Annotated in this window: 108 protein-coding genes, 2 tRNA genes and 1 pseudogene (2 of these 111 only partly in view); 10 read left to right on the top strand and 101 right to left on the bottom strand. The window is 45.5% G+C overall.

The annotated features are described in order from the left end of the window. The 67 genes and pseudogenes from ABXS75_14675 to proB form a co-directional block, all read right to left on the bottom strand. On the bottom strand, nucleotides 1-298 hold the 5' portion of the coding sequence (locus ABXS75_14675; protein ID XCP84298.1) for a hypothetical protein. 53 nt of this gene lie to the left of the window's left edge; only the first 298 of its 351 coding nucleotides appear in the window; its start codon is at nucleotides 296-298; the stop codon falls past the left edge of the window. Between the two features lie 14 nt (nucleotides 299-312). Continuing rightward, nucleotides 313-510 carry a hypothetical protein gene (locus ABXS75_14680; GenBank protein XCP84299.1) on the bottom strand — a complete coding sequence of 66 codons (198 nt, stop codon included), beginning with the start codon at nucleotides 508-510 and terminating at the stop codon, nucleotides 313-315. Between the two features lie 2 nt (nucleotides 511-512). Further along, nucleotides 513-929, bottom strand: a complete 417-nt coding sequence (locus ABXS75_14685) for a hypothetical protein (GenBank protein ID XCP84300.1) — start codon at nucleotides 927-929, stop codon at nucleotides 513-515. An 11-nt stretch (nucleotides 930-940) separates the two neighbouring features. Then, nucleotides 941-2,134 (bottom strand): hypothetical protein, encoded by a 1,194-nt coding sequence (locus tag ABXS75_14690; GenBank protein ID XCP84301.1) that lies wholly within the window; start codon nucleotides 2,132-2,134, stop codon nucleotides 941-943. Next, complete coding sequence (locus tag ABXS75_14695; GenBank protein ID XCP84302.1) at nucleotides 2,131-2,475, bottom strand: hypothetical protein; 345 nt, start codon at nucleotides 2,473-2,475, stop codon at nucleotides 2,131-2,133. Before ABXS75_14695 ends, ABXS75_14690 begins: the two co-directional genes overlap by 4 nt. A gap of 12 nt (nucleotides 2,476-2,487) precedes the next feature. Beyond that, nucleotides 2,488-3,162 carry a class B sortase gene (locus tag ABXS75_14700; protein XCP84303.1) on the bottom strand — a complete coding sequence of 225 codons (675 nt, stop codon included), beginning with the start codon at nucleotides 3,160-3,162 and terminating at the stop codon, nucleotides 2,488-2,490. Continuing rightward, complete coding sequence (locus tag ABXS75_14705) at nucleotides 3,152-3,913, bottom strand: hypothetical protein (protein ID XCP84304.1); 762 nt, start codon at nucleotides 3,911-3,913, stop codon at nucleotides 3,152-3,154. The genes ABXS75_14700 and ABXS75_14705 overlap by 11 nt, the downstream gene beginning before the upstream one ends. Then, complete coding sequence (locus ABXS75_14710) at nucleotides 3,894-4,721, bottom strand: class C sortase (GenBank protein ID XCP84305.1); 828 nt, start codon at nucleotides 4,719-4,721, stop codon at nucleotides 3,894-3,896. The genes ABXS75_14705 and ABXS75_14710 overlap by 20 nt, the downstream gene beginning before the upstream one ends. Before the next feature lie 6 nt (nucleotides 4,722-4,727). Next, nucleotides 4,728-6,623: an isopeptide-forming domain-containing fimbrial protein gene (locus ABXS75_14715; protein ID XCP84306.1), complete on the bottom strand. Its 1,896-nt coding sequence runs from the start codon at nucleotides 6,621-6,623 to the stop codon at nucleotides 4,728-4,730. Beyond that, entirely contained in the window at nucleotides 6,604-9,189 is a 2,586-nt protein-coding gene (locus tag ABXS75_14720; protein XCP84307.1) for a SpaA isopeptide-forming pilin-related protein, read from the bottom strand. Before ABXS75_14720 ends, ABXS75_14715 begins: the two co-directional genes overlap by 20 nt. Before the next feature lie 248 nt (nucleotides 9,190-9,437). Beyond that, nucleotides 9,438-10,379, bottom strand: a complete 942-nt coding sequence (locus tag ABXS75_14725) for a hypothetical protein (GenBank protein ID XCP84308.1) — start codon at nucleotides 10,377-10,379, stop codon at nucleotides 9,438-9,440. Nucleotides 10,380-10,498: 119 nt separating this feature from the next. After that, nucleotides 10,499-10,651, bottom strand: a complete 153-nt coding sequence (locus ABXS75_14730) for a hypothetical protein (GenBank protein ID XCP84309.1) — start codon at nucleotides 10,649-10,651, stop codon at nucleotides 10,499-10,501. A gap of 505 nt (nucleotides 10,652-11,156) precedes the next feature. After that, the gene (locus ABXS75_14735) at nucleotides 11,157-12,035 is read right to left on the bottom strand and encodes a hypothetical protein (protein XCP84310.1); all 879 of its coding nucleotides are present in this window, start codon (nucleotides 12,033-12,035) and stop codon (nucleotides 11,157-11,159) included. A 204-nt stretch (nucleotides 12,036-12,239) separates the two neighbouring features. After that, nucleotides 12,240-12,401, bottom strand: coding sequence for a hypothetical protein (locus tag ABXS75_14740; protein XCP84311.1), 162 nt, complete (start codon nucleotides 12,399-12,401; stop codon nucleotides 12,240-12,242). A 32-nt stretch (nucleotides 12,402-12,433) separates the two neighbouring features. After that, the gene (locus ABXS75_14745; GenBank protein XCP84312.1) at nucleotides 12,434-12,622 is read right to left on the bottom strand and encodes a hypothetical protein; all 189 of its coding nucleotides are present in this window, start codon (nucleotides 12,620-12,622) and stop codon (nucleotides 12,434-12,436) included. 5 nt (nucleotides 12,623-12,627) lie between these two features. After that, the gene (locus ABXS75_14750; GenBank protein XCP84313.1) at nucleotides 12,628-13,614 is read right to left on the bottom strand and encodes a ParB N-terminal domain-containing protein; all 987 of its coding nucleotides are present in this window, start codon (nucleotides 13,612-13,614) and stop codon (nucleotides 12,628-12,630) included. 4 nt (nucleotides 13,615-13,618) lie between these two features. Next, nucleotides 13,619-14,341: a ParA family protein gene (locus tag ABXS75_14755; GenBank protein XCP84314.1), complete on the bottom strand. Its 723-nt coding sequence runs from the start codon at nucleotides 14,339-14,341 to the stop codon at nucleotides 13,619-13,621. 106 nt (nucleotides 14,342-14,447) lie between these two features. Next, complete coding sequence (locus ABXS75_14760) at nucleotides 14,448-15,080, bottom strand: hypothetical protein (protein XCP84315.1); 633 nt, start codon at nucleotides 15,078-15,080, stop codon at nucleotides 14,448-14,450. A 149-nt stretch (nucleotides 15,081-15,229) separates the two neighbouring features. Beyond that, nucleotides 15,230-15,616 carry a helix-turn-helix domain-containing protein gene (locus ABXS75_14765; GenBank protein XCP84316.1) on the bottom strand — a complete coding sequence of 129 codons (387 nt, stop codon included), beginning with the start codon at nucleotides 15,614-15,616 and terminating at the stop codon, nucleotides 15,230-15,232. A 135-nt stretch (nucleotides 15,617-15,751) separates the two neighbouring features. Next, entirely contained in the window at nucleotides 15,752-16,360 is a 609-nt protein-coding gene (locus ABXS75_14770; GenBank protein ID XCP87164.1) for a sigma-70 family RNA polymerase sigma factor, read from the bottom strand. A gap of 32 nt (nucleotides 16,361-16,392) precedes the next feature. After that, complete coding sequence (rlmB, locus tag ABXS75_14775) at nucleotides 16,393-17,181, bottom strand: 23S rRNA (guanosine(2251)-2'-O)-methyltransferase RlmB (GenBank protein ID XCP84317.1); 789 nt, start codon at nucleotides 17,179-17,181, stop codon at nucleotides 16,393-16,395. A 77-nt stretch (nucleotides 17,182-17,258) separates the two neighbouring features. Beyond that, nucleotides 17,259-17,708 carry a ribonuclease III domain-containing protein gene (locus ABXS75_14780; GenBank protein ID XCP84318.1) on the bottom strand — a complete coding sequence of 150 codons (450 nt, stop codon included), beginning with the start codon at nucleotides 17,706-17,708 and terminating at the stop codon, nucleotides 17,259-17,261. Next, nucleotides 17,693-19,099: a cysteine--tRNA ligase gene (cysS, locus tag ABXS75_14785; GenBank protein ID XCP84319.1), complete on the bottom strand. Its 1,407-nt coding sequence runs from the start codon at nucleotides 19,097-19,099 to the stop codon at nucleotides 17,693-17,695. The genes ABXS75_14780 and cysS overlap by 16 nt, the downstream gene beginning before the upstream one ends. Then, nucleotides 19,086-19,769, bottom strand: coding sequence for a serine O-acetyltransferase EpsC (epsC, locus tag ABXS75_14790; GenBank protein ID XCP84320.1), 684 nt, complete (start codon nucleotides 19,767-19,769; stop codon nucleotides 19,086-19,088). The genes cysS and epsC overlap by 14 nt, the downstream gene beginning before the upstream one ends. A gap of 68 nt (nucleotides 19,770-19,837) precedes the next feature. Then, complete coding sequence (locus tag ABXS75_14795) at nucleotides 19,838-20,968, bottom strand: GNAT family N-acetyltransferase (GenBank protein XCP84321.1); 1,131 nt, start codon at nucleotides 20,966-20,968, stop codon at nucleotides 19,838-19,840. Then, the gene (gene ispF, locus ABXS75_14800; GenBank protein XCP84322.1) at nucleotides 20,965-21,507 is read right to left on the bottom strand and encodes a 2-C-methyl-D-erythritol 2,4-cyclodiphosphate synthase; all 543 of its coding nucleotides are present in this window, start codon (nucleotides 21,505-21,507) and stop codon (nucleotides 20,965-20,967) included. Before ispF ends, ABXS75_14795 begins: the two co-directional genes overlap by 4 nt. Before the next feature lie 60 nt (nucleotides 21,508-21,567). Next, nucleotides 21,568-22,140: a hypothetical protein gene (locus ABXS75_14805; protein ID XCP84323.1), complete on the bottom strand. Its 573-nt coding sequence runs from the start codon at nucleotides 22,138-22,140 to the stop codon at nucleotides 21,568-21,570. A 121-nt stretch (nucleotides 22,141-22,261) separates the two neighbouring features. Then, a tRNA-Met gene (locus ABXS75_14810) sits at nucleotides 22,262-22,335 on the bottom strand. Between the two features lie 20 nt (nucleotides 22,336-22,355). Beyond that, nucleotides 22,356-22,428: transfer RNA gene (locus ABXS75_14815), tRNA-Val, on the bottom strand. A 142-nt stretch (nucleotides 22,429-22,570) separates the two neighbouring features. Beyond that, nucleotides 22,571-23,905: an NADP-specific glutamate dehydrogenase gene (gene gdhA, locus ABXS75_14820; protein ID XCP84324.1), complete on the bottom strand. Its 1,335-nt coding sequence runs from the start codon at nucleotides 23,903-23,905 to the stop codon at nucleotides 22,571-22,573. 456 nt (nucleotides 23,906-24,361) lie between these two features. Continuing rightward, nucleotides 24,362-28,120, bottom strand: a complete 3,759-nt coding sequence (locus ABXS75_14825) for a phosphoribosylformylglycinamidine synthase (protein ID XCP84325.1) — start codon at nucleotides 28,118-28,120, stop codon at nucleotides 24,362-24,364. A gap of 98 nt (nucleotides 28,121-28,218) precedes the next feature. Continuing rightward, on the bottom strand, nucleotides 28,219-28,989 hold the full coding sequence (locus ABXS75_14830) for a TIGR01906 family membrane protein (protein ID XCP84326.1): 771 nt from the start codon (nucleotides 28,987-28,989) through the stop codon (nucleotides 28,219-28,221). A gap of 99 nt (nucleotides 28,990-29,088) precedes the next feature. Next, nucleotides 29,089-31,443 (bottom strand): ATP-dependent DNA helicase, encoded by a 2,355-nt coding sequence (locus ABXS75_14835; GenBank protein ID XCP84327.1) that lies wholly within the window; start codon nucleotides 31,441-31,443, stop codon nucleotides 29,089-29,091. A gap of 166 nt (nucleotides 31,444-31,609) precedes the next feature. Then, entirely contained in the window at nucleotides 31,610-31,843 is a 234-nt protein-coding gene (locus ABXS75_14840; protein ID XCP84328.1) for an HPr family phosphocarrier protein, read from the bottom strand. A 99-nt stretch (nucleotides 31,844-31,942) separates the two neighbouring features. Beyond that, the gene (locus tag ABXS75_14845) at nucleotides 31,943-32,710 is read right to left on the bottom strand and encodes a TIGR03915 family putative DNA repair protein (GenBank protein ID XCP84329.1); all 768 of its coding nucleotides are present in this window, start codon (nucleotides 32,708-32,710) and stop codon (nucleotides 31,943-31,945) included. Then, nucleotides 32,707-34,023, bottom strand: coding sequence for a putative DNA modification/repair radical SAM protein (locus ABXS75_14850; GenBank protein ID XCP84330.1), 1,317 nt, complete (start codon nucleotides 34,021-34,023; stop codon nucleotides 32,707-32,709). The genes ABXS75_14845 and ABXS75_14850 overlap by 4 nt, the downstream gene beginning before the upstream one ends. A 256-nt stretch (nucleotides 34,024-34,279) precedes the next feature. After that, nucleotides 34,280-35,116, bottom strand: coding sequence for an Mrp/NBP35 family ATP-binding protein (locus tag ABXS75_14855; protein ID XCP84331.1), 837 nt, complete (start codon nucleotides 35,114-35,116; stop codon nucleotides 34,280-34,282). A gap of 45 nt (nucleotides 35,117-35,161) precedes the next feature. Beyond that, nucleotides 35,162-35,536 (bottom strand): RidA family protein, encoded by a 375-nt coding sequence (locus tag ABXS75_14860; GenBank protein XCP84332.1) that lies wholly within the window; start codon nucleotides 35,534-35,536, stop codon nucleotides 35,162-35,164. A gap of 267 nt (nucleotides 35,537-35,803) precedes the next feature. Beyond that, nucleotides 35,804-37,213 (bottom strand): MATE family efflux transporter, encoded by a 1,410-nt coding sequence (locus ABXS75_14865; GenBank protein ID XCP84333.1) that lies wholly within the window; start codon nucleotides 37,211-37,213, stop codon nucleotides 35,804-35,806. Further along, on the bottom strand, nucleotides 37,176-38,360 hold the full coding sequence (locus ABXS75_14870) for an iron-containing alcohol dehydrogenase (protein XCP84334.1): 1,185 nt from the start codon (nucleotides 38,358-38,360) through the stop codon (nucleotides 37,176-37,178). Before ABXS75_14870 ends, ABXS75_14865 begins: the two co-directional genes overlap by 38 nt. A gap of 176 nt (nucleotides 38,361-38,536) precedes the next feature. Further along, complete coding sequence (locus tag ABXS75_14875) at nucleotides 38,537-39,040, bottom strand: DUF6465 family protein (protein XCP84335.1); 504 nt, start codon at nucleotides 39,038-39,040, stop codon at nucleotides 38,537-38,539. Nucleotides 39,041-39,583: 543 nt separating this feature from the next. Beyond that, nucleotides 39,584-40,774, bottom strand: a complete 1,191-nt coding sequence (gene dnaJ / locus ABXS75_14880; protein XCP84336.1) for a molecular chaperone DnaJ — start codon at nucleotides 40,772-40,774, stop codon at nucleotides 39,584-39,586. Nucleotides 40,775-40,918: 144 nt separating this feature from the next. Next, a complete protein-coding gene (gene dnaK, locus ABXS75_14885) occupies nucleotides 40,919-42,778 on the bottom strand; it encodes a molecular chaperone DnaK (GenBank protein ID XCP84337.1) in 1,860 nt (619 codons plus the stop codon). 84 nt (nucleotides 42,779-42,862) lie between these two features. After that, nucleotides 42,863-43,543 (bottom strand): nucleotide exchange factor GrpE, encoded by a 681-nt coding sequence (grpE, locus tag ABXS75_14890; protein ID XCP87165.1) that lies wholly within the window; start codon nucleotides 43,541-43,543, stop codon nucleotides 42,863-42,865. A 70-nt stretch (nucleotides 43,544-43,613) separates the two neighbouring features. Further along, complete coding sequence (gene hrcA, locus ABXS75_14895) at nucleotides 43,614-44,657, bottom strand: heat-inducible transcriptional repressor HrcA (GenBank protein ID XCP84338.1); 1,044 nt, start codon at nucleotides 44,655-44,657, stop codon at nucleotides 43,614-43,616. 192 nt (nucleotides 44,658-44,849) lie between these two features. After that, nucleotides 44,850-45,440 (bottom strand): HAD family phosphatase, encoded by a 591-nt coding sequence (locus ABXS75_14900; protein XCP84339.1) that lies wholly within the window; start codon nucleotides 45,438-45,440, stop codon nucleotides 44,850-44,852. Beyond that, complete coding sequence (locus tag ABXS75_14905; protein XCP84340.1) at nucleotides 45,440-45,919, bottom strand: GNAT family N-acetyltransferase; 480 nt, start codon at nucleotides 45,917-45,919, stop codon at nucleotides 45,440-45,442. The genes ABXS75_14900 and ABXS75_14905 overlap by 1 nt, the downstream gene beginning before the upstream one ends. 111 nt (nucleotides 45,920-46,030) lie before the next feature. Next, the gene (gene hemW / locus ABXS75_14910) at nucleotides 46,031-47,239 is read right to left on the bottom strand and encodes a radical SAM family heme chaperone HemW (GenBank protein XCP84341.1); all 1,209 of its coding nucleotides are present in this window, start codon (nucleotides 47,237-47,239) and stop codon (nucleotides 46,031-46,033) included. A gap of 171 nt (nucleotides 47,240-47,410) precedes the next feature. Beyond that, nucleotides 47,411-49,225 (bottom strand): translation elongation factor 4, encoded by a 1,815-nt coding sequence (gene lepA / locus ABXS75_14915; GenBank protein XCP87166.1) that lies wholly within the window; start codon nucleotides 49,223-49,225, stop codon nucleotides 47,411-47,413. A gap of 34 nt (nucleotides 49,226-49,259) precedes the next feature. Beyond that, nucleotides 49,260-50,246 carry a DNA polymerase III subunit delta gene (holA, locus tag ABXS75_14920; protein XCP84342.1) on the bottom strand — a complete coding sequence of 329 codons (987 nt, stop codon included), beginning with the start codon at nucleotides 50,244-50,246 and terminating at the stop codon, nucleotides 49,260-49,262. Next, nucleotides 50,243-52,645: a ComEC/Rec2 family competence protein gene (locus ABXS75_14925; protein ID XCP84343.1), complete on the bottom strand. Its 2,403-nt coding sequence runs from the start codon at nucleotides 52,643-52,645 to the stop codon at nucleotides 50,243-50,245. The genes holA and ABXS75_14925 overlap by 4 nt, the downstream gene beginning before the upstream one ends. 4 nt (nucleotides 52,646-52,649) lie before the next feature. Then, nucleotides 52,650-53,573 (bottom strand): GerMN domain-containing protein, encoded by a 924-nt coding sequence (locus ABXS75_14930; GenBank protein XCP84344.1) that lies wholly within the window; start codon nucleotides 53,571-53,573, stop codon nucleotides 52,650-52,652. A gap of 14 nt (nucleotides 53,574-53,587) precedes the next feature. Beyond that, nucleotides 53,588-55,072 carry a HAMP domain-containing sensor histidine kinase gene (locus tag ABXS75_14935; GenBank protein ID XCP84345.1) on the bottom strand — a complete coding sequence of 495 codons (1,485 nt, stop codon included), beginning with the start codon at nucleotides 55,070-55,072 and terminating at the stop codon, nucleotides 53,588-53,590. Next, nucleotides 55,029-55,718 (bottom strand): response regulator transcription factor, encoded by a 690-nt coding sequence (locus ABXS75_14940; GenBank protein ID XCP84346.1) that lies wholly within the window; start codon nucleotides 55,716-55,718, stop codon nucleotides 55,029-55,031. Before ABXS75_14940 ends, ABXS75_14935 begins: the two co-directional genes overlap by 44 nt. Before the next feature lie 37 nt (nucleotides 55,719-55,755). After that, nucleotides 55,756-56,376 carry a helix-hairpin-helix domain-containing protein gene (locus ABXS75_14945; protein XCP84347.1) on the bottom strand — a complete coding sequence of 207 codons (621 nt, stop codon included), beginning with the start codon at nucleotides 56,374-56,376 and terminating at the stop codon, nucleotides 55,756-55,758. A gap of 287 nt (nucleotides 56,377-56,663) precedes the next feature. Further along, nucleotides 56,664-57,095: a DMT family transporter gene (locus ABXS75_14950; protein ID XCP84348.1), complete on the bottom strand. Its 432-nt coding sequence runs from the start codon at nucleotides 57,093-57,095 to the stop codon at nucleotides 56,664-56,666. Between the two features lie 59 nt (nucleotides 57,096-57,154). Continuing rightward, nucleotides 57,155-58,336: an aspartate aminotransferase family protein gene (locus ABXS75_14955; GenBank protein XCP84349.1), complete on the bottom strand. Its 1,182-nt coding sequence runs from the start codon at nucleotides 58,334-58,336 to the stop codon at nucleotides 57,155-57,157. Nucleotides 58,337-58,368: 32 nt separating this feature from the next. Beyond that, complete coding sequence (gene argB / locus ABXS75_14960) at nucleotides 58,369-59,253, bottom strand: acetylglutamate kinase (protein XCP87167.1); 885 nt, start codon at nucleotides 59,251-59,253, stop codon at nucleotides 58,369-58,371. Between the two features lie 51 nt (nucleotides 59,254-59,304). Beyond that, nucleotides 59,305-60,528, bottom strand: a complete 1,224-nt coding sequence (gene argJ, locus ABXS75_14965) for a bifunctional glutamate N-acetyltransferase/amino-acid acetyltransferase ArgJ (GenBank protein ID XCP84350.1) — start codon at nucleotides 60,526-60,528, stop codon at nucleotides 59,305-59,307. Nucleotides 60,529-60,569: 41 nt separating this feature from the next. Continuing rightward, the gene (locus tag ABXS75_14970) at nucleotides 60,570-61,034 is read right to left on the bottom strand and encodes a GNAT family N-acetyltransferase (GenBank protein XCP84351.1); all 465 of its coding nucleotides are present in this window, start codon (nucleotides 61,032-61,034) and stop codon (nucleotides 60,570-60,572) included. A gap of 65 nt (nucleotides 61,035-61,099) precedes the next feature. Further along, entirely contained in the window at nucleotides 61,100-62,140 is a 1,041-nt protein-coding gene (gene argC / locus ABXS75_14975; GenBank protein ID XCP84352.1) for an N-acetyl-gamma-glutamyl-phosphate reductase, read from the bottom strand. A 571-nt stretch (nucleotides 62,141-62,711) separates the two neighbouring features. Then, entirely contained in the window at nucleotides 62,712-63,383 is a 672-nt protein-coding gene (locus tag ABXS75_14980; GenBank protein ID XCP84353.1) for a nucleoside phosphorylase, read from the bottom strand. Between the two features lie 162 nt (nucleotides 63,384-63,545). Next, the gene (locus ABXS75_14985) at nucleotides 63,546-63,953 is read right to left on the bottom strand and encodes a hypothetical protein (protein XCP84354.1); all 408 of its coding nucleotides are present in this window, start codon (nucleotides 63,951-63,953) and stop codon (nucleotides 63,546-63,548) included. Nucleotides 63,954-64,227: 274 nt separating this feature from the next. Further along, a complete protein-coding gene (locus ABXS75_14990) occupies nucleotides 64,228-64,965 on the bottom strand; it encodes an HAD family hydrolase (protein XCP84355.1) in 738 nt (245 codons plus the stop codon). A gap of 344 nt (nucleotides 64,966-65,309) precedes the next feature. Further along, nucleotides 65,310-66,995: pseudogene (locus ABXS75_14995) on the bottom strand (AAA family ATPase). A 78-nt stretch (nucleotides 66,996-67,073) separates the two neighbouring features. Beyond that, nucleotides 67,074-68,318, bottom strand: a complete 1,245-nt coding sequence (locus ABXS75_15000; protein ID XCP84356.1) for a glutamate-5-semialdehyde dehydrogenase — start codon at nucleotides 68,316-68,318, stop codon at nucleotides 67,074-67,076. Beyond that, nucleotides 68,306-69,232: a glutamate 5-kinase gene (gene proB / locus ABXS75_15005; GenBank protein ID XCP84357.1), complete on the bottom strand. Its 927-nt coding sequence runs from the start codon at nucleotides 69,230-69,232 to the stop codon at nucleotides 68,306-68,308. Before proB ends, ABXS75_15000 begins: the two co-directional genes overlap by 13 nt. Nucleotides 69,233-69,680: 448 nt before the next feature. On the opposite strand from proB, the gene ABXS75_15010 reads away from it, so the two are divergent. Both ABXS75_15010 and ABXS75_15015 read left to right on the top strand, forming a co-directional pair. Further along, on the top strand, nucleotides 69,681-70,688 hold the full coding sequence (locus tag ABXS75_15010) for an IS110 family transposase (protein ID XCP87168.1): 1,008 nt from the start codon (nucleotides 69,681-69,683) through the stop codon (nucleotides 70,686-70,688). 1,279 nt (nucleotides 70,689-71,967) lie between these two features. Beyond that, nucleotides 71,968-73,191: an argininosuccinate synthase gene (locus tag ABXS75_15015; protein XCP84358.1), complete on the top strand. Its 1,224-nt coding sequence runs from the start codon at nucleotides 71,968-71,970 to the stop codon at nucleotides 73,189-73,191. A gap of 79 nt (nucleotides 73,192-73,270) precedes the next feature. Here the strand turns inward: ABXS75_15015 and ABXS75_15020 are convergent, their stop codons facing one another. From ABXS75_15020 to ABXS75_15035, 4 genes are all read right to left on the bottom strand, one after another. After that, nucleotides 73,271-74,938: an ABC transporter ATP-binding protein gene (locus ABXS75_15020; GenBank protein ID XCP84359.1), complete on the bottom strand. Its 1,668-nt coding sequence runs from the start codon at nucleotides 74,936-74,938 to the stop codon at nucleotides 73,271-73,273. After that, entirely contained in the window at nucleotides 74,923-76,704 is a 1,782-nt protein-coding gene (locus ABXS75_15025) for an ABC transporter ATP-binding protein (GenBank protein XCP84360.1), read from the bottom strand. The genes ABXS75_15020 and ABXS75_15025 overlap by 16 nt, the downstream gene beginning before the upstream one ends. 378 nt (nucleotides 76,705-77,082) lie before the next feature. After that, nucleotides 77,083-77,574, bottom strand: a complete 492-nt coding sequence (locus tag ABXS75_15030) for a hypothetical protein (protein XCP84361.1) — start codon at nucleotides 77,572-77,574, stop codon at nucleotides 77,083-77,085. 91 nt (nucleotides 77,575-77,665) lie between these two features. Beyond that, the gene (locus ABXS75_15035) at nucleotides 77,666-77,950 is read right to left on the bottom strand and encodes a hypothetical protein (protein XCP84362.1); all 285 of its coding nucleotides are present in this window, start codon (nucleotides 77,948-77,950) and stop codon (nucleotides 77,666-77,668) included. A gap of 487 nt (nucleotides 77,951-78,437) precedes the next feature. Between ABXS75_15035 and ABXS75_15040 the strand changes: the two genes are divergently transcribed. Then, nucleotides 78,438-79,685, top strand: a complete 1,248-nt coding sequence (locus ABXS75_15040; GenBank protein ID XCP84363.1) for an IS110 family transposase — start codon at nucleotides 78,438-78,440, stop codon at nucleotides 79,683-79,685. Between the two features lie 63 nt (nucleotides 79,686-79,748). On the opposite strand, the gene ABXS75_15045 is transcribed toward ABXS75_15040, so the two are convergent. Further along, the gene (locus ABXS75_15045) at nucleotides 79,749-80,576 is read right to left on the bottom strand and encodes a LysR family transcriptional regulator (protein ID XCP84364.1); all 828 of its coding nucleotides are present in this window, start codon (nucleotides 80,574-80,576) and stop codon (nucleotides 79,749-79,751) included. 140 nt (nucleotides 80,577-80,716) lie between these two features. On the opposite strand from ABXS75_15045, the gene ABXS75_15050 reads away from it, so the two are divergent. Continuing rightward, on the top strand, nucleotides 80,717-81,709 hold the full coding sequence (locus ABXS75_15050; protein ID XCP84365.1) for an alpha/beta hydrolase: 993 nt from the start codon (nucleotides 80,717-80,719) through the stop codon (nucleotides 81,707-81,709). Between the two features lie 68 nt (nucleotides 81,710-81,777). Here the strand turns inward: ABXS75_15050 and ABXS75_15055 are convergent, their stop codons facing one another. After that, entirely contained in the window at nucleotides 81,778-83,493 is a 1,716-nt protein-coding gene (locus tag ABXS75_15055; GenBank protein XCP84366.1) for an ABC transporter ATP-binding protein, read from the bottom strand. A gap of 242 nt (nucleotides 83,494-83,735) precedes the next feature. Further along, nucleotides 83,736-84,986, bottom strand: coding sequence for a radical SAM protein (locus tag ABXS75_15060; protein ID XCP84367.1), 1,251 nt, complete (start codon nucleotides 84,984-84,986; stop codon nucleotides 83,736-83,738). Between the two features lie 221 nt (nucleotides 84,987-85,207). Here ABXS75_15060 and ABXS75_15065 point away from each other — a divergent pair, with 221 nt between their 5' ends. Further along, entirely contained in the window at nucleotides 85,208-85,354 is a 147-nt protein-coding gene (locus ABXS75_15065) for a hypothetical protein (protein ID XCP84368.1), read from the top strand. On the opposite strand, the gene ABXS75_15070 is transcribed toward ABXS75_15065, so the two are convergent. From ABXS75_15070 to ABXS75_15120, 11 genes are all read right to left on the bottom strand, one after another. Then, nucleotides 85,351-87,147 carry a helix-turn-helix transcriptional regulator gene (locus tag ABXS75_15070; GenBank protein XCP84369.1) on the bottom strand — a complete coding sequence of 599 codons (1,797 nt, stop codon included), beginning with the start codon at nucleotides 87,145-87,147 and terminating at the stop codon, nucleotides 85,351-85,353. The two genes, ABXS75_15065 and ABXS75_15070, sit on opposite strands and share 4 nt — an antisense overlap. Next, the gene (locus ABXS75_15075; protein XCP84370.1) at nucleotides 87,132-88,682 is read right to left on the bottom strand and encodes an AAA family ATPase; all 1,551 of its coding nucleotides are present in this window, start codon (nucleotides 88,680-88,682) and stop codon (nucleotides 87,132-87,134) included. The genes ABXS75_15070 and ABXS75_15075 overlap by 16 nt, the downstream gene beginning before the upstream one ends. After that, nucleotides 88,672-89,982 carry a VWA-like domain-containing protein gene (locus tag ABXS75_15080; protein XCP87169.1) on the bottom strand — a complete coding sequence of 437 codons (1,311 nt, stop codon included), beginning with the start codon at nucleotides 89,980-89,982 and terminating at the stop codon, nucleotides 88,672-88,674. The genes ABXS75_15075 and ABXS75_15080 overlap by 11 nt, the downstream gene beginning before the upstream one ends. A gap of 128 nt (nucleotides 89,983-90,110) precedes the next feature. Beyond that, the gene (locus tag ABXS75_15085; protein XCP84371.1) at nucleotides 90,111-91,184 is read right to left on the bottom strand and encodes a leucine-rich repeat protein; all 1,074 of its coding nucleotides are present in this window, start codon (nucleotides 91,182-91,184) and stop codon (nucleotides 90,111-90,113) included. 47 nt (nucleotides 91,185-91,231) lie between these two features. Beyond that, a complete protein-coding gene (locus ABXS75_15090; GenBank protein XCP84372.1) occupies nucleotides 91,232-92,242 on the bottom strand; it encodes a type II toxin-antitoxin system antitoxin SocA domain-containing protein in 1,011 nt (336 codons plus the stop codon). Nucleotides 92,243-92,322: 80 nt separating this feature from the next. Next, nucleotides 92,323-92,655: a hypothetical protein gene (locus tag ABXS75_15095; GenBank protein XCP84373.1), complete on the bottom strand. Its 333-nt coding sequence runs from the start codon at nucleotides 92,653-92,655 to the stop codon at nucleotides 92,323-92,325. 259 nt (nucleotides 92,656-92,914) lie between these two features. Further along, a complete protein-coding gene (locus ABXS75_15100; protein XCP84374.1) occupies nucleotides 92,915-93,247 on the bottom strand; it encodes a hypothetical protein in 333 nt (110 codons plus the stop codon). 13 nt (nucleotides 93,248-93,260) lie between these two features. Next, nucleotides 93,261-93,659: a PaaI family thioesterase gene (locus ABXS75_15105; GenBank protein ID XCP84375.1), complete on the bottom strand. Its 399-nt coding sequence runs from the start codon at nucleotides 93,657-93,659 to the stop codon at nucleotides 93,261-93,263. A gap of 232 nt (nucleotides 93,660-93,891) precedes the next feature. Further along, nucleotides 93,892-95,073: an ABC transporter permease gene (locus ABXS75_15110; GenBank protein ID XCP84376.1), complete on the bottom strand. Its 1,182-nt coding sequence runs from the start codon at nucleotides 95,071-95,073 to the stop codon at nucleotides 93,892-93,894. Further along, nucleotides 95,060-96,172: an ABC transporter permease gene (locus ABXS75_15115; protein XCP84377.1), complete on the bottom strand. Its 1,113-nt coding sequence runs from the start codon at nucleotides 96,170-96,172 to the stop codon at nucleotides 95,060-95,062. The genes ABXS75_15110 and ABXS75_15115 overlap by 14 nt, the downstream gene beginning before the upstream one ends. A gap of 10 nt (nucleotides 96,173-96,182) precedes the next feature. Then, a complete protein-coding gene (locus ABXS75_15120) occupies nucleotides 96,183-97,112 on the bottom strand; it encodes an ABC transporter ATP-binding protein (protein XCP84378.1) in 930 nt (309 codons plus the stop codon). Between the two features lie 301 nt (nucleotides 97,113-97,413). Between ABXS75_15120 and ABXS75_15125 the strand changes: the two genes are divergently transcribed. Continuing rightward, nucleotides 97,414-98,604: a histidine kinase gene (locus ABXS75_15125; GenBank protein ID XCP84379.1), complete on the top strand. Its 1,191-nt coding sequence runs from the start codon at nucleotides 97,414-97,416 to the stop codon at nucleotides 98,602-98,604. Nucleotides 98,605-98,739: 135 nt separating this feature from the next. Here the strand turns inward: ABXS75_15125 and ABXS75_15130 are convergent, their stop codons facing one another. Further along, a complete protein-coding gene (locus ABXS75_15130; GenBank protein ID XCP84380.1) occupies nucleotides 98,740-99,204 on the bottom strand; it encodes a GyrI-like domain-containing protein in 465 nt (154 codons plus the stop codon). Between the two features lie 295 nt (nucleotides 99,205-99,499). Between ABXS75_15130 and ABXS75_15135 the strand changes: the two genes are divergently transcribed. Continuing rightward, the gene (locus tag ABXS75_15135) at nucleotides 99,500-100,342 is read left to right on the top strand and encodes an AraC family transcriptional regulator (GenBank protein XCP84381.1); all 843 of its coding nucleotides are present in this window, start codon (nucleotides 99,500-99,502) and stop codon (nucleotides 100,340-100,342) included. Here the strand turns inward: ABXS75_15135 and ABXS75_15140 are convergent. From ABXS75_15140 to ABXS75_15190, 11 genes are all read right to left on the bottom strand, one after another. Continuing rightward, a complete protein-coding gene (locus ABXS75_15140) occupies nucleotides 100,332-101,171 on the bottom strand; it encodes a helix-turn-helix transcriptional regulator (protein ID XCP84382.1) in 840 nt (279 codons plus the stop codon). The two genes, ABXS75_15135 and ABXS75_15140, sit on opposite strands and share 11 nt — an antisense overlap. 338 nt (nucleotides 101,172-101,509) lie before the next feature. After that, nucleotides 101,510-102,535, bottom strand: a complete 1,026-nt coding sequence (locus ABXS75_15145) for a LacI family DNA-binding transcriptional regulator (GenBank protein XCP84383.1) — start codon at nucleotides 102,533-102,535, stop codon at nucleotides 101,510-101,512. A gap of 58 nt (nucleotides 102,536-102,593) precedes the next feature. After that, nucleotides 102,594-103,736 carry a M20 family metallopeptidase gene (locus tag ABXS75_15150; GenBank protein XCP84384.1) on the bottom strand — a complete coding sequence of 381 codons (1,143 nt, stop codon included), beginning with the start codon at nucleotides 103,734-103,736 and terminating at the stop codon, nucleotides 102,594-102,596. 12 nt (nucleotides 103,737-103,748) lie between these two features. Next, nucleotides 103,749-104,489, bottom strand: coding sequence for a glutamine amidotransferase (locus ABXS75_15155; GenBank protein XCP84385.1), 741 nt, complete (start codon nucleotides 104,487-104,489; stop codon nucleotides 103,749-103,751). A gap of 16 nt (nucleotides 104,490-104,505) precedes the next feature. Beyond that, the gene (locus tag ABXS75_15160) at nucleotides 104,506-105,774 is read right to left on the bottom strand and encodes an amidohydrolase family protein (protein XCP84386.1); all 1,269 of its coding nucleotides are present in this window, start codon (nucleotides 105,772-105,774) and stop codon (nucleotides 104,506-104,508) included. Nucleotides 105,775-105,779: 5 nt separating this feature from the next. Beyond that, nucleotides 105,780-107,066: an ArgE/DapE family deacylase gene (locus ABXS75_15165; GenBank protein ID XCP84387.1), complete on the bottom strand. Its 1,287-nt coding sequence runs from the start codon at nucleotides 107,064-107,066 to the stop codon at nucleotides 105,780-105,782. A gap of 2 nt (nucleotides 107,067-107,068) precedes the next feature. Then, complete coding sequence (locus tag ABXS75_15170; GenBank protein ID XCP84388.1) at nucleotides 107,069-107,683, bottom strand: GDSL-type esterase/lipase family protein; 615 nt, start codon at nucleotides 107,681-107,683, stop codon at nucleotides 107,069-107,071. Next, on the bottom strand, nucleotides 107,683-108,489 hold the full coding sequence (locus ABXS75_15175) for an energy-coupling factor ABC transporter ATP-binding protein (protein XCP84389.1): 807 nt from the start codon (nucleotides 108,487-108,489) through the stop codon (nucleotides 107,683-107,685). Before ABXS75_15175 ends, ABXS75_15170 begins: the two co-directional genes overlap by 1 nt. Further along, a complete protein-coding gene (locus tag ABXS75_15180; protein ID XCP84390.1) occupies nucleotides 108,476-109,336 on the bottom strand; it encodes an ABC transporter ATP-binding protein in 861 nt (286 codons plus the stop codon). The genes ABXS75_15175 and ABXS75_15180 overlap by 14 nt, the downstream gene beginning before the upstream one ends. Continuing rightward, on the bottom strand, nucleotides 109,324-110,118 hold the full coding sequence (locus ABXS75_15185; GenBank protein ID XCP84391.1) for an energy-coupling factor transporter transmembrane component T: 795 nt from the start codon (nucleotides 110,116-110,118) through the stop codon (nucleotides 109,324-109,326). Before ABXS75_15185 ends, ABXS75_15180 begins: the two co-directional genes overlap by 13 nt. Before the next feature lie 74 nt (nucleotides 110,119-110,192). Beyond that, a complete protein-coding gene (locus ABXS75_15190; protein XCP84392.1) occupies nucleotides 110,193-110,774 on the bottom strand; it encodes a hypothetical protein in 582 nt (193 codons plus the stop codon). A 408-nt stretch (nucleotides 110,775-111,182) separates the two neighbouring features. Between ABXS75_15190 and ABXS75_15195 the strand changes: the two genes are divergently transcribed. The 3 genes from ABXS75_15195 (at nucleotide 111,183) to ABXS75_15205 (ending at nucleotide 112,652) form a co-directional block, all read left to right on the top strand. Then, nucleotides 111,183-111,803 carry a response regulator transcription factor gene (locus tag ABXS75_15195; GenBank protein XCP84393.1) on the top strand — a complete coding sequence of 207 codons (621 nt, stop codon included), beginning with the start codon at nucleotides 111,183-111,185 and terminating at the stop codon, nucleotides 111,801-111,803. 379 nt (nucleotides 111,804-112,182) lie between these two features. Then, nucleotides 112,183-112,383 carry a type II toxin-antitoxin system RelE/ParE family toxin gene (locus tag ABXS75_15200; GenBank protein XCP87170.1) on the top strand — a complete coding sequence of 67 codons (201 nt, stop codon included), beginning with the start codon at nucleotides 112,183-112,185 and terminating at the stop codon, nucleotides 112,381-112,383. Beyond that, a complete protein-coding gene (locus ABXS75_15205) occupies nucleotides 112,380-112,652 on the top strand; it encodes a helix-turn-helix domain-containing protein (protein ID XCP84394.1) in 273 nt (90 codons plus the stop codon). Before ABXS75_15200 ends, ABXS75_15205 begins: the two co-directional genes overlap by 4 nt. A gap of 26 nt (nucleotides 112,653-112,678) precedes the next feature. Here the strand turns inward: ABXS75_15205 and ABXS75_15210 are convergent, their stop codons facing one another. The 4 genes from ABXS75_15210 to ABXS75_15225 form a co-directional block, all read right to left on the bottom strand. Continuing rightward, nucleotides 112,679-113,134, bottom strand: a complete 456-nt coding sequence (locus ABXS75_15210; protein XCP84395.1) for a bifunctional precorrin-2 dehydrogenase/sirohydrochlorin ferrochelatase — start codon at nucleotides 113,132-113,134, stop codon at nucleotides 112,679-112,681. 154 nt (nucleotides 113,135-113,288) lie between these two features. Beyond that, on the bottom strand, nucleotides 113,289-113,918 hold the full coding sequence (locus ABXS75_15215) for a precorrin-8X methylmutase (GenBank protein ID XCP84396.1): 630 nt from the start codon (nucleotides 113,916-113,918) through the stop codon (nucleotides 113,289-113,291). Next, a complete protein-coding gene (locus ABXS75_15220; protein XCP84397.1) occupies nucleotides 113,915-115,048 on the bottom strand; it encodes a bifunctional adenosylcobinamide kinase/adenosylcobinamide-phosphate guanylyltransferase in 1,134 nt (377 codons plus the stop codon). Before ABXS75_15220 ends, ABXS75_15215 begins: the two co-directional genes overlap by 4 nt. A 33-nt stretch (nucleotides 115,049-115,081) precedes the next feature. Then, nucleotides 115,082-115,343, bottom strand: partial view of a peptide ABC transporter substrate-binding protein gene (locus ABXS75_15225; GenBank protein ID XCP84398.1) — the 3' end only. It continues 1,364 nt past the right edge of the window; only the last 262 of its 1,626 coding nucleotides appear in the window; its start codon lies off the right edge, out of view; it ends in the stop codon at nucleotides 115,082-115,084.

A 115,343-nucleotide genomic window follows, 5' to 3' on the forward strand; every position in this document is an offset into this window, starting at 1 on the left:
CAACCAAACCAGCCGCAATCCTCTTAAATGCTACAGACTGTGCACCACCATCCTGCACATTTAAAGATTGTGCCCACTCAAACACGCCCCAAAGCAATAAAATCGTACCAATACTTGATACAACTGCGGCAATCAGGTTATAAATTACATCAAAACCATTGGTAATAATCTCCGTTCCACTCGCAAATGCCGGTACACTATAAAAAGTAAGTCCTGTAATCGTAATAAGACTCCCGAATAAAATCCTGTCTGCCATATGGTATAACACGTTTCTTATCTGTTTGTTCTTCTGTGCCATCTTACTTTTCTCTCCTATTCTCCTATATGAAACACTTTTGTCCCAATTACAATGATTGCGCTTGCCACAATAATAATCGTTCCAAACCCAGCCAAGCCTCGATAAACACTAAATTTGTCCGGAAGCAACATTGATACGATTAATCCGGAAAGCACTCCGATAATAAATGCAATCACAAGCAGTACTTTCCCTTTCCATCCATTATTTCTCATAATTAGTTCCTTTCTTCTTCCCTGCATGGAAGACGTTTCATTTTTTGTATATCTGCAAGTAATATCTTTGTCAAAACCGAACCCGTGTCGTGATCTGACAAATAACGATACAACGCTGTCTCATAATCCCTGTAATGACTGTTCTGCAGATAATCGATCGCCGCTGACAGTCTTTTTGCAACACTGCCTTTTGCATATTCTTCTTGTAACAGTTCTAATGTTTTTAAAATATCTTCTGTTTGTTGGTACGTCCGATCAAGTTTCTGATAGAATTCTGCCGGAAATATTACTTTTCCCAGTCGTTTGGTATATAACGGCCGTTTTGATTTTCCGAACCACAATATTAAACACACAATCAAACTGATTCCCGCTAAAATTCCCAGTACAGTCCCTGTTCCTATATATTGTAAGGCTGTCATAACATCACTCCCTATCCTTCCAGAAAGCAGTTACTGATTTCTTCTACCTTGCTCATCAATACATCCGGCGCAATCTGATTTGTAAAATATCCTGATGCGTATACTTTCTGCTCCTGTGATTCATACCAGAATTTTGCTTCCGGATGCTTTTGGTTCATCCGTTCCAGGCATTTCTGCAGCGCTCTGCTATTTTTGCGCTTCACAGATAACTCAAAACACGCAGGATTGGAAAATAGAAATACATACTCCATTCCTCGAAGTGATAAATGTAACTGTTCTCCTTCTGCGGAATGTCGAATTTCTGAACTTTCATATTTTCGCCCATTCTTTGCCAGATAATTCTGTAGCACAGATGCCGTCAATTCTTCATAAACAGGCTTTGATGTTTGCCCTTCTACGGATACTGAGGGGGGGATTGTTGTTTCAAACACTGCTGTCGCACTTTCCGGTACTTCTCCTGTTTCATCAGGAGTAGTTCCCTGACTACTCCGATGCAGCTGTGCAATCAGCTCCATGAGATGCTTACGCTCATCTTCTAATTTGACAATCTGCTGTGCAAATTTTTCTTCTTCCTGTTGTAAATTTTCTCTTTCTTCCAACAACTGCTTATTTTCCTCCTGCAGCGAACACTTTGAGCTTTTTAACTGTCTTACTTGCTCCTGAAGTACTTCCATCTGTTGTTGTAACTCTGAAACCTCCTGTTTATTATTGGACGTACCGCCCTCCAATAATGCAGTAAAGAATTCTCCAGCTTTTGTACTGCTTTCTCCCTGACGTTCCAATAACAGTCCAAGCATTCCTAATCTATGCTCGTACTCCTCGCTGAGTTGTCTTACTTTGAGCCTTTCATTTTTTGCTCCTTCTACTTCTACACGCAGTCTTGCTTCTAAAACTTCTCTTTGCTTCTGAAAAACATTCTGGTCTTCTTCCAGTTTTTTTCTTGCCTGCTTTTCATCCTCAAACCAGTCTTTCAGCATTGCTTCACGCTGATTCTGTTCTTCTTCCTGTAAGTTCAGTTTTTCTGCTTTTTGATCCAGATTTCTTTTATCTTTTCGAATCTGCTCTAACAAAACCTTCAGCTCTTTCCGCTGTTTTTCATATTCCGCTTCCCGGCGAACAAATAAAGTTTCCCGCTCCTCATACATTTTGCTCATTTCTTCAAGAAATGAAGTTCCCTGTGCCTTTATCTGATTCTGATTGCTCATTTTGCTCCCTTCTTTCGTGATAAATTTCGTAACCTAATGACGATTGTACTTGAAACACCAAGCAGAACAGAATAAAACAAAAACCGCTCTACTTCTCCCGTTTTTGGTACTGGTTCTATTGCTTGCTGCGTTTTTCCCTCGTTCTGTTGTATTTCTTGCTGTTTATTATCTAATACGCTGTTATCTTCTTGCGGATAGTGTTCTGCGCTTTCCAACTTCTTTTCTGAACTCTCTTTCTTATGCTGATGCAACTTACTTCCTGTTTCCATACAATACGCAGCTCCCCATAAACAAAAACCACACATACACAGCAATAGCAGTGAGATAACTATTCTCTTCATTTTACACACCTTCTATAGAATCAGTTTTTCTTTTACTGCATAGCAGCTCACAACCAACCGCTGATTTGTTCTTCGATAACCAATACAAGTTGCCAACACCACTTGCTGCGCACTAGTTTCTTCTGAAGTTTGAAACACTTCATCATCTTTGTCACATTGAAATACACTTTCTACTTCTAATTCTTTGCTACGTATTGGTGTATATAGATAAATCTTTTTGTGGGTACTGAAAAACTCAGCATCCTGATACTGATCTAACTCTCCAAACATCTGTCCAGAACGCGTATTATGACCGAAAAGGCAAACATTTTCAGACAATGCTTCGTTTGTATCTGCATAAGTAAAAATAGAGCCGAGCGTGCTTCTCTTTCCTTCAAAATCACGATTCAGATACTCTGTATCGCTATTTCCTTTCAGCACCGGATAATCAATCTGTGTTCCTGGTATATAAATCCATCCAACAATTTCCGGATTGATCTGACGAAGTGTTATAAAATCAATTTGCCTATTAAGCGCTTCTGTCTCCGTCTGTGGTTTCGTCTCTTCCTTCACTACTGCCTGAATAATTGCTTCCTGCTTTTGTACTGCCTCTGAAAAAGGCTGGTGTTCCTGGTAAGCTAATACTGCAAATCCAATTCCAACAATTCCACAACATACAGCTCCAAAGTTCCATAATCTATCTCGCATGTTTTCGTTTCCTTTTCCAACCGATCCAAATACAACCACTACAACAGAAGAAACATATAAGAGCTCCCAAGATATAGTGTCCCCGCTGATCATCCAATCCTGTCTGTGGCGCTGTTTTTTCCTCTTCTTCTGGCCGTGGGGTATGTTTTGGCATAATAGAAACGTCATATTTCATTTCCTGATCCTGATCACTCCAAGTAGGAATCGCAATTAAAGTTGGTTCGATCATATCATAAACTTCAACATCTTCTGCGTGAATCAGATAGACGCCCACTGCCAACTCTTTAAAAAGAACTCGCCCTGATTCATCTGTTGTTTCAGAGTGTCCTGTCTGATGTTTTATCTGACATAAGCTTTCTGCCGCCTGCTTCATTTGTTGTGAATTTTCAATCTCATTTAATTCTACATTTGCAGTCGCAAATCCTTCTAATAGTTTATAGTTTCCAGCCACCACCTCTGCTACTTTGGTACAGTAGAAACGGATATTTTGCTTATTTGTACCGTTTTTTCCATCTGTCAGCTGTACCTGAATACTTCCCCGCTGTTCTGAAGCCAACATTTCCAGCTGTTCTGATGGTGGAAATATTTGCTCTCCTGATTCTGATTCTGTCTGTTCAATCATAAGTTCTTCTTCTGTGATCTGATCCGCAGTCTGTTCCTTCTCCGTTTCTGCAGCAAACACTGGCACTGCAGCAAATAGCACCCAAAAAGCTATCACTGCACAGCCCGCTTCAAATTTTCTCATTTTCATAATCTTGATGCCTCCTGTCATGTAGATAAAAACCAATCGCAATCAATAACAGTACAAATGGAAGTGCTGTAATTGCAATCTCCCGGAAAGATGGAATTGCCTGTTGGATTTCTTCATGGATTATTTTCTCATACGCAACCCTTCGTCCTGTCACAATCAAACGATGCGAATTAATGCCATATGGTGTACATGTAATCAAAGAGACCAAATCCCTTTCAGGCTGTATTTCCAATTTTGATACTTCCTCTGGTGTCACGGTCTGCACCTCATCTACTTTATAAGCTAATGTTTCTTTCCCGATTCGGATGAAAAACAAATCTCCCATTTTCATTTCATCTAAACGAACAAGTAGTTTTGCACTTGGCAACCCTCGGTGCCCTGTTAAAGCACAATGGGTATTCGAACCGCCTACTGGAAGGCTTGTTCCCTGTAAATGCCCAATACCGTCCGACAGTACTTCATCTTCTGTTCCATGATAAATCGGAAGCTCCACATTAATTTTCGGAATATCCAAACTTCCCATAATTCCAGTTTGAGACAGATTTAATTGAGATTGATAACTTTTATCACTTAACATTGTCATGTCAGAATGATCTACCACTGCCCCTTCTGTCTGATACAGCATCTCATTGTATTGCTCTGCATTCTTCCACATTTCTTTTAGCTTTGAGTTTTCCTCTTCCATAACTGCTTTCTGATATGTTGCAACGGCGTCCTGCTGACGCCGCTGCGAAACTATGCTATGAATAATTGGAAAGCAACAAAGCAAGAAACCGATCAGAAATATGATCTTCCACTTTCTGTTCATAATGTTTTACAGTTTTTCTTCCTTTCGTTTCCTGCTCTTCACAAGTGCTCCTGTCATTAATACGGTTCCGACTGTGATAATGATAGTCAATGCCGGTGTTCCAGTAATCGGAAGCTTCTTTCCAACTTTATTGATGATTGTTAGATTTGCAGAACCTTCCTCTACATTTGTTTCTAACTCTTTATCTTCTGATAAACCAATTCCATCAAAAAAGGTTTTGATATTTGCAGAAGCATCAAATGACACCAGCGTTTTTTCTGTTGCACCATCACCTTTGATATAGCTGTCACGATCTTTAGTAAAAGTCGCGGTCAGTTCCAATTTAATTGGATCAAGTAGTGGGCGATATCCATCTGGTGCATCTGTTTCTTTTAGATAATAAATACCACTGTCTAATCCAAAAATCGTAAAAGTTCCATTGGCATCAGATACCATTTCTACAGCTGTAGTCGGGCGATTTCCTCCAGTATGATCTGTCCCACCCACAGCATCTCTGTTAATAACGATGTAGCCGTCATTTCCAGCTTTTACAAATACTTCATTTTTACATGCTTCATCGCTATATAAACGAAATTTTGCACCTGCAAGTACTTTATCGTGATCATTTGTTTTCAATGGATTTAAACGATAAGTAAAACAAACAACTGTGTCCCACGGGGTATATCCAGTACTTCCATCTCCTTCCGAATCCGCATCATTCGAAAATTCCAGGCGAACATCATTTTCAAATCCAGGACGTCCTGTATCTTCGGCAGCTTTCTCATTCAAAGTAGCTGCATATGTCAAAACAACTTTCTGTCCATAAATATTTTCCTGTTTCTGATTCATCTGATCGAATTCTCGATCCACAATCGCTTTCAAATCAGTAATAGCGACCATAAACGTATCGCCATTTCCAGGTTTTTCTGTTACGGCATATTCAGATGATGCCAGTGTATAGGTCTTAGCTTTTCCGGCAATAGTTCCGCTGATCTGAATTTGAACACTGTCTTTCTGGAATGTCAATGCCGGACTCATTACATCATGCCATGCATAATAGTAAGTATCATAGCCATTCATATCTGGCACATTGGATGTGAATTGGTATGGAACATTCTGGCCGATTTCGTAATCACCAATATCATTCCAACGATCAACATTTGAAATGTCTTTACACTTATCATCTTCCTGAATTTTCTTTGTAACAGATGGATAATCTGATTTAATTGTAATTTGAGCAGTCGGATTTGCTGTATCTACCATGCAAAGAGAGCCGGCAGAGTGCGTATCTTCCACTTTTGAAATTTCATCAATGATATAATATCCATAAGCCAAACCATCCAACCGGATTGTATTTTCTGCACCAGACATGACATTTTTTACTGTTACGGTAGCACTTGCAATATTTAGACGTTCAATTTCATTTCTCAGATCTTCCACAAAATAGCGGAACTTACTATAACGTCCTTCCAGCTCCTGTGGTGCAGTAACACCCTCTACCGGATGACTGTTTAACGTCTGAATATAGTCAATAGCCATATATTCTGTTACCTGATCAGCTGTAGTTGGTTTCCCTGATTTTGACAATGCTTTCGCAACTACATTTTTAATTGCTGGTGCATACACTGGATTAAATGTATAATTGATAGACTCCCCGCCTTTTGCATTTTCCGCGAAAAAAATCTGATACACACGGAACTGTTTTCCAACTAATGTCTGTCCACTGTTTCCTTTAATATCAATATGTGCTCCGCCTTGTCCAAAATCTGCAATACCATTTACCGTGTTATAGTTTTGTCCGCTTGCAGCATGTACTACTGCCACGTCTCCCGGAAAAAGATTCGGAAGATCTGCTGAAAATCCGCTCAATGCCATTGCACCGGCAATTATCATAACCATTTTTTTACAATTTTTCTTTTTCATGATGACGTTTCCCCTTTCTCTCAGCTCCGATTGCCCCTAACATACATAGGATTCCTGTGCCAGTAACTGCCGCTGTTAATGGCGTTCCTGTTTCCGGCAATACAACAGATGTATGGTTGATTACTTTTAAGTTCGTTTCAATCTGATTTGGTGTACCAGTAATAGCAAAATCGCCGGTTGTCTCTGTATGTACCTGACCATTGACATGATATTCTAACTGTGTTCCCTGATACGTTAAATAAATTTCATAAATAACTGCTTTTCCGTCTGCTGTTAATGGGAGCCGATAGCCCTTTGGCGCTTTTATTTCCTTCAAATAATATCTCTGGTCAAGAAGCAATTCTGAAAATTTTGCTGTTCCATCCTTTCCTGTGGTAGCCCGTCCGACTTCTGTCTGACAATTTTTATCCTGATAAAGAGCAAATTCCGCTCCTTCTAGGTGTGTTCCTTTTTCATTGACCTTTGTAAGCTTCAGCACAAATGGAGACCTGGCATCCTCCACAGTCAGTTCTGCATATCCTTTTTGAGCTTGAAATTCAATCGAATTCCCCGTTGCCGTATTCTGATCCAATACGATTGTTCCGTCCTGTTTGACTGTAAATGTTACTTTTCCCGGATTTACCACATAGCCTGCCGGTGCTGCTGTTTCCCGAATGGTATGTTTCCCAAACATAAGCCCTTTTATCTCGCAGACACCTTTCGCATCTGTTTGAAACGTCTTTTTAGATCCATCCGGATAAGCTATCTCAAAAGTAGCACCTTCAATCAGAATGTCCTTTCCCTGCTCTTTCTTGATGATCTTCAGCTTTATAATCTGTTCTGGTATTTTTGGAGCATTATAAGTATAAACAAATTCAGAACCATCATTGTTGCTCGTAATCGGAACGACATAAAGTTCCGGATTCAACAGATACCCCTGTGGAGCCTGTTTTTCCTGAATGGTAAGTGTTCCAATTGGGAGCGATGGAGTACCTGATGGCGATAAATATAAGTCATCTCCTGACTCTAAATATTGAGCTTCATAATAACAATAACCATTCTCATTTGTCCTGAAAATCCATGTTCGTACTGGTTTTTTTCCGGTTGCTCCTGGATCTGAGTTGGATGGTGTACCACTATAAAACTTTACTTCAAATAACGCTCCCTCTAAAGATGCGCTTCCCTGTGGTTTATTCTGATTAGTTTCTTTGTCAATTTTTCCAAGTAATACGCCTACCGGGTCCATTGTTGGCCGATCGGTAACTTTTAATACATAGGTAGAACCTGTCTGAACCTGAATTTCATATACTTTTTTATCCAGTGCAAATCCTTTTGGCACTTTGATCTCTTTTACAAAATAAGTTCCAGCTGATAGTGTTACAACATTAGATTCTCCAGCTTCATTTGTGATCATTTTATCGACAAGCGTACTGCAGCTTTTCTCCTTATAAATGCCATACTCTGCATCTTTTAAGGAGTAGCATGTGTTCCCCTGTGTAATTTCCGGATTGGCTGACTGCTTTTTTACCTGGCAAGAACCCTGACTTAACCAACGAACAGAAAAACTAATTGGAGTTACCTGATCTTTGGTATATGTTAATCCACCAATATCCTGATCTCCGCCTCCTTCAATCACTAATGCTGTGTATCTTCCATCAATTGAACCTTTGATATCATTCCACTCCATTAAACCGTTTACTTTGGAAGAATCAGCACTGAACTGAAATGTATCGTTCCCCCATACTGAAACTAATTGATTATTCCCCGCAATTTCTTGATTTTTTGTCCAGTTATGAAGCTTCACTCCTTCTGGAAGATACAGCTTAATCTCATTTCTTGAATCCCCGGAAATAGTAAACTGATCTGTAATCTGTTTGTTTGGATCTATTTCTGTCCAGATCCGGGCATCTCTATGCGATGGCGTAATACTCAGTGAACCATTTGGTGGATCAGAATAATTTCTCAACAACGCATTATAAATGTCAATTGCACCTTCCATCGTATCCTGTCCTACCCCATGAAATGCATCCTGATTTGGATTATATGCATAAGAAACAATGATATGGCTGATCGCATAGCATGTATCATCGTTAAAGATTGGTGGGAAGATTGCATCCCTAACTTCTTGTGACCACCCCGGTCCTCCCGGAAGATAATACAGGCACTTCGTTAAAGCTTGATTATTCCATAATTCTGCGATATGTCCTCCATTTCCCGGTGTGCTTTTGATTGGCTCCAAGCAATATGATAACTGCCCATTAATATAAAAATAATTTGTAGACCAGCCTCCATAATTTACTTTTTTTCCTACTGTCAATGTCACATTTTGCGACTTCGTCAATAATTCCTCACGAAGTCCAGCAGTCAAAATAGTTCTTTTCTCTTCTTCTGGAAATATTTCCTCTAAATCTACTGTTTTTTCTTTTTCTTCGATAGAGACAGACACCTTAGATGGTTGCATTTCTAATGTTTCTGATTCCTTAGCATTTACAGTCTGTATTTGAAACAGTATAGCGAAACACAAACCTAACAGTAAAATCAACACACCGATTCCGGTTTGGAACAGCTTGCATTTTCTTTGATACATTTTGTTGTTCCTCCTTTTTTCATTTACTTTTTCACAATACGTTTTCTGGCGGCGCACGTTTTTTTCTCTGCATCCTGAACACCTCTTTTCTCTGATAAATGGGTACAAAAAAGGAATCCCTTCATAAGTGATTCCTTTTACCGCTCTTTTGAGCGTTACCTTATATCATTTTCTAAGTATATCATAGCAGATTCAAAATTTTATCTCTAGGTTACTTTAGGTACAGATTCCCCAACTACTTTTCTTTATTATGCGGATTTCGTTGCCCCACATCCAGAACAGTGATATCCAGTAATAACTGTTTCATCCCAAGCAGCTTGATCTACTACCCAACGTTCTCCATATTCTGCATCATGATGTATATAGCTGATTTCTTCTCGCGTATCATACTCCGTATGATGTCCACCGCCTTCTCCCTTTATTGCATGTTGATAAGCATGATCTCCCGCAAATCCTGTAACATTTGCACCGCATACATTACAGCAATCCCATGCATAATCTACATACTCTACCACTTTTTCGTCCCATGCTTCTTTTATCACATATTTTTCCATATGCCCTTTTTCTTCATGGTGTACGACCGTTGTATTTGCAATCCAATTATGTTTATGCTCTGGTTTTGGCTTTTCCTCTGTTGTTCCAGATGGTTTTGAAGGCTTTGGTTTTTCCTCAGTCGATCCAGACGGTTTCGAGGGCTTCGGTTTCTCCTCAGTTGATCCAGACGGTTTCGAAGGCTTTGGTTTCTCCTCAGTCGATCCAGATGGTTTCGAGGGTTTCGGTTTCTCCTCAGTTGATCCAGACGGTTTTGAGGGCTTCGGCTTCTCCTGTGTTGTGTTGAATGTTTTCGAGGGTTTTTTATTTATCTCCGCTGCACCAGATGATTGTGATGTTTTTTTCGTAGAAGACTTATTGCCCGACTTTTTCTTACTGCTCTTCTCATCTAAAATCTTAGACGTTCTCTCATCTTTTTCTTTGACTGTTTTTTTCTCATTCGAATCTTTTTCTTCAGATTTCACATCCTCCTTTTTCGATATTTTGGAAGTTTCCGATTTTTCAGTATCTTTCTGAACGAGCTTCTTCTGATCAGCTAACTCTGATACCGTAACCTGATTTTCTGCTTTCTCTCCACAGCCCGGCACAAAAACAAGTAATCCAGTCATTATAATTACTAATACCTTTTTGAGTTTCATAACTATATTCCTTTCTGCAAATCGCTAACTGATATTTTTCGTTGCATCTTCTTGCTCTTTTTCTAATGCCTGTAATTTTTCTTCTACAGCCAGTTTTACAAATGTGCCACATTGAAATCCTAATTTTTGAATCCGTTCCTTTGTTCCGGGGGGAAAGACGGATTAATCCGTTCAATATATTCTTCATATCGCTTGGATGCTCTTCTTCGTGCTTCAGATGTTTTATAAACTTTTTCTTCTGTAATGATAATTTTTTCATTTCCAAATTCCATATTACTTCCTCCTTTTATATCAGTGCATTACATTTCTCACTCTCAGAATAATATCAGTGCATGATATTGTCAAGTCTTTTTATACAAATCTTGTTTTGAAGATCCTATGGAAATAGATTTGAATCATAGCATGTTAGAAGGAATTTTATACTAGAATAAATATACCGTCCTCTGATTCTTAAAAAATCTGCAATAAATATCAGCATTTCTGAAAATAAATAATAGTAAAAAATTAGACTTCCCTTCTTATCATGCACACTCTTTTTAGACTAGAAATTCCTTTGAAAGTTATCTGACGTTCTTTTTTAGACTATGAAAAAGAAAAATACCTGTTTTTTAGACCAGAAAAACAGAAAAATCTACCTAATATCTATATGTCTACGAAATCTTAAGAACTCACACGTTTAAAATAAACTGGGAAATTTCAAAAAATATGTTGGAATGAAAATTGATTTGAATTTTAGATAGCAGAAAGAACCGCGACACTATTACCGCAGCAAAAGACTTAAATTCGTTCCAGATTCAGCTCTTTTCGGATGAGCTTATGAAAATATTTGATTTGAAATAACAGCGTTGGCTCTAAAACATGATAGTTCATCAACAGACGCTGAAAAAATTCAAATACATTTTGTCCGGTACAGGAAATTTCTTTTTGATACTGGTGCATTAGTATACCGAGATCTAACGCATCTGTAGTATGTTCGATAGTAAGTTTTGCCCGGCGAAGCAGTACTTTCCCAAGATATTCCCGCTTCTGTTCAGCTGCAGAATATGGTACTTTTATTGTCTGTTTTTTCTTACAACAAGAATTCCGTTTTACTTTTTCAAAAAGTTTTCCTCCGATATAACAAATATAATATTTTCCGTTTTGAGAAAAAATATGAAAGTATTTTTTCATTGTTCGAAGATAATTTTGGATTGTTCTATGTGAGACATGAAATTTTTTACCATATTGTGAATAGAACTCTTCTACACTAATGATTCGTTTCCCTCTGTTTAACTTCGTTGAACGTATCAAGTCAAGCAGCATATATTTTTCATGACTTTTCAATGCATAGAATTCTTTCGTCCGAAAAATAGCCAGATTCATATTAATATAATCCGGCTGATCTTGTTTAGAGAACCCCTCATTGTCTAATACAGTAATATCAAAATCCCCTTTCATTTCCTGACTGCTTGAGATTAACTTTTGCTTCTGCAAAGAATCTAATGCATTATAAAAAGTCTGTTTACTTGTAAAACCAAGTTCTTTCATGAATTCTTTATAATATGCACCAATGACTTTCCCGCATTCATCCTGATAGCGCACTAGGAGTAGAAAGATATTCATTTCCATTTTGCTTAATCTATTTAATTTTAATAGCGTATGATAGCATAATTGCATGAAGTTCTTCCTCCTGTTATCTTCTGTTGTACCGAAATTCGGTACATTTTATATGTATTCTTTTGATATACCGGAGAGCGGAGAACTCCCCGGTATCCAAAAACATACATTGCACACATAATCTATGTATGCAGACTGTCTTGTGCCTTCGCGGACAACAGACTTCTCTTCATAATTTGAGAATCTGCAAGACAGTGACCAAATTTACCACTCCATCTCCATAATATCAAGCAGATTATACAGTTCTTTTACTGTTTTATTGTCTTTTTCTTTTGGGTATGCATCCACATACTTCTCCATTACTCGTATCATCTCGCCTACCTCTGCCCTGCTCTCAAACTGAATTTTATCCATTTCTTTTTTCATACCGTCTCCTGCCTTTCTCATATATGACCAAATTACTTTTTATCTCTATTTTGAATTTCGTTCAGTAAATCTGCCGCAAAAAGTAATCCAACAATTAATAAACCAAATTCTATCGCTAAACTCCAGATTTGATCAGAAAAATATTTTTCAAGAATCTGGATGATCCCAATAATCATCAGAAATCTCACTAATTTTATTAATAGTTCTTGATATCTCTTCATCTTTTCTATTCCTCACATACTTCCAACCATAACATGCAAAAACCTTTTTTTAATGCGCGCTCTGTATCTGCTGAAATTTTGTTAATAATTTTTACACTTCTCTCTTCTCCATGACACTGTAATTTCACAGTACTCCCCAAACACAAAACTGCCTGATCTTTTGTAAACAAATAGGAATGTTGTCCGGAGATTATTTTCTGATAAACCGGAGATTCTAATTCTAACAAAAGAATTTCTGAAATCACTTTTTCTTCCGGAACTCCCGTTTGCTCTTCTGCTTTATGTTCAAATATCTGCTGTTCTTGCTTATATTTTTTTATTTCTACATCCGTCAGAATCCCTTGTTCCAATAGCTGCTCTTGCGTCTCTTCCGGTAGACTAGCAAGTGTAACAGCTGCGCTCTTTTTGATCGTCCCATGCTTAAATGCTTCCATTGCTTTATCACTTAGATTTTTTGAAATTTTCTGGTATTCTCCAACTGTTGTTTTTTTCATTTGAAACTGCTTTGCAAGACGGTCAACCATCCTTCCTCTTTGCATGTCCGGAAATTCTTCTGGATAGTGTTTCAAAAGATACTGCATCCGCTCTAACTTATGCATTGTTTCATATGGTGTTTCTTCATGATGACCATTACTGCTGTAAACTTCAAACTCTGCTTTTACATCACTAATATTTTTTTCAATGCACGGCAAAAACTCAAATTGTTTTTTTCCACGTTGTTCTACAAGCAGCTTACATGCTGCTGTTCGCTTATGACCTGCAATAATTTCATACTCATCTGTATCTGTTTTCCGTACAAGTATATCCTGCAATACTTCACCGCTTGCTTCGATTAGATCTGCTAATGCCTGAATTTCTTCCTCATCTTTTGCCTCACAATACTGATCCTTATTCGTTTTTAATTTTGTATAATGAATCCATTTTGTAATCCGCTTCGGATGAACTTCTTTTCTTACATCTTCTTTTTGAAATACATTGGAAATCTTAGCCATGCTCTTACCCCCATTCTGCAATCAATTCTTTCGCAAGTTCAAGAAAATCTTCTGCAACGGTGCTGTGCTTTCTGTGTCGCAAGACAGGCTTATATTGTAACAATGCATTATCCACAACAGCTGAACGGCTAATACAAGTATCAAGTATCGGATACATATGTTTTTCTAGTAAATCCTGCATGGTACTGCGTTGTGCTTTTGTATTTGCCACCATATTGGCACAGATTTTCCATTTAAAATGATCTGTATTCTCTATAAAATTTTCATAAACATGCTCTACAAGAGCTAAATTATCACGGCAGTAATTATCAAATTTGATTGGTGTCAGCAACAAATCTGCAACTTCCACAGCATTTTGTGTTAAAATATCGAATACAGGGCGCGTATCAATAATACAATAATCATACACTTTCTTTAACTTTTGAAATGCCTTACTAAGTGATGATTGATCACAGCAAGTAAGCTCTGCATCTCCACGAATCACATCAATCTTCTGATATTTTGTGCGATAAATAACCTGATTGATCCGCTCCGGTACATGTAATAAATCTTGCACCGTATAACCACTCTGAGAAACTTTTGCAAAATATCTTGTACAATTACACTGTGGATCTAAATCAATAACCAATACCTTGTTTCCTAAAATTGACAGACTGTAAGCAAGGTTTACTGTTACAGTCGTCTTCCCTACGCCACCTTTTAAATTTCCAACGACGATTGTTTTCATGCTACTTCTCCTTTTTGTACCGAATTTCGGTACGTTTGTATGTTTTTGGTTTTTTATAAAAATGTTACTTTGACTTTGTACCGAATTTCGGTACAAAACATGTTTCTTAATCAAACATGGATAACTGTTCATATCCGTGCCTTTTTGTTTGCGACTTCTTTTTTCTAACTTGCTGCTCTGAATAATGTAAAATCTGTGCATTTGTAAGATGACTTTCATATAATAGCTGTATCTGCTCAATCGCATATTTACGCTTAGATTCAAAAATACGATGATTTAATCCAGACTCTTGTTCTACTGCCTTATAAGGAAGCTTTTGCACATAGAGCCGATCTAGTATATCGTACTCTAATCCCTGTAATGCTTGAAAGCATATGTAAAGCCGATTGACTCCTTCTGCTAATGTAGATAAAATTGACATTTCATCTGCCAGATCTTGTTCTTTTTCCTTGATCAGTTGCTGATATCTGATGTAAACATCCGCTAATTCTGCATTATGCAAATCACGTTTTGCAAAAGAAGCTACCTCTATCAACTGATCATTTGTTTCCTCCGCAAGTTTTCGAATATCTATAATTCTCCTATGAATCTGCTTTACCAGTTCACGATGATGTTTCAAAATTTCCTTTATCTTTTGATCATTTATCCGCATGGTTTGATCCTGTTCTGAAATCTGAAACGTCATATTTTCGTTATCCATGTGTTCTTTATCAATTAACTGATATGTTTCATGTTCCATAATTCACTCCCTATTCCAGAAATTCGAAACACAATCTTTACATTTTATTTTTTATCCTTTACAATATAGTTGTAATGAATATAAAATTATTGTTAAGAGAGACGCTCCATTCGTGGGCGTTTTTCTTATTCATCCCTCCTTTTAAAAGCCTACGCCCGTTTTCTTCTGAGTTCTTCTTTTAATTCAGGAAAATATTTTTCTACTCGTTCTATCGGCATTTCTGCAGCTCGCGCAATCTCATATTCACTTGCCTCTGGTTTCAACCTGATACAACACCGTATAATTTTACGATAAACATCTTGTCGATTTCTCCTTGACTCTTCTATTGTACTTTTGATATGATTTTTCTTTTTCAATAACATATCTTTTTCTGCCGCATCAGCAGTATACTGTCCAGCTGGAAGTCTTTTTAATTCACGCCCTACAGATGTAGCTGTTTTTTCTAATGTAAATGCAATTTCAGTTGTAGTAGCTCCAGATTTGTACATTTTTTCAATAATTTTCCGATCTTCAAATGTAAAGTGCTTATATGACATATATGCCTCCTTTCCTTATATTTACTGGTTTTTTTGCAACTAAAAAAAGTGTACAAAGAACAATTAACTTGTTCTTTATACACTTACTTTACACTTTATGTTGCAGCTCAGCCCACCGGCTGAACTGTAACCTTTTTATCTTTTTGAATTCTCTTCCAGAATCAAGTGCGCCTTCCCCTTGATTCTCTGAAGCGCATTGTCAATCGCTTTCGGACTCTTATCCATCAAGTCAGCGATTTTCAAATAATCCATTCCCAGCAAATGAAGGTACAATACGCGATTTTCCAGCTTGCTGAGCCTGTTTTTTAGTTCCTCTTCGAAGGCATTGGCATACTCATTGCCAAGCAGAAGTTCCTCCGGATTACTGTCCGCTCCCGCCTCAATAGTCTCAGCCAGCGGCACTCCCTCCCCCTTGTCACTCCCTTCCGCATAAGAATAAATCGACACATAAGAATTTAGAGGAATGTGCTTCTTCCTCTGCGCCGCTTTGATGGCGCTATACATCTGTCTCGACACGCACAGCTGTGCAAAGCTCTGAAAAGACGCTCCGGCCTCCCCGTCATAGTCCTGCACCGCCTTGAACAGCCCGATCATGCCCTCCTGGATCAGATCGTCATTCTCGCCGCCCAGCAAATACATCGCTTTTGCCTTCTGGCGCACCATTCCTTTATACTTCTCCATCAGATAATCGGTGATCGGCTTCTCCCCGTCACGCAGCCTTACGATCAACTGTTCATCCGTCATTGCTTCATAATTCACGCTCACGGTCCACACTCCTAGCTAAGTCTCTGCCGGACAATCTCATAGGCAAGCACTCCTGCTGCCACAGACGCATTCAGTGAATCTATATCTCCCTTCATAGGAATAGAGGCCGTCATGTCACAGGTCTCTCTGACAAGGCGGCCCACGCCTTCGCCCTCATTTCCGATTACCAGCCCAATTGGGCCTTTCAGATTTACACGATACATCACGTCTCCATCCATATCCGCACAGACGAACCAAAGTCCCTTTGCTTTCAGTTTCTCCATCGTCTTCACCAGATTGGTGACCTTAGCCACCGGAGTATAATTCAGCGCCCCCGCCGATGTCTTTGCGACCGTCGCCGTCAGCCCGGCCGCGCGGCGTTTGGGTATGATCACGCCATGCGCTCCCGCAAGGTTCGCTGTACGGATGATCGCTCCCAGATTATGCGGGTCCTCAATATTATCCAGCAGAATCAGGAACGGATCCTCCCCTTTCTTTCTGGCCAGCTCCAGCATATCCTCCACCTGCGCGTACTCATATGCTGCCGCCACTGCGATCACACCCTGATGCTTCCCCGACTGGGAAATCTGATTCAACCGTTCTTTTGTCACAAACTGCAAAATCGTATCATGCTTTTTTGCCTCACGCACAATGGTGCGTACAGGGCCGTCCTGACAACCGTCCAGAACATACAATTTATCGATCGGCCTCCCCGAACGGAATGCTTCGATCACCGCGTTTCTTCCCTCAATCTGCTGGCACGACTCCTGCTCCCTGTCAAACGCTTCCGCTTTGTTTTCCTGCCTGTTTTCCCTGCTCATCTTTTTTCCCAATCTTTCTATATTCTTGTCCTGTTTTTTTCATCGCCACAGCATTTCCCGCACATTCCCGCCAAACGCTATGCCTCTTCTTTTTCTTCCAAATGCTTTAACCCGATTGCCACCAGTTCCAGGATCCTCTCCCAGTCATTTTTCAGGTACAGCCACCCAATCAGGGCCTCAAAGCCGGTAGCCCGGCGATAGTCTGTCAGAGTCTGATGCTTTGCCGGGGAGACGGATTTGGCGTTCCTTCCCCTCTTATACACAGCATGCTCTTCCTCCGTCAGGAGCGGCTGCAATACGCGCATCATCTCCGACTGGGAGCTGGCCTGAACGATACTGCTGGTCTCCTGATGGAGCTTTTTCACCTGCTTATTTCCTCTGCTCACCACCAATGTGCGAATCAGCAGATCGAACACACTATCCCCGATATATGCGAAAGCAAGAGGTGAATAGTTCTGAATATCCACCTCTTCCATGTCCAGGAATTCCCGCATATAAGGTATATCAAATCCTATGCTTTTTTCCATTGTACTCCTTCTCTCGTATCCTTGAGAATGATTCCCTTTGCCAGAAGCTCGTCACGGATCGCATCCGCTTTTGCGAAATCCTTTGCTTTCCTTGCCGCCTGTCTCTCCTCGATCAATCGCTCGATCTCGGCATCCAGCATCTCCTCCTGCTTATTCACGATCAGGCCCAGAACGTCCGAAAGTGTCACAATCTGGTCCATCAGACTCTGCAGATACTCCCGTGAGCTTTCAGAAGAAGCCGTGGTGTTGGCGTATTTTACCAGTTCAAAGATTGCCGCGACCGCATCGGCCGTATTGAAATCATCCTCCATGGAAGACTCAAACTCATCTACATATTCTTTTGTCTTTGCAAATGCTTCCTTCTCCGCATCCGTCATCGCCTCTGTCTTTACTGCGCCCAGCAGGTGCTTCAGATTATCCACCGCATTTACGATCCTCTCCAGGCCGTTCTTCGACGCCTCCATCAAATCGGCGCTGAAATTCAGCGGACTCCTGTAGTGCGCGCTGAGCATGAAGAACCGAAGCACCTGAAGATCATACTGCTCGCTGATCTCACGCACGGTGCGGAAATTCCCCAGAGATTTTGACATCTTATGGTTATCAATATTTAAAAATGCATTGTGCATCCAATATTTTGCAAACTCCTTGCCATTTGCCGCCTCGCTCTGGGCAATCTCATTTTCATGATGCGGGAATACCAGATCCTCTCCGCCCGCATGGATGTCGATCTGCTCTCCCAGATATTTTCGGGACATCACAGAACACTCAATATGCCAGCCCGGACGCCCGTCGCACCAGGGAGACTCCCATGCCGGCTCGCCTTCTTTTTTGGGTTTCCAGAGAACGAAATCCAACGGATCTTCCTTCTCATCTTCTCCGGTAACCAAAAGGGAACGATTTCCCGAACGCAAATCATCCAGATTCTTGTGTGAAAGTTTTCCATACTGTTCAAATCTTCTGGTGCGGAAATATACCGTACCGTTCTTCTCATACGCATAGCCCTTGTCGATCAGGGTTTGAATCATCTCGATCATACCGCAGATTTCCTCTGTGGCAAGCGGATGCACCGTCGCCGGCTTTACATTCATGCCCGCCATATCCTTTTTGCACTCCGCAATATATTTCTGCGATATTTCCTGGGCGGATACGCCTTCCTCGATCGCCCTCTTGATGATCTTATCATCTACGTCCGTGAAATTGGAAACAAAATTCACTTCATAGCCTTTATACTCAAAATAACGGCGCACCGTATCGAACACGATCATCGGTCTTGCATTTCCAATATGAATAAAATTATAGACGGTAGGTCCGCAGACATACATTTTGACCTTGCCTTCCTCTAATGGAATAAACTCTTCTTTTTTCTTTGACAGTGTGTTAAATACTTTCATGTGTCTCTCCTTCTTTCATTTGATTCAATGTATTTTCCAATTCATCCAACTTTTTCTTAAGTCTCAGATTATCCGAACGCAGCTCTCTGATATCGCCCAGCACCGGATCGGGCAGATGCACCTGATCCATATCGGAACGGGGAATTTTCTGATCTCCCATGCGGACCACACGCCCCGGAACGCCCACCACAGTACAGTTCGGAGGTACCTCTTCGATCACCACAGATCCCGCGCCAATCTTGGAATTTCTTCCAACGGTAAAGGAACCGATCACTTTCGCCCCGGCACTGACCATGACGTTATCCTCCAAAGTCGGGTGACGCTTCCCTTTCTCCTTGCCGGTTCCGCCTAACGTCACTCCCTGATAGAGCGTGACATTATTTCCCAAAATGGCCGTCTCCCCTATGATCACGCCGCTGCCATGATCGATGAACAGACCTTTCCCGATCTGCGCACCGGGGTGAATCTCGATCCCGGTCTTTCTGGCTGCTCTCTGGGAAATCCAGCGGGCCAGAAAATAATGTTTCTTCTTATATAATCTATGCGCGACCCTATAATGCAGGATTACTTTGAAACTGGGATAAAGCAGCACTTCCATGTTGGACTTGATCGCAGGATCCCGTTCCCTGATTACTGCTATTTCTTCCTTAATATAAGAAATCATTCCCATAAATCTCTCTCCTTCCAAAATGCTACCGATATATTTGTATGCGAAATTTGAGAATTTGTCAATCTTTCCTATACGATTTCATTCAAAAATACACCTTTTAGAGGAATAAGCTTACGAATCTCGCTCTTAAACTCTTCGGAAAATACTTCCTTCTCTTCCTCCTCAATCTTCGCAATACTCTTATAACCGAAGAGAATACTGGTCAGCGCTTCCACGCTGATTCTCTGAATATCTTCGTATTTCCCTCTGATATTCGGCCGGGTCCGCACTACCAAATGCTCACTGTTGCCCCGGATTCCAAACAATTTATTATTCTCCCGGATAATCGGATCTACAAGGACGAACATCACTTCCATCTCTTCATGGCAGACCATACATTCCAGTATACTCTCCACATGAAGCAGCCTCGCCATGATCATCGGTTTTTTCTTTCTCTTTTTGGTGAGCACAAGTCCGGCTTCTTCAAAAACCGCCTCGTCTCCCTTTTCAACCAGAGGCTCTCTTACGGAAAATCCCGCCTCCTCGTCATACAGGACTGCGCCTCTGATCTCGCCGTTTCTTACCGCCAGAAGAATACCGCCCTCCTGGCTCTTCTGCTCCTCCAGGAGCCGTTCATAATACTGCCAGTCTCTTTTTGCATACACCTGGTAACGTTCATTTAAAATCTTAGAGGCAAACCTTGCAATCTGTTTGCAGTCGGAGGGAAGCGCCGTTCGTGGCATAGCCTTACGTCCTTCGGTATTTGCCGGGCAGGTCAGCCTCTCAATCGAGACCTCCTCTTTACCTTCCACAGATGCCTTCCACTGCTCTGCCGCATAGATAAACCGAAATCCATGCGGATAATAGATGCTCTCCGCTGCCGGCATCAAATAGGCAAACGGCAGATTCTTCGCGTACATATCCCGCAGTGATTTTCTTAAAAGCTCCGTCATGAACCCTTTTTTCCGATAAAGGATATCCGTGCCGACCGCCACGATATAACGCGCTTCCGCCTCCTTCCTGCCGATCCGCAGCCAGTAGGGATTTAAGTGCAGCATGGAGCGGATATCCCCTTCTGCCTCGATCACATAGATCTCATTCTCATCGGTTTTAAACGTATAGTAATAGTCCAGAAATTCAGATGTATCTTCATCAAATACTTTATGCCAAAGCGTTCTCGTCCTTGCATGCTCTTCCGTCTTAAGTCTCCGCAATATCATTGTCTGCATCCTCCGCAGCCCTCACAGGGACTCATCTGATATGTCACATCGGTACTTGCCAGATTCGTCACCTTCTCCAATGCACAAATGGCCTGTGCGGAAATTCCCTCTCCGCTTCCCGTAAAACCAAGCCCCTCCTCGGTAGTCGCCTTTACATTCACCTGATCCTTTTGAACATGAAGCGCTCTGGCAATATATTCTTCCATCGTCTCGATATACGGCCGCATCTTTGGTCTCTGCGCGATGATCGTGGCGTCAATATTTTCCACAATGTACAGATTCTCTTCTAATAATCCCGCCACATGTTCCAGAAGCTTCATACTGGATATGCCCTTATATTGCGGGTCCGTATCGGGAAAATGCTTTCCGATATCCCCCAGCGCCGCCGCGCCAAGCAGTGCATCCATGATCGCGTGTAGTAGCACATCGGCGTCTGAATGCCCCAAAAGCCCTTTCTCATAAGGAATCTGAACTCCCCCCAGGATCAAATCTCTACCCTCCGTCAGTCTATGAACATCATATCCCATTCCTACTCGCATCGTATCTGGCTCCTCTCTTTAACGGTAAACTCTTCCGGCTCTTTTCTATTCTTCCTACTTTTACTCTTCTTCGTCGTCCTCGTCTTCGTCCTCTTCCTCAGGATCTTCCTCTTCGACGTCCTCGTCTTCCGGTTCCACGCCTTCTTCGTCAGCGTCCTCTTCCAGTACTTCCTCCTCATCTTCCCCTTCGGATTCAGAGGCCTCCTCTTTCGCGCTATTTCCCGCGGCTGCCTTTGCCGCGCCATCTACTGCCTCTTTCTCAGCTGCAGCGGCCTCCTCTTTGACTTTCGATCCGCTCTCATCCTTACTCGTCTGATTCTGCTCTCCCACTTTCGCAAATACCGCGCCTGACGGCTGTTTTCTCAGTGCTTCGGAAGACCTTGCCTCTTCCGCCTCCGCCATCTCTTCGTTATCTTCATTCTGCTCCTTTTCTGACTTACACTCTTCTAAATACCCTTTGATATTAAATATGATCGTGGCCAGTCCGAAAATCACAAAAAGCACACCCAATACCACAAATGCGTTTGTAAACCTGGGCTGACTTGCAAGCGCCGACTTTACCAGATTTACTCCGATATATGCCAAATAGGCTCCCACTAGAGCCATAAACATCCTTTTTATCTTTGGTGTCATACTAAATTTCCTCCATATCTCATATTTCTGCTTCATTTTATCATATTTATACAGGAAATGCCACGATAATAGCTGATAGTTTAAAAAAAAGAAAGCCTACAACGATAGGCTTTCTTCCCAGTAGCGGAAACTGGATTTGAACCAGCGACACCACGGGTATGAACCGTGTGCTCTAGCCAACTGAGCTATTCCGCCATATTCACTTTTCAGTGAAATGGGACCAATAGGGCTCGAACCTATGACCCTCTGCTTGTAAGGCAGATGCTCTCCCAGCTGAGCTATGATCCCGTATTTAGCGGGTCGCTTTCCCGCAACCCGCTCTGCTATTATACTATCATTTTCCGGGAAATGTCAATACTTTTTTTGACATTTTTTGAACTTTTTTTCTATAGCTTTTTGGGCCTACATTTTCCGTTAATTCATCAAATTTTTAGACAATTCCCTGTGCATTCATCGCATCTACTACCTTCTCGAATCCGGCAATATTTGCTCCTACTACATAGTTGCCCTCAGCTCCGTAACGCTCTGCAGCATCAGCCATATTGTGACAGATGTCTACCATGATGTTCTTTAGCTTTGCATCTACCTCATCAAATGACCAGCTCAGACGCTCGCTGTTCTGAGACATCTCCAGAGCGGAAGTTGCAACGCCGCCTGCATTTGCAGCTTTACCAGGTGCGAAAAGCACGCCGTTTGCCTGCAGGTATTCTGTTGCTTCCAGAGTCGTCGGCATGTTAGCGCCCTCTGCGACTGCGATCACGCCGTTCGCTACCAATGCCTTTGCGTCTTCAAGATGAAGCTCGTTCTGTGTTGCACACGGAAGTGCGATGTCTACCTTCACATTCCATACGCCTCTGCCTTCATGATATTCTGAATTCGGACGGTATTTCTTGTACTCAGTCAGTCTTGCACGGTTGATTTCCTTGATCTCTTTAAGCGCTGCAACATCGATTCCGTCCGGATCATATACCCAGCCGGTAGAATCGCTTACAGTTACAACCTTCGCGCCAAGCTCCTGTGCTTTCTGGGTCGCGTAGATCGCTACGTTACCGGAACCGGAAACTGCTACGGTCTTGCCTTCGATGGACTGGCCGTTCATCTTCAGCATCTCCTCCGTCAGATACAGAAGTCCGTATCCGGTAGCCTCTGTACGTGCCAGAGATCCGCCATAGCTGAGTCCCTTACCTGTCAGTACGCCCTCATACAGTCCGCGGATTCTCTTGTACTGTCCGAACATGTAACCGATCTCTCTTGCGCCTGTTCCGATATCGCCAGCCGGTACGTCTGTATCAGCACCGATATATTTGCAAAGCTCTGTCATAAAGCTCTGGCAGAATGCCATCACTTCTCTATCGGATTTGCCCTTCGGGTCAAAGTCGGAGCCGCCTTTGCCACCTCCAATCGGAAGTCCGGTAAGAGAGTTCTTGAAAATCTGCTCAAAACCAAGGAATTTGATGATACCGAGGTTTACAGACGGGTGAAGACGAAGTCCTCCTTTGTACGGTCCGATCGCACTGTTAAACTGCACACGGTAACCGGTATTTACCTGAACCTGCCCTTTATCATCTACCCACGGTACGCGGAACTTGACCTGTCTTTCCGGCTCAACTAATCTCTCCAGAAGCGCGTCTTTTCTGAACCTCTCCTCATTCGCCTCTACTACGACACGAAGGGACTCCAGCACTTCTTTTACAGCCTGATGAAATTCCGGTTCTGCGGGGTTCTTTTTCACTACCAACTCAATTACTTCATCAACGTAAGACATACTACTCATACCTCCTGAAAATATTCTCTTTTATTCTATACCGGAACTCCATGAAATATCCCGGCATCTATGACGATAAAAAGACGGCCCGAAGACCGTCTTTTTGTCAGACGTCTTTGTCCTTTACCACTTTAAAGCAAACACAGCCGTCTGTCAAGATTTTTCTTGTAATTTTTTGTATTTTTTGAAATCCAGAGTGTAATCTGTTTCATAAAACATGATTTCTTTCATCGTTTCATTGATTTTTTATATCTTTTCTGCAAGTGCATTTCGTATTTCTTTCACTTTTTCTTCCTTTTGCCACACTTCTCTGCAAGATTACTTCCTTCTTCCTGCAGAACGCCACGCGCATTCTTGATTAGCAAAACACCTGTCGCTCTCCTTGATCCAACAAGGCTGGCCACTGCTTCATTTCACTGCTTATTGCCCAGCCTTGTCGTAGCCTGTCAAAAGAAACTATAAGAAATATTTCACACCGGACTCGAACAGCTTCAGATCCTGCTCACCGTAAATGTTGATCGCGACTCCGTCCCCACGTCTCTCGGAATGTGCCATCTTACCAAGCACTCTTCCGTCCGGACTTGTGATTCCTTCGATTGCACGGTATGAACCGTTGACATTCCACTCTTCGTCCATAGAAACATTGCCGTCCAGATCACAATACTGGGTCGCCACCTGACCGTTCGCGAACAGCTTATCAAGCCACTCGTCGCTCGCCACGAATCTTCCTTCTCCATGTGAAGCCGGGTTGGTGTAAACGCCGCCAAGCTTGGCACACCTAAGCCATGGAGATTTGTTGGTAACGACCTTCGTGTATACCATCTTGGAAATGTGCCGTCCGATCGTATTATAGGTCAGTGTCGGAGAATCAGCGGTCTGTCCCACGATCTCACCATAAGGTACCAGGCCCAGTTTTACCAGAGTCTGGAAACCATTACAGATTCCAAGCACCAGTCCGTCGCGCTCATTCAAAAGTTTCTCCACAGCCTCTTTTAATTTGGCGTTCTGGAACGCCGTAGCAAAGAACTTCGCGGAGCCGTCCGGTTCATCTCCGGCTGAGAATCCGCCCGGGAACATGATGATCTGGCATTTTGCGATCTCTTTCTCAAACTCTGCCACGGAATCAACGATATCTGCCGCATTCATATTCTTAAATACTCTGGTGACTGCCTTCGCCCCCGCACGTTCAAATGCGCGCGCACTGTCGTACTCGCAGTTCGTTCCAGGGAATACCGGAATAAATACGGTCGGCTGTGCGATCTTATGATTGCAGATCACAATATCCTTTGTATCGTAAAGCGGAGAAGCCACTTCTTCTTTGGAAGCCTCGTCGGAAACCGTGCGGAATACTTTTTCCAGAGTTCCTGTCCATGCATTTACAGCCTCTTCCATGGAAATTGCCACATCGTCGTAAGAGAAGGTCCTATCATCTGTCACCTCGCCGATCACCGTATAGGTAATGCCAAGCTGAGAAACCTTGTCTGACGGAACTTCCGCTATGATATCACCGAATGCCGGTGCAAACAGTTCTCTGGCGTCCATACTGTGCTCAATCTTCACGCCCAAGCCGTTACCAAACGCCATCTTGCTCACTGCCGCGATCACGCCATGACGGTCGAGGGCATAAGCGGATACAATCTTACCACTGTGGATATCTTCGGTAAATTTACCGTACTGCTCCATGACCTTCTCATAATCCGGAAGCTGATATTCATCGGTATCGATCCGCAGCCATACCAGTTTATTTCCTGCTTTTTTCAGTTCCGGCGTGATAATATCGCCCTGCTTTGCAATATCTACAGCAAAAGAAACCAGTGTCGGCGGTACGTCAATATGCTCAAAGGTACCGGACATACTGTCCTTTCCTCCGATAGACGGCAGGCCGAAACCGATCTGTGCTTTATAGGCGCCCAGAAGGGCTGCAAACGGCTGGCTCCATCTGGACGGATCCTCCGTCATACGGCGGAAATATTCCTGGAAGGTGAAGCGGATCTTGCGGTAATCGCCACCTGAAGCCACAATCTTTGCAATGGATTCCGTTACCGCGTAAACAGCTCCGTGGTAGGGGCTCCAGCTTGACAGATACGGGTCAAAGCCATAACTCATCATCGTTACGGTATCGCATTTGCCGGTGAGGACCGGAAGTTTGGCAACCATCGCCTGTGTCTCGGTCATCTGGTATTTTCCGCCGTGCGGCATGAATACGGAGCCTGCACCGATGGAACCGTCGAACATCTCCACAAGGCCTTTCTGTGAGCATACATTCAGATCGCTCAGGGTAGTAAGCCATGCTTCTCTCACATCGCCCACCTCAACCTGATCCTTAAGCGGGCAATCCTCTCTTGACGGAATATCTACCTTGACCGTAGTCTCCTGATGTGCGCCGTTGGTGTCCAAAAATGCACGGGAAATATTTACGATCTCTTTTCCTCTCCAGGAAAGAACCAGTCTCGGCTCCTCTGTTACCACTGCCACCTTCACTGCCTCCAGATTCTCCTCGGCGGCATAGGCAAGGAACTGCTCTACATCTTTCGGCGCAACGACTACTGCCATTCTCTCCTGGGACTCTGAGATCGCAATCTCTGTTCCGTCAAGGCCGGCGTATTTCTTCGGCACCTTATCCAAATCTACTCTAAGTCCATCTGCAAGCTCTCCGATTGCCACGGACACGCCGCCTGCACCGAAGTCATTACATTTCTTGATCAGTTTGCTGACCTCCTCACGGCGGAACAGACGCTGAATCTTACGCTCTGTCGGCGGATTACCCTTCTGCACCTCAGCGCCGCAGGTCTCGATAGATGCTTCTGTATGCACTTTAGAAGAACCTGTTGCGCCACCGCAGCCATCACGGCCGGTACGGCCGCCAAGAAGGATAATGATGTCTCCCGGATCAGAGGTCTCACGGATTACAGCGCGCCGCGGAGCTGCCCCCATGACCGCACCGATCTCCATACGTTTTGCCACATAATTCGGGTGATAGATCTCTTTGACCGTTCCGGTCGCAAGTCCGATCTGGTTACCATAAGAACTGTAGCCATGAGCCGCACCGCGCACCAGCTTTTTCTGCGATAATTTTCCCTTCATGGTCTCCTTTACGGATACCGTCGGGTCTGCTGCGCCGGTCACACGCATTGCCTGATATACATAGGTACGTCCTGAAAGCGGGTCACGGATCGCTCCTCCGAGACAGGTAGCGGCGCCACCGAACGGCTCGATCTCAGTCGGGTGGTTGTGTGTCTCGTTCTTGAAATTCACAAGCCACTCCTCTTCTACCCCGTCCACTTCCACCGGAACTACAATACTACATGCATTGATCTCGTCAGATTCTTCCTGATCTGCAAGTTTACCTTCTTTTTTCAATTTACGCATTGCCATAAGAGCAAGATCCATCAAGCAGACGAACTTATCCTCGCGTCCCTTAAAGATCTCACTGTGCGTTTTCAGATATTCCTTATAGGTCTCCTCCATCGGCGCCAGATAATCCCCTTCGCCAAAGGTCACATCTGTAAGCTCAGTAGAGAATGTGGTATGACGGCAGTGGTCAGACCAGTAGGTATCCAGTACCCGGATCTCCGTCATGGACGGGTCCCTCTTCTCCTCGCCACAGAAATATTTCTGAATATGCTGGAAATCCTTGAATGTCATGGCAAGTCCTAAAGAATCATAGAGTTCCCTAAGCTCTGCCTCCGGCATATCCTTAAAACCTTCAAAAATCTTCACATCTTCCGGCTCCTCAAACTGAGTCACCAGTGTCTCAGGCTTCTCAAGCCCTGTCTCACGCGAATCCACCGGGTTAATACAATGAGCCTTAATCGCCGCAAGCTCTTCCTCGCTTACGTCTCCTTCAATCACATAAGTAGTGGCAGTCCTTATCACCGGAAGCTCGTCCTCTTTTATGAACTGCACACACTGCACTGCGGAATCCGCCCTCTGGTCAAACTGTCCGGGAAGAAATTCCACTGAAAAAATCTTGTCATCTTTCCCATGCGGGAAGTCTTCCAGATAGAGATCATCTACCGGCGGCTCGGCAAATACACCGTTGCACGCCCTCTCAAATGTAGCGTCAGAAAGATTCTCCACATCATACCGGATCAACACGCGCACATTCGTTACTGTCTGAATGCCCAGATAACTCTTCACCTCATGGCGAAGCTCCTTTGCCTCCACGGCAAATCCCGGTTTCTTCTCCACAAACACACGTTTTACACTGCTCATAGTTTCCTCCATTAAGTTGAAAGTATAGTATATCAAGGCAGTCGCCCTAGGGTAGGGGGGCTGCCAAATTACCTGATTTTATCTTACCACATTCTTCTTTATAAGTACATTCCATTCCTATTCGATTTACGCCATTTTTTTGTTTTTTTGGAAACATACGCACGCCAAATCACGCTTGCCGCCAAAGAAATCAACAGGAAAGCGATAAATATCACTCCGATCCGCACCGCCATATCGTAGAAAAAACCTTCCGGCAGCATGCGGATCATATAATCGGTCTCAGGATCGAAGATCCAGAGATCATTGTCAAAGAAAATCTTATGGAATATCACAAAACATCGGTTAAAATTCTGCCACATCAGCACGCCGAGCACCGCTGTGATTCCCAGAAATACAGCAAGCGTCCTCTGGTACATGACCGGAAGGATACGCCGCCAATCCCCATGAAGCCTTATAAACAAGGCAATCACTATTACCAGCACCGCTACAGCGATCCATCGAAGCCTAAGTCCGCCGATAAAAAGATCCCGAACTTCCCCCATATGAAAACGGTCCTGCTCATTAAAGAAATCCTGATGATTCCCCTCCACCATCGTCTCGATGCTTAAAGTTTCCTCTCCCCCGCGCAGATAAGACATCATATACCGGGTGACCTCCATAATGTCCGGCATCTCCATGTACAGCTCGTCCGCTACACCATATTTTTTGTATTCCTTCTCGTAGAATCCGTAATCACTGTACGCCCCGATTTCAAAACTGCTGATCAGGAAAATAACGATCAGCATAAGCGATGCTATGACACCAAACAGCTTCTGCGTCCCCTTTCCCGGTCCGGTGACCGCGTTTTCTCTATCTTTTTCCATTGACATATCTGCCACTCTCCTTCTGTTTCCTTGCCTATTGACCTCTTATCGTTGAGATTTAGCAAAAATCCGCGAAAATTTTTACCTGTTTTTCTTGACTTTCTTCTATTCTCTCCCGTCCCAGAACGCCCGGACCTGCTGCTCCACGTCCCCGATCCTGCACATCTGGCAGTCGGACCACTCACGTGGAAACGTCTCCCGGCATCTTCTTTCGCGAAACCGTTCATCTAGAAGAAGAATCACACCCTCATCTTCCTCCGTCCGTATCACCCGCCCCGCAGCCTGAAGCACCTTATTCATGCCCGGATACAGATAGGCATAATCGAACCCCTGCATACCGGCCTTATCAAAATACTGCTTCAAAATCTCTCTTTCATTGCACACCTGCGGAAGCCCTGTCCCGATAATAAAGGCGCCGATCAGCTTCTCCTTAGCCAGATCGATTCCCTCGGAAAAGATTCCGCCAAGGACGCAGAAGCCTACCAGGCTTTCCTCCCTCTCTTCCTCAAAAGTCTCAAGGAAAATCTCCCGCGCCTCTTCATTCATAAAATGAGATTGCAGGATACACTCTGTCCCGGTATCCAATTCCTCATAAGCCTCATACACCTGCTCCATAAAACGGTAGGACGGGAAAAAAGCTATGTAATTCCCCTTTCTTGCCCGCACCGCATTCTGAATATAAAGAGCATACTTGCGGTACATCTGTTCGGACCGCAGCGTGTACTTCGTACTGACGTCTACCCCATTTAATAAAAGACGTTTCCTTCTGTCAAATGTGGAATCCGCATAAATGGCATAGTTATCCGATTCCGTGCTGAGCAGCTTCTTATAATACTGGATTGGAAGAAGCGTGGCCGAAAAGAAGACTGCACTATTTCCCATATCCAAAAATTCCTGTAGATTGGCCGCCGGGTTCACACAAAAAAGCTTCAGCATGAACCTTCCGTCCTCTAAAAGCTCCGTATAGATCACATAGTTCTCGTCAAGTCTGTCATAAATCCCGAGGAATGCGCGAATATTAAAATAGAGTTCCAGCACCTGCTCCCGTATTTCTTTTCCCTCGCAAATCTCCAGAAACCGCTCCATCTCTGCCATCACATTCATGAGTTTCAGATACATATGCGAAACACTGTTTATCACCTGATAATTCTCACACTCCCGCTTTAGTTCAAGCAACTGCTTATTGCATTCCTCCAGCCGCTTCGCAAGACGTGTATCCTGTCCTTTTACCAGGCGGCGCACTGCGAGGAAATCCTCCTTGATCAGGCTGGCACTGTACATCTGCCTTCCCCGCTCCACCAGATTGTGCGCTTCGTCGATCAGGAACAAATACTCTCCCTGCACCCCATCAGAAAAGAAGCGTTTCAAATGCGCATTCGGATCAAATACATAATTGTAATCACAAATCACCGCATCTACCCAGGTAGACACATCAAGTGCCATCTCAAACGGACAGACCTGATGCTTCCTCGCCTGTTCCTCCAGCGCCTCCCTGTTCATATCGTCTCTTGCATTTAAAAGTTCAAAAACCGCATCATTCACTCTGTCATAGTGCCCTTTTGCATAAGGACAATTCTCCGGATTACACTCCGTCTCCTCCATAAAACAAATCTTCTCTTTCGCCGTAATCGTAATGACTTTCAGCCGCAGTTCCTGCTCCTTTAATTTGTCAAACGCCTGCTCCGCGACAGTCCTCGTGATCGTCTTAGCCGTGAGATAGAAAATCTTCTCCCCCAGCTCTTCTCCCACTGCCTTAACCGCCGGAAACACTCCGGATATCGTCTTGCCCACGCCGGTCGGAGCCTGGATAAACAGCTTCTTCTTCCGCAAAATGGTCCGGTAGACCGACGATACCAGCTCCTTCTGTCCCTTCCTATATGCAAAGGGAAATTCCAGTTTCTTGATGGAAGCATTCCTTTCTTCCCGCCACTCGACCTGAAAACGCGCCCATTTCTCATACTGACGCACCAGAGCTTCAAACCACTCCTGCAATTCTTCTATTGAAAAGTCCTGACGGAACTGCTTTATCTCTTCACTTTCCATCTGACAATACGTCATCTGCACCCCGATTCGGGAAAGAGAATGCTGCGAAGCGTAAATACAGGCATAACACTTTGCCTGAGCCAGATGCACGCCCACCGGCTCCTCAATCTTCTCCAACTCGCAGAGAACGCCTTTGATCTCGTCGACTAAAACTTCGTCCTCCCTTTCAATGATCCCGTCCGCACGTCCCTCTACCCGAAGAATAAATCCCTCACAGGAAATCTCCGTCTTAAGCGGTACCTCCGCACGATACTCTGCTCCCATGCGTCTTTGAATCTTGCGGTGTATCTTGCTCCCAAGCTGCATAGCCTCTTTATCCATACTGCCGCCTGTTCGATTGTCAATATCTCCCTCCCGCAGAATAAACTCCACTAAATTGCGGACAGATATTCTGATGACCGGTGTCTCCTGCTCCATTTATATCTCTCCTGAACTCTCTTTAGCCTCTAATGTGCCAAATACCAAATGCGCAAATCTGCCACAATCAACTTCAACACACACATTGCGTTCTCAGTATAACACACTTTATGGGAAAAAAACAACGCGCTTCCACCGGAAGCGCGCTTCTCAATCTTAACTCTTCTTATGCCACACAATATTTTGTGAGCATATTCTCAAATCCAGCATCTATCCCGCTGTATTCCACTGTCAGATCTTTACTCAAATCCAGGCTGAACACACCCAGAATAGATTTGGCATCGACAATAAAACGATTATAGAAGACATTGATATCGAAATCACATCGCTCGGCAAAACGAACGAATTCTCTGACATCTTCTGGTCCGGATAGTTTTATTTGTCGCCGATACTCCATCATCAACACCCTCCTTTCGTTTTTGATTGGCACAATTATGACACTCAAAAGGGTGAAAGTCAATCGCCATTTCAGCCAAAATTATTCCCAGAATCTGTCAGATTATTCGTCAAACTCAACCATATTTTTCCTGTACCAGATAGGAAGATGCTGCCGTTGTCTGGCATAACTCTCCCTCTCCTCAATCGAAATCGTCTGAAAAAAAACTTTCCATAACTCCTGAATCTTCTCCTCGGACTCTGAATATTCCTCAAACCTGCTCTCGTCTGCACACAGATCGGATACTAACACCCATTTTTTGCGCGCCTCATGCACCACAAACATGCCATGCGTCTTATCATAGATCATCCAGTTCTCGATTGGCAGCCGGTCTGCAAAATGCGGGGCAATACAGGTAAGGACCTGATTCTTCGGCTCGATCTTTGCAAAAAGAATCCCATTTTTTAGTTCCCGGAATCTTAGAAATTCTTTAAAATAGTGAGCTTCATTCCCCACATTCCGGGCAAGTTCAAAACTCCTCCTGGCAAATGGGTCCGTCAAATGATCCATGATCTTTGTACTGTCCGCGAGATGCCGTGCTGAACGCATCGTCCCAAATATGGCATCTCCTTTATCCGGCTCATAGGAAAGCGCCGCATAGTACAACCTTCCATATGCATACTCCCCCAAATGCTTCCGAATCAGCCTTTCTACCGCTAATGCCTTCTCTTGGGACTCCTGTACCTCCACATACTCACAGAACAACTCCGGGACGATCTGCTTCTTGAGTGCAATGCCCGCGCTTCCGTCCCCCCGCCTCTCCTTCCACGCATCATAAATCGCAGAATACAGCCCAGTAATAGAATCCTGGCAGATATACACTCTTTTCACAGGATTCCACCTCCCGCTCCAAACCTTACGTCATCAAACAATGATAACTGCCGGTATCCCGCATTCCTCACAGAATCCGGCAGACGTTCTCTGGAATCCAAAAGGTTCCGCGTAATATAATCCTGATCAATCTTCGTGGGATACATCATCTTCCCATTACAGGTAATGAAATACAGGGCTCTCTTTAGCACAACTCCCATCTTCTTTAAATCCTCAAAGCCGATCACTCCCAGCTGTCTGGCCTTCACGATCCGCCCGGCAGAACGGTAACCGATTCCCGGAACCCGAAGCAGCATTTTGTAATCTGCCCGGTTGATCTCCACCGGAAAACATTCCAGATGCTGAAGCGCCCAATTACACTTCGGGTCCATCAATACGTTAAAATTCGGATTCTCCTCGTTCAAAAGCTCAGAGACCTCAAAGTGATAATACCTAAGCAGCCAATCTGCCTGATAAAGCCTGTGTTCCCGCAAAAGCGGAGGACCTGCCTCTGTCCTGGCCGGTAGGAGCTTATCTTCGTTCACCGGTACGAACGCTGAATAAAATACTCTCTTTAACCCGAACTTCTGATAAAGGCTCTCCGTCACCTGCATGATCTGATAATCCGTCTCCGGCGTAGCGCCTATGATCATCTGCGTACTCTGACCCGCCGGAACGAACTGGGGCGCATTGCGGTAAACGGCAATCTCCTCTCTATTCTCCCGCATCCCGTTCTGCACCATACGCATAGGGGCAAGAATATTCTTCCTGCTCTTGTGTGGTGCGAGGAGGCGCAGGCTTTCCCTGGTAGGGAGCTCCAGATTCACACTCATTCTATCTGCCAGAAATCCCACCTTGCGCACCAGCTCAAGGCTCGCCCCCGGAATCGCCTTGACATGAATATATCCCTGAAAATTACACTCTTTCCGCAGCTTGTATAATGCTGAATAAATCAGCTCCATCGTGTAATCCGGGCTCTTCAAAATGCCGGAGCTAAGAAAAAGTCCCTCAATATAATTCCTCCGATAGAACTCCATTGTCAGGCGGCAGATTTCGTCCGGAGTAAACGAAGTCCGGACCACATCATTAGAAGAACGATTCACACAATACTTGCAATCAAAAATACACTCATTCGTAAATAATATCTTAAGCAGAGAAATACATCTCCCGTCCGCCGAAAAGCTATGGCAGATTCCTGCCTTCTCGCAATTCCCCATTCCGGTCCCGTCTCCTCTGCGATCCACTCCACTGGAGGTGCACGCCACATCATACTTTGCCGCGTCCGTCAAAATACTCAGCTTCTCATACATCGTCATCTCTTCCGCTATCCGCATACGGCACCTCCCACTTTCCAAACCTCGATTAGAACTGATGTTCCGAACATAAGTTCTTTTTAAATCATACCATACTTCACCCTGTCACGCAACCTTTTTTCAGGGTAATTTTTCCAAAATATTTTTCCACGAACCGGGACGAACGTCCAGCAGGCTTGCACCAGGTATACATGACTAATAAAAATACCGTCTGTGCAAATTCTCATCCACACAGACGGTATCCCGCCAGCTTATCAGCTCAAGAACCATTATTGAATTATTGAAACTTCTCAACGATGTCGCTCAGATAATCATTCTTTACTTCATAGAATTTTTCTTCCTCTACCATATCTGCAAGATGCGGATCAATCGGCATCCTGCCAAGCACTTCAAGTCCAAGCTCTGCTGCAATCTCGTCAATATGGCTCTCCCCAAATACAGAAATCCTCTTTCCGCATTCCGGGCACTCCAGATAACTGTAATTCTCCACGATTCCGAGTACCGGAATGTTCATCTGTTTTGCCATATTGTAAGCCTTCTTCACAATCATGCTGACCAGATCCTGCGGTGAGGTCACGATCACGACCCCATCTACCGGAAGGGACTGGAACACAGTAAGCGGAACATCACCGGTTCCCGGGGGCATGTCCACCAGGAGAAAATCCAGATCTCCCCACATAACATCTGTCCAGAACTGCGTTACAACACCGGCGATGATCGGTCCTCTCCAGATGACCGGATCGGATTCATTCTCCAGAAGCAGATTGACGGACATGATTTTCGTTCCGTCTTTTGCTACACACGGGAACATTCCTTCCTCGCTTCCTACCGCGCTCTCATGCACACCGTACATCTTTGGAATAGACGGTCCGGTAACATCTGCATCAAGGATTCCCACCGTATATCCCTGCTCCACCAGCATACGAGCCAGAGTCGCAGTCACCATCGACTTGCCTACGCCTCCTTTTCCACTGATCACGCCGATTACCTTCTTCACCTGAGAATAGGGATTAGCCGGTGCTTTCATATCTTTTTTCTTACTGCTGCATGAAGATGCATGTGCACAGGAGGAACATGCCTCCGGTGAGCATCCGCTATTTGTCTCTTCCGCCATTTCTTCAACCTCCAAACTTCATTTTCCTCTCGCGCTGCCGTATACTTACTCTACAACCGCGATTACTTCGATCTCGCAAAGCAAATTCTTCGGCAGAGTCTTAACAGCCACGCAGCTTCTTGCCGGTTTTGATGTGAAATATTTTGCATAAACTTCATTAAATGCTGCAAAGTCACCCATATCACTCAGGAAACATGTCGTCTTAAGAACCTTATCAAATGATGTTCCTGCCTCCTCCAAAACTGCTGCAATATTTTTGCAGACCTGCTCAGTCTGACCTTCGATTGTATCCGCTTCCACGGTATCTGTTTCCGGATTAATTGCAATCTGTCCTGCGGAGTAAAGGATTCCGCCGTGAACATAGCCCTGAGAATAGGGTCCTAATGCCTTTGGTGCTTTTTCTGTTGCGATTACTTTCATGATAGTATCTCCTTTCTAAATATGCCTGACAATCAGGCTAAATATCCATCAGGCTTTATTTTATTATACCTGATGGTTAAAATCTCACTATTTCTAGCATAACACAGCTTGTTAAAAATTCCAATTCTTTTTCCCTTCAAAACCAAGGACTTTATTACAATATCTATACTAACCGGCCTGTTTGCCTCCCATTAACAGAGGGGACCTGAACTGTTACACAATATTCTTAGAAACCATGACGATTTCCCCATTTTCTTCCAAACGCCGCTATTCGGCTGCCAGTTCGCTCTTATCACGAGTCACGTCCTTGATCCATTTATAACTGAAAAACCGTTTCAGTGTGATCGGCAGCTTGATCACCTCATCACTCATCAGGACTATATACACCACCGGCACGCTGGCGTGGAACACAAATGCAAGCACTGCTCCGATCAAAATAGAACAGCCCCACATCGTGGAAACGTCCAGGACAAGGCCAAATCTGGTATCCCCGCCTGAGCGGAACACCCCTACCACAAGCGTTGTATTCAGCGCCTGGCACAGGGTGAAATAGGACATTACAAAGAACATGAACGTCAAATACCCCTGTGCTTCCGGAGATAACGTCATAAAACGGTTCGCAATCGGCGCTGCGACCAGTATGATACCGCCGCCGATCGCCCCGGTGATCAGGCTAAGCCCGACAAATCGTCTTCCATACGCCTTTGCCAAATTAAAGTTCCTCTCACCGATGGTTCTTCCCAGATAAATAGCCGTCGCATTGGACACCCCGAAGACGACCACCGTGGCAAGCTGCCTTGCCACCTGCGCCACGGAATTCGCCGCGACCGCCGCGCTTCCCAGATGTCCCATCACCGCCGTATTCGCCGAAGAGCCCAGTCCCCACATCAGTTCATTCAAAATGACCGGCGTCGCATACACCATAAAATCTTTTAACAGCACCTTATCAATCTTCCACAAATCCCGGAAATGGAAACGCACCACTTTATTCTTAACAGCCGCATACCACACGACGATCACCAGCTCCAGGACACGGGATAGCAGCGTTGCGACCGCCGCGCCGACGATTCCCAGCCTGGGGAAGCCCAAAAGTCCGAAAATGAGAAGTGCATTGATCACCACATTGGTCACAAGGGAAGCACTGTATACGACCGTAGCGATCACCACTCGCTCAATACTGCGCATAATATTCAGATACACCTGGGTACCCGCCATGAACACATATGATATCGCCACGATTCGCAGGTATTTCACGCCTTCCGCGATTACCGCGGGATCACTTGTATAAATCCGCAGCAGTGTTTCCGGAATAGCCTCCGCCGCGATGGTAAATAACAAAGCCGAACAAATTCCGATCGACATGCCCATTCCCATAATTTTTTCAATCGTCCGGGTATCCTTCTTCCCCCAGTACTGCGCGGTCAGAACCGTTGCCCCGGAGGTCGTCCCAAACAGGATCAGCGTCATAATAAACTGAATCTGTCCTGCAAGAGAAGCGCCGGAGAGCACTTTTTCCCCCACTCTTCCAAGCATCATGACATCCGCCGCTGTCACTCCCACGTTGATCAGGTTCTGGAGCGCCATCGGAATGACCAGCAGGCATACCTGTCTGTAAAACCGGCCCCAGTTGACATGCAGACTATCCTCTGTTTGCCGCCTGAAAAATCTTGTAAACATCGTTCACATCTAACTCCTTGATCTTTGATAATTTCACTGTACCGCCCATGGTAGCCTTGCCTGCCAGTTCCCTCAGTTCTTCTTCCGAGAGTTTTCCGACTCCGAGTTCTCCCAAATTCACCGGCATACCGATTTCTTTAAAGAACGCTACCGTTCGGCGAATGGCTTCCTTTGCCGCCTCTTTTTCATTTTCCATATGTATTCCCCACACGCTCTCGCCATAATGGCAGAATCTGGGAATATCATTTTCATATACGTACTCCGCCCAGGAGCCCCACACCGCCGAGAGGGTCGCTCCGTGAGCCGCATCATATCTGGCTCCCAGCGCATGTCCCAGCTTATGGACTGAGAAATCCTTCTCCCGGCCAAGTCCGGTCAGATTATTGTGTGACAGACTGCCGCACCACATAATCTCACTCATGGCATCATAATCGGTCTGATCACACATAGCCGTTTTTGCACTCTCAATCACGACTCTTAAAAGCCCTTCCGCGATCTCGTCCGTCATACGGTTCCTCTGGTTGGGAATAAAATATCTCTCCAAAGTGTGCATCATGATATCTACGATTCCACATGCCAGTTGATATCTGGGCAGCGTATAAGTAAGCTCCGGATTCATGATCGCAAACCGCGGTCTGTTAAGGTCCGTGCCGAGTCCTGCCTTAATTCCCAGTTCCTCATTCGTCAGAACCGCCGAGTCGCTGGTCTCGCTGCCGGCCGCCGCGATCGTGAGCACACAGCCCACCGGAAGCGGCCTTCTAGTCTCCACCTTTTTCGTCCAGATATCCCAAAGAGCGCACTTAGGGTTCGCTGCTCCGTGGGCGATCGCTTTTGCCGTGTCGATGGCGCTTCCCCCGCCCACTGCCAAAATAAAATCTGCATCTATTGAAACTGCCTTCCTTACGCCCTCCTCGGCGAAAGAAAGTCTTGGATTTGGCTTAACCCCGCCAAACCGCACGTGCCAAATTCCTTCCTGATTCAAAGATTCCTCTACTGTCTGAAGCAGCCCGCTTTTAATCACACTTCCGCCTCCAAAGACAATCAGAACCCTGTTTCCTCCCCATTTTTTCACTTCTTCCCCCGTGCGAAGCTGCACACCTTTTCCAAATACGATCTCCGTCGGTGCATACTGGGTAAAGTTAAACATCTTGCTTCCTCCTTTAACCTCTGATCATTTTATTTGATTGTTCCATTTTGTGGGTATTACAGAAATTGATTACTTAAGAAATGATTCTGCCTTCATATCCGGAAAAAAGAGTAATTCCCCTTCTCTCCGGAATGCTGACAATGGCAATATACATTCTAATTTACACTAAATGTTTCCTACAACCAAACTTTACCTGTCGTGTCGCCGTTGATTACATAATATACTGCGTAATCTTCCGGTTTTACGTAGAGTTCCATGGACTTAATATCAGATACTTTGTGTTTTGCCTTTGTCCATTCTTTCTTCACTGCTGCTACCATATCTTTCGTATTCACTTCTTTTTCGCCATACTGCAATACGATCTCGGTCTTAATCTCTTTTTTTACTGCTGCCTTCTTTACAGCCTTTTTTACATCAGCTGTCTTTTTCCCAACAGCTTTTTTGGCCTCTTTTACTTTCTGTCCAGCAGCTTCTTTTACTTCTGCTGCCTTTTCCTCTGCTGCGTCTTTTACTTCACTGACCTTTGCAGCGGCTGCTTCTTTTACTTCCTCCGCTTTTTCTGCTACGGTCTCCTTAAGCTCTTCTGCCTTATTCTCTACGGTTACTTCTGTAGCCTTTAAAGTCTCTTCTGCTTGTGCATTCTGTTTCGCTACTGCCTTCTTAGCCTGTCTCTTTGTCATACTCATAAACCCTCCTTGTTGCCAAGAACTGTATGTTGCCACATGGCAAGGGCAAAATATGCGTTTGCCCTCACTCATTGCGCTATTATAACACATTCATTTCGAAATGTCACACCCATTCCTTATTTATTCCTCGTTTTGGCGGGAAAAATCCGTAGAAATTTTCTTCATTTTCAGTATGAAAATTATGCAAAATGTGATATACTGTAAATAATTATAGGGTCGGCCAACGGTTTTGCCGACATCTACGGTAGTGGAATTTATAACAGAAAGGAAGATATTGGCATGGGATTTTTGGTATGTATTGTTGGGGTTGCGATCATTGCCGCTGTTGTGACGGCTTCCGTAAGTGCCGTACTTGGCGGAGTAATCGGCGGAGAGCTTGACTCAGAAGATTAGTGCAGTGTACCGCTGTCTAAGTCAAATGGACATGCAAGCATGTCCGCTTGGCTCGTTGCTCGCGGGAATAAAGACCTTCGAATCAAGGACAGATGAAATCTTGTCTCTGTCCTTCTTTTCGTAGGTCTTTTTATTTTAACCTTATTATTCTTCAAAGGTCTCCTTGAGTTTATCCATGAATCCCTTTTTCTTTCCTTTGACCTTGGAATCGGACGAAGTTGTCTCCTGATTCAGGCTGTTTCCTGACAATTCATCGAACCTGCGCAGGGCTTCTTTGGCTTCCGCACTTAATTTTTCCGGTGTCTGGATCACCAAAGTCACATAGTGATCTCCCCGAAGCTGCGGATTTCTGAGGGACGGAACACCTTTTCCTTTCAGACGCACCTTTGTGTCCGTCTTTGTCCCTGGTTTGACCGTATAGATCACATCGCCGTCTACGGTCTTGATTCTCACGTCACCGCCCAGCGCTGCCTGTGCGAACGAAATAGGCGCTGTGGAGAAAATGTGTACGTCCTGTCTCTGGAACAGCGGGTGTCTGGACACAGTAACCTCCACCAGAAGGTCTCCTCTCGGGCCACCGTTGATTCCCGGCTCTCCCTTTTCCCGGATACGGACACTCTGCCCGTTGTCGATTCCGGCCGGAATGGATACCTTGATCTTTTTACGGCTGGATACATAACCTGTTCCACCACAATCCGGACATTTTTCTTTGATAATCTTTCCGCTTCCATGGCATTCCGGACAGGTCTGCACATTCTGAACGGTACCGAAAAATGACTGAGAGGTGAACACCACCTGACCCTTGCCGCCACACCTTGAACAGGTCTCCGGGGAAGTTCCCGGCTTTGCACCCGTTCCGTTACATTTGCTGCACGGGTCCTTTAACACGACTTCCAGTTCCTTTTCGCAGCCAAATACTGCCTCCTCAAATGTAATCCGGATTCCTTTGCGGATATTAGCTCCCTTCATCGGGCCTGTGTTGGCGCGTCCGCCGCGTCGTCCACCGCCTCCGAACAGATCGCCAAATATATCACCGAAAATATCACTGAAATCTGCGCCATTAAAATCAAAGCCGCCGAATCCGCCGGCTCCACCTGCCCCGCCGTCAAATGCGGCATGGCCAAACTGATCATACTGACGGCGCTTATCCGCATCACTTAATACTGCATAAGCCTCCGACGCCTCTTTGAACTTCTTCTCCGCTTCCGCATCTCCCGGGTTCATATCCGGGTGGTACTTTTTCGCCAGAGCTCTGTAAGCCTTTTTCAAAGTGGCATCGTCTGCATCTCGTGAGACGCCAAGGACTTCATAATAATCTCTTTTTGCTTCTGCCATAATCCTACCTCATTTCCTGTATTTCCGAATGCAAAGCACCGAGATGAAGGTCCACCGGACCTTCACTTAGGTATGCTTGGCAACGGAAATCTGCAAGACGGAATGACTCCGCCTTGCAGAATAACTCTCTATCTTTCGATTATCTTAAACTTCCTTGTAGTCGCCGTCTACCACGTCGTCTCCGTTAAATCCTTCCGGAGCCGGTCCTGCCTCCGGTGCCGGTCCTGCCTGTGCGCCAGCCTGTGCCTGCTCATAAACCTTTGTGAACAGCTTCTGTGCGCTCTCCATCAGTTTCTCTTTGCCTGCTTTGATCTCAGCGACCTGTGCATCAGAAAGCTCATCTGTGTTGGCCTTTGCCAGAATGTCTTTGAGTGCCTGAACGTCAGCCTCAACAGCGCTTCTGTCTGCAGCGTCAATCTTGTCTCCAACCTCTTTCAGCGCTTTCTCCGTCTGGAATACCATAGCATCTGCATCATTCTTTGCATCGATAGCTTCTTTACGTTTCTTGTCCTGTGCCTCAAACTCAGCCGCCTCTTTTACTGCGCGGTCGATGTCTGCATCGGACATGTTAGAACCTGCTGTGATGGTAATATGCTGTTCTTTTCCTGTTCCCAGATCTTTTGCGGATACATTTACGATACCGTTTGCATCAATATCGAAGGTAACCTCGATCTGCGGGATCCCACGCGGTGCCGGCGGAATTCCGTCCAGTCTGAACTGTCCAAGGGATTTGTTATCTCTTGCGAACTGTCTCTCACCCTGTACAACGTTGATATCAACGGCTGTCTGATTATCTGCTGCGGTAGAGAAAATCTGGCTCTTCTTGGTCGGGATCGTGGTATTTCTCTCGATCAGTCTGGTCGCAACGCCTCCCATGGTCTCGATAGAAAGGGAAAGCGGAGTTACGTCCAGAAGAAGGATATCGCCTGCGCCAGCATCTCCTGCCAGTTTACCGCCCTGTACGGAAGCTCCAAGTGCCACACACTCATCAGGGTTCAGGGATTTGCTCGGCTCTTTACCTGTCAGACGTTTTACCTCTTCCTGTACAGCCGGAATACGGGTAGATCCACCTACCAGAAGTACCTGGCCAAGCTCGGAAGCTGTGATTCCTGCGTCGGAAAGTGCACGTCTTACCGGCTCTGCTGTCTTGTCTACCAGATCATGTGTCAGCTCATCGAATTTTGCTCTGGTAAGGTTCATGTCAAAATGCTTCGGTCCTTCTGCTGTCGCAGTGATGAACGGAAGGTTGATGTTCGTAGTGGTTGCAGAAGAAAGTTCTTTCTTTGCCTTTTCTGCTGCTTCTTTCAGTCTCTGAAGCGCCATCTTATCACCGGATAAGTCTACGCCCTCTTTTGCCTTGAAATCTGCCAGCATATATTCTGTGATCTTCTGGTCGAAGTCATCTCCGCCCAGTCTGTTGTTTCCTGCTGTGGAAAGAACTTCGATTACGCCCTCGCCGATCTCGATGATGGAAACATCAAATGTACCGCCGCCTAAGTCGTATACCATGATCTTCTGCTCTTTCTCGTTGTCAAGTCCGTATGCAAGCGCTGCCGCAGTCGGCTCGTTGATGATACGTTTTACATCAAGACCTGCGATCTTACCTGCATCTTTGGTTGCCTGACGCTGTGCGTCGTTGAAGTATGCCGGAACAGTGATGACTGCCTCGGTAACCTTCTCGCCAAGATATCCTTCTGCGTCTGCTTTCAGTTTCTGAAGGATCATTGCGGAAATCTCCTGCGGAGAGTATTTCTTGTCGTCAATTTTTACTTTATAATCGCTTCCCATCTCTCTCTTAATAGAAGAAATGGTCTTCTCAGCATTCGTTACTGCCTGACGTTTTGCCGGCTCACCTACCAGACGCTCTCCGGTCTTTGTGAATGCCACAACAGACGGTGTCGTTCTTGCGCCTTCTGTATTTGCGATTACTACCGGCTGTCCGCCTTCCATAACCGCCACACAACTGTTGGTTGTACCTAAGTCAATTCCAATAATCTTTCCCATGATAGTGACCTCCTGATATTTTATAATTGTTTTAATTTGCTGTATTCATTTATATTAAGTGCCTCTTATGGCACACAATATACCTTAGTTTGCTACTTTTACCATGCTGTGGCGCACCACGCTGTCACGGTACATATAACCCTTCTGGAACTCTTCGGCTACGATATTCTCACCAAGCTCTTCATCTTCCACATGCATTACTGCATTGTGGAAATCCGGGTTGAATTCCTGGCCAACGGCCTCGATCGGTTTCACGCCAAGTCCTTCCAGTGTGGTCATAAGCTGTTTGTAAATCTGGGACATACCCTGCACAAACGGGCTTTCCTGTTCCTCTTCGGATACGGTCTGAAGTCCGCGCTCAAAATTATCTACGACCGGGAGAATCTTCTCCACAACATCTTTGGCTCCGATCTCATACATGGCAGATTTTTCTTTCTCGGTTCTCTTTCTGTAATTGTCGAACTCTGCCATCTGTCTGGTGAGCTTATCGGTAAGATCTGCGATCTGCTCATCTTTTTTGTCCTTCTTCTTTGCGAAAAAGCCTTTTTTCTTAGGAGCTTCCTCAGTCTCTTCTGTTTCTTTGGCCTCTGTCTCCTGCTCCTTGCCGCCTTCTTCCTCTGCATCTTCCGCTTCCGCACCTTCTGCTTCCGCGACCTTTTCCTCCTGCGGCTCCTCAGCGTTTTCCATCTCCTGCTGCTCAGCCTCGGCCTCAGCGGCCTTCTTTGCTTCTTCCACTGCTTCTTTTACCATTTCTTCATTGCTCATCTGCTTATCCAACGGTCTGCCACCTTTCTTTTTCTATATTAAAATCTGTCAAATCCGCCTGTATATTCCACTAACTGCTTCTGTGGAAAATATTGTCAAGCTCTGCCATCAACGTCTTGAGAGTCTTCATTACATGCTCATAATCCATACGCTTCGGTCCGATAATTCCGATGGTTCCCTGCATTCCCTCGCCCAGCTCATAAGTTGCTGTGACGACGCTGCAGTCCTTCATCTTCTCCACCTTGGATTCCCCACCGATATACACCTGAATATCTTTGTTCTCGCTGCTCGCCATCGTCTGTGTGACCAGGGAAGCAAGCTGCTGCTTTTCTTCAAATGCACTGATGATCTCCTGGGCGCTCTTTTTATCGCTCAGCTCCGGATATTTGAAAATGTTGGTAGCTCCACTGGTGTAGATTTCCATACCGTCGTCCACCTGAACCATGTTCGCTACCACGTCCAGTACGTTGCTCACGATCTCGCTGTGAATGCCTGCCTGCTCTTTGAGTCTTGCGATCAGCCCCAGGTTGATCTCCTCAATCGCCATTCCATTGAGGGAGGTATTGAGCAGCATATTCAGCTTCAGGAGTCCCTCGTTCGTGAGCGGTTCTTCCAGCGTCACGATCTGGTTCTTGACGATGTTGCCTTCCATCACGATCACCGCGATGAGCTGCGTCTCGTCTACCTGAGACAACTGGATAAATTTGATCTTATTTCTATTATAGACCGGAGTGGAAATCATCGTCGCGTAGTTGGTGTTATTCGCAAGCACCTTCGCCGCCTGCTTGAGGAGCTGTTCCATCTTATCTGCCTTTTCCAGCATCTGCTCCTTCATCTCTGTGACTTCCTGCTCCTTCTTGCTCATCAGCATATCCACGTACCAGCGATAGCCTTTGTCCGATGGTATCCTTCCTGCTGATGTATGAGGCTGCATGATGTATCCAAGCTCTTCCAGATCCGCCATCTCATTCCGGATCGTCGCCGAACTTAGATTTAAGTCCGTATACTTGGAAATCGTTCTGGAGCCGACCGGTTCTCCGGTGTCCAGGTAATTCTTGATAATCGCGTGCAAAATCTTCGACTTGCGGTCACTTAACTCCTGTATGGACTCCATAGGCTGCCTCCTTTTCACTTATTAGCACTCATTTAATTTGAGTGCTAACATCTTTCGTTTATAAATGTAACACTCTGAAATCACTTTGTCAACCCAGTTTATAATTATTTTATAGATTCACAAAAACTACACTTGATACCACTTTTAAAATGGTTCCATTTCCACTTTTCCCGCTTTGAATCACGTTCTAAATCAAAACCACATTTCCTTAATTCTCGGATAATCCCCTGAAAATACATGTCCATGAATCCCCAGCTTCCCAGCCGCCTCCACATTTTCCGGCCTGTCGTCGATGAACAGGCATTCCTCTGGAATCAGATGATAGGTCTCTAACAGATAACGGTAGATCGCCGGGTCCGGCTTGATCAGATGGATATCAGCCGACACGACGACTCCGTCAAAATAGTCAAGATCCGCAAAGCGGGGAAAATAATTATAGAAATCTTTGCTGGCATTGGATAAAACATATAAATGGTATCCTTCCTCGCGGAGCCCGTCGCAAAACCTGCGTGCGCCTGCAACCGGAGTCATACAGATGTTCCATTCCTCGGTGCAGCGCATCAGCGCGCCATGCCATTTTTCGGGCACGCGGCGGCTGACCTTTTCAAACATGCCCTCCGGCGTCAGATACCCCAGGTCGCTCTCCACCCACTCCGGCCCCTGAAATAATTCTGCCCGGATACAATTCCTTGCCTCCTCGGAATCGCAGAATGCGCGAAGCGGAACCTCCGGGTCATACTCCAGCAGTACATTTCCCATATCGAAAATAATATTCTTAAGCATTACAGCTCCTCCCTTTTCTTTTCCATATCATATAGTCCCAGTTCATTTGGGCTCTCCTTGCCTTTCATATAGTGATATCCCAATGCTTCATAAAACTGGTGGGCCGTGATGGACGCGTGCAATTCTGTTCGTCTTGTGCTGCGAAACAGCTCATCTTGTTCCAGCGCCTCCATAATCCTTCGCCCGATTCCCTTTCCCTGATACTCCGGCAGCACGGACACACTCATAATGTAGCTGTCCGTCTCGCTTCCCTCCATCATACAGATCGTTCCGGTGCCCAATATCCTTCCCTCTTCGCTTCGCACCACATACATGTGCCCGTTTTTTGCTATTTCCGCCACTTTTTCCGGCGTATGGCTGCCTGCAAGCTCCTCCATCATCGCGCGGGGATAGTCCCGGATATTCACCTCCAGAAAATTACGGCACATAAGCGCCGAAACTTCGCTGATTTCCTCCTGTCTTACTCTCCCTGTCTGCATAAGTATCTCCTTTCCACTAACTTACCCCCAACCGGATTTCGTATGTATCGCCTCTTCCTCTTTTGGCACAATTTCTGCCTGATTCCCCCCATTTAAGCCTCCTAAGGCCATTTAAAATAAGAATTCTACAAACACCGCATTGCTCACATCAATTCCTGCCTCTGTAAGTGCGATCCTGTCACCACTTACTTCCATAAATCCAAGCTTTTTCATTTTCTCTAAAGGTTCTCTGTAAATCTCATGGAATGCCTGTCCGAATTTCGTCTTAAACTCTGCCCCTGATATTCCTTCTATTTTACGGAGTCCCAGGAACACGAATTCTTCCATCATCTCTTCCCTGCCAAGCCTGTCTCCATGGAACTTGTCCGTAAAATGTCTGCGGTACTCTTCTATGTCAGCCGGATTGGAGTACCGCGCGTCCCGAAATAAAGAAGCGGCCCCCACTCCGAATCCCAGATAGGGCACCCTCTCCCAATAGCCCAGATTATGACGGCATTCATAGCCCGGCTTTGCATAGTTGGAAATCTCATACCGCTCATATCCGTATTCCGAGAGCAGCTCTTTGGTCCTATGGTAAATCTTCCGCTCCTCTTCCTCCCCGGGCAGAGCAGGCCGCCCCTCTTCTGCTTTGTCCCGCCCTGCATCTTTCTCAAATTCCGTTTTCTGTCCTTCTTCGCCGAACCAATCATAAAATAACGTTCCCGGCTCAATGATCAGACTATATGCAGAAATATGCTCCGGTGCAAGATTCGCCACGCTTCGAAGGCTGTCTTCCCAGCTCTCTAAAGTCTGCCCCGGGATCGCGGAGATCAGATCCACATTGATATTCTGAAACCCTGCCTTCCTCGCCATTTGGTATGACCGGAGAAATTCCTCGTAGGTGTGAATCCGCCCCAGCATTTTAAGTTCCTCGTTATGAACGGACTGCAGCCCGATGCTAAGGCGGTTTATTCCCGCCCGCCTATATGCCATGAGCTTCTCCTCCGTCACCGTACCAGGGTTCATCTCCAGCGAAATCTCCACATTTTCCCCAAAAGTAAATGCGCCCCGAAGCGTCGTCATGATCTGCTCAATCTGTTCTGTGCTCAGAATGGACGGGGTGCCTCCGCCGAAGAAAACGGTCGTGACCTCGCAGGAAGCCTCCCCGTCCTTTTTCCCCTCTTTTCGCAATTCCTCGCCGCATACACGTATTTCTTCACACAGGAGGTCCACATATTCTGCTCTTTGGGCCGCTGTCGACGGCGCAGATAAAAAATCGCAATACGCACACTTTTTTACACAAAAGGGAATGTGAATGTAAAGTTCTAACGGTTTCCTCATATTTTTTCCTTTCTCACCAGTCTCTTATCCTGCAACTGCCAGGTGGCGCCTTACAGCACGCTGCAAGAGATTTAATCTACGCTCCTCTGCGGGAATAAAAACGGGGACAGCCCTGTCTTAGAAACTATCCCCTCTTATTTCAAATCAATTAGGTATTCCTCTGCTTACCTTCTATTTGTCATCTAGCTTGAGCACGCTCATGAACGCTTTCTGCGGTATCTCCACGCTGCCCACCTGGCGCATTCGCTTCTTGCCTTCCTTCTGCTTCTCCAGCAGCTTCTTCTTACGCGTGATATCGCCGCCGTAGCATTTTGCAAGCACGTCTTTGCGCAGTGCCTTTACGGTCTCCCGGGCGATGATCTTGCTTCCGATGGCCGCCTGGATCGGAATCTCAAAGAGCTGCCTCGGGATCTCTTCTTTTAGCTTTTCACACATCTTGCGTCCGCGCTCATACGCACTTCCCGCAAATACGATGAAGGAAAGAGCGTCCACCTCTTCTCTGTTGATCAGGATATCCAGCTTCACAAGCTCAGAGCGCTCGTAGCCAAGCAGCTCATAGTCAAAGGAAGCATACCCCCGGGATCTGGATTTCAGCGCGTCAAAGAAATCATAAATGATCTCGTTGAGCGGCAGATGATACCGGAGCACTGCCCGAGTTTCTTCTATATATTCCATTCCCTGATAGATTCCGCGCCTCTCCTGGCACAGATCCATGATTGCGCCGATGAACTCTGACGTCACCATGATCTCCGCTTTTACAAGCGGCTCCTCCATGTATTCAATCTCAGCGGGATCCGGCAGGTTGGAGGGATTGGTCAGTTCGATCACCTCTCCATTTGTTTTATGCACCTTATAAATAACTCCCGGCGCCGTCGTCACCAGATCGAGGTTGTACTCCCGCTCCAGTCTCTCCTGAATGATTTCCAGATGAAGAAGTCCCAAAAATCCACATCTGAATCCGAAGCCAAGCGCAAGCGAGGTCTCCGGCTCAAACTGAAGGGCGGCATCGTTTAACTGCAACTTCTCCAGCGCGTCCCGAAGATCCGGGTATTTGGAACTATCCGCCGGATACATACCGCAGTAGACCATCGGATTAACCTTCTTGTATCCCGGCAGAGGCTTTGCACACGGGTTTTGTGCATTCGTGACCGTATCGCCCACGCGGGTGTCCTTGACATTCTTAAGGCTGGCGGTAAAATAGCCCACCATGCCCGCGGAGAGCTCTTCACAGGGAATGAACTGGCCCGCTCCGAAATACCCGACTTCCACTACTTCAGCCGTAGCCCCGGTAGCCATCATACGGATCGGCGTTCCCTTGCGGACATTGCCCTCCTTCATTCTGCAAAATACGATGACTCCCTTGTAGGGGTCGTAGAGAGAATCGAAGATCAACGCCTGAAGCGGCGCGTCCGGATCCCCCGCCGGTGCAGGAATCTTCTCCACAATCTGCTCCAGCACCTGACCCACATTCAACCCGGTCTTCGCAGAGATCTGCGGCGCGTCCTGGGCCTCAATTCCAATCACATCTTCAATCTCCTCGATCACGCGCTCCGGCTCCGCGCTCGGCAGATCCACCTTATTGATCACCGGAATCACGTCCAGATCATGGTCCAGAGCCAGGTACACATTCGCCAGCGTCTGCGCCTCCACTCCCTGGGCCGCGTCCACCACCAGGATTGCTCCGTCGCACGCCGCCAGGCTCCGGGAAACCTCATAATTAAAGTCCACATGTCCCGGCGTGTCGATCAGATTGAAAATATACTCCTCGCCGTTTTTCGCCTTATATACCGTGCGGACCGCCTGAGACTTGATCGTGATTCCTCTCTCCCGCTCAAGCTCCATATTGTCCAACACCTGGGACTGCATCTCACGGCTGGTGAGGAGTCCGGTCATCTCGATAATCCGGTCTGCAAGCGTAGATTTCCCATGATCGATATGCGCAATAATACAAAAATTCCGAATCTTCTTCTGATCCATATGCATAATCAAAAAACTCCTTATCTGTCATTTCTATATTGTTCTATCCTCTTCCCGCGCTGTACTGTACCAGAAAAAGTTCCACCGAAAGCGTGTCCCCGATCTGCCCGGTCTTTACGCTCTCCTCACTTTCCACTCCGGCTTCCACGATCTGACGCAGCTCTTCCCCGCTAAAGGCTTTGGCCTGGGCGCGGTATTTCCCTATCAGGAACGGCATAATCCCTGCCTTCGCCGCCATCTCCTTCGGCGGATATCCCAGGCGTTCCATCTCTTTGATCTCCATCAGAATCCGGAATTGCCGGGTCAGGAGATACAGGATCCGCATCGGGGGCTCCTTTAACGCCAGAAGATCATAGTAATAATCCAGCGCCTTCCTCTGCTCCTTGCCTGCGACCGCGTCCACCATATCGAAAATATGGTTCGTGATCTGGGTCGTGCAGATCGCGTCGATATCCGCCACGGTCACTTCCGTATGATGCATGGCATAGCAGAGCAGCTTCTCCAGTTCCTTCTGGACATTCTCCATATCGTTTCCCACTTTGCCCAGAAAATACCGTGCAGCAGACTCTGTCATCACCTGATTCTCTTTTTTCACGTTCCCGAGGATCCACCTGACAAGCGTCCGCTCGTCCTGCCGGCTAAGCTCCACAATGCGGCCCTTGTCCTTGACTGCTTTATAGAGCTTTCCCCTCTTGTCAATCTCTTCTTCCACAAAGATCATGTACGTGGTCTCCGGCATCTCCTTCACATACCCGGCAAGCTCCGGCGATGCATTTTTGAAAAATCCCGTATTCTCCAGCACGATCAGCCTGCGCTCGGCAAAAAACGGCATCGTCTCGGCCAGGTCGATCACCTCGCGGGGATTCGTATTCTTCCCCTCAAAATACGTGTAATTCATGGTATCGCCTTCCGGCACCATCGCTTTTACGAACCTGTCCTTATACTGCTTTTTCAGGTACCCCTCCTCGCCGCAGAGCAGATAAATCTTCTTAAATTGTCCTGTTTTCAAATCTTCATTTAAACTTTTCATGGTCTCAGTATACAATATTTCTTTCCGTCTGTACACAATTTTACAGCATTTCCGTCCTTCGTATTATATAAGGTAACGCTCCAATTTGCAAGTCTTTCCAGCACATCCGGATGCGGGTGTCCGTAGCGATTTTTCTTTCCGGCCGAGATCCATGCGGCATCAGGCCGTACTGTCTCCAAAAGTTCCCCGCTTGTGGCGAACTTAGAGCCATGATGCCCAACTTTGAGCAACTCATACGAATCCGGCATCTCTCCTGCCTCTTTGAGCGCCTTAAGCTCCGCTATAAAGGCTGCCTCCCCCTCTTTTTCCAGATCTCCGGTAAACAGCATGTCAAATTCTCCGTAGGTAAGGCTTAAAACCATGGAGGCCTCATTTCCTGAGAACTCACCCTTTGGCCACAGGCAGGAAATCGTCAGTTCCCCCTCCGCCAGACTTTGCCCCGGCCCTGCCACGCAAACGCGGGTCCCCGCCTCCCCTGCGAGCTTTGCCAGTTCTGTCAGTTTCTCGTCCCACACCTCCCCCGGCGGCAGGATCAGATTCCGAATCCTGACTCCTACCAGTTTCCGGGAAAGCATCTCCATGATTCCGCTTAAATGGTCAATATCTCCGTGGGAAATCCATACATAGTCCACACTTCCCACGCCCTGAGATTTTAAAAATGGTTCGATCCGGTATTTTCCGACCTGATCCACCCCGCTGCTTCCCCCGTCGATCAAGTAGGTGCCTCCTTCGGGCCCGCGAATGAAAAAACTATCTCCCTGATCCACGTTCAGCATAACGATTTCCAGATTTCTGCAATCCGTTCGCGAAACGGTCAGCACCACCACACCGCAGAGCATCAGCCCTCCGGCGAGCAGGCTTAATCTTCTTCCGTTTTTTTGAAAGCTGTTTTGCCCTCTTCTTCTTTTTACATTCTTCTGCTGCCGTCGTGTCCTTCTAAAAAGCAACACCGCAGCCAGCATGAATCCGATATAACCTGCGATCTGTAAGGCCCCCGGCCGGCCGGTCACCCACCTTGCCCCGGGAAGAGACAAAATCCATTCGGCACCTTTATAATAGAACTCCATTCCCAGGGCAACTATCTTAAAGACCAGCGCGGCGCCACTGTGTAAACCCTTTCCTGCTATTTCCAAGAAAGCACCGCTTGCTCTACCTGCCAGAAACCCTGCCGCACTCCCCAACAGGACTCCGCCAATCCCGCACGCAAAAATCACAGACGCCAAAGGAATGGCCACCAGGTTCCACACAAGAGAATACGGACACACCTCATAATAATAAAATAACAGAATTGGCAGAAGAACGATCTGAACTGCCAAAGGCATTCGCAGGCTCTTCTTTATTTTCAGCCAGACGGCCTTCCCTTTTGGCAGCTTTCCTGCCGGATCATTTCCGATTTCTTCCACCCCATCTTCCGTTCCCAGCATCGAACCCAGCCCATAAATTCCCAAAATAGCGCCATAAGACAACTGGAATCCGGTATCCAAAAGGGAGAGCGGATTCGTAAGAAGTGCCGCCAGCGCCGCCACCGAAAGTGCTGTCACGCCATCATACTCCCTGCCCGTCACATACGCTCCCATGCGAAGCAAAAACATCAGAACTGCGCGGACCGCTGAAACGCTTGCCCCCGTCATGATCACATAAAAGCACATCACTATACTTCCCACGACCGCTGCCGGAGGGACCGGGCTGCCAAACCTGCGAAGCAGCCGATAAAGCCCCATTCCCAGAAATGACACATGAAGCCCGGAAATGGCCAGAATATGCCCGATCCCGCTTTTCTGATACAGTTCTTTTTCCTGGATTCTTTCGATAACGATCTCCCCAAACGGGGCTTCCTCCTCTTCGCCCGAAGTCATCTTACTTCCCAGCAGCATGGAGCACAGGACCCTGCCTTTCTCTTCCCCTAAGTATTGCAAGATGACGGTCTGCGCATACCTCTTTAAGCTCCACAAATGTTCGCGAAGGACATTCGCGTCCCCAGAGGTCTGCCGAATCCTGGCCTCATAAAAAGCAGCATAGGTTCTCTGTTTCTGCTGATAAAATTTCTGATCGAAATTACCCGGATTCGATGCCTCCTCAAAAAAAGAAACCTTGCCGCAAAGCTGCACATACTGGCCAATCTTTGGCACCTCCTCCGTTTCCACGTAGGCGGTCACCCTCTCCTTTTCCACCTCTTCCTCCCCAATCCGAAGCCGATCCAGATACAAGAGTGTCTCCTTCCCATTCCAATCTTTTTTGAAAATCCTCCCCCTGATCTCAGATGTCTCCCCTTCTGCAAGCAGCGTCTCGCACCTGGATCTTGCCAGCGCGGGAAATGCTTTTTCCCCCAACACTGCATACAGAATGCATATAAAAATCACCAGGCCTGTTAAGACCTGGCATACATATCTTTTTTTCAACCGGTTATTCTTCCTCCACAATATCAAGGTTCCTGCTCAGAGGTTTCTTCAGATCCACACTGTTCTGATACATGATATTGCTGTCCCCGTTAATGGCAATCTGCACTCTTCCCGCCGCGCCGCTCTCCGTCACGGAATTCACGATCGAATAAATGATGATCTCGGGCTTTACGCCCACCGCAGCATTCTGGAGTCCTTCATCAAAATTCAGATAGCACACGCCGTCCTTTAACGACACGCCAAGGAGCTTCGTCCCTTTGGGAATCGTCTGCAAAAACTCTTCCCCCACGCCTTTCATGAGCTTCTCCACAATCAGCCGCTCCTTAGACGTATTACTATTATAGCGGACTCTCACCTTCTTCGGTACCAGAGTGTCCCCCTTCTTGCCCGCAAAATATAATGTCAGCTCCGTCTCCTGGAAGGAATTGATGGAAGACCCTGTATTCTGCACAAAATCCTCCGCCTGAAAATAGCCGTACACTTCTCCGTCCTGATTGGCAAGTGGATTCCCGTCCACATAGATGGATACCAGATCCACGCCCTCGATCTGTGTCAGCGTGCGCACCAGCGCTGCGCGGCACAACACCTCTTGTACCACGTTCATCTTCCCATACGCTTCATTAAAATACAGGCTCAGCTTTTCGTCCTCCAGGACCATATCCAAAAGCTCGACTCCCTTGGGGATCGACGGCTGCCCTTCCTTGGCGTCGTCGCTCACCTTCAGCCTTCCGATCATATCCCGGACTGCCTTATTCGCATCGCCGATTTCTTTCGTGTAGGCCACCTCAAGAAGTGCCGTTCCTTCAGTATTTACATGGTAAATCTTATATTTGGCATCTACCGGTTCTTCTTTCGCTTCGCAGGCCGATAACCCAAAGCTCAAAAGAAGCACTACGGCAATCGTACAAAAAACCGTCCTTTTCTTCATAGGATCACTTCTTTCTATTTCGCAATATAATTCAGCGGTATACGTACATTGAAGGTCGTGCCCTCTCCCGGTTCACTGTATACCTTGATGGCGCCCCGGTGCATAACGACCGCATTTCTGGCAATGGAAAGTCCAAGGCCTGTTCCTCCGATCTCACGGGAATGTGACTTGTCCACACGATAGAACCGTTCAAAAATGTTGTCCATCTCCTCTTTGGGAATCCCGATCCCCGAATCCTCCACTTTCAGATAAAAATACTTATGGTCGGCATTTAATGTCACCTGGACCCGGCCGCCCTCCTTGTTGTATTTGATCGCATTTTCCACAAGATTCGTGATGACAAGCGCCATCTTCACCTCATCGACCTCCGCCGTCACCGGACGAAAGCTCTCAAATATCAATTCAATATTCCGCTTTGCCGCCAGGGGCCTGAGCCTTTTTAAAATACGCTCCACCAGTTCATTGATATCCCGGCTCTCCACGCTTAGATTGCTTCCCTTTTTATCCAGCTTCACCAGCTCCAGAAGGTCGTTGATGATCTTATTCTCCCGCTCGATCTCTTCCGATACGTCTCCCATAAATTCCCGATACAATTCTACCGGCGCCTCCGGCTGGGCAAGAAGCGAATCTGCCAGCACCTTTACCGACGCCAGCGGCGTTTTCAGCTCGTGTGACACATTCGATACAAATTCCTCCCGGGAAGCATCGATCACCCGATACCTGGACCACAATTTGTTAAACGCCTCCGAGATCTGTCTGGTCTCGATATACGCATTTTCCTCCAAATGCTTATCCTCATAGCCGTCCGCCATCTCCTCGATGGTATGTGTGATCCGTTTGAACGGGCGCACCAGAAAAAATCCTACCAAAACAGAAAAGATGACCAGCACCACGCCCACTGCCGCGGTCACCACACGGCTCCTGGCTTTTAGTGCCTCCACGCCCTCGAGAACGCTGTCCGCAGAAATACTTACGAGCATCATGCCACGTACCTTGTTGCCGTTCTCGGTAATCGGGACCGCCACCTCAATGTAGTTATTCTCCTCATCATAACTGCTGGTCTGTTCCCCGCGGTAACACCGGACCACGTCCTCCGAGACGATAGTCTTACCTTCCTGCAGATTATATGTATCTTTTACGATCCGAAATTCATCATTGATGACCACGACTCTTCCATTATAAATATTGGAGAGCTGAGTTAGTTCCGCATTGATCACTTCTGAACTGGTATTCTTCAGATAATTAGAACTGATTAACTGATTGCTCAAAATCATGCATTGGTTCTGAATCTCCGCAGTACGCATCGACACCGCCCGCTGCTCGTAATTCTCCAGAATAGCCCCTCTAAGAAAAATACACGCCAGAATTCCGACCACACTAAAAAGGAATGCGATGCGCACATGCAGACTCTTTAGAAACCTTATAATAAACTTTGGTATAAACTTTGATGTAACTTTATCCCCTGAAATAATAACCAACTCCCCACTTCGTGTATACATATTTCGGGTCACTCGGGTTTACCTCGATCTTCTCCCTGAGACGGCGGATATGTACGTCCACTGTTCTGGCATCTCCCGGATACTCATATCCCCAGACAATATTCAGCAGATTCTCCCTGCTGTAAACCTTATTGGGGTTCGTGACCAGCAGTTCCAAAAGGTCGAATTCCTTCGCCGTAAGGTTCAGCTCCCTGTCCCCGGAAAAAACTCTGCGGCTCTCACAATCGATCCGCAGATCCCCTTTCACGATCTGCTTTCCGGCAAGATTCGTTTCTTCCTTTTTCCCTGTCCGGCGCATGATCGCTTTTAATCTGGCCTTCACTTCCAATATGTTGAATGGTTTTGTTATGTAATCATCTGCTCCGTATTCCAGACCCAGGATCTTATCCATGTCGTCTCCTTTGGCAGTCAGCATTACGATCGGAACATCTGAAAAATCACGAATCTGCCTGCACACCTCAAAGCCATCGCATTTGGGCAGCATCACGTCCAGAAGTATGATGTCATACTCCTTACGCTTTGCCATCTCCAGCGCTTCCTCTCCGTCATAGGCGCAATCCACTTCCATATCATCCTGCTCCAGACTGAAACGGATTCCCTTCACGATTAATTTTTCATCATCTACTACCAATACTTTTCTGCTCATACTGCCTCTCCCTTATTACTATACTATGATATACGGATTACTCCGCACTTTGTTGTATCGTTATATGATCTTTTATTTTCTGAAATATCCCGTCCCCAATTCCCGAAACATTCTTTACCTCATCTATACTTTTAAATGCACCCTGCTCCTCGCGGTAAGCCAGGATACCCTCAGCCTTGCTCTCACCGATTCCGCTTAAGGTCATCAGCTCTTCCTTTGAAGCCGTGTTGAGATTCACTTTTCTCACAGAATCCGCCGGCGTGCTGCCCTCTCCGGCCCGTGCTTCCCCTCCGGATACCTGAAGCGCTTTTTCCTCCTCCTTTGACGGCACATAAATCTTCATACCGTCTGAAAGAAGCGCTGCCTGATTCAAATACGTGTCCGCCGCACCGGAAGTCATTCCGCCTGCCCTCTCGATCGCATCTGCGATCCGGCTTCCCTCCGGGAGAGTATACACCCCCGGATTTGCCACCATTCCACAGACATAGACACACACAGATGCAGCTTCCGTCATCTCCGCGCGCCCCTCCTCCCCGGAGTCGTCTGTCTTCTTCGAGTCCTTATCATTCAAAGCGTCCTCTGAATCTAATTCCTCTTCGGAAATCGTATCGAACACGTCCGTGTCCGGCTGCTTTTGCAGCCGCCAAGGCTGAAACATACGATCACTATGCTAATCCATACTCTGATCCATTTATAATGTCTTCTCTGCATTGGTTCTCCTACGCTGCGCAAAAGTCCGGCCCCTCCAGAATCCTTTCAGCCAAATCAGCCTGCAGGTTAAGACAAGTTTATTGTAACGAATTTCCGGGGAAAACTCAACCGTTAATTGTAATTCTGCTGTCAACTCTCAAAGAGACCTACCTACTCTTGCAATTTTCGTCGCATTTCGACGAATTACAGCGTAGTCACTAACGAACAACAAGAAGAACAGATGGCGGTCTTTGCCTACTTCCACTGGAAAATCGCAACGCCGATCAGCGCCAGCACCATGCCGCCGATCTTCCTCCAGTCCAGAGGCTCCTTATCCACGCCAAAAAGTCCCAGAAGCTCGATCACATATGCCACGATAAGCTGCGAGATCACGATGAGAAGCGCCGCCTTTGCCGGTCCTAACTGCTCCATACTTTTTATCACGGTCCAGGTGATTCCGGCGCCGATCACCCCTCCGAGCAGCACGTATTTCGGCTCTACCTTCGCGATGGAAGCCACACTGTCCCTCCCCATAATAAACCACATCACCAGACAGAGTGCAAAAGCGCTGAGCTGTACCCAGGCGTTGCTCACCCACATTCCCGTCGTCTTTGTCACCTGTGTATTGAATACTCCCTGCACACTCATAAGCGCTCCTGATAGAAGCGCAATCAAAAACCCGATCATCTTGCATACCTCCATTCTCTTTACCAGTATGCCCCATGACCGGGTTCTTATTCTTCATTTTACGCCAGAACACGTTTTAATTTCTCTGCCATCTCGTCAATATGCTCTTTTTCCACGATAAGCGGTGGAATGACGCGCAGCACATCGCTTCCGGCGCTGATGATCACCAGTCCTTCCTGCAATGCCTTCGCCGAAATTTCTCCTACCGGCTTCGTAATCTGAAGTCCCTGAATCAGCCCTTTTCCCTTTACTTTCACCGCCGCGTCGCAGGTGTCCACGATCTCCGTCAGTTTCTCGGTCAGATAGGGTGCGATCTCGCCTACATGCTCCACGATATGCTCCTTCTCAAAAATGTCGACCACCGTCTTCACTGCCGCGCAGGCCAGCGGGTTCCCGCCATAGGTAGTACCGTGATCGCCCGGTTTCAGAGAATATTCTGCCACTTCATCGGTCATGGCAAATGCTCCCACCGGAACGCCATTTCCGATTGCTTTTGCCATGGTCATGATATCCGGCTTTACTCCCATCTGCTGCCATGCGAACCAGGAGCCGCTGCGCCCCATTCCGCACTGAATCTCATCTAAAATCAGAAGAATTCCATTCTCATCGCAGATCTGACGCACGCCCTTCATAAACTCCGGCGTCGCCGGGATAATTCCGCCCTCTCCCTGAATCGTCTCCATAATGATCGCACAGGTCTTTTCATTTACCAGCGCCTTCACGCTGTCCAGATTATTGTACTCGGCAAAATGCACGCCGCCCATGACCGGTTCAAACGGCTCTCTGTATTCTTTATGCCCAGTCACCGACACCGCGCCAATGCTCCGTCCATGGAACGCATGTTCAAATGCGATAAACTCATAACGGCCGCTCTGTTTTGTATACGCATATTTTCTCGCCGCCTTCAGCGCACCTTCCACCGCCTCGGTCCCGCTGTTAGTGAAAAATACCCGGTCCATCCGGGAAATACGTCCCAGCGCCTTAGCCGCCTCCCCGCAAGTCGTATTGTAATAAAGATTGGAGGTATGAATCAGCTTGTCGATCTGTGCCTTAATGCCATCTGCGAACTCCTGATTCCCGTACCCAAGACCACACACGGCGATTCCTGCGGCAAAATCAAGATATTTTTTACCGTCCGTATCAAAAAGATACATGCCCTCACCATGGTCGAACACTACCGGAAAACGGTTATAGGTCTTTACCAGACCTTCCTCCATATCCTTCATATATTGATTTTCCATGAAAACTCCTTCTTTCTGTCTGTACTATAAATTTACTCCGTCTCCTTGTCTTTCAGGATCGCCGTTCCGATACCTTTCTTTGTGAAGATCTCCAAAAGCAGGCAGTGCGGAATCCGTCCGTCCAGAATATGCACTCTGGAAACTCCGTTTTCAATCGACTCGATACAATTTTTGAGTTTCGGGATCATGCCGCCGCTGATGCTTCCATTTTCCATCAGTTCCTGGGCCTCGCTCACCGTCAATTCGGAGATCAGAGAACTTTTATCTTCAAAATCTCGGTAAACTCCCTCAATATCAGAAAGGAACGCCAGTTTTTCCGCATGGACCGCTCTTGCGATCGCGTCCGCCGCATCGTCCGCATTAATATTGTAGGTATTATAGTCGTCGTCCAGTCCGATCGGGCAAACGATCGGCAGGAAATCCTTCTCCAGCAAGTCAAACAAAATATCTGCATTTACGGATTTGATATTTCCCACAAAACCAATATCTTCCCCGTCTGAATACTTTTTGTCTACCTTAAGAAGGGCGCCGTCCTTGCCGCTGATTCCGATCGCGCGCACGCCCAATTCCTCCACCATGCGCACCAGATCCTTATTCACCTTATTCAGCACCATCTCCGCCACTTCCATGGTATCTGCGTCCGTGACCCGAAGTCCGTTCACGAACTGCGGCTCCATGCCGACTTTTCCTACCCAGCGGCTGATTTCTTTTCCGCCTCCGTGAACGATGATCGGCTTGAATCCGGTAAGTTTCAGCAGGGTGACATCTTTGATCACATTTTTTTGAAGTTCCTCGTTCGTCATCGCGCTGCCGCCATATTTTACTACGATAATCTTACGGTTAAATCTCTGAATATAGGGGAGCGCCTCAATCAGCACCTCCGCCTTGTCCAGATATTTCTGCATATTTTGATTCATACTCTGACTCATGATCGTTTCCTCCGAGATTTTTCACTTTTCTGTTTCTGATCAGCTTCTGTAATCCGCATTGATCTTGATGTAATCATAGGTCAGATCGCAGCCCCATGCCGTCGCCTCACAGCTTCCCATCTTCACATCAGCGATCGCCGTCACCTCTGGCTGGGAGAGAATCTCTGTCGCCATATCTTCGCTGTAATCTACTGCGGTTCCATTTTCAATGATCTGAATCTTACCTGCCTGGCTCTCAAAGAACAGATCCACCTTCTCCGGGTCAAACTGTGCTCCGGAATACCCCATAGCACAGAGAATACGCCCCCAGTTCGCATCATGTCCTGCGATCGCCGCCTTGGTCAGATTCGAGCATACCACGGATTTAGCCAGAGTCTTCGCGGTTTCTTTGGTATCTGCGTTTACGACCTTCATTTCAAATAAGGCAGTCGCTCCTTCTCCGTCACCGGCCATCTTCTTTGCCAGATACTCATTCACGGTGTGAAGCGCCTTGGCAAATACCGGATAACTCTCGCAGTCTACGGTGATTTCTTCATTTTCGGCCAGGCCGTTTGCCAGAAGCACGACCGTATCGTTCGTGGAGGTATCTCCATCTACGGAAATCATATTGTATGTTTCTTCTACGTCATCACTCAAGGCTTTTTGCAGCGCTTCTTTCGTGATCAGCGCGTCTGTGGTGATAAAGCTGAGCATGGTGCACATATTGGGGTGGATCATGCCGGACCCTTTTGCCATACCGCCGATGGTCACCGTCTTTCCTCCCACTTCTATCTCCACTGCGATCTGCTTCTCGCAGGTATCCGTCGTCATGATCGCTTTGGCTGCCTCTGTGCCATTTTCCAGGGAAGCATTCTTCTTCCCAGCCAGAGCCTTTACGCCTGCTACGATCCTGTCGATCGGGAGCTGTTTGCCGATCACGCCGGTCGATCCGATCAGCACACCGTCCGCGGACACGCCAAGCGCCTGCGCCGCTGCATCTGCGGTATCCTTGCAGTATCCGAAGCCCTCCGCGCCGGTACATGCATTTGCAATTCCTGAATTCACTACGACTGCCTGTGCTTTGGCGCCGCTTTTCACGACCTGCATATCCCATTTTACGCAGGCTGCTTTTACCACATTCGTCGTAAAGGTTCCTGCACACACACATGGCACCTGGCTGTAGATAAGTGCCATATCGGTTCTGTCCTGATATTTAATCTTTGCCGCCGTAGCTGCGGCCTCAAATCCTTTTGCTGCGGTCACACCGCCTGTGATGATCTTCATACTCTTTTTTCCTTTCTGTCCAAATCGCTTTTCTACACTTGCTAAAATGAAGTTTCCTCTATAAATGCCGTAATATTTTTCTCATTTAATGTAAAATCATAGTAATTCAAATCCTGCCGCCGGGTCCACCCGATGGTGTTCCAGAATGCATTTCCGATATCATTTTTCGTAAATGCAATCAAAGAAACTTTGTTGATCTCTTCTGCTTTTAACGCCTCCATCGCATAAACCACCATGCTTTTACCGATTCCCCGACGCCTGTACCTCGGGTCCACACATACGTGATAGAGGCAGCCGCGCCGTCCGTCGTGGCCGCACAGGATCGCGCCGACGATCTTCCCGTCCGACTTTGCCACCACACTGGTGGAAGGATTCCGTCTCAGGAAACGCGCCACGCCTTCCCGGGAGTCATCGATGCTTCGGATTCCAAATCCTTTGATCTTGATCCATAACGCATAGACCTCTTCATAATCTTCGATTGTCATAGCTCGTACCTGAAATTCCATTGCTTCCTATTCCTTTCCTTCTATATATAAGTGCGTTTCTTTCAGATTACATTCCCGCGATATTCCTACGGGAACATCGGCACCAGATCAAGCCCTGTATCCTCCAGCAGGCCGAACACCAGGTTCATATTCTGCACGGCCTGTCCCGCGGCGCCTTTTACCAGGTTATCAATGGCGCCCATCATAATGATTCGTCCCGTCCTCGGGTCGATCTTAAACCCGATATCCACATAATTGCTGCCTTCTACCCATTTCGTCTCAGGGCAGACGTCCTGATCCAATACGCGGATAAATCTCTCTTTCGCGTAATATTTATCGTATACCGCCTTTACCTCTTCCCAGGTGACATGGCGTGTCAGCTTCGCATATTCCGTCGCCAGAATTCCACGGTTCATCGGCACCAGATGCGGGGTGAAATTAAGGAGGACCTTCCTGCCGGACGCATAGCCAAGCTGCTCTTCAATCTCCGGCGTATGGCGATGAGACGCCACGCCGTATGCCTTCATATTCTCATTTACCTCGCAGAACAGATTCGCCACCTTGGCGCCGCGTCCTGCTCCTGAGGTTCCCGACTTTGCATCGATGATCAGGGTATCCATATCGATCAGTCCCTCTTTTGCAAGCGGGTATGCCGTCAGAATCGAGCATGTGGTGTAGCAGCCCGGGTTCGCGACCAGGCGCGCCTTTTTTATATCCTCACGGTTGATCTCGCAAAGTCCATACACCGCCTCTTCTATAAACTGCGGGCTTTTATGCTCAATTTGGTACCATTTCTCATAAACATTCACGTCCTTGATCCGGAAATCCGCGCTCAGATCGATGATCTTCACTTTGGAGAGAATGTCTTCATTTACCAGAGATGCGCAGAGTCCCTGGGGAGTAGCCGTAAAGATCACATCTACCTGATCTGCAAGCTCTTCCATATTATCGTCCATGCACACCGCATCTACAATCTGAAACATATTCTGATAAACAGAAGCATACTTCTTGTCGATGTAGCTTCTGGAACCGAACCACTTGATCTCTACGTCTTTATGTCCTGTCAAAATTCGTACCAGCTCGCCTCCGGCGTATCCGGTAGAACCAATAATTCCTGCTTTAATCATGATTTTTTCCTCCTGCTGAGTGCTTCCCTAGCATCACTTTTATCCTGCCGGCTTATGCCTGGGCATAATTCATAAACACTATACCCCATAACTTTCTTAAAGTAAAGAGTTTCTTCCTGTTTTTGTGTGATATAGAATACGATTGCATAATTATACATCTTTTATGCATATTATGCAATACTTTTTTTATTTTTCCTCCTCTTAATCGAGTAGGAAGAATTTCTTAATTATAAGAAATTACGACCTCTCACACCATATTGCGTAATCAAATTGATTCATTGTGAAACGGCCGAATGGCCATACGGGATGCCCTTGGGTACAATCGGCTATCGTTTTATGAGTATGCGAAAACGCCCATGGTTAGGGCGTTTTTCGTAGTAGGGACTGCACCCTTGGAGGTGCAGTTATCGTTTTTTTGAATAGGGATTGTATGCTTTCCGTGAGTTCTGAGAGCAAAATTATAAACACATAACCCATTACAATTTCTTTACAATCTCAACCGCACAGGAAATCAAATTATCCCGTATGTTCTTTTGCATATTCCAATTTCGAGAATCCCACACCTCACCGCTTACATCATCACCAGCATATAGCAACTGGGCAAGCGGAATATCATAATATTGAGACACTGCAAAAAAGCTGCCGCTTCCATTTCCACAGTGATACAGCCCTCGTTTCGCCTTAATTCAATCTTGTCAGGTGTTTCTCTGTATATGGCATCGTTTGTCCATGTTTTTCCTGTTGTAAATGGAATTCCCATTTGCTTCAAACTCGAAATGACAATTTCAACTGTCTCTTTATGACATTCAACTTCGCGAGATGGTTCTAAGTAATGATAGGATGTCCCCTCATCTCTAACAGCAGAGACCGGGATAATGATTTCTCCCACTTTACTGTCTTTTGTTAATGCCCCTGCTCCTCCACAAATTATGAACTTTTTGCATCCCATAGCATATAGTTCTTCAAGCGTTACAGCCGCACCAGGCGCACCACAAAATGCCATCGTAATACAAAGTCTGTTTGTACCATATGCATACTCATAAATAGGTATGTCAAACACTTCTGAGTTAAGGTAACCGATGACAGGAAGATTGTTTTCCCGGGCATATCGATCCAGTTCCTTCCTGAAAAAAGTAATAACACATTTTTCCGGAAGACTTTTAGCCAGAAAATCCCCTGGTTGAATAATCGGATTTTTACTAGTATCAAATTCACATATGGGATATTTATTTTTTAATATCATGTCTTTTACCTCTTCAAATTATAAATAATGTTGAATCACTCTGTCTTTTGGCTTCTATTAGATTATTTTTATAAATTCCATTTCCATCTTTCATAGACCTCCAAAAACTTGAAGTTAACTGTCATCTTAAAACTTTTAATTTGTGCGCAAAAAGCCCCCGTACTATTCTACAATATTCTCTATATAGCTGTAATCAATTTTTCCCTTTATGACAGAATAGAAAAACGGGTCTTTTCTAATCGTATCACCTGAATTGATAATAAAATTATTCCAATCATCTGCTTCATTACCATCGGATAGATAAATAGTCAATTTGAAGCTATATCCAGTATAGCCAATAGATGGTTTTGACCTCTTTACTTCAACGTCATTCAAATTATCAATAATATATTGAATTTGCTCTTTGTCGGTAATGTGTGTTGTATTTCCACTATTTCCATTAAAAACAACAATTTCTTTAACTTCGTTATGATCTAAATTCATTAAGTCGATTGGAACATTATACCAAACAGCAATGCCAACCAGAAGAATTACTACGACAGATAACAATATGACTATTTTCTTTTTCATGTCCGTTTATCTCCTTTGCCAATTCCGATTTATCTATCAAGCCCTCTGAAAATGTTGTATTTTCAAGGCGTTTCGCTTGTTTTGTGTTCTGTCCTTATGTATTTTCCCTTGTTTTTGCCCTTATGAGCCGAAACAAGGGAATTCTAGTTATCTGAATACAAAATGCTTTTTCGGCGGGTAAAAGCCCTCGGCGTTTGAGAGCGAAATACACGCCTCGCACAAAAATATAATTTGTGCTCATGGTATTTCCGTCTTCGTCAGTGAAATGCGCTTTTTATACTCTTATTCTCTCTAACAAATCTATCATCTCATTCCATCCGTGGATATGCAAGTGTTCACACTCAGGCACATGTTCAGTGGAGCGATCTTTGTAGTCTTTTTCCGTGTCATTATCATACCATACGGGGTAAATACCGACTTGCGACGCTCCTTCAATATCTGCCTGCGGGTTATCACCACAATACCATACTTCATCGGCACAGACACCAGCTTTTTGTAAAGCAATATCGAACAAAATGCGATTAGGCTTTCGCATAAGGTAATCACTCGAGGTCATAACGAACTCAAATTGATTCTCCGGCAATAATCTATTGAGCCGTTCAGTTAAAGCAGCTCCCGACCACAGAAGGTTACTGATGACAGCACTTCGTATGCCGTTTTCATTTATGTAATCAAGCATTTTATCAGCACCCGGCATAGTTTCGCCCTTAGAAGCACCGTTCCAAAAAACGGTTTCCATCTCAAGCGGCGTAAGTGAAAACTCAATTCCAAGATACTCATACAATACTTTGTCACCAACTTGACCGCATATATCATAGCCGATTTTACGAATGCTTTCGATATGTTTCCCGAAAATCAACTCCGCAGCTTTTCTGACATCCTCAAGAGTGTAGTTGTTAGGATTCTTCGTAGCATATTTCAGAAGTTCTGCATTGCCTCTAACGGAATCCCAACCGGGTTCATATAAAAGAGTATGTCCATAATCAAATATAATCATTTTAGGATATTTCATTTGGCTTCTCCTCTTACATAATGCATTTGCATACGCGGTACATTTTTCAATTGCCACACGCTGCTATAGCCTGTTATTAGATTTTTCTTCCCTTGTTTTTGCCCTTATGAGGTAGCGAGGGAAGCATAAACACAAGTGAAATCGTATAAATGGATAAGGCTAACATATTGCGATAAATCCTTTGTTTGGGGGCGTTTTGGAGGATTTTATTAAAGCCCTATGAGGGGCAGTAACCGCTTATGAAATCATGGTTTTCAAATTCCGATTTTTCCAGTTCATGAAACAAAATTTTCTAATCATTTTTACTCGCAAAGAAATATCTTTATTTTCCGCTATACCACATTTTATTTCCCAATAAGAATTTCCTTCCCCTGGAAGGCAAAACCATATTTTCGTATATTCTCCTCCGGTATTCCCCTGGCAAGAAGCGCAACTTCATATTTCTTGTCCTCAATTTGCTTAAGGGCGGCCTTCACCGTATCCTGTAAATCCTTTTCCTCCACCTGATCCTGAACCTTGAACTCAAGAATCATTGCAGTATCTGCATGATTTTTAGGTTCCAGCATCACATCGTATCTCCCAAATCCACTTTCCCGATTGGAGGTCACCCCATAGCGGTCTTCCAGTTCTACAACAAGTCCCAGAACAAAACCATGATAGAATCGCTCTGGTTCCCTCTCCGCTGACATCTTATTGCCGCTATCAAAGAAACTGAACGTTGCCTGCGCGACCCGGTTCATATATACATTCATCGCTCTGACATCGTCCTGCAAAAGCGCTTTGATGAAGTCATTATATCCACTGTCGTAGTCTGAGAACCAGCCATGTATCATATCTCCGAACATGATCCGCACTTCTTTATTGGTAAGCGCAAGTTTATAATAACTGCGCCCCGTCTGTTCTACGAATCGCGTCCCCTTCACTTTTAAATATCCCGTCGCAAGCAGAAGACTCCAGATCGCACTTTCCTTCACGAACAGTTGGTCATACACAATCTGTTCATCTAATACGACTTCAATTTCTTCCCCACGGATCAACGCTTCAAAATTCTGCTTGATATCCTTGCTGCCCTCGCGAATCACCTTTCCCGCCAGGCCGTTCGAACTGGTATTTGCCCAATATGCACCCAATTTACCGGTACTTAAATAATTTAAAATAGACCACGGATTATAAATGTCTGTATGGCTCCCAAATGTAAAGCCATCGTACCAGCTTTTTACTTCCTGCATTTTGTCAGATAATCCGTATTCTTTTAATATATTTTGCACTTCTGTTTCCGTAAAACCGAAACAATCTGCATATTCCTCCGAAGTAGTCGTGACCACCTTTAAATTATTCAGATCCGAGAAAATAGACTCTTTACTGATCCGGGTGATTCCGGTCAGAATCGCACGCTCCAGGTAAGTATTTCCCTTAAAGGTCGCATTGAACAGATTTCTGATAAATGCCGAAAGCTGCTCCCAGTATCCGTTTACGAAAGACTCCTGCATCGGTGTATCATACTCATCTAACAGAATAATCACCTTTTTCCCGTAATAACGATACAAATATGCAGATAATTGCTGCAAGGACAAAGACGCTTCATAATCCGGCATATCTGCCGACACTCTCTGAAATTCTTCCTTTTCACTCTAACTTAGCAATTCTCCTTCCAAAAGGAAACTATACCGACGGTATAACAGCTGAATGATCTTACAGATTTTTTTCTTTGTTTCCTCATAACTGGTTTCCTTTATATTGGAAAAGCTGAGGGAGATCACCGGATAGCTTCCCTGTAATTTGCGGTAAACTTCCTCCTGCCAAACAGCAAGTCCCAGGAACAGCTCGCTCCCGGCGCACTCCACGGAAAAGAACTGTTCCACCATACTCATCGTAAGTGTCTTTCCAAATCTTCTCGGCCGGGCAATCAGCGTCACCCGGTCCCTGCGTTCCCACCATTCCTTAATAAATCTGGTCTTGTCAATATAAAACAATTGATTCCTGATCAGATCCTCAAATTCCTGATATCCTATCGATACGGTCCGTGCCATAAAACCACTTTCCTTTCCCTGCCTGCGCGTCACATTCGTAGTTTTATTATAGCCGAATTCTACCCAAATCACAACCAATTATCGAATCTGTCCATTCCCAAATATCACGTATTTTGTCGTCGTCAGCGCCTTAAGCCCCATCGGTCCTCTGGCATGGAGTTTCTGCGTACTGATGCCGATCTCTGCTCCAAATCCGAATTCATTTCCGTCCGTAAATCTGGTGGAGGCATTAACATACACTGCCGCCGCATCGACCCGCTCCTGAAAATACAGTGCATGCGCATAATCCTTTGTGATGATGGCTTCAGAATGTCCCGTATTATAATGGTTGATATGCTCCACCGCCTCCTCGATGGAATCCACCACTTTCACGGAAATGATCGCGTCCAGATATTCTTTTCCCCAGTCTTCCTCGGTCGCCCGCTTAATCCATGGCTCGGCTATTCTTGCCCGCTCGTCGCCGCGTACCTCCACATTTTTCGCGAACAGTCTCTTGCAAATAACCGGAATCGCCTCCCTAGCGATGTCCTTATGTATGACCAGAGACTCGCATGCATTACATACGCCCAAACGCTGCGTTTTTGCATTTTCAATAATATCGGCAGCCATTTGGACATCTGCAAATTCATCTACATAAATATGGCAGTTTCCCGTTCCGGTCTCAATGACGGGAACCGTGCTGTTAGCCACCACCGACTGGATCAGCCCTGCGCCCCCGCGGGGAATCAGCACGTCCAGATACTCGTTCATTCTCATCATTTCCGTGGCGGCTTCATGGCTGGTGCCCTCCACTAACAGGACCGCGTCTTCCGGAAGTCCCTCTTTTTTCAGTGTTTCCCTGATACAACTGACGATCGCCCTATTGGATTTATTCGCATCGCTGCCGCCCCGAAGTACTGTCACATTTCCTGTTTTGAAACACAACCCGAAGGCGTCTGCCGTCACATTCGGCCGGGCCTCGTAAATGATGCCAACCACCCCGAGGGGTACCCTCCTGGTTCCGATCTGGAGACCATTTGGCCTTACGGTCATGGAAACCGTCTCTCCGATTGGGTCAGGAAGGGCCGCGATCTGTCTGAGGCCGTTTGCCATATCCCGAATCCGTCTCTTGTCAAGGACCAGACGATCAATAAGCGGGGCGCTCATATTTTTCTCATGCGCGAACACGATGTCCAACAGGTTTTCTTCTATTATATAGTCTGCTTTCTTTTCCAGAGAGTCCGCCACGGCCAGAAGCCCTCTCTCCTTTTCTTTCATTCCCAGATACATGACTTTCTTTTCCGCTTCTTTTGCCTGCATTCCTAACTGTTTTACATATTGCATGCTGCCTTCCTCCTATCTGTATTTCTATACTCCATTTTTCTGCGATGCTTCGCAGGTCTCCGGTAGGGTTCCCTCTCCGGCGCCAGTTCATTTTCCCCGTCATACTGATGCTCCTTGGAAAGGAATAAAGTCCCTACCTTTTTTCCTGCCATGATGTCATTAATTGCATAAATGTTATCTCCGTTCGCGATGACCATATCGGCCCCGGCCTCCGTGGCAATCTTGGCGGCCTCGATCTTTGTCGCCATCCCCCCGGTTCCAAGCTCGCTTCCTACTCCTTTTCCCATCTCTTCCAGAGCCGGATCGATCCGGTTCACGGTATGCACGAACCGGGCATTTGGATTCTTGCGGGGATCGTCCGTGTAAAGACCTTCGATATCCGACATCATAATCAGGAGATCCGCCCCTACAAGTGCCGCCACATCTGCCGACATGGTATCGTTATCTCCGAAATTCCCGTAGCTGTCTTCGTCCACCGAGATGGCGTCATTTGCATTTACAATCGGCACCACATTCATCTCCAAAAGTTCCTCAAAGGTGCGCTTCGCATGGTTCCGGCAGTTCTCGCTGTACACTGATTCCTTGGTAAGGAGCACCTGCGCGGTAAGCTGGCTGTACTCTGCAAAAAATTTCTCATAAATCATCATCAGTCTTCCCTGCCCGACAGCCGCACAGGCCTGTTTTACCGCTCCCCTGGGCCTGCCTTCAATTCCGAGGACGTTCTTTCCGATCCCCACGGCGCCGGAGGAGACCACGATGACCTCTTTGCCTTTATTTCGAAGATTGATCAGAATCCGCACAAATTTTTCCAGCTTATCCAGGTTAATGTTCCCTGTTTTCTCGTAGGTCACTGTAGAAGTTCCTACCTTAATCACAATTCTTTTTTTCTCCCGCAATGCTGCTCTAAGTTCCATGGTTTTTATCATTCCTTTCGCTTCGCTCAAGGCACAAACAAGACATGAAAAAGCTTGTTGTGTCTCTCCTCCACTTTGTTTATAATGGTCTTAGGAATAGCAATACACTACAGAGCACGGAAGGAGGAGTGGCGAATTTATTTCGACCCCGTATGGTTATATGTGCCGTCATCCTTTCAAGCACAAACAAGTGGGACTTTGAGCCCGGACTCTTATCATTGGTAATAAACCATGTTTATTCAGTCGCAGGATGACAGTCAATGTTGCTATTCCTTTTTATTAAGGTGGTGATACTTATGATGAAGTTAAAATACTCCATCTGCTGTGGGCTTGATGTCCACAAAAACGTTATCGTTGCAACCATTGTAACTACCAATTCAGACGGAATATCCGAATATAACCAGAAATCCTTTTCCACCATCAATTCGGATATCCGGAAGTTTCACGACTGGCTTATCGGGAATTCAAGGGTAAGAAAACGGACAAAAAAGATTCCAAATGGATTGCCGACCTCTACAAATTTGACCTTGTCAGGTGCTCCTTTATCCCTCCAAAAGATTTTCGACAGCTCCGGGAAATCACAAGATACCGTTTTAAGCTGGTCTGCATGAAATCTTCGGAGAAGAACCGCATCCAGAACTGCATGACGGTTTCTAATGTTGGTATTGCCAGCGTACTGTCGGACCCTTTTGGCAAAACGGCAACCGAAATCATGTCTTACCTGCTGGAGCATACCGCTGATAGCATTGATGAAAAAGCCGTCCGCAAACTTATAAAAAAGGGTGCAAAAGCCAAGTCTGATGAAATCATTGAGGCTATTAAAGGCTACCGCATTGAAACAGACCAGGCCAAAAAGCTGGAACTTGCCCGCGGACATCTGGAATATCTGGATGATATGATTACCCAGACCGATGTAGAGCTCTATGTCCGCATAAAACCTTATTATGAATTTGTCGAATTCGTAAACACCATGCCAGGCATGACGGAATTGAGTTCTGCCATTGTACTTGCTGAAACAGGTGTAGACATGGACATCTTTGATGATGCCAAACACCTTTGTTCCTGGTGTGGTCTTTCCCCTGCGAACAATGAATCCGCCGGCAAGAAAAAAACTGTCCGAATTTCTAAAGCGGGCGATTATCTGAAACCAATGATGGTACAGTGTGCCCTTGCTGCAATCAAAAGCAAAAAACAGCCCTATTTTGCAATCAAGTATGGCAGGCTTAAAAAGCGCCGTGGCCACAAGAAAGCAATTATTGCAATCGCAAGAATGATGATGGTCTGTATTTACCATATGGTATCTGAAAAGAAGCCATTTACGCCTACTGACTATGAGGAATTGGTGAATCCCCAAAACCATGTGGAACGCGTTGTTCTAAATGAAAGCAATGTTTTCGCTTACCTTGAAAGCCTTGGTTATGATAGCTCTAAATTAGTAAAACGCAACGATAACTAATTCTTATTCAGTTTTATTGAATATTGTAAAAATGTGGGGATTATGTCCCCTTATTTAAGTGCTGCCAAAATCTACTTTATTTTTCACTCTTCTTCTCCTTTTTCTAGTTTAATTTCAAATGTTCATAGAGTTTCTTCCTATAAGATTTCGCTGTTTTCTCTTGTCATAGCATAATCCTGCAAAAATGTTATCCCAAACAGATATCCGCCATACCTTCACTTAGGTATGCTTGGCAACCGGGATGAACGTCCACTGGACGTTCACTTAGGCATGCATGGCAACAGAAAAAGCAAGGGAAACGTATCCAGTTATACTGTACCCTTGCTTTCGCTTTCTTATTTGGATTATGTTATCTGAGAATGCATTCTCTGAACTTTCTATAATTCAAGAAACTTCCCTATCCGCTTTCGAATACGATGAGATGTCCCACAGACTTTATCTTCTTCCTATCGCATGGTAGCACTCATGCGACTTGCTGTGGAAATACCTCATAGGATCTCCTTCCCAATCCCTCATACATACTTTCCTATGAATCAGCTCCCTCACTTATCCATACTCTTTACGAAATCATCATAATGAGAAACTCTGGCTATCGTTACCCGCCTATATTTAATTGTCCACTATGTGCGTCCCCAGGGGACACGGTCGACACGGAACAAAAGCGAGGGACGGTAAGCCCATCACCGAAGACTTCATGGAAGCCGGGATGAATGTCCACTGTACATTCACTTGGGTATGCTTGGCAACAAAGACCACACTGCTCATCTGCAGCAGCGCAGGAACGAAAGTATATATGCAGTTATTATTCATTTTATACATATTCCCCATAACGTTCTCTCCTTTGCCATTTTACCACGATAAAGCGTTTCTTTCGTTCTATTTTACAGATTATTCAACAAATGTCAAGCATTTTTTCCGAATATATTGTACTTTCACAAAACTCTTCTTAAAATATCCTGCATATTTTGAAATACTCCTCTTTTACGTTTATGCATATTTTATGTATACCGCTTTGTTTTATGCATGTTTTTGCATATAATTAACATTTTTGAAAGTTTTATCAATTTTATATTGCATAATTATAAGTTATAGTGTATAGTGTTTCATGTACTGATTGAGAACCCCGCAGATAACTGTCCGTACAACATACCTTGTGAAACGGCCGAATGGCCATACGGGATGCCCTTTGGGTACACCTATTTATCATCTTTATATGATGGGTATCGGACAGATCACTCTCGCGAGAATAGAAAATAAGATTTTTTAGGAGGCAATACATATGAAAGAGAAAGTTGTTCTGGCTTATTCCGGCGGACTTGACACCACCGCGATCATTCCGTGGTTAAAGGAAAATTTTGATTATGAGGTTATCTGCTGCTGCATCGACTGCGGTCAGGGAGAGGAACTCGACGGGCTGGAAGAAAGAGCGAAACTGTCCGGAGCGTCCAAATTATATATTGAAGATATCACCGACGATTTCTGTGAAAATTATATCGTTCCCTGTGTGCAGGCGGGCGCTGTTTATGAGAACAAATACCTTCTGGGAACTTCCATGGCTCGTCCGGGAATCGCAGCAAAGCTGGTAGAGATTGCAAGAAAAGAAGGCGCTACCGCAATCTGCCACGGCGCTACCGGTAAGGGAAATGACCAGATTCGTTTCGAGCTTGGAATCAAAGCCCTCGCTCCGGATCTCAAGATCATCGCTCCGTGGAGAATGACAGACGTATGGACCATGCAGTCCCGCGAGGAAGAGATTGAGTACTGCCGTCAGCATGGCATCAATCTTCCGTTCGACGCCAGCCACAGCTACAGCCGTGACCGTAATTTATGGCACATCAGTCATGAAGGACTGGAACTGGAAAACCCGTCAAATGAACCGGATTTTGACCACCTTCTGGTACTCGGCGTGACTCCGGAAAAAGCGCCGGACGAAGGCGAATATGTCACCATGACCTTTGAGAAGGGCGTGCCGAAGAGCATCAACGGCGAGGAGATGTCCGTTGCCGATATTATCCGCAAGCTGAACGTACTTGGCGGAAAGCACGGTATCGGTATCGTGGATATCGTTGAGAACCGTGTCGTTGGTATGAAATCCCGCGGCGTCTATGAGACTCCGGGAGGAACCATTCTGATGGAAGCTCACGACCAGCTCGAAGAACTGGTGCTTGACCGCGCTACAATGGAAGTGAAAAAGGATATGGGCAACAAATTTGCGCAGATTGTTTACGAAGGAAAATGGTTCACGCCGCTTCGCGAGGCAATTCAGGCATTTGTTGAGTCCACGCAGGAATATGTGACCGGTGAAGTGAAGTTCAAACTTTACAAAGGTAATATCATCAAAGCCGGAACTACCTCTCCGTACTCACTGTACAGCGAGTCCCTGGCAAGCTTCACTACCGGAGAGCTGTACGACCATCACGACGCAAGCGGATTCATCACCTTGTTCGGTCTGCCGCTTAAGGTTCGTGCACTTAAGATGGCTGAGGTTGAAGGAAATAAATAGATTTTTCGAATGTAAATGTCAAAAAATGCGGGATCTACCGAATGGAAACGGGATCCCGCATTTTTTAACACTCTGCCAGCTACTTGATTTTCAGAATCCGCCAGTTTTCAAGCGTCACATGTACATCTGCCTCCCGAATCACATTCTCATCATTGGAAACGATGACCGTCGTCCGGTTCATGCTCCTTACATTTTCCAAAATCTGCCTTCGGTTTTCCTTATCCAAAAAGAGGAACGGATCATCGAGAAGCAGCATATTCTTCCCATTCACAAGCGCCCTTGCAATCGCGGTTCTCTGACGCTGCCCCTCCGAAAGCCGCTTGCCGCTTACACCGATGGACTCCTCCGACATCACTTCCCAATTTCCCGCATTGCCGGTAAGATTACTTTTTGCAAATGCTTCTCCCGGATTCTCAGAGGAATCGAACAGTGTTACATTCTCTTTAAGGCTCGCCTGAAACAAGGCCACATTCTGCGAAAGGTATCCAATCCTTGCCCTCTTGCTGAAATTTCTTTCAATCCGCCCCCGATAAGGCCGGTACCCGGCAATGCAGTCCAGGAAATAACTCTTGCCGGAAGAATTTCCACCGGATACTACCATCATTTCCCCGGGCCTCAGCCAAAACTCATGCTCCTGATCCTCTGCACACATCTTAAAATCGACGAAATGCAGACTTAGGTTTCCTTCGGCCATCTCCTTTTCCTCCTCTTCCCGCTTCTGCCCGCCAAGCGCTTGCGGCATTTCCTGCCAGGTAAGTTCAAGAAGTTCACAGACCCTTTCCATAGATGCCTCAGTCATTTTAAGTGCCATTACAATCTCTTTGTACAACTGCAAAAAGGAAAATCCGTTATGAATCGAATTGACGAACAAGGTCAGCGTCCCTGCCGTAATCGCTCCTTTTCCCGCAAGTATGCCAAAGGGCACCCCGCATGGCCATTCGGCCATTTCACAAAGGATTGCTACCAACACTAAAATCAGTAAAACAGAAATCTGATCCACCGCCTGCATAGAGTAATTCACGCAGAACAGATACCTGTTTTTTCTGAGCTTATCCCTTCCCCGAAGCTCACATTTCTTTGCAAATGCCGACAGCAGGCTTTTTCTGTCTCCCATATACTGAAAAATCTCATGATTTTCCACAATCTTTGCGGCCATGACGGAAAAATCAATACTCGATTCTCTGGCATTTTGATACCGTTCCTTCAGTTTCTCCCCGAAATATCCAATCAGACTGCCAAGTATCACGATCGGCAGGAACCCGAAAATGGCCAGATACACATGAATCCGTAGTACAAGAAAAAAATATCCCAGAAAGGAGAAAATATTACATAAAAATTCCATCTGTACCAGCAGCATACGTTCCAGCACGGCAAAATCATTTTCCAGAATGTCCACCATCTTGCCGACTTCTTCGCATTTTCCCTGCTTTTCTTTAAGAATCCGGCTTAAAGTGTTCATCTGCAGGGTTTTTTCCACATAAGAAGTCACCTTTACCTCCACGATACCACTCTTCCATGCATAGTAAATATTGACATAGGTAAGCACCGTATAGACCGCGAGCACCGCCAGATAACACGGCATGTCCCCCGCACTCAAAAAGTCCATCAGAAGACTCACAAGGAACGCCAGAAGAAATGGCGCAAAACACCAGAGCAGGCTCATAAATCCATGACTGACATAGAGCCATTTATTTCCCAAAAACAAATACCGATTTAATCTTAAAATACTTTTTATTCCTTCCCGCATGTCCCCCAGCTCCTTTCCGTATAAGTTCGAAATAAAGAATCCGGCGCTTCCTTCAGATCGCAGATCCTTCCGGATTCGATCACCCTTCCTTTTTCCATCACATAGACAGCCTCACAGTCTGTAAGCCGCTCCACATGATGTGTGATGATCACCGTCGTGACATGCTCCGTCAGTTTTCCAAAAATCTGGTAAAATGCCAGTTCCACCTCTTCGTCAACCACGGCCGATGCCTCGTCAAAAATAATCAGTTCATTCCCTGTCCTTAAGTATTTCCCAGACATGCCCTTCTCGGGGGCGCAGGTAAAAAACAAACGACATAGGTTTAACAGCTGCGCCTCCCCGTTCGACAGCATCTGTCTGCCTATTTTCAGTTCCAGAAGTTCACGTCCCCGCCTGCCTCCGGTAAATGGCAAAAACTCGGCAAGTCCCTGCCCCTCCAACATTTCCAACAGAAACTCGTCAGATATTTTCCCGTTATACAGCCTGAGATTCTCTCGCAAATCAGCGTCAAACACCAGATTCTCCGCCGTCACATAGGCAAATACACTTGTGACTGATTCGCAGCTGTATTCCCGAATGTCTCTCCCGTTGATCAGAATTTCCCCTTGCTGCGGCTCCAGCGCCTTGGTGATCAGCTTGCTCACCGTAGATTTTCCTGCTCCGGATTTTCCGAAAATCCCAATCTTTTCCCCTCTCTTGATCTTCATATTGACATCATTTAGAATCTGATTCTCTCCGTACCAGAAGGAAATATTTCGCAGCTCCAGTTCAGAAAATGGTTTGCAAAGCGTCCGCTTCCCCTCGCTCACATCATTTTGGTAAAACAACAAATCTGCAAGTTTTTCACTGCTCCCTTTCGCCGCCAGGAAATTCTGAATATGCATCTGAAGTTCCTCAAAGGGCTGTTTCAACATGTTTCCATAGGAATACAGCAGATAAACAACCCCCAGAGAAATCACGCCTTTCCCGTACAGCATTCCTCCGACAAGCAGCGATAATACATTCGCTCCCGCCAGCAATGATAAGGTAACGATCCATACCCTGTAATAGTAATTCTGCAGCTCCACCTTTAGCGGGATTCTCCTCAGAATTTTTTCCTCCAAACGGGCAAGAAGCCTGTTTTCCTTGGCCGCCAGCTCCGTTTCTTTCTTATTGGTAATCATTTCTCCCTCAAATCCGATCAGGTCCGAGTGAGACTTCCGTTCCCGCAAAATAATATCAGAATCCTTTCTCTGCTGCGCACCAATCGTACACAAGGCCACCAAAATAAATACGCCAAATAGTAGCGCGACTCCTCTATTCGTATTCCAAAAAACAACTAAAATTCCAACCATATACAGCAAATTTACGAACAGCGGAATCAATGTATCCACAGTAAAAGATTCAATCTCATTCAGATCGTTCTCCAACGATTCCACAACCTGGCCCGGAGCGTTTTTTTGGAAAAACCCCTGATCGTAAGTCAGAATCTTCTCCACAATTTCCAGTCGCAGGAAATCCGTTCCCTTCCATGCTATTTTTGCAGCTCCCCAGTCTTTCAAAATCCCGGTGACATAAATCCCCATGGATACCGCCAGGTAAATGCCCGCCAATTTGAACAGTCCACCCGCCGCAGGCTCTCCTGTCAGCCGGTCAATATATTGTTGAATTAGCACCGGCAAATAAAGCTGCATAGTTGAAAAACCAAGAATCATCACAAGTGTCAGGGCGCAAAGTCCCCCATTTTTGCACACAATTTTCCCAAATATGTACTTAAAATAATCCATATTCCTTCCTTTCTCTTCACAGTTAAAAGTTTTGGGATAAATTTGAATGATCAACACGCGAAATGCTCCCTGAACATTTACTAAGACCTATAGAAAATCATAAAAATAGAAAAGAATCCTGCAGAACACTTTTTGTTTTATAGCATTTACTATCTAGAAAATGGAAAACCGCAGTCCAAACAGACTGCGGCATAGGAATTCAGCAAAATGGTACACGAAATAAACCCTGCTATCTTCTCGCGAGGCAGACTGTCCGAATGATTACTAATGTTGTCTTTGTGTTGTCACATAAGCAATACTGTGGTATCATACATAGTTCTGCCTCCCTTCCTTTCATTTACATTTATTGTATGGAAGAAGCCCCGTCCTGTCAAGAGATTAATTCTCCTTTTGGAGCTTAAGCTCCTCCAGAATCTTCTCCACATCATAGTCAGGAGCGTATTTGACTGCGACATTGTAAATACGCTGAATATTTTGCGTATTCTCCTCCAACGCCTCTGCAATCTCTTCTACCTGGCAATGTTTTTGGATTTTTTTGCATATTAGTTCTATCAGTTTTGCTTTTGCCCCCTCTTCCCGGCTCACCCGCCGCATTTCCTGGACATCATACGCCTCAAAGCTATCAAATAACATCGCAAATTCCCTCCGCTCTATCGAATCGGTAAACTCTTCCACTTCTTTCCTCGGCACATTCAGCCGATACAAAAATACAGCGATAATCTTACCAATCAATTTTAATAAATATTCCGGGGTATTCTGGCTTAAATTTTCAAAATATTCCTCCGGGATTTCTTTTAATTTTCTGAAATCCTCGGAATTCCTGAGCTTATTAATCAGCATGATCAGCGACAGTTCATCCTTTTTTTCCAATAATTGGCTACCAAAATAAGGTTTTCATTTATTTTGGTATGACATTTTTTGTGGCTCTAAGATGAAAAAATAGCGAATATGTCCACAAATCCTACTCTTCCACCGGAATCACATAATACGTCTCATTCATAAACATACAGATCCACCCCCATCTACATCTCCCCCATACCGACACACTCAAATACCGCACCTCATAAATGTAAACAATCTCCCCCGCCGGCAAAACTCCCGGAAGTCTTTTCCCCGGAACACCCTCCACATTTCTATCCGCCTGAAGACCAGGAGTAACCTTTACGCTCAAATCATATAGCAAGCAATATACTTCTTTCCTGAATTCAGGGAGATTCTTCCTGTTATCAAGACTTATTTCCCGCATAGCCGCCTCCTTATTTTACGCTGCCTCGCAGGGCTGGATTTATCCTTTATTATATGAATCTGAATCCTATACCGTATGTTGTCCCTTCCCAAAACATTTTTTCATCTCCGCAAGCAGCAGTTCGGAAGCCGGAGAAAAAATCTGAAATTTTTTCCAGACAACGTACATTTTTATATCCATTCCTTTCGCGCTGCTCAAGGCACAAAACGTGATGAAAAAACGTTGGACTCTCGCAGCTTTCTTTTTATAATAGTTTCCATAGGGATACTCAGTACACTACAAATCACGGGGAGGTGAGTGGGCTGTCCGAACTATTGGGTGACCGTATTTTTATATGTGTAGAATGCTTTTTCAAGTACAAATAAGTGTGCCTCGAGCACGTAACCTTATCTTTGTTAAAACAACTCTCGTTTTAATCCTAAGCATTCAGTCAATGCTGTTTACTCCCTATAATTCTATCGAACCTATGGTTCTGAAAGGTGGCCCTATGGCTTTAAAAATTGTGTATCAAATTTGTTGTGGTATCGATGTTCACAAGACTTTTGTTGTTGCCTGTATCGCTTCCACTAACAAACAAGGTGTTACCACCTACAAGCGCCATCGTTTCTCAACCTTCACACAAGGGTTGAAGGAATTGTTACAGTGGCTGCTTGACAATCATTGTAAGGATGTCTGCATGGAATCTACTGGCAAATACTGGATTCCAGTTTACAATGTGCTCGAAAAAAGCTGTACAATTGTACTTGCTCATCCCAAATATGTTAAGGCTATCCGTGGTAAAAAAACTGACAAGAAAGACGCAAAATGGATTGCTGACCTCTTCAAGCATGATCTTGTTGCCGGTAGCTTCATTCCCTCTGTTGATATCAGACAACTTCGTGACCTGATGCGCTATCGTTTCAAACTGACCTGCTTTATGTCCAGTGAGAAGAACCGTTTTCAAAACTGTCTCACGGTCTCCAACATTCAGTTGGCTTCCGTTGTCTCGGACACTTTTGGTAAAAGTTCACAACGAATTCTGGATAAGATTCTTGAAAATCCTGAAGATACTTCTTTTGATATTGGACCTTTAATTCATGGCTCCATGAAGAAAAAGCTTCCTGAACTGGAGCTCGCCATTGATGGTTTTATCACACCGGAACAGGCTGGTAAATTAAAGATCATCAAAAAGCATTTTGAAGATTTGGAATCCCGGAAAGCAGAGCTAGAAGAACTGATTCTTGCGCTCGCCAGTCCCTATCAGCAAGAACTCGACCTAATCCTAACCGCTCCATCATTCAAAAATAAATTTACCGCTATCGGAATCATTTCTGAAATCGGCGTGAATATGGAGGCTTTTCCTTCGGCGAAACACTTATGCTCATGGGCTGGACTTACGCCGACCAACAATGAAAGTGCAGGGAAGAAAAAATCTGTCCGGGTTTCCAAAGCCGGATGCTATATCAAACCACTTTTGGTTCAATGTGCCAACTCTGTGGTTAAAAGTGAAAAGCACCCTGAAATCCGCAACCGCTATCTTCGTTTAAGAAAGCGCCGCGGCCACAAGAAAGCAATCATTGCAATAGCAAGAATGCTTCTAACAGCATTATACAACATGCTGAAAAATAAGGAACCCTATAATGCACAACTTTACCGAAAAAGTGATGTTCTTCCTGTCAATCGTGAAATTACAATTGAACAGGCAATTTTAATGGCTCAGTTTCATGGTTATAAAATCAAGTCAGTTGCTGAATAAACCTTAACTTTGCTACATATTCAATTTTTAAATAACCACCGCAAGATGGTCTGTTTGTGATGCCTAAAAAAATGGATATCCTCTACTATTCTTTTTCAACCTTGTCTCCAGCGAGGGAAACAGCGGGCGAAAACACAATTCGCTCTCTGAGCCAGTATTCACCAGCTTGTCAAAAGAAAGCATATATCCGGCTCCTTCTTTCACAAAAACGGAGCCATTATAGGCCAGATTAACAGTACCTGACAGGTTGAGCAAATCAGCTTTTTCTCCACACCATCTGGGAATATCTAACTTCATAGACTGCGAAGAACAAATAAGATTAAGCCCCATCAGGTCGTCCACGCAAATAGCTTCCTTCGCGGCAAGAGGGCTGTCTTTTCGCATAACGACTCCCCATGTGTCTACGCCGGGGACCTCCAAATAGTTGTATTTGGAAAGACTGGGAGGTTCTACCAGAAAGGCAAAATCAAAAAGACCGCTGTCAAGCCGTCCGGCAATGTCCTCTGTACTCCCACTGTGCAAATGATAGCGAATGCGGGGATATTCTTTACAAAGAGTGTGCAGGCATCGGGCCAGATATTTCATACCGGCAGACTCCGCACAGCCGATATGAATATCTCCGCTAATCTCTTCATCGAGTGTCTGGAACTCTTCTGCGGTTTTATCCACCATGTCCAGAATATCCTCCGCCCGTTTACGAAGCAGCATTCCCGCTTCCGTCAGTCGGACACTGTAATTCGTGCGAACAAACAGCTTTTGCCCCAGCTCTTCTTCCAGATCTTTCAACTGTTTGGAGAGTGTCGGCTGCGAAATATGCAGCCTGACTGACGCCCTGGTCATACTTCCCTCTCTGGCCACTTCCAAAAAATAACGTAATACACGGATTTCCATCGAAACACCTCCGAGTATAGTATAGCAGTCACAGTTATTCTATACAAGAATAACTCGATATAGAAATCAAATATTTGTCATTTTAACATTAGAAAATTATAATAAAAGCAACGAAATCCAGGCAGAAAGGACAGATTACTATGGAACCTCTAAAATTAGAAATGGAATGGGATAAGACTTTTCCCAAAAGCGAAAAAGTGGATCACAAAAAGGTACTGTTTCATAACCGCTATGGCATTACCCTTGCGGCAGATATGTACACTCCAAAGGCTTCTTCCGGCAAACTGGCGGCCATCGCCGTATGCGGTCCCTTCGGTGCAGTGAAGGAGCAGGCAGCCGGGTTGTATGCACAGACGATGGCAGAGCGGGGATTTCTGACGATTGCATTTGACCCTTCCTACACGGGCGAAAGCGGCGGCCAGCCCCGTTACATGGCTTCCCCCGACATCAACACCGAAGATTTCCAGGCGGCGGTGGATTTCCTCTCTGTGCAGGAAAATGTTGATCCTGAGAAAATAGGTATCATCGGCATCTGCGGCTGGGGCGGCATGGCGCTGAATACGGCGGCACTGGACACCCGCATCAAGGCTACGATGACCTCCACCATGTATGATATGTCCCGCGTCAATGCAAATGGATATTTTGATTCTGAGGATTCCGCCGATGCGAGATACGCAAAGAAAGCAGCCTTGAACGCGCAGAGAATCATTGATTATAAGAGTGACAATTATGCTCTGGGCGGTGGCGTTGTCGATCCGCTTCCTGCGGACGCACCGTTCTTTGTAGCGGATTACTATGATTATTATAAAACGAATCGTGGCTATCACAAGCGCTCCCTGAATTCCAACGGAGGCTGGAATGTAACCGGGTGCATGTCGTTTTTGAATCAGCCGATTCTTCAATATAGTAATGAAATCCGCAGCGCCGTTCTCATCATGCATGGAGAAAAGGCGCATTCCTGCTATTTCAGCCGTGATGCGTATGCAGCGATGGTGAAAGACAATCCTTATACGGACAATAAGGAACTGCTCATAATCCCGGACGCGGTCCATACAGATCTGTATGACGGAGGCGGGAAAAACGCCATTCCATTCGATAAACTGGAACAGTTTTTTGCAGAATATTTGAAATAGTTATAAATATATAAGGCAAGAACAGGCAAAGTCAGTGCTATTCCTTTTCGAAAGCGCTGACTTTGTTTTTATAGTATGTATCCACCGTCTCTTTGTTTTACCGAGCCACTATCAAATTGCAATACCTTATCATATTCCTCATAGGTCTCCCGATGAATTCTATGAGATACCGAAATAACCATCGTGTTTTCCAATGTCAAAATATTTTTTTCCACCTGAAGCGCCATCTCAGAATTTAACGCGGAAGTTGCTTCATCCAAAATCAGAACAGGAGGCTTTCTAATCAGAGCGCGCGCAAGACATATCCTTTGACGTTCCCCGCCGGATATATTTTTCCCGTTTTCTTCAATTACAAAATCCAATCCTTCTCTATGATTTTCTAAAAACTCTGCCAGGCAGCTAAGCTCCACAGCCTTCTTAAGCTGTTCTTCAGTATATTCCTGATACAGCAAAATATTATTCCGCACGGTATCCTGGAACACAAAATTGTCCTGGCTTACAAACGCCATCTGGCGATACCAACTATCCTTATCCAGTTTGCGGAATTCCTTTCCATCTATCATAATTTCGCCATCGTAGTTCCCATATATATTTAATAGGACCTTAAGCAGAGACGATTTTCCACTTCCGCTTTCACCTAAGAGCAGATATTTTTGATTCCTCTCAAAAGTGATCGTCATGTCCTTCAGTATTTTCCGTCCCATCTTTTCCAGGCTTAATTGCCTGATTTCTACATGATTCCTGAACTTGGTCAACTGTTCCTGTTCTATACCCGGAAGCACCTCGTATGGCCGTTCGGCCGTTTCACAAGAGACGCCCCTGGGTAAACCCTCCCCGCAAAATGTGCCCTTCTCTATTCTCTCGGTAATCGTTTGATATACCTGATTGGCCGCTTTCATCCTGGTTAATCTGTTCGAAATGGCATATAGCGGATTTGTCACGTTGTTTAGCAATTGATTGACTTTAAGAATGCTTCCCACGCTCATGACCCGGCGCATTACCATGAACGCACCTAACAATAATGTACCCATCCATATACCGAGTGATGCGGCGCCGCTACTGGTACCAGCCATATCGTCAACTACACGCGAAGTAAAATACGCCTTTTCACGCGCCACATTCATCCTGCGAAACCGCCCAGTCATATGATTGGAACAGCCATATAACTTTCCTACTTCATAGCCGTTTAATAATTCCTTCAAAGCAGCAGTAAATCTTCCATTTGCCGAAGAAGCCTCCAGCTTTGCCGCTGCCATCCTGCCGGACCAAAGATGATTGATCAGAAGCGGAATCCAAAAAGTTATCACAACAAATACAATAAAAATGTAGTGAACATTCAGTATAACTACCAGGGACGCAAGGCCAGTAAAGGCATACTCAATGATGGTCAAAAGATTATTCAGATAGTCCTCTTTGATCATATCCACATCCACTGTAAAATTCGAAAGATATGTTGATGATTCCTGAATATCATAATCACATAATTGCTTGCTCTGAATACTATCAAACCACTGTGCCTTTAGGGTTATCATGCATCCTGACAAGAACTTATTCTTACTATAATCACAAAAAACATCAACCACAAACATAAAAGCAACAACCATAACAGTATACAATACTGCCTGGCTAAATTTTTCCATCGAACCGGTTCCGGCAACATCCAAAATATATTGCATGGTATAAGCTTTCGCCACCTCCGAAGCTGAGATGCCTATTATGGACACAACCGTTATACTCAGCCACAATCTATTTTTTAAAACAATATTTCGCACCGTTTTTTTCATCTCTTTTACTCCTCATATAATCTGGTAAGAAAATTATATTCGACTCATGCCTATCATGGTTATCTATATCAACGCAAAAAGTCAGAAGTATATACAAGAGGCATACACTTCCAACTCTTTTTCACACTTATTTCGCTCCACAAGTATTACCGCCGCACCAGCCGCCACGGCATACCGGTTTAAATTTTAATTCGCCAATCATTCTTCTCACCTCCCTTGAAATATCGTCTATTTACTTAGGCTCATAATGAGCAAAAGTTCTGATATAAACTGTCAAATTCCCCCATTTTGATACAGTCAGCCAACGCCTCAAGAGTCATGCCCTGTATGAGAATATTTTTCTTACATCTGTCTTCTTCCTTAATGTCTGAAGCAACACACATACAGCAGGTACTCCTTGCCGAACAACCCCTACACTTTTCTCTGTTCGTTTTACGATAAGCACATTCCCTGTTTTCCACAAAGCCGGAAAATACATCTCCCTTTTTCCAACTCGAATCTTCTATAAAAAACTGACACGGATACAATTCCCCATTTACATTAACAGTCAACAGGCTACTTCCTGCCGGACAAACATAATCATTATATTGCCTGGCAAAAAATATTTGCAAAATTTTATAAGCCGCATTGTCCATAATGTATTTGCCTGCAAGACACTGTGCATAAAAATCATGAACTTCTTCCGCACTTTCTTTATTAATATCCTTTTTTTGCGGCGCATTCATATCGTATTCCACTTTGATAAGCCTTACGCCGGTAGTCTCATATATATAATCTGCTATTTGCAGTTTACTATATTTATCTATAAATTCACTGCTTATTGTCGCCTCTATCGCCTTCGGTACAATGCCAGCAGACTTCAATCTCTGAATATTATCCACAATTCTATTATATGTACCCTTTCCCGCCATATCGATTCGATTGAAATCATTCATGTGCTCCGGGCCATCCAAACTGATAGTTAGTACAATATTATACTTTTTTAAAATTTGAATAATATAATCATCCAGCAGCGTACCATTCGTCTGCAATAAATAATCGACATTTTTTTCCTGTGTATGTTCGCAGATATATTCAATAATCTGAGGATTCATCAGAGGTTCTCCACCAAAAAAAGAGATGTATTTCAAATTATTCAGCCGATCCGATGTATTAATAAACTCTACCACCTTTTTAGCAGTATTTAGATCCATTAGTGAATCCTTTGCTCTATAATTTCCCCCATTAGCATAACAGTATTTACATTGAAGATTACATGTGTTACTCACATGTATTTTAATAGACTCGAAACCCTCTTCTTTACCAGCTTCTATCTTGTCTTCCGCCAATATCTGCTCTACTATTCCTTTTTCATCATCACTTAATAAATCAGCTTTTCCATCTTCAAAGTAACCGCGAATCCCATCCGTAATGACAAATATTCTATATCCATTTAAGTCAAATAAGATATTATTTTCATCACTGATGTAAATATTATTCTCACTAATGTACATACTTGCTTTTTTCCTCCTGCTTTTCTGCCTTCGCCTTATCTGTTTATAAAGTACCATACTTCTCCCAAAAAGTTTATGACGTTTTATGTGAAATTATTTCTCCCAAAAAGTTTATGACGTTTTATGTGAAATTATTTCTCATAAAACGTCATAAACTTTTTGATAATTTTAATTTATTATATAAACAGATATTTATTTTTTCAAAAGGAGGTATTATATTTGTGAAACATTTAAAAAAACTTTTTATTATCTCACTAATTATAGGTACTTTAAGTATGGTCACCTCTTCTTTTTTAATACCATCTGATACACCGACCATTACACAGGTTGCAGATAAAGGCGGCGGATCTGAAACTGGAAACGGCTAACAAAAACGACTATTAAATTCATCACTTGTCAAATATTCTCTGACAAGTTGATACCTTTTCTCCATTTTATATAACTTTAACAAGTCTAAGCCCAAGAAGTAATATACCGTACACCCCGCGTCATTCTTCTGGTCCATTGCACTGGCCATGGTGATTAATGCACGACCAATTCCATTCCCTTTTCCTGCATCCATAGCCACCTCAATTCTATTTTTCGAAATAAGAATAGCTTCTTCAATTTGCCCCTGCTCTTCCAAATTAGTCCCCAGATTTCCCATTGCCGACTCCCATTCCAATATGTGAAATATTTCTTTAACCCTGCTATTTTCCATAGATTTAATCTGCATTTCAAATATTTTAGTCGCTTTCTTTCTGTCCTGGTTTTCAAGAATAGCACCCATCTCATTTAAAATATCATGTTCTTCCGCAGTAAAATACATCTTCCCCTCATCACATAACTCCCAGTCTACTGTCATTTTTAGCACTTTATCCAGCGCCGCCAGCCCTTCCCTTCCACTTATTTTCTTCCTACCATACTGAATTTTAATCTGCTCACCCAGAATAAACTGTTCATTCTCCGGTACCGAAGTATCCAGCTTCTGCTCAATCTTCTCTAAAACCTCTGCTGCCTTTTCCTCCTCCGACCTATGTAAATACAGAAAATACTTCCTTTTCAGCTCCAGCACTTCATAATCTTCCGTCATAATAATCGTATTAATCCGGCTGGCCTTCCGCCCCATCTTTTTCATCAGTTCATAGACATACTTATCCCTCGGTTTTCGCCTCCCGCTCTCAATGCGGGACAGCGTCTCCTGAGCACAAATATCCTCACATAAGACCTCCTGTGGTATTCCTTTGGCTATCCGGGTTCGTCTGATCAATTCATAATCAATCTCAAATCTTCGATTGATGTGTTGGAAGAGCCTGAACTTTTCAAATGAGATGCCATACTCTTTTTCCACCTCCAACAGGCTCTTCCTCTCCCTTCTCAGGTCCTCTGCAAGCTCCTCCCTTCTACCCCGGCGCTCCAACAAATCGGCATATTGTTCCAATATTTCCGGCATATACAAAAGCTTTCCTGTACTTCTTAAAAGACTCAGCGACCTTCGAGTGAACATTTCCAAAATCTCTGCTTCTTTTTTCCAATCACATCGTTTCCCCAGTAATAAAGCCAGGTAGGGAAGAACCTTTACCTCCTCGGTTTCCACCATTCCTTTCTGTATAATGTAGGAAAGCATCTCACCTATTTCTTCTCCCGACCTTTCCCACCTGCTCCCCAGAGATACCTCCCAGCGAAATAACAGTAACTTCATCTCATCGGCGCTCAAAGCGATTTTACTCCTTACCGCCCCCTCCACTGGCATACTCTGCCTGATAGCTGTCTGAATATGTTCCAGAACAGTCTCTGTATGTTCTCCCGACATCCAGGCAATCTGTGCGCGTTCCTGCTCAATAAATTGTAGGTGCAACGGCTTTTTGGCAACCTTTCTTCTCTCATATTCCTTTAACAATTCTTCTGCCTTGGTCAGTCTGTTATGGCAGATACTTTGCTGAATCAAACATCTTAACTCATATATCTTGTAAACCTCAACAGGCAAAATATACTCCAATCTTTCCGCCGACTTCCCCAGCCTTTCCAAAAGACGATCCAGCATAAAATGCTCCAGCGGAACCATGTTCTGCTCTATCCGCGCAAATTGCGCCACCGAACACAGTCCCTGGCAAACCTGCTGCTGACTTAAACCAGCCTCCAATCTCAACCGATAAATAATATTGCTTAGCCTCTTCTCCATATCTCGTCCTCCACAGCGTCCATTTCTTTCAAAATATCCTGCTGCCGCTCATCGAACAAAAGCCCCTTATTATACTTATAATATTTCGGACAATCATTTTCCCTAAGAAACCATACGCTGTAAAAGCTGGTATTGAGCTCCGTCACAAATACCGACATCTCCTGACTCTCTCCAAACGCATCTTCCATGAAATCAAATCCATGATTCAGCGCCGTAAGCGCCGTCTCCATTTCAGCCTCCCGCGCGTCTGCTTCTTTGGCAAAAAGCTGTTTCACATAAGCAAACCCTTTTTTTCCGGACAAATGCCTCTCCTTAAGCCGGCTTTGATACCCCCAAAGGGTCTCTATTGCCTGCTCTGCACGGTGCTCCTCCTCCGAGTTAAGCTGCCCTGCACGCTTTTTCTGCTCCAGCTCTTCTCTGGCCTTCAGGCAGATACTTTTCAAAATCCCGCCGTCTGCATACAAAGCCTCCGCAATTCCTTCCTGATCCACCTCGGAAATCATCTGCCTGTATTTCTTAAGCCACACAAAAAGCTCCGAAACAAACTGGTCTTTCTCATAGGCTGCCTTAAAATAGCTGCCCAGTCTTCCGATCAACAGACTGACCACGCTGAGCCTCTCATCAAAGGGTGCAAATTTTAATTTTTCCAGGGTATCCTCCCCATAATTTCCCTGCAGGATCCGCTCCAGACCATAATCTTTCCTGTATTTCCCATACAATTCCAGATAATTTGCAAAATCCTTTGCCACCTTCCAGTGCTGAATGTACTGGCCTACCACCTCCCGGTCTACCTTCTTTCCCAACTCCTCATAGACCAGAATCAGGCGGGACAGGTCCTCCCATCCCCGGGCCGTGGCAAACATGCGCCCGTCAATCGTCGTCTCCATACGGTAAAAATTTTCCTGACGGAGTTCCAGATAGGAAATAATCGCAGGATGAATGCCTGCCTGATATGCATACTCTTTCCAGACTGCAAAGTTTGCCTCTACATCGATCTTCTTTAACCGGTCCAATGTCACCACATCAAAATCACGGACCGATTTATTATATTCCGGCGGATTTCCTGCGGCAACGATAATCCAGCCCTCCGGGACCTTCCTGTTTCCAAACGTCTTACACTGGAGAAACTGCAGCATCGCCGGGGCAAGGGTCTCGGAAACGCAGTTAATCTCATCGATAAACAAAATACCTTCCCGAAGCCCGGTTTCTTCCATTTTATCATAGACGGACGCAATGATCTCACTCATCGTATATTCGGTCACAGACACTTCCCGCCCGCCATAGGTCTTCTTCTGGATAAAGGGCAGACCAATCGCACTCTGTCTGGTATGGTGCGTGATGGTATAAGACACCAGCGCAATCCGGCACTCCCTGGCGATCTGCTCCATAATCTGCGTCTTCCCGATTCCCGGAGGCCCCATAAGCAAAACCGGCCTCTGATGTACCGCAGGAATCTGGTACTCTCCATACGGATTCTTTCTTAAATATGCCTCAATGGCATCCTTAATTTCCTGCTTTGCACGCTTAATATTCATCTTGTTTTCCTCCTGCTTCTATCTCATCCTCTTCTATCATCAGCTTCATCGCCCAGGACGGCACCTGTGCCTCTTCATAATCCTTCTGAATAAACACAAAAGCCGTCTCATAGGGAGGCATCTTCTGTGGATAAATTCCCTGCCCGTCGGTAAAATACAAAACTCCTTTCAGTCTGTCAAATTCCTGCCCCTCCATCATCTGATCGATATAGGCAAAGGCGGGCCTGAAATCCGTACCGCCCTCCCCTGCCAGGTCCAAATGCTCCATATACTCTTTTAACTCTTCTTTGCAGGTAATCTTCTGATCTGACTGCACCTGATCGTCACACTGTAAAATGTGAATATTCACCTTTCGGAAAAAACTCCCACTTTCCTGCAGGATCCCATAAGTCTCCTCCAGAAACCTTTTCACCAACTCCCCGGAGCAGGACATGGACGTGTCAATCACGATCACAAAATCCTCGACCTTCTTTACTTCCTTCCACTCCTGGGGCTCCACGAGCGGCATATTCCCATACAACCTAAGCCCATAGCTGTAAAATACATAATCAAATGAGTCTTCGTCCACCGCCATCTCTTCTTTTAGCACTGCAAACTTTCTCAAAAATTCCCGATAATCGCAGCGCTCTCTATTATCCACCTGAATCTGCCTAAGGAAATGTCCCGATGAGGAGGACGCCTCCTGGGAAAATGTTTCCATATCCGTCTGCATCTTGTCACTCACATCTTTCCATTTCTGATTCAAAGCAAGCTTCCTGTCCTGATCTTCATCTTTCGCCCAGTCCCGATGATCGTCTACCGTAAATTCTGCCACAAGCCTGTCCGTATCACGCTGGGATAGTTCCCAGGACAGAAGCTGCCGGTACACCTTTTCTGCAGTCAGTACCTTCATCTGCGAGCGCAGTTTCCGATAGGTCTCCTGCCTGAGCCAGGACTGCCCCCGGCGGATACTTCTTACCTGCCACTCATCGATCACAGACTCTGCCACAATATCACAGGCCATATTCCACCATAACTCCTCCCGAGAACCTCTGGTGATCATATGCCGGAAAATGCAATGAAGGACCAAATGCAGATAAGCCCGGTTCACACTAATCCGGTCCTTCCGAAACAGCCCGCCCAGTTCGGCCGGGTTAAAATACAGATTCCAGCCGTCCGTGCCGACAAGAGAGACCGTCCCATCCATCACGTATGCAAAACTGGAAAGCGCCACATCAAGGAACCGCATTCTTAAATACAGCTCATTTCTGGAGAGGGCGAGGATCTGCTTTCCGATCGCATCAAGTCGGTCGGAAGTCATTTCCCGCTGTCCATTTTCCTGTTCTTTTGTATCATTCTTTCTATTCTCAAAATCCTGCATTTACTTTCCCTGCATTCCCTTTCTGTCAATCCGCTAATCTACTATTTCTATATCCTATTCTTACTTTTTCACAGCTCAAATTTCTTCTTTTTCTTCGGAAACTGCCGATACCTCTCGTCCATCAATACACTCAGCATCTCCATCTGACGCTCCTTAGCGGTCTTCTCGATTGCTTCCGCCAGAGTCTCCTCCGTATAATAATGCTCCCGGCAGCAAAAATCAATCACTTTCAGCGGCTCCGCCACAGGGAGCTGCCCGCCTTCCCGCAAATACTCCAGACAGTATTCTGTAATATCGCCCATATGCGCCTTTACATACGCCTCATACCTGGCCCGCGCCTTCTCCGACAGGCGATACGGATACAGAAGACGCCCCAGGGCCAGCAAAGCAGTCACCTCACCGTGATCACGGGCCGCCGACAATGCGAACATACTGTCGTACTTCAGAAAATCCAACTCACGGCGGTAGAAACATTCCCTGTAATCTCCGCCTGACCCATAATAATGTGTCTCCACAATTCTCGCCGGCGTATTCTCCACCGCATCTGCATAATATTCAGGAAAGACCACTTTTGCAAGAATTCCTGCACATTCTGCTGCATTTCTCATATATCCTTCTTTTGCCGCCGAATCCTTCCCCATTATATTGTTTTCTCTGATACTTTGACACCCAAAATGTAGGGTCGCCGTGATTCTATAACGGATTTCCGTCAAAATCTCCTTCAAACAGGATTTTTCACCATCATAAAAGTCAATCGCCACCCTGGACAGACGACAGCCCGTAAACACCCCGCTTCCCATTCGTGTCACCCGGTCCGTCACATGAAATACCTGCAAATTCATGCAGCCATAAAATGCATAATTTCCAATCATCTGCACCGTCTCAGGCAAATGAATCTCCCGCACATTTCCCCCACACCTTAGGCATGCTGTCCGTCCAAAGATTGTCTCTTCTTCCCCGGCCTCCCACAAGCTCACATCCTCGTCTTCCTTATCTTTATGCGAAGAAAAGGCATAAGGCGCGATGGCGGTAAGGCCCACTCCTTCCACCTTCTTTGGCACAACAACCACATCTTCGTCTCCCCAGAGGCGAACCAGCTCCGCGCCCCCATTTATTTTACGATACGCAATACGAATTCCCACTAAAATAACTCCTTTTCATAAACTTGAAGACAGGTACATCTCCCTTCTCATGATACCTTAGTAAGCATGTCATGGATATAAGCCATCAAGCCATCTTCTGAATTAATGCCATATTTCTGGTTCACCGCAATATAATACTTCCTGATCCGTTCCTTTGGCAAAATTTCACTCGAAGGGATGCCAGCCCCATACCCTTTTCTGGCTTCCTTCCACGGGTCTTCATTATGTGTAATCTTCTCCAGAACCTTTCCACCATACATACCAAAAGTATTCACGACAAGATCGATTGCCCTCTTTTCATCATCAGTCAATGCATCTGCAGTTCCCCTCAGTAATGCAAAACGCGCATCATCAATCGGATTATATTTGAAATCCCGGAAAAGGTCATAGACTTCCGCATAAACTGGACCGTGAATCCATGCCCTGCAATCCTCTGAAAAAATAGGTCTTTCATACATCGCAGAGTAAACGCCCTGAATGAAGTAAAGCAACTTCTGCAGCATCAGCGGTGTAACCTCTTCCAACTTTTCAAATACATACGCAATCACCCGAAGCATTTTTTCTGACACAGAGAACAGTCCCTCTATGCTGTCTGCTGCCGCCATCGCCTTTCTGTATGCCGCATCCGTCAGCTTCCCACGGTTCTCCATAAGCCTCTTCTTCATATATACAGGAGATGTCAGTGCTGCTCTTACAACATCTGAATACTCCTTGGAAGGCACCTGACCCTCCAGATACCTCGGTATCGTAACCTCCCCAAATCCAAGCGCTAAGGACAGTGGGGCTTTGCCAATCTTATATATTTTCATAAGTTTTTCGATATCCTCAATTGAAACAAGTCCCTCCGCTGTCCTGTACTGTTCATCAATTTCCTGAACATTTTTATCAATTAATCCGGGAATACTCATTTCCTCACCACATTCTGAACATACTGCCACTATAATTCCAAACGTGTACTCTTTATCTCTTATGGTTTTTACGATGTCCCGCTTCTGCAAAAAGTATTCTGTTTCCTTTCTGCATTCTATGCAGAAATCCTTTCTTCCCTTCTCTGTCATAATTGTTACCTCCACTTAGTCTTCTAATTATTTGAAATAATATGTAAATGGATACTTCTGCTCATGAAATGAAATCACTATCACAAAACTGTTTCCCAACTTGTTGAACTTAATATACAAAGAAACTGTTTTCTCTTCCGTCCCATTCCTCTCCAAAAGGGTACATCCTTACCAAATACATACAGTTTTTCATGCTCATATCCTTTATGTTCATTCTGTAGGATTTCCGAAAAATCCATTGTAGTAAGACTCAATATAATTTCCTTTGCTTTTGCCTCATCGATCACATAATCCAAAAAAAGATTAATATTATCTTGCCTCCTGCCATTTCGCTCAAGCCGATATCTATCATTTTCAACAGCTTCTTTCACTTCTGAAAGATACTGTTCTATATCTTCCTTTTTTATTTTCAATACTTTTATCCTCCGCAGGCATAATGATATGTTTTTTTATTTTTCCTATCATAAGAATAGCCCTATAATTAGATTTTGTCAATATCCAACCATTATAAGACAGCCTCCAGTCACCTAGAAAAAAGGGACCTCAATCCATCAAGGAGCGTACTTCTCCCCAGATTAAAGTCCCATTTGTCTAAAATGGATCTTGCTCAGGAAGCCTTCAAAACGGAGCTTCTCTGAACTTGTCCTTTATATTGTACCCATCAATGATATACTAGCGCTTCTTCTCTTTCTTATATTTCTCCTCCAGCTTCGCATTCAGCCGGTTAAAGACAAGTCCCGTCACCATCGCGCCGATCAGGAAAAACGCAAGGCCCCACTGGACTCGCCAAATCAAAAGCGGCGTCACAAAAATGCCCATCAGTAATCCATAGATGATCCACAAATTCCCGATCTGCTTATTATATTCTTTCACATTTGTCACTTCAAAATCCGCCCGGGATAAAATAAGCTGCGTCGAAAACCTTCTGGGCGTTTTCGATCTCATACAGACAAGCCCCATACCACAGATACCGCCGACAATCCCGATCAATAAAATAAGTCCCATTATCTTCTCTCCTCTAACATTTCACATGAGTTCCGTTTACCGCTACCTTGGCCACGGCATTTCCCAGATTATCCGTAATCAAAATCTCATAAAAACAGGTGCGCCGGCCGTCTTTCAGAAGATGACTCTCCCCGTAAAGCACTTCACCCTTCGGGGCTCCAAGATAACTGATCTGGCTCACCGTCGTCACCGTGACCACCTCTTTTGTATTCGTAGAGATCGCAAATACAAAATCCGCAAGTGTGAACATCACGCCGCCCATCACATTCCCCGTCGCATTCTTATGTCTGGAATCCAGCTTTAGCATACACTTCGCATAATGCTCTCCTACCTCCAGAATCTCAATCCCCGTTACCTCCGTCGCATAACGGTCCCTGCCAAAATACTCCTTTGCCTCATCTAGTGTCAACATACGCTGCTCCTCCTGTTTTATTTACTAATTAATACAATGAAAAAGTTCAGTTTTGCATTGAACTCAACAAATAACCATGTTACAATGTAAACAGAAAGGGAAAGCCAAAAACGCGACCTACCCTTGAATAAAGTCAAACTTTTATAGTCTGGCCGTCAACTATTCGCAGTAGTTGACGGCCTTTGGATTTCCCTAAATGATAGTATATCACGGTGTAATTATTCTGTAAATATCACATTTTCATCTTCCGCTCCATCGGACTTGCTCCCAGTGCCAGCACCACACAGGCCCCGGCAAATGCAAGTTCAATAGCAAATCCTTTCCACAACGTTCCCAGCATTTCCGGCGTCAGCACATCGAAATCTCCCAGCATCTCATTAATCACCTCATACCAGTACACCGGAAGGAACTGCGCGACCATCTTGACCTCCTTCCCCAGCACTTCCAGAGGGACGAAGACCCCGCACAAAAAGCTCATTCCCAATGAGATCACATTCACCACAGCGCTCAGGCTATTGCTATTCCCACCGCTTGAGGATCCCTTACCTGCGGCAGCCACTCCCACCAGATACGCGATAGACAACGCAACCAGCATCATAAGTATTGAATTTAGTAAAAAATACCCAACATTCGCACTTTCCCAAAAACGCTTCCCTGACATCGCAACCACCGCTCCCGTACACAGCAGCCAAATCATTCCTCCAATCGTCATGAATGCGAGAACTCCTTCCAGATTCTGCCGGATCAGCGACTTGGAAGAGCAATTCATTCTCTGCTGGATTTCCTTTCTTCTAAAGGAAATGAGGACCCCGCTGCTGTACCCAAGGCTTGCAAGTATCACATACGGAAAATACTGAAACCAGTAAACATAATCCGCTTTCATACCGGCATTTTCGTTATTTGCGATCATCTTCACCTTCGCTCCCTGACTGCCCACGCTTTTTACACGCCCGACGGCCTCAGATACCGAATAGCCCCCTGCCACATAAGTACGCACGCCGTTCAAAAATGTATCAATCTGCGAGTTTAAGTACACGTCCTGCTCGCTTCCCGGCACCTTTGTGGTCTTAAGCTTTGCACCATTTTCCAGAAATTCCTTCTCAAAATTCTCCGGTATCGTAACCACATATTTTACCTTTCTATAGAACAGCGCCACCTGCAAATCCTCTTTTTTCCCGCCGATATCCTGAAGCTGATGTATTTCCCCAAGATATTCTCCAAGGCCCCGGGCGAGTTCTCCGCCGTCCTGATCGATCACGGCAATGTCCAGCTTCTCGGACGCATAGCTTTGCTCCTGCTTTTTCGCTGCCGCCGACTGCATCATGATGCCTACGAACATAAAAATCACAAAATACAGGAGAACCAGATGCAGTTCCTTACTCCAGAGCTTCAGATACCCTTTATATACTGTCATAGCGTTCCCTCCTTGTAAATAAAAATCCTGCCAACACCAGAACCATACTCATAGCGGCGAGCGTGATCAGGCACTTAGTATAACGCACCTTGTCATTGTACACATTCAGGCAATAGAACGCATCCGCGATCACACTGGCCGGATTGACTCTTCCAAGCCAGGGAACTGCCTCTTCCGCAAGTACTTTGATGTCAGCGGAAAATAGTCCGGCAAGACCGCAGCTTATCATGCTGATGGCAAGCACGATCCCGACCTTCACGCCCTCCCCGATCTTGCTGATGCAGCCGACCACGATTCCCATACTTACTCCAATCAGACTTCCCATGAGACAAATAAGCAGCATACCTGCCATATTACCGCCAAAATCCATTTTCAGGACGAATCGGATATAGAAAAGAGCGATCGCCGTGTTGACGAACTGAATCGCGTAGGTCACCGTACTTACGGCCAGAATCCGTTTCAGTTTATGTGTGGGGGAAATGCACTGTCTTGCCCCAAGCGCCGCCAGGTTCGCCCTTGTTTCCTGCATCACCTGCAGACCCGGAAAACACCCGTAGAGGCAGGCCATTGCCATCAGCGCGAAGAAGAAGCTAAGACCGGTATCCAGCGATCTGCCGCCTGCGCTCACTTCTTCCGTCGTGCTCGCAAATCCTCTCATCGCCTCCATGACCTCCGGCAAGCGCTCAGGGTGCTCCGACGCAATATCCAGCACCATCGCCTCATTTTTCACATAGGTGTCCAAAATTGAATCGAGAATACTCGATCTAATGCTGTTCGAGGAAACCGCCAGTTCTTTCGTGTCATAATAAATTCCTTCCAGCTTTCCTGCGGCAAGCTGCTCAAGCGCTTTTTCTTCCGACATTTCCTTTATCTTCAGCATATCGCCGTCCATGGCGTCCAAAAACTTCCGGAAACTCTCGTCCCCTTCCGAGGTCACTACGAGGGCCACCGGAATTTCCTGAAATGCCTCATCAAAGCTCCCATCTCCTAATGTAAAACGGAATAACGTGGCCAGTATGAGAGGAAAGCAGAGCGCCCAGAACATGGACGATTTCTCCCGCATTGTCTGTTTCAGCCTGTATTTCATTAAATGCAGCATAATCCCACCTCTAATCTCTTAATTCTTTTCCCGTGATTTCCAGGAACACGTCGTTGAGGGTCGGCAGCTCGGAAAAGACTCTTCCGAAACTGATTTCCTCTCCCTTCAGATAATCCAGTATCCGTATCAGGTTGTGCTTCGCCTTCGTGCACCTGACAGTGAGGACGGATTCCCGGTATTCTGTCTCGAATACGTGGGGCAATGCCCGAATTTCCTGAAGCTGCTCATTTTCCAGCAGGATTCCTTCTATTATAATGGTCTCACCGGTCCGAATCATGCTTTTGAGTTCTTCCGTCGTCCCGCAGGCAAGCACCCGTCCGCGGTCGATGATCGCGACCCGGTCACAGATTTGCTCCACCTCTTCCATGTAGTGCGAGGTGTAAATGACGGTCGCGCCCTTCTGATTCAGTTCCTTGATTCCTTCCAGAATCTTATTCCGGCTCTGCGGGTCCACCGCGACCGTCGGCTCGTCCATGATGATCAGACTGGGCTTATGTGCGATTCCGCAAGCAATATTGAGCCTTCTCAGCAGTCCGCCTGAGAGCTGCCCAGGCCGCATTTTCCGGTAGCTTTCAAGTCCTGTAAATGCGATTGCTTCCTCCACCAGTTCTTTCCTTTTCTTTTTATCCTGCACATAAAGGCCGCAGAAATAATCAATGTTTTCCACCACATTCAGTTGTTCAAAGACGGCGACGTTCTGCATCACGACGCCGATTTTCTGTTTCAGATCATAGGCGTCCGGCTGCATCTCTTTCCCCTCGATTCGAATGCTTCCCTTGTCAAATTTGAGCAGTGCCAGCAGACAGTTGATCGCCGTCGTCTTTCCTGAGCCATTCGGCCCCAGAAGTCCAAAAATCTCCCCATCTTTTACTTCCAAATTCAGATGGTCGAGTGCCACCAGCTTTCCATACCGTTTTACCAGATTCTCTATCTGAACCATAGCGTATCCTCCTTCGCACCGCGCATCATTTTCCCTGTCCTCCTGTGAAACGTTGAGAGATAGATGCGCACTTATTGATTGCTTTTTTATAGTATACTGCTTTTTTCCGGTGTTTTTGTAGTGTCTGGCGTCATCTTGGTCCATGACAAATGTCACAATTTCCCCGATTATCCTTTTCTTCGTTTTCAAAACTTCGTATAATGTAGGCAACGGATTAAACCATGTCTTTGGACAAATGTAAACATATTTGGCACCAGCTATGTATACCAGTATAAATGTCTGACTCGTATAGGGAGATTATATGCGCACACCAATGAATCAATTTTTATTATTACTTTATTGTTTTATGACCGTATCTTTTATCCGGCCGGATTCTTCCTTCGTTCTGGCCCTTTTCTGCGCGGTGATCTGTGCGTTCTCCTGCAGCTATGCTTCTTCTGATACATACACATTATTTGCCGTCACCTTATACGCACTGGCAGGATACTTTGCTTTCGAATTCCTCTTTTTTCTGCCACTTGTAGGATACGACCTTTTCTGCCGTCTGATTCTTAGTCGAATCAGCGCCTCCTCCGGCAAAGAAGACCGGACAAAGGAGGAAAACGACGGCCCAAACAGCAGAACCACATATGCTCTACGGCATTTGCTCTATGTCCTCCCGCCTCTTGCACTGATTCCGGCTTTTTACCGGACCGGACTTATCTTAAACGTAAAATACACCTCGTATTTCGTGATCGGCTGTCTTTTTGCGCTGTTCCTCGCAAAATATGCGCTGGAATATGAGGCTTTGGACAATCTTTACAAAAAGGTATACGATGACAGCACGGAATATAATCTCCTGCTGAAAGAAAAGAATAAGAATCTTTTGGAAAAACAAGATTATGAAATTTATACGGCGACCTTGCGGGAACGAAATCGGATTGCCCGGGAAATCCACGACAACGTGGGGCATCTGCTCACCCGCTCCATTCTTCTGGTGGGCGCCCTGAAAACCATCAGCCGGGAGGAAACGCTGACGGAACCGATCGACAGCCTGGCCGATACGCTATCCCAGGCCATGAATAATATCCGGGAAAGCGTGCATGACCTTCACGATGAATCTATTAACCTGAAAGAGGCGGTGGAAGGGCTGCTTAATAACTATACATTCTGCGAGACCCATTTTGAATTCGACATGAGCTATCATCTCCCGCGCGAGGTGAAGTACGCATTTATCTCCATTATAAAGGAAGCGCTGGTCAATACCAGCAAACACAGCAATGCAACGGAAATCAGAATCCTCATGCGGGAGCATCCCGGATTCTGGCAGCTCACTATTTCCGATAATGGGACAGGCATTTCAAAGCTGGCCAGCGCAGGTCAGGCTGCAGGACCTATTTCTACCGGGATTGGACTTGAAAATATCCGGGAGCGTATCGAGACTCTGAGCGGGCGGGTACAGTTCAGGCAGGAAGATGGATTCTCTATTTTTGCTGTGGTGCCTAAACAATAACAGAGGCATCATGCCCCTATATCAATATTCTTAACCGAGATGAAGGTCCACCAGACCTCTACTTAGATATGCATGGCAGCATCAAAAAAGTCTTTAAAACAGACTTTGCCTGTATTAAAGACTTTAGACCACTTCCTACTTTTTTCTCACCGGAATCCAGACTTCAAATTGCGCGTTTTCCGGGTCCGGATTCAAATAGACCTCCATATCCGGTCCATTTCCATATTCGTACTCCGACGCCAGCAGCCATTTGGTAAAAATCTCCTGCTCCAACTGCTGAATGGACAGATTGGTTCCGCTTCCGGCGAAAATAGCCCAGGTCCCTGCAGGAACCATATATTCTTCCAACGCATCATCTTCCTTTGAACTTGCCGCTGCAATAAAATATTTCCAGGGCTCGTCCTTGTCACACGCGCTCACCCCCAGAATTCCCATTAGCCGGGCGTCCATCATTCCTGCCAGTTTTTCCAGGGTTCCGTCGGAAGCTGCCTTTGCCCACATATTCGGGATTGTCTCAAAGTTCTTCTCCATTTCCTTAGAGAGAGGGATGGATACTCCCACGATCCGAAATGCTTCCTTAGTTTCAATCCGATATTCCATTTTCTGTTCTCCTTTCCTGTTGATCATTAAACCCTGTCTGTTTTACATTTCTATATATCTGACATCTATGCTTCATTATACTTGTCCGATTTCCCTTTTTCCTCTCTTTTTCCGTACAATATGGAGAGATTTTCAGGAGAACTTGAACTACCCATTGTCTAAAATCAATGGGCTTCCTGCTTCTTTAACCTCTTCAAGAGCTTCACAAAAGCTTCTTTATCTCAAGGTGATTGCTCTGAACCCGCAGCACGGTGTATAATAAAAAACATCAAATAGCAATAAGGAGATTTTTACTATGGACTGGATTGCTCGCCTGAACCAGGCTGTAACTTATATTGAAGAACATCTTACAGAAAAAATCGACTATGAAAAATTATCAGAGATTGCCGGGTGCCCGGCCTATCATTTCCAGAAAATGTTTTTCTACATGACAGAGATGACTCTCTCCGAATATATCCGCCGCAGACGTATGTCACTAGCCGCCATTGACCTCAAGGACAAACATGCAAAGGTGATCGATGTCGCTTTAAAATATGGCTATGATTCCCCGACCGCCTTTAATCGGGCGTTTCAGAGTATCCATGGGATTGCCCCTTCCCGTGTAAGGAGCGAGGCGATCACCCTAAAAGCCTATCCTGTAATCTGTTTCTCCCTCTCGGTCCACGGCATGGAGGAGTTGAATTTCAAAATAGAAACGAAAAAGGAGTTCCGCATCATCGGGAAGCGCTGCCCCTTAAGCCACGTTCTGGAAGAAAACTTCTCCCGCATTCCGCACGAATGGGACGCTGCTTTGGCCAATGGTACCCTCACACAGCTTGGCGCCCATATGAACCAGTCTCCCCAGGGGCTTCTCGGAGTCAGCGTCCACCACACCGAAGAATGGAAGTATTTTATTGCCGTCAGCTCGTCAGATACAGATGCTACCTTTGAAGAATACAGGATTCCGGCCGCTACCTGGGCCGTTTTTTCCGGGCGCGGGACGAATGTCTCCCTTCAGAATCTGGAGCGCCGCGTGATCACGGAATGGCTCCCCGCCTCCGGATACCGCTACGCGGAAATTCCGGATATTGAGGTTTATCTAAAGGCTGATCCTAATGACGCCGTATATGAATACTGGCTGCCGGTCATCAGGAGCTGAATGCATTAAAAGCCGATACGGAGACGTAATCCCGCCCGTTAATCGTATAATACACTTCAATCAAACAGGTAACTCCCCCCTCTTCCCATTCATTCTCTGCCTTATTGTGACTTTCATATTCCAGATAATAGCCCAGATTGTCTTTCTGCAAGACTGTCTCCCACTCGCAGAACTCTTCCTCGTAGTCATCTAATGGAAGCATTCCCGGGCCATATTCTTTTACAGCGACCCTGGGCGGGCTATCCGGCGTTAAATTCTTCAATTCATTACTATTTTGAAAAACCGGCCTGATAACCTGTCCTACCCCCAAATGAAATGCTGGAATATCGCCTTCTATGCTGCCGCCTATTTCATCCCGTATTTTAGCCGCCTTTCCGTTTGAGCGATTTTCATAATCGTCTCTATGGAAAGTCCGAACAATCGCTCCGGACGGCGTAGCGTCCGGGAAATCCAGATACATAATCATATCCGCCTCCGTCTGATTTCGCATTTCATATGGCGTCGCTTCAAAAGCCTTGATCCAGAATCTTATAAGGAGCAACATGATAATCAGGATCACTGCCAGAATTCCAATAACAATCCTACTTTTTTTCGCTGTTTTCCGTTCCTTGTCAATCGTCCGTACCATCTCCTTATCTTCCCGGATCAACTGATCCAATGAAACCTCAAACATATCGCTGATATAAATCAGAGTCTGCAAATCCGGATAACTTTTCTCATTTTCCCAATTAGACACCGTCTGTCTTGTAACATGGAATACTCGGCCAAATTCTTCCTGCGACATGTTCTTTTTCTTTCTGATTGCCAGAATACTTTTTCCCACATTCATTTTCCTTACCTCCTATCGCCATGATATGAATCCCGCGTTAAATTTTCATGCTTTTCATTTCTACATGAAAGCGTATGAAAGTTTGGATTAAGAACATTATATTTCATAACTTTTTCAAAGGAAAGCAATCCTTCTTTTCATCGTCGAAAAATGGACGCAAATTTTCTTTGACATGATAAATTTGCATAATTTGTTCGACCAAATATTACCCCAAATCCTGGACAAGTCTACATGATACCAAAATAAGGTCCACCGGACCTTATTTCAGGTATGCATGGCAACTGAAAATAAAAAACTCTACGTGAATGAGTCTCAAACACCTAGAGTTTTTCATTTTTTTAACCCGAAAACATTTCCACACTTTCCCGTACGGTGAGCGCAGGCTGGAATGTAATACATTTTTTCATATGTACGCCGCTGTCCACCTCTTCTATCAGAAGTTTCACGCCTTCCACTCCCATATCATAGACCGGTTGTTTCACCGTAGTGAGCGGAACATCCAGAATTTCCGAAAAGAAAATATCGTCATATCCGACCACTGAGATTTCCCCTGGTACCGACATTCCCCGTTTCTTTAGTCCGTTATAGACCCCATATGCTGACATGTCGTTAAACGCAAATACCGCGCTTACCGGAATCTGCCGGTCCATAAAATAGTCAACTGCCTTCGTCCCGCTTTCCCTGTCATAATTTCCTTCATAGATCAGCTTCGGATCATAAGGTACATGATACTCTTCCAAAGCACGCCGATACCCTACAAGGCGTTCCTTTGAGTCTTCCAGCCCCATCGGTCCCGTCACACACCCGATCTTCTTATGCCCCATCTGAAGCAGATACCGGGTCGCCGCATATCCGCCCTGCATATGATTTACAATCACGGAGCTGCAATTTGCATCCTCAAGATATCTGTCAATCATAACAAAGGGAATCTTCAGCTTCTCCAGAAGTTCAGTGCTCTCTTTTGCCTTCTCTCTGTCACTGTCCCGCGCCATACAAAATAGAATCCCGTCTACTCCTTTATCCGCCAACACCTGTATATAAGCCAGATCCCGCTCATGCTTATCATTCGTATTACAGAGAATCAGATTCCATCCCTGCCTGCGGCAGGAATCCTCCACTCCCTTCGCCAGAGTAGAAAAAAACACATTGCTTACATCTGAGATAATAAGTCCAATCGTCTGCGTTCTTTTCTTTACCAGCCCTACTGCAAGCTGATTCGGGTGATAATTCAGTTTTTCCACCGCATCCATGATCGTGTCCTTGGTACTCTGCGGAATTTTTTTTGCCTTATTATTTAATACCAGTGAAACAGTCGTAACGGAGAAGCCTGTATAATTGGCAATATCCTTAATCGTTGTTCTCAACTTTGAAACCTCATTTCATTTCTTTTTTAATAGTATATCTCAAATTTCCATAATTTGGTTAAAATAATTTCAGCAAAACCCGGATGTAAGCCAAATATTTCTGAATCTGCAGATATTCATCAGCCTTGTGTGCCATATCCGCCTCGCCCGGTCCGAACAACAGGACTGCTGCCTTAGGCATCGCCTTCGTCAAAATGGATGCGTCCGTAAAGTAGTTAATCCCTGTATGCTCATACGGGAGCTGTTCGCACCGCAGATTCCACTCCAGTTTCTTTAGCCATGGATGGTTTTTATCAATCTCAATCGCTTTCCGGTCATTTTTTACATAAATCTCCGTCCTCAGGCGTCCCCCGGTCTGCTGTTCACATTCTTCCGCAATCTGATTTGCCCACTCCAGCACTTCCTTTGACGTGATACCCGGAACAACCCGGATATCCAGCGTAAATTCCGCCTCATCCGGAGTCATATTCGGCACGATGCCTCCTTTTGCCATAGACATCTGAACCGTTGACTTCCCTAGCACAGGATGTGTTTTCTCTTCGATTTTCTCCTTCAGCTGCTGAAAAATAGCGATTCCATATTCAATAGCATTTACTCCCTCTCCGGGGTAGGCCCCGTGACTGGTCTTTCCATGGATTACCAATTTCAGCCAGATGCACCCCTTCTGCGCTACTCCCGGCAGGAGAGACGTCGGTTCCCCGATTAACAGCAGTGACGCATCTCTTAAAACATCGCTTGAAATAAAATGCTTCGCCCCCAACCCGTTCCTCTCCTCATCACAGGTACCACAAAAATAGATTGTCTGCTTTGGAACGCGGCCTTTCTGCTTCATATATCCCAGCGTCCATACCATCGCTGCCAGGCCGCCCTTCATATCGCTGGCTCCTCTTGCAAAATAACACCCATTCTTCTTGGTCGGAACCGAAGGGTCCGTATTCCACTCCGTCAGTTTTCCATAGGGCACTGTATCCAGATGCCCATTCCACAGCACAGTCTCCTCCGATTCTCCTTCCAGCACGGCAAGCACATTGGCGTGCCTGCTGTCAATTTCCTGCAGAACTGCATGAACTTCGCATTCTAGCAGAAAATCTCTCAGGAAAACGGCAAGCTCCCTCTCTGAGTCAACCCCATTCACGCTGGCAATCGAGAGTACGGCTTTCAGGAACTCTTCCTCATCATATTTCATATTCTTTGCCCACATGCTCCGGCTCCTTTATTTCGTAAGCCAGTCCAGAATCCCTTTCCAGACCTTATCGTAATACTTCCATTCACAAAATTCAGGCGGCGCCCAGTGCGGCGCACAGTCCGTCGTAAATACGGCGCTTCTTCCTTCTCCATAGTTTCCAAATGCAATAAACGGATTTCCTTCCACCGTAACTGCCACATCCGCCTCTTCTTTAGCGATCGTGCGGTTATATCCCAGCACCTCCGGCCATTCTTCTTTAACGCCCCGGAGCGCTTCATGCTCTTTTACCGTTACTGGCCGAATCCCCTCACAATGCTCCATCCGGTCATCCACCGTCAGGATTTCCACCGGAAGTACCTCCTGCACTGCTGTATCATGCCATTTCCCCTTTGCGTCCACTCCGGAAAATGTCAAATATCCTCCGATCATCAGAAGCGCTCCGCCCTCCAGTACATAATCCCGGATCAGCTTTGCCCGGTTCGGCATCTTCACACTGCGATTAAATGTCGGAACTGGGAGTAGAAGCGTATTTGCTCCAATATCAGACAAAATCACGCAGTCGTATTCTTTCAGTTCCTCCATCGTAAATGGGAACTGTTCCGGCGCCAGATGGTTCGGAATAAAGGTTACCTCATACCCACTCTTTTCCAGCGCTGCTACCAGCCATTTTTCTCCTGTCTCGTAAACGGAGGTATAAAAACTGTCAAATCCTTTCACATGGGTCGTATAACTCATCCAGGATTCTCCTGCCAATAATACTTTTTTCATATTCCTTACCGCCTTTCTATACTTTTTGGAAGACTGCCATATCGCCAATCCCCATATCCTGTTTCGTTTCAAATTTGCTCACCCAGTAACCGGCCCTTCCGGCCAAGCGCAGATATCTCTGCTCAAATGATGTAAGTATGCCATTTGTAAACACATAGGATGCATGTTTCGTTTTAGGTTCCACCACCAGGAGACTGGCATAGGCTCCCTCTCCGGCATGTCCGAACCTGGCCAGCCATTCTTCATTGCTCGTCTGCCTGGTAAGCAGGCGGGCCGGGTTCGCCGTCATCAATGCCACTGCTTCCTTTCTCTTTAAAATCCCCATTTCTGTCAACTCCAGAATGCAGGGGATATTGTCCCGTGTATCTCCGAAGCCTTTCATTACCGACTGGTTCTGCCCGTCCGAAACCAGAATATCTACCACCCCGTCCGCCAGTGCTTCCAGCGCTATTTCCCTTGCTTTGGGGTACATTCTAAGTCCTTCGCGACATCCTCCTGAGAGCCGCAGCATCGTCGTCACAAATTCACCCGTTACGTTTTCATTCCTGCAGAAATCTATGATTTCCTTCATGGAAGCTACAGCATCACCATGCGTCCCGCAGCCTGCCGCGTTCGCATGTCCCAGGTGAAGATGTCTTCCTTTCGCAAGCTCCAAAAGTCTCGCTGTATGCCGCACGTCCTGTGTGTGCGTCAGAAACATCAGGTGTGCCTGATCCGTAATTTCAAAAATCTGTTCTATCTTTTCATCCGGCAAAAGGAAATGTCCCATATGCTCCTTTATTCCGATTACATACTGCGCAGTCCGGTTCACAATCTCATTTTTGCTCAGTTTTCTCTCCTTTGCTTCCTTTTCCAGAGTACCGTTAAACAATCGGATTAGTTCTTCTGTATTAAGCATCGTTCCCAATACATTCGCTGCTCCCACAAATACCCCTGTATTCAGAGGCAGCCCCCGGTCCATCTCCGCTCCCAGAAGCGCAGGCGCCATAAAAGTATTCCCCGCACCGGGCGACAGTGCTGTGGTAACTCCGTCCTGTACTGCTCCATATGCTGTATTCGTATGGATTTCAAAAAGATCGCTCACATGAAGATGCATATCAATCAGGCCAGGCCAGATTTCCATCCCGCTGCAGTCGATAACTCTATCTTCCTTCTCCACATCGAGATGCACGCCTGTCTTTACAATCCGATCCCCTTCCATGGCAATCTCCATCATGTCTTCAATTCCATTTGCCGGATCGATCAGCAGCCCGTTTTTTAAGACAGTCCGTTCTCTTTTTTCCATGATATTTATCCTCTGTCGCTTTGCGCCTCTGCCCATTGCAGAATCAGATTCGCGTAAATCTTGATTGCATCCAAATACTGGTCTACCGTCACAAATTCGTTGACTGCATGGCACTGTTCCAGAGAACCTGGCCCGTACTGTAGCGTCGGACATTTTACGATGTTATACCATGTTCTGGAATCACATCCTGCCGGCGATCCTACAATCTTTACTTCTCTTCCCATTGCTTCACGGTATGCCGCCCGGAAAGCGCCCACAAACGGATGCTGAAGATCCATCTCAAACGGATTGCCCGTCTGGTAAATTGTAATTTTAGGTTTATGCTCTCTTAACCACTCATCGCCTTCGCAACAGGTAAGAATCGCATTTGTATACTCTTCCACTACCTGCTCATGACTCATAAGTCTTGGCAGGTAATGTACACAGGTCTTAAAACAACAGTAATCCGGAATCGTAGAACCTGCTTCTCCACCGTAGATTACGCCTACATTGCTGGACGGAGGCGGGAGAAGGGGATGCTTATATTTCAGCAGCCATCTGTGTTCCAATTCATTAATCGCATTCATGATTTTTCCTGCTTTTTCAATCGCATTGACCCCTGCCAGTTTCAGCCCGGAATGAACAGCGATTCCTTCTACCTCTACCTGGAAAAATACCCAGCCCATATGCGCTGCGATCAGTTCGTAATTCGTCGGCTCACATACCACGACGGCATCCGCCTTCACCCCGCTCATCGCCGCACACAAAGAACCGTTTCCACCGCCTTCTTCGTCACATACAGACGCATATTTCACCGTGACCGGAAGTTCGATGCCAGCATCCTTCAAAAGAGCCGTCGCCATCACGCATGCCATGAGTCCAGCCTTCATGTCTGCCACGCCAAGTCCCGTGATTTTGTCACCGATCACCTTCGGGCTTAGCGGAGGAATGCACCAGTTCTCCTCATTTTCTGCAGGCATATGGTCAATATGTCCGTTGAACAAAATCGATTTATCACTTTTCCCCTGAAACGTCGCATACACATTGTACCGGTTTTCATAATTATGTCCCAGATTACCTTCCCGGTACATTGCCTTGCATTTCACAATACTTTCTTCATTCAGATAATCCTTTTGAATCTCTTCGGCTCCAAGTTCCCGGAAAATCTCCTGCATATACTCCTGACCCGCTGCCTCCAGACCTCCCTCAATACCGTGTCCAATGTCATGTGTGTCAATTGAAACCAGTTTCAGAAGACATTCTATATACTTTTCTTTATTCTTTTCCAGTGCTGCTTCCAGTCTCGCTCTCATTTTCAATCTTCCTCCTTTTTCAGTATTTCATAAATCTTTTCTGCCAAAATACGGTGTCCTTCCTCATCCAGATGAATCCAGTCATATTCCCCCGGCCTTACGACATCATCGGCATTCAGGAATAGCCATCCTTCCTGCCGTGAAAGTTCCTGATATGCGGCAGAAAGCAGGCTGCTTTTCTGCCCCGCCCCTTCTCCAAATTCTTTAAAAAAAGGACTTTTTTTCAGATATCTCATAACAGGCGGTGCCATCAGAAGAATCTGCGCACCCTTCTGGGCAAAACAATGTCCGATCTGTCTTGCCCCCTCCTGAATCTCTCTGATTTGCGCCCGGTATACATCCTTGCAGTCGTTGGTTCCCAGCATCAGCACTACATAGTCCAAAGGTGAATGGATCTCCGCACAGAGCCGTGCTCCTTTTAAACCATTTACAAAGAGTTCCTCTTCACTGTCGTAATGCGTGGTACGCCCGCACAGTCCATCCTCAATCACATGGTATGCAGCTCCCAGCTTTCTGCTCAGAATTCCCGGGTATCTCTTATCCCAAGGGATACGGCTGTCCGATTCCGCATCATATCCCCATGTATTAGAATCTCCATAACACAATATCGTCTTCATCACATTTGTTTTTGATACCGCTCTACAAATTCCGCGGCATTCAGGATATCCTTTCCCAGTCCTACCCTATTTGCAATTTCTCCGATCTGAGGTCTTTTAATCCTGCTCGCTGTTAGAATGTCATCTCTTGCAAAACACTCCCTCACATCTCCGTCCAGAATAATTTTCTTATTTGCCATAGCGACTACCCGTTTGAAATGATTGACAACAAATTCCATATCGTGTGTGATCGTAATCACGCCGATCCCCCGTTTTTCCAGTTCATCCATCACCTTCGCCAGAACCCGGATTCCTTTCAGATCCTGCCCCGCCGTCGGCTCGTCCAGGATCACATATTCCGGCTGTGTTGCCAGAATCGCGGCAATAGTAACGAATTTGCGGATTACGTAAGGGATTTCAAAGGGATTCATCTTAAGAAAACGTTCGATTTCCAGAAGCTCGGCTGCCTCTTTTACCCGTTTATCGATTTCTTTTTCCGAAAGCTTATAGTACTTCGGCATGTAGGCAATTTCCGCGTAAACCGTCTGATTGAAAATCTGGTCGTCCGGATTCTGAAACACATATCCCACATGTTTTGCTATTTGAGCCGTCGTATAATCTTTGGTGTTCTTTCCGTTTACGATGACATCTCCTTCAAACGGCTTATGGAGTCCATTCATCATTTTCACTGCTGTTGTCTTTCCTGCCCCGTTCTGTCCCACAATCGCTACCCGTTCTCCCTGAACGATCGTAAGGTTCAGGCAGTCGTTTGCCAGGAAACCATTCGGATACTTGAAGCTGGCATTCTTAAGCTCAATCTGTCCCATGTATATCACCTCTCTCCTTCAGCATCTGTACGCATTCCTCCGTCGTTACCGGCGTTTTTCTGAGCCTGATTCCATGCCTGTCCAGTTCCTGAGCAAGAAGTACTGCCTGTGGCAACATGGCTCCTTGCCGCATCAGGCTAAGATCACTCAGCACCTCGTGCACCGGTCCTTTTCTGACCAGTTCTCCATTCTGAATGACCAGCACTTCATCTGCATATTCGGCCATCAGGTCTATTTTATGTTCTACCAGAATGATTGTTTTCCCCTGCTCTTTCAGCATGTGAATAATCTCAAAGATGCTTTCCGTTCCTTCCGGATCAAGCTGGGAGGTCGGCTCATCAATCACGAAAATGTCCATATTCATTGCGATGATCGAGGCAAATGCAACTCTCTGTCTCTGACCTCCTGAGAGGCGGTTCGGATCATTTTTTAGGAGTGATTCTATTTTCAGCAGCTCTGCCACCTCTATGACCTTCCGAATCATCTCCTCTTTCGGTACCCCAAGATTCTCAAGTCCGAGCGCAATTTCTTCAAATACCGTTTTTCTCACTCCGCTGATCTGGGTGAAAGGATTCTGGAAAATGTACCCCATTTTCGTAGAAAGGATATCGACGTTTACATTCCTTATATCTTCTCCCTCGATCAGCACTTCGCCTTCCAGCTTTCCTTTGTAAAAATGCGGGATCAGCCCACGCAGCAGATTGCAAAAAGTCGTCTTTCCGCCTGCATTTTCACCTATCACGCCATAAAATTTCCCTTTTTCCAGGGAGCAGGTGATATTCTTAAGTGCCGGCTCCTTCGTCAGCGGATATGTATAGGACACATTTTTCAATTCTATAAAACCCATAATGCTATCCTCCCTATTATCAGTCCGATAAACGCGATATCAAATACTGCCACAAGAATTTTTTCTCCTGTCCCTACTTCTGGAAGTTCTGACAAGAAGGTATGCTCAACCGGGGCGGAAAAGGCTCTTGCATCCATGGCGATCGATTTTTCCTCGGTACTGGAAATCGCGTTCAGTATCAGTGGACCCATAACCGGAATATATGCTTTTGCCCTCTGAAATACATTGCCTTCTGTCTCAATGCCTCTTGCCTTCTGTGACTCCATAATTACCTGGGCGCTCTGCCCCAGGTCTGTAATCGTCTGGAAGGAAGAGAGAATGACGAACGAAACCATATGAGAGACCCCTTTTTTCTCCAACGCGTAGGTAAAATCCTCCATCGGCGTTGTCTTCACAAACAGAATAAATGCCCCACTGAATGCCAGTACTAAAGAAACAATTTGAAGTCCTGACTGAATACTTTCTGTCGTCACGCATATTCCCCAAATCTGGAACAAGACGTGCTCTCCCGGTGAAAATGCCGACTTTACCAGAAATAAAAATACTCCAAATAACAGTAATACCTTCCAGTACATGGAAAAAAATGACTTAAAACATCCGGCCAGAACAGACAGTATGATGAATACTCCTACCATGCCAAATCCGAAGATATAATTCTGCACGATAAAAGGCGATAATCCAAGAACCAGCATCAGATTTGCTTTGCTCATGGGATTCAGGTCCCGGATCGGATTTCCGCATCTCTTCGGTTTCCGATACTGTTCCACAAAATCATAATCCATGCGGATTTTCCTCCTTTGCTTAAAATTCGGGGGTGCTGTATCTTTTTGGTGCATCACCCCCGTTTTATTCTTTTCTATTGCTCTTCCTTAATAAAATATTTACTGTTCGGTAGTTTTACTACGAAGCGTGCCGGCATTGCCTTTAAGACAAAGTAGATAATAATCAGGCAGATTACTTTATCCATCAGTTCTGAGCTCAGCTCACTAACGAATGTTGCCGGAACCACATCCCATCCTGCTGCCATAAGTGTTGTGACGATCACGCTGGCTCCGGTTCCTACGAATCCGCCGTACAAAGTAGCCGTAATCGGAACGGCGATACAAGTACTGATGAGTGCAATACAGGGTCCGTTAATAAGTGCTTTCCAAAACTTATCAAACATGTTTTTCTTTGCCAGAAATGATGCGATGACACCGAAAAGCATACCAATCACAGTATACGGCAGCAGTGTCGGAAGCGAAATCGCGTTGATCAGCCCGCATCCAAGTCCTACCAGTACCCCAGGCCATGCCCCACACAGCGCTCCTACTACGATTGTACCGATACTATCCAAAAATACCGGAAGTTTTAATAATACTGCAAGCTGTCCTCCTACAACATTGACCGCGATTCCAATTGGAATCAAAAAAATTGTTAGTTTGTTAAAGTTTTTCATTTCGTATCCTCCTTTTCTTTCTCTTATTTTCCGCGAAAAATCGTTTGGTAAATCGTTTTTCCAAACTTGATAATTCAATCATACTTTAGAAATCTTTCTTTGTCAATCATCAATTTTCGACTATAATCATCACTGAATTTCTGTAAATTGTCACAAATTTCATTTTTATCACTGTTATTTTTAACAAATTTTGTTCCCTCTCCTTGTTAAAAATCACCTTTTGGTAAATCGTTTTATTCAATTTTTCCAGTTTTTCCGGTGCAATTTTTATTTTTCATACAAGCTGGCCGATATTTCCAACACAGGGACAAGAACCGACTGGCAATGGCAAAAAGGTCTGAAACCAGCATTGATTTCCCCTGACGTCAGTTGTATAATGAGTATACTAATCAGGAAAGGGTAAACTTCATGCAGGTATTAATTATAGATGACGACTGCCTGGTATCAGGCGCACTGAAAATGATTCTGGAAGCAGACGCTTCCATCACCGTCCCGGCAGTGGGAAACGACGGCTCGGAGGCTGCCCTCCTTTACCGCCGCTACCGTCCCGATGTTCTGCTTATGGATATCCGCATGAAAAACATGGACGGCCTTAAGGCCGCCTCTTCCATTCTTCAGGAATTCCCTGACGCAAAGATTCTTCTGCTCACCACGTTTTCAGATGATGAGTATATTATCCGCGCTCTCAAGCTGGGAGCAAAAGGCTATCTCCTCAAACAGGACTACACCAGCATCGTTCCGGCCCTTAAGGCCGTTGCCACAGGACAGACCGTATTCGGCGGAGAGATTACCGCAAAGCTCCCCACTTTACTGCAAAAAAATAGAGAGTTCAATTACGCTGAGCTTGGCATCAACGAAAAAGAACTCTCGATCATCACCCTGATCGCACAGGGCCTCAGTAACCGCGAAATTGCGGAAAAACTCTATTTCAGCGAAGGAACCGTCCGGAATTACTTAAGTGCGATTCTGGAGAAACTGAATCTGCGCGACCGCACGCAGCTCGCCATTTTTTATTATCAACATAAATAATGCACTTTAATTTTCCGCAAACCTACCTTTCTCCATAACTACAATATATATACTTATTACGCAAAGCTACACTAACACTACTTCTATATTAATCAATGACACCTGATTAAAATCAATTCACGATTTATATCCTAATATTACATTGTTTTTTGATAGCACATATGCTATCATACAATTAGGATATGATTATCTAGATTGGAGATTATATGACATATAACATCATATTCTACGAAAAAGAAAAGGGAAATCTGAAATTTGGGATTTTTTAGAAAATTTACGAAAAAAAGCGGCTACCAGCAAAAATGCCCGCATATAATACAAACAGGCAGCACTGCACATAGAATTACTTCAAAACAATGGCACAAGGCTTCCTGAAAACATTACAAAACATATTGAAGAAAATATCTGGGAACTCCGTCCCGGCAATAACCGGATTTTTTATTTTTATTGCGATGAAGATAATTTTATACTCCTCCATAGTTTTCGCAAAAAGACCAAAAAAACACCCCGCCGGGAAATCGCAAAAGCGAAATCCGAACGTGATGATTATTTATCCAGAAAGGAGCATCAAAAATCATGAAGACTTGGGATAGCTACAAAAAGCATGTGAAACATTTAGATTCTGCCAGCGGAAGAGACCTGGCTGATATAGAAGAACAGGCAAGCATCATAAGCGAAATGATAAAACAACGCAATTCACTTGGCTTAAGCCAACGTGACCTTGCTGCCCTCTGTGGTATTCCACAATCGTCTATTGCAAGAATCGAATCATTCCAGACTACTCCAAATCTTGCAACACTTTTGAAACTACTGCGGCCACTGGGATTAAAACTGACGCTCTCCAAATAAATTCTTGTTTCCAGTGGCCATACCCGTTACTTAAGTGCCTCCTCCAGCATAAGCCTCGTTTTCTTTACCTTAGCGGGGCTGTTTCCGCTTGAGCCTATTCCTATAACAATATCCTCTTTCCGAATAATACTCGGAAAATAAAAATCACACATAGATTTATCATCTGCAGTGTTCACCAAGATCTGTCTCTCCCTGCAAAGGCGGACAATCTGTATATTGATCTCCTTTTTATCCGTAGCCGCAAGTACGATCTGCACATGCTCCAGATCTTCGGAACTCCATTCACGCTCCAGGATCCGTACTCCCTTTGCCACAGCAAGCAGACTTTGCATTTCCCGGCAAATCTCAGGAGACACGACCGTGATATCCCCCGCAAAATGCAGAATCGTCTGCACTCTTCTTGCCGCAATCTTCCCTCCTCCAACTACCAGGATCTTCTTATCTGAAATATCCACAAACATCGGAAAATACATTTTCTCCATTTATGACTCCCTGCCCTTTATCTGAATTCTGCTCTTACAAAAATTTCACGTAACTCTCACTGTTTTAGGTTCTCTCCCGATCAGTTCCTATCAAAGTATATAGAGAAGCGTTTTACCCCGTCATTCGCCGGGTACCCTGCACCATCAGTTCCTATCAAAGCATGTAGAGAAGCGCATTGCAAATACAAGCCGCAATGTTGCTCCCGCCTTTTCTTCCCTTTGCCACAATATACGGCGTATCCGTAAGACTTAGGATCAGTTCTTTCGACTGCACCACGTTCACAAACCCCACCGGAACCCCGATGATCAGCTCTGGTGCGATTCTTCCCTCCTGAATCAGTTCATAGAGTCTCACCAATGCAGTCGGCGCATTTCCAATGGCGAAAATCACCTTGCCCGAAATATTTGCCGCCTTGTCCATACTTGCAACCGCCCGCGTCGTCCCCGCTTCTTTCGCCCGCAGAGCCACGTCCTCATCTGACATAAAACAAAGAACCTCACCGCCATAACCAGCCAGCTTCTTTTTGTTGATGCCGGCCTTTCCCATCTGCGTGTCCGTCACAATTGTAGCTCCCTCTTTGAGTGCAGCCAGGGCCCGCTTAACGACTCCCGGTGAGAACACCAGATTTCGCGCGTAATCAAAATCCGCACTGGTATGAATACAGCGCTTCACAATCGGCTCAGTCCCCGCCTCCAGAGGGAAATCCCCCAGTTCTTCTGTAATAATCTCAAAACTTCTTCTCTCGATCTCTGAGGGCTGTACTTTTTCAAGCTCAATCTTCATCTTTCCTCTCCTCCCTTGATCACCGTTCCGACTCCGCACACCACCCGGTCCACCCGGTCTGCAAATTCTGCAAGGCGCGTGCAGATTCTCCCGGTCTCCTCCCGATACTTTCTGTCAAAAGCATCGATCGGCACCAGTCCGTACCCAATCTCATCACTCACGATAATAAGCCCCGGATTCTGCTCGCTGATGTACTGACAAAACTCTTCCGCCGATGAAATTTTCGTCTGACCGTCACCCCCGGCAAATTCCCCTCGCAGCATACGGGCAATATAACTCTCAAAATGATAGATTCCCCCACATCTGACAAGGGCTTCCTCCTCACAGCATCTCCCGTCTGCCCAATCGATGTCTGGATATAATGCCTTAGCATACGCAAGTTTCCCCTGATATGCGCCGCCGATAATCATTCTCATATTCCTTCCCTCGCTATCTCTTGCTCTCTCAACCAAGCCTTTCTTCACATCTTCCGGAATTCCATAGACCACTTCCGTGACCTGATCCGCCAAATCTGCCATCTTCTGGTTCACTCTGCCAAGTATCTTCTTATACAGCCGCATCTCCTGGGAATCCTGTGCACATTCGGAAAATACTTCGTTGGTCACTACCACCAGAATTGCACAGCGTTCTCTCAGGAAATGAATGCCCTCCATAATGGCCCCGGTCACCTGGTCACAGACAGCTTCATACTCCTTCTTCATTCTGTCACCGCAATCCGGCTCTGAAAATAGTTCGTTTGCGACCAAATTTGACATACATTCAAGCAGTACCGAAGGCTTATGCCCCTGACACTTATTTGACGTACCTTCCAATAATATCGATGCTTTATGCTCCCGGCACATAAAGGCCGTTCCCGGGTTTTCCTCTCCGCAATCGCTGCCGCAAAAGATATCTTCCAATCCTTTTTTCAAATCACGGTAACACTCGACGGTCTGAAATCCTTTCCCCGCCCGCATCGTTTGGTGCCTCCTGATTCTTTCCTTCGTTTCCTCATCAAAGGGCATCATCGTTGCGATATAATACAGACCCGCGCTGCCCCTTGCCGCAGCAGAGCCTGCGTATTCTACGATCCTGTCCTCCGCATACGCAGATTTTCCGCTTCCGCTTCCTCCTGTTACTACGTGAAACATCACTAAGCCCCCTTGTGACCATACTTGTCTTTCCTATTCCTTCCGGTCTGCATACCTGTATTCCAGTGCGCCGCTTGCCGGAATCTGCGTAATGCCGGTGATTCCCGGCCGGATTAGGTTGCAGCTTTTCATACTGAACAGAGGGATCACATAAAACTGCTCCCCCACGGCCAGTTTCTCCGCTTCGTGAAGAAGCTGCGTCCGCCTCTCGCCGTCCGCCTCCGAATCGGAGGCCGCTACCAGCGCATCATAGTCCGGGTCCTGTATTCCGCTGCAATTATAGGTACTGTTGCTA

Source organism: Roseburia hominis, assembly GCA_040702975.1.
GTDB lineage: Bacteria > Bacillota > Clostridia > Lachnospirales > Lachnospiraceae > Allocoprococcus > Allocoprococcus hominis_A.

Bases quoted from the DNA above. Each gene is read 5' to 3' on its own strand.
- ABXS75_14680 (XCP84299.1), bottom strand. From the start codon at position 510: ATGAGAAATAATGGATGGAAAGGGAAAGTACTGCTTGTGATTGCATTT.
- ABXS75_14685 (XCP84300.1), bottom strand. From the start codon at position 929: ATGACAGCCTTACAATATATAGGAACAGGGACTGTACTGGGAATTTTA.
- ABXS75_14690 (XCP84301.1), bottom strand. From the start codon at position 2,134: ATGAGCAATCAGAATCAGATAAAGGCACAGGGAACTTCATTTCTTGAA.
- ABXS75_14695 (XCP84302.1), bottom strand. From the start codon at position 2,475: ATGAAGAGAATAGTTATCTCACTGCTATTGCTGTGTATGTGTGGTTTT.
- ABXS75_14700 (XCP84303.1), bottom strand. From the start codon at position 3,162: ATGCGAGATAGATTATGGAACTTTGGAGCTGTATGTTGTGGAATTGTT.
- ABXS75_14705 (XCP84304.1), bottom strand. From the start codon at position 3,913: ATGAAAATGAGAAAATTTGAAGCGGGCTGTGCAGTGATAGCTTTTTGG.
- ABXS75_14710 (XCP84305.1), bottom strand. From the start codon at position 4,721: ATGAACAGAAAGTGGAAGATCATATTTCTGATCGGTTTCTTGCTTTGT.
- ABXS75_14715 (XCP84306.1), bottom strand. From the start codon at position 6,623: ATGAAAAAGAAAAATTGTAAAAAAATGGTTATGATAATTGCCGGTGCA.
- ABXS75_14720 (XCP84307.1), bottom strand. From the start codon at position 9,189: ATGTATCAAAGAAAATGCAAGCTGTTCCAAACCGGAATCGGTGTGTTG.
- ABXS75_14725 (XCP84308.1), bottom strand. From the start codon at position 10,379: ATGAAACTCAAAAAGGTATTAGTAATTATAATGACTGGATTACTTGTT.
- ABXS75_14730 (XCP84309.1), bottom strand. From the start codon at position 10,651: ATGGAATTTGGAAATGAAAAAATTATCATTACAGAAGAAAAAGTTTAT.
- ABXS75_14735 (XCP84310.1), bottom strand. From the start codon at position 12,035: ATGCAATTATGCTATCATACGCTATTAAAATTAAATAGATTAAGCAAA.
- ABXS75_14740 (XCP84311.1), bottom strand. From the start codon at position 12,401: ATGAAAAAAGAAATGGATAAAATTCAGTTTGAGAGCAGGGCAGAGGTA.
- ABXS75_14745 (XCP84312.1), bottom strand. From the start codon at position 12,622: ATGAAGAGATATCAAGAACTATTAATAAAATTAGTGAGATTTCTGATG.
- ABXS75_14750 (XCP84313.1), bottom strand. From the start codon at position 13,614: ATGGCTAAGATTTCCAATGTATTTCAAAAAGAAGATGTAAGAAAAGAA.
- ABXS75_14755 (XCP84314.1), bottom strand. From the start codon at position 14,341: ATGAAAACAATCGTCGTTGGAAATTTAAAAGGTGGCGTAGGGAAGACG.
- ABXS75_14760 (XCP84315.1), bottom strand. From the start codon at position 15,080: ATGGAACATGAAACATATCAGTTAATTGATAAAGAACACATGGATAAC.
- ABXS75_14765 (XCP84316.1), bottom strand. From the start codon at position 15,616: ATGTCATATAAGCACTTTACATTTGAAGATCGGAAAATTATTGAAAAA.
- ABXS75_14770 (XCP87164.1), bottom strand. From the start codon at position 16,360: ATGACGGATGAACAGTTGATCGTAAGGCTGCGTGACGGGGAGAAGCCG.
- rlmB (XCP84317.1), bottom strand. From the start codon at position 17,181: ATGAGCAGGGAAAACAGGCAGGAAAACAAAGCGGAAGCGTTTGACAGG.
- ABXS75_14780 (XCP84318.1), bottom strand. From the start codon at position 17,708: ATGGAAAAAAGCATAGGATTTGATATACCTTATATGCGGGAATTCCTG.
- cysS (XCP84319.1), bottom strand. From the start codon at position 19,099: ATGAAAGTATTTAACACACTGTCAAAGAAAAAAGAAGAGTTTATTCCA.
- epsC (XCP84320.1), bottom strand. From the start codon at position 19,769: ATGGGAATGATTTCTTATATTAAGGAAGAAATAGCAGTAATCAGGGAA.
- ABXS75_14795 (XCP84321.1), bottom strand. From the start codon at position 20,968: ATGATATTGCGGAGACTTAAGACGGAAGAGCATGCAAGGACGAGAACG.
- ispF (XCP84322.1), bottom strand. From the start codon at position 21,507: ATGCGAGTAGGAATGGGATATGATGTTCATAGACTGACGGAGGGTAGA.
- ABXS75_14805 (XCP84323.1), bottom strand. From the start codon at position 22,140: ATGACACCAAAGATAAAAAGGATGTTTATGGCTCTAGTGGGAGCCTAT.
- gdhA (XCP84324.1), bottom strand. From the start codon at position 23,905: ATGTCTTACGTTGATGAAGTAATTGAGTTGGTAGTGAAAAAGAACCCC.
- ABXS75_14825 (XCP84325.1), bottom strand. From the start codon at position 28,120: ATGAGCAGTGTAAAACGTGTGTTTGTGGAGAAGAAACCGGGATTTGCC.
- ABXS75_14830 (XCP84326.1), bottom strand. From the start codon at position 28,989: ATGTCAATGGAAAAAGATAGAGAAAACGCGGTCACCGGACCGGGAAAG.
- ABXS75_14835 (XCP84327.1), bottom strand. From the start codon at position 31,443: ATGGAGCAGGAGACACCGGTCATCAGAATATCTGTCCGCAATTTAGTG.
- ABXS75_14840 (XCP84328.1), bottom strand. From the start codon at position 31,843: ATGATGGAGTATCGGCGACAAATAAAACTATCCGGACCAGAAGATGTC.
- ABXS75_14850 (XCP84330.1), bottom strand. From the start codon at position 34,023: ATGCGGATAGCGGAAGAGATGACGATGTATGAGAAGCTGAGTATTTTG.
- ABXS75_14855 (XCP84331.1), bottom strand. From the start codon at position 35,116: ATGGCGGAAGAGACAAATAGCGGATGCTCACCGGAGGCATGTTCCTCC.
- ABXS75_14860 (XCP84332.1), bottom strand. From the start codon at position 35,536: ATGAAAGTAATCGCAACAGAAAAAGCACCAAAGGCATTAGGACCCTAT.
- ABXS75_14865 (XCP84333.1), bottom strand. From the start codon at position 37,213: ATGTTTACAAGATTTTTCAGGCGGCAAACAGAGGATAGTCTGCATGTC.
- ABXS75_14870 (XCP84334.1), bottom strand. From the start codon at position 38,360: ATGTTTAACTTTACCCAGTATGCACCGACGGAGATCGTATTTGGAAAA.
- ABXS75_14875 (XCP84335.1), bottom strand. From the start codon at position 39,040: ATGACAAAGAGACAGGCTAAGAAGGCAGTAGCGAAACAGAATGCACAA.
- dnaJ (XCP84336.1), bottom strand. From the start codon at position 40,774: ATGGCAGAAGCAAAAAGAGATTATTATGAAGTCCTTGGCGTCTCACGA.
- dnaK (XCP84337.1), bottom strand. From the start codon at position 42,778: ATGGGAAAGATTATTGGAATTGACTTAGGTACAACCAACAGTTGTGTG.
- grpE (XCP87165.1), bottom strand. From the start codon at position 43,543: ATGAGCAATGAAGAAATGGTAAAAGAAGCAGTGGAAGAAGCAAAGAAG.
- hrcA (XCP84338.1), bottom strand. From the start codon at position 44,657: ATGGAGTCCATACAGGAGTTAAGTGACCGCAAGTCGAAGATTTTGCAC.
- ABXS75_14900 (XCP84339.1), bottom strand. From the start codon at position 45,440: ATGCTTAAGAATATTATTTTCGATATGGGAAATGTACTGCTGGAGTAT.
- ABXS75_14905 (XCP84340.1), bottom strand. From the start codon at position 45,919: ATGCAGACAGGGAGAGTAAGACAGGAGGAAATCAGCGAAGTTTCGGCG.
- hemW (XCP84341.1), bottom strand. From the start codon at position 47,239: ATGAGGAAACCGTTAGAACTTTACATTCACATTCCCTTTTGTGTAAAA.
- holA (XCP84342.1), bottom strand. From the start codon at position 50,246: ATGAAAAGTTTAAATGAAGATTTGAAAACAGGACAATTTAAGAAGATT.
- ABXS75_14930 (XCP84344.1), bottom strand. From the start codon at position 53,573: ATGAAGAAAAGGACGGTTTTTTGTACGATTGCCGTAGTGCTTCTTTTG.
- ABXS75_14935 (XCP84345.1), bottom strand. From the start codon at position 55,072: ATGTATACACGAAGTGGGGAGTTGGTTATTATTTCAGGGGATAAAGTT.
- ABXS75_14940 (XCP84346.1), bottom strand. From the start codon at position 55,718: ATGAGCAGAAAAGTATTGGTAGTAGATGATGAAAAATTAATCGTGAAG.
- ABXS75_14945 (XCP84347.1), bottom strand. From the start codon at position 56,376: ATGTTTCAGCCTTGGCGGCTGCAAAAGCAGCCGGACACGGACGTGTTC.
- ABXS75_14950 (XCP84348.1), bottom strand. From the start codon at position 57,095: ATGATCGGGTTTTTGATTGCGCTTCTATCAGGAGCGCTTATGAGTGTG.
- ABXS75_14955 (XCP84349.1), bottom strand. From the start codon at position 58,336: ATGGAAAATCAATATATGAAGGATATGGAGGAAGGTCTGGTAAAGACC.
- argB (XCP87167.1), bottom strand. From the start codon at position 59,253: ATGAATCAAAATATGCAGAAATATCTGGACAAGGCGGAGGTGCTGATT.
- argJ (XCP84350.1), bottom strand. From the start codon at position 60,528: ATGAAGATCATCACAGGCGGTGTGACCGCAGCAAAAGGATTTGAGGCC.
- ABXS75_14970 (XCP84351.1), bottom strand. From the start codon at position 61,034: ATGGAATTTCAGGTACGAGCTATGACAATCGAAGATTATGAAGAGGTC.
- argC (XCP84352.1), bottom strand. From the start codon at position 62,140: ATGATTAAAGCAGGAATTATTGGTTCTACCGGATACGCCGGAGGCGAG.
- ABXS75_14980 (XCP84353.1), bottom strand. From the start codon at position 63,383: ATGATATTAAAAAATAAATATCCCATATGTGAATTTGATACTAGTAAA.
- ABXS75_14985 (XCP84354.1), bottom strand. From the start codon at position 63,953: ATGAAAAAGAAAATAGTCATATTGTTATCTGTCGTAGTAATTCTTCTG.
- ABXS75_14990 (XCP84355.1), bottom strand. From the start codon at position 64,965: ATGAAATATCCTAAAATGATTATATTTGATTATGGACATACTCTTTTA.
- ABXS75_15000 (XCP84356.1), bottom strand. From the start codon at position 68,318: ATGCAATATGTAAAACAGTTAGGAATGCAGGCAAAAGAAGCGGAAAAG.
- proB (XCP84357.1), bottom strand. From the start codon at position 69,232: ATGGAACTTAGAGCAGCATTGCGGGAGAAAAAAAGAATTGTGATTAAG.
- ABXS75_15015 (XCP84358.1), top strand. From the start codon at position 71,968: ATGAAAGAGAAAGTTGTTCTGGCTTATTCCGGCGGACTTGACACCACC.
- ABXS75_15020 (XCP84359.1), bottom strand. From the start codon at position 74,938: ATGCGGGAAGGAATAAAAAGTATTTTAAGATTAAATCGGTATTTGTTT.
- ABXS75_15025 (XCP84360.1), bottom strand. From the start codon at position 76,704: ATGGATTATTTTAAGTACATATTTGGGAAAATTGTGTGCAAAAATGGG.
- ABXS75_15035 (XCP84362.1), bottom strand. From the start codon at position 77,950: ATGCGGGAAATAAGTCTTGATAACAGGAAGAATCTCCCTGAATTCAGG.
- ABXS75_15040 (XCP84363.1), top strand. From the start codon at position 78,438: ATGGCTTTAAAAATTGTGTATCAAATTTGTTGTGGTATCGATGTTCAC.
- ABXS75_15045 (XCP84364.1), bottom strand. From the start codon at position 80,576: ATGGAAATCCGTGTATTACGTTATTTTTTGGAAGTGGCCAGAGAGGGA.
- ABXS75_15050 (XCP84365.1), top strand. From the start codon at position 80,717: ATGGAACCTCTAAAATTAGAAATGGAATGGGATAAGACTTTTCCCAAA.
- ABXS75_15055 (XCP84366.1), bottom strand. From the start codon at position 83,493: ATGAAAAAAACGGTGCGAAATATTGTTTTAAAAAATAGATTGTGGCTG.
- ABXS75_15060 (XCP84367.1), bottom strand. From the start codon at position 84,986: ATGTACATTAGTGAGAATAATATTTACATCAGTGATGAAAATAATATC.
- ABXS75_15070 (XCP84369.1), bottom strand. From the start codon at position 87,147: ATGGAGAAGAGGCTAAGCAATATTATTTATCGGTTGAGATTGGAGGCT.
- ABXS75_15075 (XCP84370.1), bottom strand. From the start codon at position 88,682: ATGAATATTAAGCGTGCAAAGCAGGAAATTAAGGATGCCATTGAGGCA.
- ABXS75_15080 (XCP87169.1), bottom strand. From the start codon at position 89,982: ATGACTTCCGACCGACTTGATGCGATCGGAAAGCAGATCCTCGCCCTC.
- ABXS75_15090 (XCP84372.1), bottom strand. From the start codon at position 92,242: ATGACAGAGAAGGGAAGAAAGGATTTCTGCATAGAATGCAGAAAGGAA.
- ABXS75_15100 (XCP84374.1), bottom strand. From the start codon at position 93,247: ATGGGACTTATTTTATTGATCGGGATTGTCGGCGGTATCTGTGGTATG.
- ABXS75_15105 (XCP84375.1), bottom strand. From the start codon at position 93,659: ATGTTGACACTAGATGAGGCAAAGGAGTATTTTGGCAGGGACCGTTAT.
- ABXS75_15110 (XCP84376.1), bottom strand. From the start codon at position 95,073: ATGACAGTATATAAAGGGTATCTGAAGCTCTGGAGTAAGGAACTGCAT.
- ABXS75_15115 (XCP84377.1), bottom strand. From the start codon at position 96,172: ATGCTGCATTTAATGAAATACAGGCTGAAACAGACAATGCGGGAGAAA.
- ABXS75_15120 (XCP84378.1), bottom strand. From the start codon at position 97,112: ATGGTTCAGATAGAGAATCTGGTAAAACGGTATGGAAAGCTGGTGGCA.
- ABXS75_15125 (XCP84379.1), top strand. From the start codon at position 97,414: ATGCGCACACCAATGAATCAATTTTTATTATTACTTTATTGTTTTATG.
- ABXS75_15130 (XCP84380.1), bottom strand. From the start codon at position 99,204: ATGGAATATCGGATTGAAACTAAGGAAGCATTTCGGATCGTGGGAGTA.
- ABXS75_15135 (XCP84381.1), top strand. From the start codon at position 99,500: ATGGACTGGATTGCTCGCCTGAACCAGGCTGTAACTTATATTGAAGAA.
- ABXS75_15140 (XCP84382.1), bottom strand. From the start codon at position 101,171: ATGAATGTGGGAAAAAGTATTCTGGCAATCAGAAAGAAAAAGAACATG.
- ABXS75_15150 (XCP84384.1), bottom strand. From the start codon at position 103,736: ATGTGGGCAAAGAATATGAAATATGATGAGGAAGAGTTCCTGAAAGCC.
- ABXS75_15155 (XCP84385.1), bottom strand. From the start codon at position 104,489: ATGAAAAAAGTATTATTGGCAGGAGAATCCTGGATGAGTTATACGACC.
- ABXS75_15160 (XCP84386.1), bottom strand. From the start codon at position 105,774: ATGGAAAAAAGAGAACGGACTGTCTTAAAAAACGGGCTGCTGATCGAT.
- ABXS75_15165 (XCP84387.1), bottom strand. From the start codon at position 107,066: ATGAGAGCGAGACTGGAAGCAGCACTGGAAAAGAATAAAGAAAAGTAT.
- ABXS75_15170 (XCP84388.1), bottom strand. From the start codon at position 107,683: ATGAAGACGATATTGTGTTATGGAGATTCTAATACATGGGGATATGAT.
- ABXS75_15175 (XCP84389.1), bottom strand. From the start codon at position 108,489: ATGGGACAGATTGAGCTTAAGAATGCCAGCTTCAAGTATCCGAATGGT.
- ABXS75_15180 (XCP84390.1), bottom strand. From the start codon at position 109,336: ATGGGTTTTATAGAATTGAAAAATGTGTCCTATACATATCCGCTGACG.
- ABXS75_15185 (XCP84391.1), bottom strand. From the start codon at position 110,118: ATGGATTATGATTTTGTGGAACAGTATCGGAAACCGAAGAGATGCGGA.
- ABXS75_15190 (XCP84392.1), bottom strand. From the start codon at position 110,774: ATGAAAAACTTTAACAAACTAACAATTTTTTTGATTCCAATTGGAATC.
- ABXS75_15195 (XCP84393.1), top strand. From the start codon at position 111,183: ATGCAGGTATTAATTATAGATGACGACTGCCTGGTATCAGGCGCACTG.
- ABXS75_15205 (XCP84394.1), top strand. From the start codon at position 112,380: ATGAAGACTTGGGATAGCTACAAAAAGCATGTGAAACATTTAGATTCT.
- ABXS75_15210 (XCP84395.1), bottom strand. From the start codon at position 113,134: ATGGAGAAAATGTATTTTCCGATGTTTGTGGATATTTCAGATAAGAAG.
- ABXS75_15215 (XCP84396.1), bottom strand. From the start codon at position 113,918: ATGAAGATTGAGCTTGAAAAAGTACAGCCCTCAGAGATCGAGAGAAGA.
- ABXS75_15220 (XCP84397.1), bottom strand. From the start codon at position 115,048: ATGTTTCACGTAGTAACAGGAGGAAGCGGAAGCGGAAAATCTGCGTAT.